The organism is Actinomadura physcomitrii, from assembly GCF_008923205.2.
Classification (GTDB): Bacteria; Actinomycetota; Actinomycetes; order Streptosporangiales; family Streptosporangiaceae; genus Spirillospora; species Spirillospora physcomitrii.
The window spans coordinates 1-106,360 of the sequence record NZ_WBMS02000035.1; the positions used below are offsets into that span (position 1 = coordinate 1).

Annotated in this window: 97 protein-coding genes and 2 tRNA genes; 43 read left to right on the forward strand and 56 right to left on the reverse strand. The window is 73.5% G+C overall.

Going from position 1 to position 106,360, the window contains the following annotated elements; genetic code table 11:
* Positions 1-9 precede the first annotated feature (9 nt).
* Positions 10-1,671 (reverse strand): carotenoid oxygenase family protein, encoded by a 1,662-nt coding sequence (locus F8568_RS33470; protein ID WP_151597703.1) that lies wholly within the window; start codon positions 1,669-1,671, stop codon positions 10-12.
* 190 nt (positions 1,672-1,861) lie between these two features.
* On the opposite strand from F8568_RS33470, the gene F8568_RS33475 reads away from it, so the two are divergent.
* On the forward strand, positions 1,862-2,353 hold the full coding sequence (locus F8568_RS33475) for a GNAT family N-acetyltransferase (RefSeq protein ID WP_151597704.1): 492 nt from the start codon (positions 1,862-1,864) through the stop codon (positions 2,351-2,353).
* Between the two features lie 13 nt (positions 2,354-2,366).
* On the opposite strand, the gene lanL is transcribed toward F8568_RS33475, so the two are convergent.
* Complete coding sequence (lanL, locus tag F8568_RS33480) at positions 2,367-4,883, reverse strand: class IV lanthionine synthetase LanL (protein ID WP_151597705.1); 2,517 nt, start codon at positions 4,881-4,883, stop codon at positions 2,367-2,369.
* Between the two features lie 102 nt (positions 4,884-4,985).
* Positions 4,986-5,156: a hypothetical protein gene (locus F8568_RS47165; RefSeq protein ID WP_202125660.1), complete on the reverse strand. Its 171-nt coding sequence runs from the start codon at positions 5,154-5,156 to the stop codon at positions 4,986-4,988.
* 217 nt (positions 5,157-5,373) lie between these two features.
* Here F8568_RS47165 and F8568_RS33485 point away from each other — a divergent pair, with 217 nt between their 5' ends.
* Together F8568_RS33485 and F8568_RS47170 are read left to right on the forward strand one after the other, a co-directional pair.
* Positions 5,374-7,272: an ABC transporter ATP-binding protein gene (locus F8568_RS33485; protein ID WP_328601137.1), complete on the forward strand. Its 1,899-nt coding sequence runs from the start codon at positions 5,374-5,376 to the stop codon at positions 7,270-7,272.
* The gene (locus tag F8568_RS47170) at positions 7,269-8,156 is read left to right on the forward strand and encodes a MauE/DoxX family redox-associated membrane protein (RefSeq protein WP_202125661.1); all 888 of its coding nucleotides are present in this window, start codon (positions 7,269-7,271) and stop codon (positions 8,154-8,156) included. The genes F8568_RS33485 and F8568_RS47170 overlap by 4 nt, the downstream gene beginning before the upstream one ends.
* 15 nt (positions 8,157-8,171) lie before the next feature.
* Here F8568_RS47170 and F8568_RS33495 read toward each other — a convergent pair whose 3' ends face one another.
* From F8568_RS33495 to F8568_RS33520, 6 genes are all read right to left on the reverse strand, one after another.
* A complete protein-coding gene (locus F8568_RS33495; protein ID WP_151597706.1) occupies positions 8,172-9,509 on the reverse strand; it encodes an acetyl-CoA carboxylase biotin carboxylase subunit in 1,338 nt (445 codons plus the stop codon).
* 134 nt (positions 9,510-9,643) lie between these two features.
* A complete protein-coding gene (locus F8568_RS33500) occupies positions 9,644-10,987 on the reverse strand; it encodes an HD-GYP domain-containing protein (protein WP_151597707.1) in 1,344 nt (447 codons plus the stop codon).
* 11 nt (positions 10,988-10,998) lie between these two features.
* Complete coding sequence (locus tag F8568_RS33505; RefSeq protein ID WP_151597708.1) at positions 10,999-12,345, reverse strand: HD-GYP domain-containing protein; 1,347 nt, start codon at positions 12,343-12,345, stop codon at positions 10,999-11,001.
* 556 nt (positions 12,346-12,901) lie between these two features.
* Positions 12,902-13,819: an NAD-dependent epimerase/dehydratase family protein gene (locus F8568_RS33510; protein WP_151597709.1), complete on the reverse strand. Its 918-nt coding sequence runs from the start codon at positions 13,817-13,819 to the stop codon at positions 12,902-12,904.
* A 120-nt stretch (positions 13,820-13,939) separates the two neighbouring features.
* Positions 13,940-14,251 carry a mycothiol system anti-sigma-R factor gene (gene rsrA / locus F8568_RS33515; protein ID WP_151597710.1) on the reverse strand — a complete coding sequence of 104 codons (312 nt, stop codon included), beginning with the start codon at positions 14,249-14,251 and terminating at the stop codon, positions 13,940-13,942.
* A gap of 89 nt (positions 14,252-14,340) precedes the next feature.
* Positions 14,341-14,946 carry a sigma-70 family RNA polymerase sigma factor gene (locus F8568_RS33520; protein ID WP_151597711.1) on the reverse strand — a complete coding sequence of 202 codons (606 nt, stop codon included), beginning with the start codon at positions 14,944-14,946 and terminating at the stop codon, positions 14,341-14,343.
* A 453-nt stretch (positions 14,947-15,399) separates the two neighbouring features.
* On the opposite strand from F8568_RS33520, the gene F8568_RS33525 reads away from it, so the two are divergent.
* Positions 15,400-16,203, forward strand: coding sequence for a class I SAM-dependent methyltransferase (locus tag F8568_RS33525; protein ID WP_328601138.1), 804 nt, complete (start codon positions 15,400-15,402; stop codon positions 16,201-16,203).
* A 21-nt stretch (positions 16,204-16,224) separates the two neighbouring features.
* Here the strand turns inward: F8568_RS33525 and F8568_RS33530 are convergent, their stop codons facing one another.
* On the reverse strand, positions 16,225-16,557 hold the full coding sequence (locus tag F8568_RS33530) for a TraR/DksA family transcriptional regulator (RefSeq protein WP_151597713.1): 333 nt from the start codon (positions 16,555-16,557) through the stop codon (positions 16,225-16,227).
* A gap of 153 nt (positions 16,558-16,710) precedes the next feature.
* On the opposite strand from F8568_RS33530, the gene tnpB reads away from it, so the two are divergent.
* A complete protein-coding gene (gene tnpB, locus F8568_RS33535) occupies positions 16,711-18,036 on the forward strand; it encodes an IS607 family element RNA-guided endonuclease TnpB (RefSeq protein ID WP_236009773.1) in 1,326 nt (441 codons plus the stop codon).
* Between the two features lie 75 nt (positions 18,037-18,111).
* On the opposite strand, the gene F8568_RS33540 is transcribed toward tnpB, so the two are convergent.
* Positions 18,112-18,906 carry an SOS response-associated peptidase gene (locus F8568_RS33540; protein ID WP_151597715.1) on the reverse strand — a complete coding sequence of 265 codons (795 nt, stop codon included), beginning with the start codon at positions 18,904-18,906 and terminating at the stop codon, positions 18,112-18,114.
* Between the two features lie 229 nt (positions 18,907-19,135).
* On the opposite strand from F8568_RS33540, the gene F8568_RS33545 reads away from it, so the two are divergent.
* From F8568_RS33545 to F8568_RS33570, 6 genes are all read left to right on the forward strand, one after another.
* Positions 19,136-20,176: a DoxX family membrane protein gene (locus F8568_RS33545; protein WP_151597716.1), complete on the forward strand. Its 1,041-nt coding sequence runs from the start codon at positions 19,136-19,138 to the stop codon at positions 20,174-20,176.
* Positions 20,177-20,316: 140 nt separating this feature from the next.
* On the forward strand, positions 20,317-20,910 hold the full coding sequence (locus F8568_RS33550) for a sigma-70 family RNA polymerase sigma factor (protein ID WP_151597717.1): 594 nt from the start codon (positions 20,317-20,319) through the stop codon (positions 20,908-20,910).
* Positions 20,907-21,608 (forward strand): anti-sigma factor family protein, encoded by a 702-nt coding sequence (locus tag F8568_RS33555; RefSeq protein WP_151597718.1) that lies wholly within the window; start codon positions 20,907-20,909, stop codon positions 21,606-21,608. Before F8568_RS33550 ends, F8568_RS33555 begins: the two co-directional genes overlap by 4 nt.
* Positions 21,609-21,658: 50 nt before the next feature.
* On the forward strand, positions 21,659-23,023 hold the full coding sequence (gene aroA, locus F8568_RS33560; RefSeq protein ID WP_151597719.1) for a 3-phosphoshikimate 1-carboxyvinyltransferase: 1,365 nt from the start codon (positions 21,659-21,661) through the stop codon (positions 23,021-23,023).
* A 77-nt stretch (positions 23,024-23,100) separates the two neighbouring features.
* Positions 23,101-24,066, forward strand: a complete 966-nt coding sequence (gene rsgA, locus F8568_RS33565) for a ribosome small subunit-dependent GTPase A (protein WP_328601139.1) — start codon at positions 23,101-23,103, stop codon at positions 24,064-24,066.
* A 68-nt stretch (positions 24,067-24,134) separates the two neighbouring features.
* Positions 24,135-25,730 carry a serine/threonine-protein kinase gene (locus tag F8568_RS33570; RefSeq protein WP_160573862.1) on the forward strand — a complete coding sequence of 532 codons (1,596 nt, stop codon included), beginning with the start codon at positions 24,135-24,137 and terminating at the stop codon, positions 25,728-25,730.
* 63 nt (positions 25,731-25,793) lie between these two features.
* Here the strand turns inward: F8568_RS33570 and F8568_RS33575 are convergent, their stop codons facing one another.
* A complete protein-coding gene (locus F8568_RS33575) occupies positions 25,794-26,648 on the reverse strand; it encodes a hypothetical protein (protein ID WP_151597722.1) in 855 nt (284 codons plus the stop codon).
* A 125-nt stretch (positions 26,649-26,773) separates the two neighbouring features.
* Here F8568_RS33575 and hisN point away from each other — a divergent pair, with 125 nt between their 5' ends.
* The 3 genes from hisN (at position 26,774) to lhgO (ending at position 29,108) form a co-directional block, all read left to right on the forward strand.
* A complete protein-coding gene (gene hisN, locus F8568_RS33580; RefSeq protein WP_151597723.1) occupies positions 26,774-27,577 on the forward strand; it encodes a histidinol-phosphatase in 804 nt (267 codons plus the stop codon).
* A 116-nt stretch (positions 27,578-27,693) separates the two neighbouring features.
* Positions 27,694-27,885 carry a hypothetical protein gene (locus tag F8568_RS33585; protein WP_151597724.1) on the forward strand — a complete coding sequence of 64 codons (192 nt, stop codon included), beginning with the start codon at positions 27,694-27,696 and terminating at the stop codon, positions 27,883-27,885.
* Between the two features lie 44 nt (positions 27,886-27,929).
* Positions 27,930-29,108, forward strand: a complete 1,179-nt coding sequence (gene lhgO, locus F8568_RS33590) for an L-2-hydroxyglutarate oxidase (protein ID WP_151597786.1) — start codon at positions 27,930-27,932, stop codon at positions 29,106-29,108.
* A gap of 60 nt (positions 29,109-29,168) precedes the next feature.
* Here the strand turns inward: lhgO and F8568_RS33595 are convergent, their stop codons facing one another.
* The 7 genes from F8568_RS33595 to F8568_RS33625 form a co-directional block, all read right to left on the reverse strand.
* A complete protein-coding gene (locus tag F8568_RS33595) occupies positions 29,169-30,695 on the reverse strand; it encodes a carboxylesterase/lipase family protein (protein ID WP_151597725.1) in 1,527 nt (508 codons plus the stop codon).
* 75 nt (positions 30,696-30,770) lie between these two features.
* Entirely contained in the window at positions 30,771-31,430 is a 660-nt protein-coding gene (locus F8568_RS33600; RefSeq protein ID WP_151597726.1) for a TetR/AcrR family transcriptional regulator, read from the reverse strand.
* Positions 31,431-31,588: 158 nt separating this feature from the next.
* Positions 31,589-32,398: an SDR family oxidoreductase gene (locus F8568_RS33605; protein WP_328601140.1), complete on the reverse strand. Its 810-nt coding sequence runs from the start codon at positions 32,396-32,398 to the stop codon at positions 31,589-31,591.
* An 8-nt stretch (positions 32,399-32,406) separates the two neighbouring features.
* Positions 32,407-33,765 carry a cytochrome P450 gene (locus tag F8568_RS33610; RefSeq protein WP_151597728.1) on the reverse strand — a complete coding sequence of 453 codons (1,359 nt, stop codon included), beginning with the start codon at positions 33,763-33,765 and terminating at the stop codon, positions 32,407-32,409.
* A 107-nt stretch (positions 33,766-33,872) separates the two neighbouring features.
* Positions 33,873-36,845: an AMP-binding protein gene (locus F8568_RS33615; RefSeq protein ID WP_151597729.1), complete on the reverse strand. Its 2,973-nt coding sequence runs from the start codon at positions 36,843-36,845 to the stop codon at positions 33,873-33,875.
* Positions 36,846-36,951: 106 nt separating this feature from the next.
* The gene (locus F8568_RS33620; RefSeq protein ID WP_151597730.1) at positions 36,952-38,601 is read right to left on the reverse strand and encodes an AMP-binding protein; all 1,650 of its coding nucleotides are present in this window, start codon (positions 38,599-38,601) and stop codon (positions 36,952-36,954) included.
* 130 nt (positions 38,602-38,731) lie between these two features.
* Positions 38,732-39,106 carry a DUF3054 domain-containing protein gene (locus F8568_RS33625; protein WP_151597731.1) on the reverse strand — a complete coding sequence of 125 codons (375 nt, stop codon included), beginning with the start codon at positions 39,104-39,106 and terminating at the stop codon, positions 38,732-38,734.
* A gap of 90 nt (positions 39,107-39,196) precedes the next feature.
* Between F8568_RS33625 and F8568_RS33630 the strand changes: the two genes are divergently transcribed.
* A complete protein-coding gene (locus tag F8568_RS33630; protein WP_151597732.1) occupies positions 39,197-39,454 on the forward strand; it encodes an alpha/beta fold hydrolase in 258 nt (85 codons plus the stop codon).
* A gap of 58 nt (positions 39,455-39,512) precedes the next feature.
* Here the strand turns inward: F8568_RS33630 and F8568_RS33635 are convergent.
* Both F8568_RS33635 and F8568_RS33640 read right to left on the reverse strand, forming a co-directional pair.
* A tRNA-Met gene (locus F8568_RS33635) sits at positions 39,513-39,586 on the reverse strand.
* 9 nt (positions 39,587-39,595) lie between these two features.
* Entirely contained in the window at positions 39,596-40,276 is a 681-nt protein-coding gene (locus tag F8568_RS33640; RefSeq protein WP_151597733.1) for a TetR/AcrR family transcriptional regulator, read from the reverse strand.
* 62 nt (positions 40,277-40,338) lie between these two features.
* Between F8568_RS33640 and F8568_RS33645 the strand changes: the two genes are divergently transcribed.
* On the forward strand, positions 40,339-41,541 hold the full coding sequence (locus tag F8568_RS33645; RefSeq protein WP_151597734.1) for a cytochrome P450: 1,203 nt from the start codon (positions 40,339-40,341) through the stop codon (positions 41,539-41,541).
* A gap of 3 nt (positions 41,542-41,544) precedes the next feature.
* Here F8568_RS33645 and F8568_RS33650 read toward each other — a convergent pair whose 3' ends face one another.
* From F8568_RS33650 to F8568_RS33660, 3 genes are all read right to left on the reverse strand, one after another.
* The gene (locus F8568_RS33650) at positions 41,545-43,002 is read right to left on the reverse strand and encodes a serine/threonine-protein kinase (RefSeq protein WP_151597735.1); all 1,458 of its coding nucleotides are present in this window, start codon (positions 43,000-43,002) and stop codon (positions 41,545-41,547) included.
* 87 nt (positions 43,003-43,089) lie between these two features.
* The gene (gene pruA, locus F8568_RS33655; protein ID WP_151597736.1) at positions 43,090-44,721 is read right to left on the reverse strand and encodes an L-glutamate gamma-semialdehyde dehydrogenase; all 1,632 of its coding nucleotides are present in this window, start codon (positions 44,719-44,721) and stop codon (positions 43,090-43,092) included.
* 16 nt (positions 44,722-44,737) lie between these two features.
* Positions 44,738-45,652 (reverse strand): proline dehydrogenase family protein, encoded by a 915-nt coding sequence (locus tag F8568_RS33660; RefSeq protein WP_151597737.1) that lies wholly within the window; start codon positions 45,650-45,652, stop codon positions 44,738-44,740.
* 101 nt (positions 45,653-45,753) lie between these two features.
* On the opposite strand from F8568_RS33660, the gene F8568_RS33665 reads away from it, so the two are divergent.
* Positions 45,754-46,848 carry a PucR family transcriptional regulator gene (locus F8568_RS33665; RefSeq protein ID WP_151597738.1) on the forward strand — a complete coding sequence of 365 codons (1,095 nt, stop codon included), beginning with the start codon at positions 45,754-45,756 and terminating at the stop codon, positions 46,846-46,848.
* On the opposite strand, the gene F8568_RS33670 is transcribed toward F8568_RS33665, so the two are convergent.
* From F8568_RS33670 to F8568_RS33690, 5 genes are all read right to left on the reverse strand, one after another.
* On the reverse strand, positions 46,849-48,450 hold the full coding sequence (locus F8568_RS33670) for an acyl-CoA synthetase (RefSeq protein WP_328601141.1): 1,602 nt from the start codon (positions 48,448-48,450) through the stop codon (positions 46,849-46,851).
* Positions 48,451-48,829: 379 nt separating this feature from the next.
* A tRNA-Met gene (locus F8568_RS33675) sits at positions 48,830-48,903 on the reverse strand.
* Between the two features lie 57 nt (positions 48,904-48,960).
* Positions 48,961-50,010: a YlbL family protein gene (locus F8568_RS33680; RefSeq protein WP_151597740.1), complete on the reverse strand. Its 1,050-nt coding sequence runs from the start codon at positions 50,008-50,010 to the stop codon at positions 48,961-48,963.
* Between the two features lie 28 nt (positions 50,011-50,038).
* Positions 50,039-50,485: a molybdenum cofactor biosynthesis protein MoaE gene (locus F8568_RS33685; RefSeq protein ID WP_328601142.1), complete on the reverse strand. Its 447-nt coding sequence runs from the start codon at positions 50,483-50,485 to the stop codon at positions 50,039-50,041.
* A 32-nt stretch (positions 50,486-50,517) separates the two neighbouring features.
* The gene (locus F8568_RS33690; RefSeq protein ID WP_202125666.1) at positions 50,518-51,066 is read right to left on the reverse strand and encodes a PPA1309 family protein; all 549 of its coding nucleotides are present in this window, start codon (positions 51,064-51,066) and stop codon (positions 50,518-50,520) included.
* 110 nt (positions 51,067-51,176) lie between these two features.
* On the opposite strand from F8568_RS33690, the gene F8568_RS33695 reads away from it, so the two are divergent.
* Complete coding sequence (locus F8568_RS33695) at positions 51,177-54,116, forward strand: UPF0182 family membrane protein (RefSeq protein WP_151597741.1); 2,940 nt, start codon at positions 51,177-51,179, stop codon at positions 54,114-54,116.
* A 35-nt stretch (positions 54,117-54,151) separates the two neighbouring features.
* Here the strand turns inward: F8568_RS33695 and F8568_RS33700 are convergent, their stop codons facing one another.
* On the reverse strand, positions 54,152-55,234 hold the full coding sequence (locus F8568_RS33700) for an NAD-dependent epimerase/dehydratase family protein (protein WP_151597742.1): 1,083 nt from the start codon (positions 55,232-55,234) through the stop codon (positions 54,152-54,154).
* 89 nt (positions 55,235-55,323) lie between these two features.
* On the opposite strand from F8568_RS33700, the gene F8568_RS33705 reads away from it, so the two are divergent.
* The 3 genes from F8568_RS33705 to F8568_RS33715 are packed head-to-tail and all read left to right on the forward strand — an operon-like array spanning position 55,324 to position 57,469.
* Positions 55,324-56,730, forward strand: coding sequence for a zinc-dependent metalloprotease (locus F8568_RS33705; RefSeq protein ID WP_151597743.1), 1,407 nt, complete (start codon positions 55,324-55,326; stop codon positions 56,728-56,730).
* The gene (locus tag F8568_RS33710; RefSeq protein ID WP_151597744.1) at positions 56,727-56,912 is read left to right on the forward strand and encodes a hypothetical protein; all 186 of its coding nucleotides are present in this window, start codon (positions 56,727-56,729) and stop codon (positions 56,910-56,912) included. The genes F8568_RS33705 and F8568_RS33710 overlap by 4 nt, the downstream gene beginning before the upstream one ends.
* Positions 56,909-57,469, forward strand: coding sequence for an NUDIX hydrolase (locus tag F8568_RS33715; protein ID WP_328601143.1), 561 nt, complete (start codon positions 56,909-56,911; stop codon positions 57,467-57,469). The genes F8568_RS33710 and F8568_RS33715 overlap by 4 nt, the downstream gene beginning before the upstream one ends.
* Here F8568_RS33715 and F8568_RS33720 read toward each other — a convergent pair.
* The 3 genes from F8568_RS33720 to F8568_RS33730 all read right to left on the reverse strand — a co-directional run bounded on the left by F8568_RS33720 (position 57,466) and on the right by F8568_RS33730 (position 59,633).
* Positions 57,466-58,131 (reverse strand): hypothetical protein, encoded by a 666-nt coding sequence (locus tag F8568_RS33720; protein ID WP_328601144.1) that lies wholly within the window; start codon positions 58,129-58,131, stop codon positions 57,466-57,468. The genes F8568_RS33715 and F8568_RS33720 overlap by 4 nt on opposite strands.
* Positions 58,128-58,679: a M48 metallopeptidase family protein gene (locus F8568_RS33725; protein WP_407924503.1), complete on the reverse strand. Its 552-nt coding sequence runs from the start codon at positions 58,677-58,679 to the stop codon at positions 58,128-58,130. The genes F8568_RS33720 and F8568_RS33725 overlap by 4 nt, the downstream gene beginning before the upstream one ends.
* Positions 58,680-58,832: 153 nt before the next feature.
* Positions 58,833-59,633, reverse strand: a complete 801-nt coding sequence (locus F8568_RS33730; RefSeq protein WP_151597746.1) for an enoyl-CoA hydratase/isomerase family protein — start codon at positions 59,631-59,633, stop codon at positions 58,833-58,835.
* Between the two features lie 242 nt (positions 59,634-59,875).
* On the opposite strand from F8568_RS33730, the gene F8568_RS33735 reads away from it, so the two are divergent.
* The gene (locus F8568_RS33735; protein WP_328601145.1) at positions 59,876-61,207 is read left to right on the forward strand and encodes an ABC1 kinase family protein; all 1,332 of its coding nucleotides are present in this window, start codon (positions 59,876-59,878) and stop codon (positions 61,205-61,207) included.
* A gap of 192 nt (positions 61,208-61,399) precedes the next feature.
* Here F8568_RS33735 and F8568_RS33740 read toward each other — a convergent pair whose 3' ends face one another.
* The 5 genes from F8568_RS33740 to F8568_RS33760 all read right to left on the reverse strand — a co-directional run bounded on the left by F8568_RS33740 (position 61,400) and on the right by F8568_RS33760 (position 65,740).
* Positions 61,400-61,594: a hypothetical protein gene (locus tag F8568_RS33740; protein ID WP_151597748.1), complete on the reverse strand. Its 195-nt coding sequence runs from the start codon at positions 61,592-61,594 to the stop codon at positions 61,400-61,402.
* A gap of 121 nt (positions 61,595-61,715) precedes the next feature.
* Positions 61,716-61,994, reverse strand: coding sequence for a WhiB family transcriptional regulator (locus tag F8568_RS33745; protein WP_173099222.1), 279 nt, complete (start codon positions 61,992-61,994; stop codon positions 61,716-61,718).
* A 122-nt stretch (positions 61,995-62,116) separates the two neighbouring features.
* Positions 62,117-62,464 (reverse strand): hypothetical protein, encoded by a 348-nt coding sequence (locus F8568_RS33750; protein ID WP_151597749.1) that lies wholly within the window; start codon positions 62,462-62,464, stop codon positions 62,117-62,119.
* A gap of 248 nt (positions 62,465-62,712) precedes the next feature.
* Positions 62,713-63,588: an acyl-CoA thioesterase II gene (tesB, locus tag F8568_RS33755; RefSeq protein WP_151597750.1), complete on the reverse strand. Its 876-nt coding sequence runs from the start codon at positions 63,586-63,588 to the stop codon at positions 62,713-62,715.
* A gap of 85 nt (positions 63,589-63,673) precedes the next feature.
* Positions 63,674-65,740, reverse strand: a complete 2,067-nt coding sequence (locus tag F8568_RS33760) for an ATP-dependent DNA helicase UvrD2 (protein WP_151597751.1) — start codon at positions 65,738-65,740, stop codon at positions 63,674-63,676.
* A 177-nt stretch (positions 65,741-65,917) separates the two neighbouring features.
* Here F8568_RS33760 and F8568_RS33765 point away from each other — a divergent pair, with 177 nt between their 5' ends.
* Positions 65,918-66,202 carry a mycoredoxin gene (locus F8568_RS33765; RefSeq protein WP_151597752.1) on the forward strand — a complete coding sequence of 95 codons (285 nt, stop codon included), beginning with the start codon at positions 65,918-65,920 and terminating at the stop codon, positions 66,200-66,202.
* Positions 66,203-66,357: 155 nt separating this feature from the next.
* Here F8568_RS33765 and nudC read toward each other — a convergent pair whose 3' ends face one another.
* Positions 66,358-67,275: an NAD(+) diphosphatase gene (gene nudC / locus F8568_RS33770; protein WP_151597753.1), complete on the reverse strand. Its 918-nt coding sequence runs from the start codon at positions 67,273-67,275 to the stop codon at positions 66,358-66,360.
* A gap of 36 nt (positions 67,276-67,311) precedes the next feature.
* A complete protein-coding gene (locus tag F8568_RS33775; RefSeq protein WP_236009767.1) occupies positions 67,312-68,709 on the reverse strand; it encodes a dipeptidase in 1,398 nt (465 codons plus the stop codon).
* A gap of 73 nt (positions 68,710-68,782) precedes the next feature.
* Here F8568_RS33775 and F8568_RS33780 point away from each other — a divergent pair, with 73 nt between their 5' ends.
* A complete protein-coding gene (locus tag F8568_RS33780; RefSeq protein ID WP_151597755.1) occupies positions 68,783-69,073 on the forward strand; it encodes a DUF4031 domain-containing protein in 291 nt (96 codons plus the stop codon).
* Here the strand turns inward: F8568_RS33780 and F8568_RS33785 are convergent.
* Positions 69,070-69,678: an HD domain-containing protein gene (locus F8568_RS33785; RefSeq protein WP_151597756.1), complete on the reverse strand. Its 609-nt coding sequence runs from the start codon at positions 69,676-69,678 to the stop codon at positions 69,070-69,072. The genes F8568_RS33780 and F8568_RS33785 overlap by 4 nt on opposite strands.
* A 140-nt stretch (positions 69,679-69,818) precedes the next feature.
* On the opposite strand from F8568_RS33785, the gene F8568_RS33790 reads away from it, so the two are divergent.
* Genes F8568_RS33790 through F8568_RS33810 form a run of 5 tightly spaced genes read left to right on the forward strand, consistent with a single transcriptional unit; the run spans position 69,819 to position 75,700 of the window.
* A complete protein-coding gene (locus F8568_RS33790; RefSeq protein WP_151597757.1) occupies positions 69,819-70,961 on the forward strand; it encodes an ATP-grasp domain-containing protein in 1,143 nt (380 codons plus the stop codon).
* An 11-nt stretch (positions 70,962-70,972) separates the two neighbouring features.
* Complete coding sequence (locus F8568_RS33795) at positions 70,973-72,550, forward strand: IucA/IucC family protein (RefSeq protein ID WP_151597791.1); 1,578 nt, start codon at positions 70,973-70,975, stop codon at positions 72,548-72,550.
* Positions 72,541-74,133, forward strand: a complete 1,593-nt coding sequence (locus tag F8568_RS33800) for an IucA/IucC family protein (protein WP_151597758.1) — start codon at positions 72,541-72,543, stop codon at positions 74,131-74,133. Before F8568_RS33795 ends, F8568_RS33800 begins: the two co-directional genes overlap by 10 nt.
* Positions 74,130-75,203, forward strand: a complete 1,074-nt coding sequence (locus F8568_RS33805; RefSeq protein ID WP_151597759.1) for an alanine racemase — start codon at positions 74,130-74,132, stop codon at positions 75,201-75,203. The genes F8568_RS33800 and F8568_RS33805 overlap by 4 nt, the downstream gene beginning before the upstream one ends.
* 11 nt (positions 75,204-75,214) lie before the next feature.
* Positions 75,215-75,700, forward strand: coding sequence for a hypothetical protein (locus tag F8568_RS33810; RefSeq protein ID WP_151597760.1), 486 nt, complete (start codon positions 75,215-75,217; stop codon positions 75,698-75,700).
* Here F8568_RS33810 and F8568_RS33815 read toward each other — a convergent pair.
* Positions 75,681-76,319: a maleylpyruvate isomerase N-terminal domain-containing protein gene (locus F8568_RS33815; RefSeq protein ID WP_151597761.1), complete on the reverse strand. Its 639-nt coding sequence runs from the start codon at positions 76,317-76,319 to the stop codon at positions 75,681-75,683. The genes F8568_RS33810 and F8568_RS33815 overlap by 20 nt on opposite strands.
* Before the next feature lie 115 nt (positions 76,320-76,434).
* Here F8568_RS33815 and F8568_RS33820 point away from each other — a divergent pair, with 115 nt between their 5' ends.
* On the forward strand, positions 76,435-78,033 hold the full coding sequence (locus F8568_RS33820) for an AMP-binding protein (RefSeq protein ID WP_328601146.1): 1,599 nt from the start codon (positions 76,435-76,437) through the stop codon (positions 78,031-78,033).
* A 99-nt stretch (positions 78,034-78,132) separates the two neighbouring features.
* On the opposite strand, the gene F8568_RS48890 is transcribed toward F8568_RS33820, so the two are convergent.
* From F8568_RS48890 to F8568_RS33875, 11 genes are all read right to left on the reverse strand, one after another.
* A complete protein-coding gene (locus tag F8568_RS48890) occupies positions 78,133-78,234 on the reverse strand; it encodes a DUF397 domain-containing protein (protein WP_160573863.1) in 102 nt (33 codons plus the stop codon).
* Positions 78,235-78,505: 271 nt separating this feature from the next.
* On the reverse strand, positions 78,506-78,823 hold the full coding sequence (locus F8568_RS33830) for a hypothetical protein (protein ID WP_151597763.1): 318 nt from the start codon (positions 78,821-78,823) through the stop codon (positions 78,506-78,508).
* A gap of 87 nt (positions 78,824-78,910) precedes the next feature.
* A complete protein-coding gene (locus tag F8568_RS33835) occupies positions 78,911-79,690 on the reverse strand; it encodes a class I SAM-dependent methyltransferase (RefSeq protein ID WP_151597764.1) in 780 nt (259 codons plus the stop codon).
* A 95-nt stretch (positions 79,691-79,785) separates the two neighbouring features.
* Complete coding sequence (locus F8568_RS33840; protein WP_151597765.1) at positions 79,786-83,205, reverse strand: ATP-dependent helicase; 3,420 nt, start codon at positions 83,203-83,205, stop codon at positions 79,786-79,788.
* An 18-nt stretch (positions 83,206-83,223) separates the two neighbouring features.
* Positions 83,224-86,400, reverse strand: a complete 3,177-nt coding sequence (locus F8568_RS33845; RefSeq protein ID WP_151597766.1) for an ATP-dependent helicase — start codon at positions 86,398-86,400, stop codon at positions 83,224-83,226.
* Between the two features lie 129 nt (positions 86,401-86,529).
* Positions 86,530-86,796, reverse strand: a complete 267-nt coding sequence (locus F8568_RS33850) for an MGMT family protein (RefSeq protein ID WP_328601147.1) — start codon at positions 86,794-86,796, stop codon at positions 86,530-86,532.
* Positions 86,706-88,031, reverse strand: a complete 1,326-nt coding sequence (locus F8568_RS33855) for a S8 family serine peptidase (protein ID WP_328601148.1) — start codon at positions 88,029-88,031, stop codon at positions 86,706-86,708. Before F8568_RS33855 ends, F8568_RS33850 begins: the two co-directional genes overlap by 91 nt.
* Positions 88,025-88,795, reverse strand: a complete 771-nt coding sequence (locus tag F8568_RS48895) for a hypothetical protein (RefSeq protein WP_151597768.1) — start codon at positions 88,793-88,795, stop codon at positions 88,025-88,027. Before F8568_RS48895 ends, F8568_RS33855 begins: the two co-directional genes overlap by 7 nt.
* A 57-nt stretch (positions 88,796-88,852) precedes the next feature.
* A complete protein-coding gene (locus F8568_RS33865; RefSeq protein WP_236009769.1) occupies positions 88,853-90,478 on the reverse strand; it encodes a S8 family serine peptidase in 1,626 nt (541 codons plus the stop codon).
* Positions 90,466-91,281: a hypothetical protein gene (locus tag F8568_RS33870; RefSeq protein WP_151597769.1), complete on the reverse strand. Its 816-nt coding sequence runs from the start codon at positions 91,279-91,281 to the stop codon at positions 90,466-90,468. The genes F8568_RS33865 and F8568_RS33870 overlap by 13 nt, the downstream gene beginning before the upstream one ends.
* Before the next feature lie 310 nt (positions 91,282-91,591).
* Positions 91,592-91,786: a CsbD family protein gene (locus F8568_RS33875; RefSeq protein ID WP_151597771.1), complete on the reverse strand. Its 195-nt coding sequence runs from the start codon at positions 91,784-91,786 to the stop codon at positions 91,592-91,594.
* Between the two features lie 219 nt (positions 91,787-92,005).
* Here F8568_RS33875 and moeZ point away from each other — a divergent pair, with 219 nt between their 5' ends.
* The 4 genes from moeZ (at position 92,006) to darG (ending at position 95,456) form a co-directional block, all read left to right on the forward strand.
* Positions 92,006-93,187, forward strand: coding sequence for an adenylyltransferase/sulfurtransferase MoeZ (gene moeZ, locus F8568_RS33880; protein ID WP_151597772.1), 1,182 nt, complete (start codon positions 92,006-92,008; stop codon positions 93,185-93,187).
* A gap of 184 nt (positions 93,188-93,371) precedes the next feature.
* The gene (locus F8568_RS33885) at positions 93,372-93,623 is read left to right on the forward strand and encodes a DUF397 domain-containing protein (protein ID WP_151597773.1); all 252 of its coding nucleotides are present in this window, start codon (positions 93,372-93,374) and stop codon (positions 93,621-93,623) included.
* Positions 93,624-93,718: 95 nt separating this feature from the next.
* Complete coding sequence (gene darT, locus F8568_RS33890) at positions 93,719-94,414, forward strand: type II toxin-antitoxin system toxin DNA ADP-ribosyl transferase DarT (RefSeq protein ID WP_151597774.1); 696 nt, start codon at positions 93,719-93,721, stop codon at positions 94,412-94,414.
* Positions 94,404-95,456, forward strand: coding sequence for a type II toxin-antitoxin system antitoxin DNA ADP-ribosyl glycohydrolase DarG (gene darG, locus F8568_RS33895; RefSeq protein ID WP_160573864.1), 1,053 nt, complete (start codon positions 94,404-94,406; stop codon positions 95,454-95,456). The genes darT and darG overlap by 11 nt, the downstream gene beginning before the upstream one ends.
* A 25-nt stretch (positions 95,457-95,481) precedes the next feature.
* Here darG and F8568_RS33900 read toward each other — a convergent pair whose 3' ends face one another.
* A complete protein-coding gene (locus F8568_RS33900) occupies positions 95,482-96,195 on the reverse strand; it encodes a TetR/AcrR family transcriptional regulator (RefSeq protein ID WP_151597776.1) in 714 nt (237 codons plus the stop codon).
* Positions 96,196-96,363: 168 nt separating this feature from the next.
* Between F8568_RS33900 and F8568_RS33905 the strand changes: the two genes are divergently transcribed.
* Positions 96,364-98,547, forward strand: a complete 2,184-nt coding sequence (locus F8568_RS33905) for an MMPL family transporter (RefSeq protein ID WP_151597777.1) — start codon at positions 96,364-96,366, stop codon at positions 98,545-98,547.
* A gap of 215 nt (positions 98,548-98,762) precedes the next feature.
* Positions 98,763-99,065, forward strand: a complete 303-nt coding sequence (locus tag F8568_RS33910) for a hypothetical protein (protein ID WP_151597778.1) — start codon at positions 98,763-98,765, stop codon at positions 99,063-99,065.
* A gap of 18 nt (positions 99,066-99,083) precedes the next feature.
* Here the strand turns inward: F8568_RS33910 and ku are convergent, their stop codons facing one another.
* The gene (gene ku / locus F8568_RS33915) at positions 99,084-100,001 is read right to left on the reverse strand and encodes a non-homologous end joining protein Ku (protein WP_151597779.1); all 918 of its coding nucleotides are present in this window, start codon (positions 99,999-100,001) and stop codon (positions 99,084-99,086) included.
* Positions 100,002-100,121: 120 nt separating this feature from the next.
* Here ku and ligD (F8568_RS33920) point away from each other — a divergent pair, with 120 nt between their 5' ends.
* The 7 genes from ligD (F8568_RS33920) to F8568_RS33950 all read left to right on the forward strand — a co-directional run bounded on the left by ligD (F8568_RS33920) (position 100,122) and on the right by F8568_RS33950 (position 105,487).
* Positions 100,122-101,096: a non-homologous end-joining DNA ligase gene (gene ligD / locus F8568_RS33920; protein WP_151597780.1), complete on the forward strand. Its 975-nt coding sequence runs from the start codon at positions 100,122-100,124 to the stop codon at positions 101,094-101,096.
* A 39-nt stretch (positions 101,097-101,135) separates the two neighbouring features.
* Positions 101,136-102,041, forward strand: a complete 906-nt coding sequence (ligD, locus tag F8568_RS33925) for a non-homologous end-joining DNA ligase (RefSeq protein WP_151597781.1) — start codon at positions 101,136-101,138, stop codon at positions 102,039-102,041.
* Positions 102,042-102,172: 131 nt separating this feature from the next.
* Positions 102,173-103,498 carry a dihydrolipoyl dehydrogenase family protein gene (locus tag F8568_RS33930; protein WP_202125667.1) on the forward strand — a complete coding sequence of 442 codons (1,326 nt, stop codon included), beginning with the start codon at positions 102,173-102,175 and terminating at the stop codon, positions 103,496-103,498.
* Between the two features lie 37 nt (positions 103,499-103,535).
* A complete protein-coding gene (locus tag F8568_RS33935; protein ID WP_151597782.1) occupies positions 103,536-103,736 on the forward strand; it encodes a hypothetical protein in 201 nt (66 codons plus the stop codon).
* A 195-nt stretch (positions 103,737-103,931) separates the two neighbouring features.
* Positions 103,932-104,549 (forward strand): TetR/AcrR family transcriptional regulator, encoded by a 618-nt coding sequence (locus F8568_RS33940; RefSeq protein ID WP_151597783.1) that lies wholly within the window; start codon positions 103,932-103,934, stop codon positions 104,547-104,549.
* 263 nt (positions 104,550-104,812) lie between these two features.
* Positions 104,813-105,046, forward strand: a complete 234-nt coding sequence (locus F8568_RS33945; RefSeq protein ID WP_151597784.1) for a DUF3107 domain-containing protein — start codon at positions 104,813-104,815, stop codon at positions 105,044-105,046.
* A 144-nt stretch (positions 105,047-105,190) separates the two neighbouring features.
* Positions 105,191-105,487, forward strand: a complete 297-nt coding sequence (locus F8568_RS33950) for a hypothetical protein (RefSeq protein WP_202125668.1) — start codon at positions 105,191-105,193, stop codon at positions 105,485-105,487.
* A gap of 52 nt (positions 105,488-105,539) precedes the next feature.
* Here F8568_RS33950 and F8568_RS33955 read toward each other — a convergent pair.
* The coding region (locus F8568_RS33955; RefSeq protein ID WP_160573865.1) for a DUF4163 domain-containing protein at positions 105,540-106,360 on the reverse strand (821 nt) is incomplete at its 5' end.

The window sequence follows — 106,360 nt, forward strand, 5'->3', positions numbered from 1 at the left end:
CGCCACAAGTCAACGGGAGAGGTCGGCGGCCACCTCGCGGGTTATGGCTTGCAGGTCGGGGGGTAGCTGGTCCAGGCGGGTGTCGAGGTCGTCGGCGAAGGTAAGGCGTTCCACGTGGGGGGGCGGGACGGCCTCCGGCATCCACGCGGAGTGGATGAGGAACGGGACGGTGGTGCCGCGCGGCGGGGCCAGCACGGCGAGCGGGCCGCGCCCCACGTCGGCGGCGTCGAACAGCTCGATGCGGAAGCGGTCGTCGTTGTGGACGGCGACGACGAGGTAGCCGTCGTGCCCGCCCGGGTCGGCGCCCGCGTACCGGCTGCCGCCACGCCCACGCGGGACGAACGACGGTGAGGTGGGGTAGTCGTCCAGCGCGAACGTCCACTCGGCGAGCGGCTTCAGGTCGCCGCGGTCGTGGGTGACCAGGACGGCGGGAGTCTCCTCCGGCGGGAACAGGCCGGCGTCGACGCGGCCGGCGTAGTTGCGCAGCGCCCGCCGGTTGATCGCCTCGGGATGGAAGCCCAGGTAGACGAGGTGGTGCCGGGTCGGGTCGGTCTGGCCCTCGATGCTCCAGTCGATGGCCGACAGCTCGGCCTGCCACCAGCGCTCCGGGTTGCGGGCGCGGGCCCGCTCGGTCACCTCGCCCGTCTCCGGGTCGAACACCAGGACGGTGGTGAGCGCTGGTGTCATGCCGTGGCAGTACATGCCGCGCAGCGCCGGGTCGACGGGGCGGCCGAACGCGTCGAGGTCGTCCTCGCGCAGGTACATGCCGATGTCGACGCCTGGGGTGTGCTCCATGACGACCTGCACGCCGGCCGAGTCGTCGTACCCGGCGTAGAAGTGGTTGACCTCGGGCGCGATCCGGAACTCCTTGCAGGCGACCGTGCCGCCGCCGGGACGGAGGTCGTCCTTGCGGATCAGCAGGACGGGCCCGTCCGGGTTGTTGGCGACGGTGCGCTCCGCGCCGAACACCTCGTCGGGGTCGATCTTGTAGGCGGTGTCGGCGAGCACGAGCCACTCGCGGGTCTGCGTGATCGTGTGCGTGGCCTGCGGCAGGACGGCGCCCGCCACCTCCCAGCGCTCGACCCGGGTCCCCTCCCCCGCGTACCGGATCACCGCGACCGCGCCGGTCATGACGTCCCGGCTGACCGTCCACAGGCAGCCGCGCTCGGGGTCGACCACCGGGTGCGCGGACGTGGCGATCAGCGGCAGCACGGCCTGGTCGATCGCGGGCCGCCAGTCGTCGCGGTGCCCGACCTCGGCGACGAACCCGAGCGTGACCGGGTCGACCTCGACGGGCCGTCCCGCGTCCCAGGTGGCGAACAGCCGGTCGCCCCACGGCAGCGGGGCGGTGTTGGCGGCGTTCACGAATCCCCACGGCGAGCCGGTGCCGACGGGGCCGGCGGTGAACAGCTCCGGGCACCGGCGGCGCAGCCGGACGGACGGGGTGTCGATCACCCGGGCGCGCCAGCGGAACCGGCCGCCCGCGTCCGGGCGGAGCGGCAGGCGGGCGATGATCCCGTCGCCGAAGAACGCGTGCACGGGATGGGTGCGCTGGTCGGAGGTGCTGACGACGAAGTGGCCGCGCACGTCGTCCGGCCACGCGCCGGCGACGACCTGGAAGTCGAGATCGCCGATGTCCTGGGTGCCGAGGATCGAGCGGGGGATCGGCATGGCGCCTCCTGGGGGCCGGCGGGCCGTCGACACCCGCCAATCAACACGCTCGCGTCCTAGTCGTCAAGGTTCTAACCACTAAAGTGCCCACCGAGCGGCCGTTCCTCCTGGATGCGGATAGCCTGATATGTCGCGACCTTCCGGTCGCACTGAACCGGAACCACCGCTCCCCGCCTGGAGAAAGCACCCGATGCAGCCCGTCACCGTCCGCGACGCGCGTCCCCACGAGTACGACCTGATCGGCGAGCTGACCGTCGAGGTGTACGTGCACGGCGGGCTGGTCTCGCCCGAGTCCTCCTACGTCGGCAAGCTCCGCGACGCCGCCGACCGGGCCGCGAAGTCGCAGCTGCTCGTCGCGGAGGTCGCCGGGGAGGTCGCGGGCGCCGTCGCCTACTGCCCGCCCGGCAGCCCGTACGCCGAGCTGGCCGGCCCGGACGAGGCCGAGTTCCGCATGCTCGCCGTGCTGGCGAAGGCCCGCCGGTCCGGCGCGGGACGCGCCCTGGTCGGCGAGTGCGCGGCGCGCGCCCGCGCCGCGGGCCTGACCGGGCTGCGGCTGTCGACGCAGGCGAACATGGAGGCCGCGCACCGCATGTACGAGCGGCTCGGCTTCGTCCGCACCCCGGACCGCGACTGGTCCCCGGTGCCGGGCCTGCGCCTGCTCACCTACTCGCTGACGTTCTAGCCGCCCCGGCTTTTCAGGCGGCGGCGGGGGACGTCCAGAGCCGCGGACCGGAACGGGCGTCCAGGCGGCGCAGGAACGACAGGATGCCCGCGCTGCCGGTGCCCCAGGTGAACGCCTGGGTGTCGAGGTCGTTGCCGGGGAACACCGGCCGTCCGGGCTCGCCGCCGCTGCGCACGAGCATCAGCTCGACGATCTCCTCGGCGCCCCGCCAGTACGCGTCGTCGCCCGTGACCAGGGCGACGTCGATGAGCGCCTCCCCCATGCCCGCCAGACCGCAGCACTGCGACGACACCCATGCGCGCGGCGCGACCGCCAGGCAGGCGCGGGCGCCGCGCTCCGCGAGGTCAAGGTAGCGCGCGTCGTCGTAGGCGCGGGCGGCGCGCAGCAGCGCGCCGACGACACCAGACATTCCCTGGCACCACGATGCGCCCATCGGCCGCGCCGCCGGGCCGCCCAGCTCGCCGATCAGCGCCTCCGCCCGCTCGGCGAGCGCGGCGAACGCGTCGCGGGCGGCGGTGCCGGCCGCGGCGTCGCCGGTGGCGCGGTGGAAGGCCAGCAGGAAGTCGGCGACGCCCGCGTCACCGTGCGCGAACGCGGTGTCGACGGCGACGCCGGAGCCGGGCTGCTCGACCGCCACCGCCGCGTCCGGCGCGGCGACGTCACCCGCCAGCAGCCGCCGCGCGCACTCGGCCGCCATCGCCGCGTTGGCCGGGTCGGGGGCGAGGGCGTCGAGGATGAGGTGGCCGGTGCCGATGCCGGCGACGCCGTGCGCCTGGTCCGCGCGCTCGCCGCCGGACGTGCGGACGGGCCGCGGCATCGCGACCCCGGCGGCGGTCAGGAAGACCGCCGTCCCGGTGAGGCCGAAGTAGAGCGAGGCGGGCAGGTTCGCGGCGGGCAGGTTCGCGGCCGTCCAGTGGGCGAGGTCGGTGCCCGCCGCCTTGCCCTCGGGGTGCTGGAGGAGCTCCATCCCGACGCCCGCCGAACCGGCGTAGACGTTGGTGACGGGCGGGCTCGTCCGGTGGTCCTCGGGCTCGTCCATGAGCCGCTCGGCGAACCGGACGCATTCGCGCACGGTGTGGGAGAGGACGGACGACAGCAGCCCGCCGGTGAGGCGCGGGGTGGGCGCGGGGGGCGCGGCGCCGGCGGTCGCGTGGCGTCCGGCGCGGATCTCGGCGGCGGCGCGCGTCCGGACGGCGGGGCCCGGGCTGAGCAGCCGCGGCACCAGCGCGACCGCGCCGCCGCCCGGGGACGTCCGCGCCAGGCACTGCAGCGTCCGCTCGACGCCGCGTTCGGGGTCGGGATCGATGATGACGGGGTTCATCCCGGTAGCCGCGAAGAACAGCGTGGCGCCAAGCGAGAACAGGTCGTCGGCCGGCTCGGACGGCCGGCCGGTGCGCTGGTCGGGGACGCTGAAGCCGCGGCTCCAGCCGGGCATCTGCAGGTCGCCGTGGCGGCTGGTGCCGAAGTCGACGATCGTGCAGCCGCCGTCCGCGCCGAGCACCACGTTCTTCGGCGACAGGTCGCGGACGACCACGCCGCGCTCGTGTACCGCGTCGAGCACCGCGAGCAGCCGCGCCGCCAGGTCCGCGAGCGCGGGGCCGTCCAGCGCGCCGTGCTCGGCCACGTGCCGGTTGAGGTCGGTGGCGCCTGCGTCGCTCATGACCAGGTACTCGTCCTCGCCGTGCCGGAAGTGGTCCAGCGCCTCCGGGACGCCGTCGACGCCGGCGAGGACGGTCAGGACGCGCAGCTCGTTGCGCAGGTACATCCGCAGGTCGTAGCCCTCGGGATGCTCCCCGACGTAGGCGCGGGCCTCCTTGATGACAACGGGCCGCCCGGCCGCGTCCTCGGCCCGGTAGACGTTGCCGCGCGGGCCGCGCATCACCCCGGTGGTCACCCGGTAGCGGCCGCCGATCGTCCGGACGCGCGGCGCGTGCGGGCTCGGGGCCGCGGGCGCGCCCGCCGGCGAGGGCGGACGGAACGGGTCGGCCGTCCACGGCGGGCACCGGAACTCGACGTCGGCCGCGCCGGGCTCGGTCTCGCCGTCCGGGCCGACGACGACCAGCTCGAAGTCGCCGTTGTCGTCCACCTTGTACTGCGGGGCGAACGGGGCGTAGCGGTAGTAGACGGGCGCGTCGGGCCGGACGCGGCGGTCGCTGACCACGCGCGGCCCGGCCATGCCGGCGAGGGCGGCGGCGAGCGCGCGCCCCAGCCGGACGACCGCGTCCTGCGGCGGGTAGACGGTGACGGCCTTGCCGACGGAGGCGGCGTCGAGGTCGCCGGAGTTCAGCTCGCGCAGCATCTCCTCCGAACGCGCCGCCTTGAAATCGCAAGGGGTGGCCAGCAGCAGCGGCAGGATGCGGTCGAGCGTCTCCGCGAACGTGCCGGGCCGCGCCGAGACGTGCAGTTTCCAGCCCTGCCGGGGCGCGTCGAAGCCGGGATCGCGAACGCTGATCCAGGTGTCGTCGGCTCGGATTTCCCTACCACGTTCGTGGGCATTAGTGGAAATGCGCTGAAATACCGATGGCTCCATTGTCGCCCTTCGATCGCGGTACCGGCCCGGCAATGCGCGGACGCGCAGGAAGAGGCCACCGGTGGAAGCCAATGGCCTTTCCCGCGTGCGTCGGTCAGGGGGTCAGACGATGGAGGGGCAGCACGGGTAGCTGCTGCACACCGTGCGCTTGCAGGTGTTCACGCAGGCCTGCGGGCCGTGCAGCAGTTCCAGCAGCTCCATCTCGAAGTCGACGTCGAGGTCTTCCGGGTCGAGGACGCCGGCGTCGCGGGGCTCCAGGGCGAGCGCGGACATGGGGGGCTCCTTCCTCGGCCGCCGTTCGGGCGGCCCTTGGGGACCTGGCCGGGAACCCGGCATCGGTGGCGCCGAGTTCCCCGGGTCAAACGGACGCATTATGAGCAGATGATCAGCGGGCTGTCCAGACAGTGATTTGTCACCGGCGCGGCAGCGCCGAACGCGACGCTTGGAACGAGGCATTTACAGCGGTCCGCCGATGATCTAGGTTGGCCCTGTGTTCCGACGTTCCCCGGCCCTCGCCGACGACCGGTCGGGGCTCGAAATCACCTATTGGGAAAGCCGCGACGAGGAACTGCTGAAAGCCGGTCTGCCGGCGATGCTGCGGCGATTTCCGATGCTGGTCGCGGCGGCGGTCCGGCTGGCCTGGCAGGCGAGCCGGCGCGACACGGCGGTGGCGCTCGGCGGCAACCTGGCGGCCGGGGTGTTCACCGCGTTCGGGCTGCTGGCCACTTCCGACGTCCTGTCGTCGCTGTTCGCCGCCGGGCCGACGCCCGGGCGGGTCCGCGCGGCGCTGCCCGCGCTGGCCCTGGTCGGCGGGGCGGCGGCGCTTCGCGGCGCGCTCCTCGCCGCCGCCGGCTGGGCGCAGGCCCGGCTCAAGCCGCAGGTCGAGCGGCAGGCCGAGACGCGGCTGTTCGAGCTGACCACCCGGGTGGAGCTGACCGCGTTCGACGACCACGAGTTCCACAACGCGATGCGCCGCGCCCGCGACAACGGCGTGCCCGACACCGCCACCGTCGTGGAGACGACCGTCAGCGCGCTGACCGGCGCGGTCGGGCTGGCCGCACCCGCCGCCGCGCTCGGCCTGCTGCATCCCGTGCTGATGCCGCTGCTGCTGGTCACGGCGGTGCCGGCGGGCTGGGCGGCGCTGCGCACCGCGCGGCTGCGGTACGCGGCGTTCTACCGGCTGTCGGCGGCGCGGCGGCGCAAGTTCATGCTGTCGGACCTGATGGCCGAGCGGCAGCCGGCCGCCGAGGTCCGCGCGTTCACCCTGCGCGGCTTCCTGCTCGGCGAGTACGACCGGGTCGCGGAGCTCGAGCAGCGCGTCCAGCTGGACGTGGCGCGCCGGCAGACCGGCGCCAAGGCGGCCGGCGACCTGCTCACCGGGGCGGCCACCGTCGCCGTCTACGCCGCGCTCGCCGGCCTGCTCGCCGGCGGCGTCGTGCCGCTGTCGGTCGCGGGCGCCGCCGTGCTGGCGATCAGGGCCGGGCAGTCGTCGCTCGCCGCGTGCGTGCTGAGCCTGAACAGGCTCTACGAGGCGGGCCTGTACTTCGGCGACTACCTGAACTTCCGCGCGCTGGCCGCGGACCGGCTGCCGCCGCCGGACGGCGCCGCGCCGCCCGCCGGGGACTTCCACCGCATCACCGCCGACCGGGTGTCGTTCCGGTACCCGGGCGCGAGCGCGCCGGCGCTCACCGACGTCAGCGTCACCGTGCGGCGCGGCGAGGTGATCGCGCTGGTCGGCGAGAACGGCTCGGGCAAGACGACGCTGGCCAAGCTGCTCGCCGGGCTGTACCGGCCGGAGTCCGGGACGATCCGCTGGGACGGCGCCGACCTCGCCGGGCTGGACGGCGACGCGCTCCGCCGCCGCATCGCGGTCATCGCGCAGGACCACACGCGCTGGCCGCTCACCGTCCGGGAGAACATCGTGATGGGCCGCCCGCTCGACGAGGACCGGCTCGCGGGCGCCGCCGCGGCGGCGGGCGCGGACCGGGTGGTCGGCGAGCTGCCGGACGGCTACGACGCGCTGCTGGACCGGCGCTTCCGGGGCGGCCACGACCTGTCGGGCGGGCAGTGGCAGCGCATCGCCGCCGCGCGCGGCTTCTACCGGGACGCCGCGCTGGTGATCTTCGACGAGCCGACCTCCGCGCTCGACGCCCGCGCCGAGCACGCCCTGTTCGAGCGTATCCGGCGGCACGCCGCCGGCCGGACGGTGGTGCTGATCAGCCACCGGCTGGCCAGCGTCCGCTTCGCCGACCGCATCTACGTGCTGGACCACGGCCGCGTCACCGAGAGCGGCGCGCACGCCGAGCTGCTCGCGGCGGACGGGCTGTACGCCGACCTGTACCGGCTCCAGGCGTCGGCGTACGAGCCGGACCCGCAGGAGGCGGCGTGACCGTCCTTGCGTCGGCGTGGCCGGCGCTGATCGCGGTGCTGCTGGTCGCGGCCGGCGGCAAGGTCCGCGACGTGCGCGGCTTCGCGGCGGCGATCGGTGCCTACCGCGTCCTGCCGCAGCGGCTGACCGGGGCCGCGGCGGTCGCGGTGCTGTCCGCCGAGGCGGCGGCGGCCGGGCTGCTGGCCGTCCCCGCCACCCGGCGCTGGGGCGCGCTGGCCGCGGCGGCACTGTTCGCGGCGTTCCTCGGCGCGATGGCCTCGGTGCTGCGCCGCGGCATGGAGATCGACTGCGGCTGCTTCGGGTCGGCGCGCCGTCCGACCCCGGTCGGCGCCGCGTCGATGGCGCGGACGGGGCTGCTCCTGGTGCTGGCCGTCATGGCGGCGGTCGCCGGGCCGGCGCCGTTCTCTCCGCTGCAGCCGGTGCTCGCGGCGGTCCTCCTCGGCGCGGTCGCCGTGGTGCCTCGGCCGCGCCTCGGGCTCGCCGAGCCGGAGGCGCCGCCGCCCGCGGGCCCGCGCCCCGGCACGCGGTTCGCGCTGAACTTCCCGATCGACGCCCCAACGGTGTTCGCGCTGGTCTCGCCGTCCTGCGGCCTCTGCCTCACCATGCTGCCGGTCTTCGCCGAGGCCGCGTCCGGGCGACGGGTGGTGCTGGTGAGCGCGGCGGACGAGGACGGCGTCCGGCGGCACCTGGACGAGGAGGGCATCGCCCTGCCGCTGGTGACGGATCCGGACGTGTACGACGCCAACGGCATCCCGTGGCCGCCGTACGCCGTCGTCACCGACGCCGCCGGGACCGTCCTCGCGGCGGGCGGCGCGGACACGCCCCGGCGGTTCCACGCCCTCCTGCACCGGGCGGAGTCGGCCGGAGCACGCCGCCCTGGCTGACTCCGGCCGGCCCGGTCACCAGGCGCGCATGCGCGCCACCACGCCGGTGTCGTAGGTGCCGTCGACGAACTCGCGGTGGTCGAGCAGCTCCGCCAGGAGCGGCAGGTTCGTCGGGACGCCCTCGATGCGGAACGCGCCGAGCGCGGCGCGGGCCCGGGCCAGCGCGTGCGCGCGGTCGTCCCCGTGCACGCACAGCTTGGCCAGCAGCGAGTCGTAGTAGGGCGTGACGGTGTTGCCCTCGTGGTAGCCCGCGTCGATGCGGATGCCGTCGCCGACCGGCTCCTCCCACACCTTGATCTCGCCGGTGCCGGGCCGGAAGTTTTGCGGGTCCTCGGCGTGGACGCGGAACTCGATCGCGTGCCCGCCGGGCGCGGCGCCGGGCGGCGCGGGCCGCTCACCGGCGGCGATCCGGAGCTGCTGCTCGACCAGGTCGATGCCGGTGACCGCCTCGGTCACCGGATGCTCGATCTGCAGCCGCGTCGTCATCTCCAGGAACGCGAACTCCTGCGCGACCGGGTCGACCAGGAACTCGACGGTCCCGGCGCCCCGGTAGCCGACGGCCTCGCCCGCGCGGACCGCCGCGGCGAGCATCCGCTCCCGCATCGCCGGCCCGACGCCGGGCGACGGGCTCTCCTCGGCGACCTTCTGGAACCGGCGCTGGACGGAGCACTCCCGCTCCCCCAGCGCGACGACGGCGCCGTCCGGGAGGCCGAGGATCTGCACCTCGACGTGCCGGGCGCCCTCGACGTACCGCTCCAGCAGGACGTCGCCGTGCCCGAACAGCCGCACCGCGGTCGTGTGCGCCGCCTCGAACGCGGTGCGCAGCGACGCCTCGTCGTAGGCGGCGCCGAGCCCGGCGCCGCCCCCGCCGGCGGCGGGCTTCACCAGCACCGGGTAGCCGATCCGCTCGGCCTCCTCCAGCGCGGTCGCCGCGTCCCGGACGGGCTCCCACGCGCCCGGCGAGACCGGGACGCCCGCCTCCTTCATCAGGTTCCGGGCGTTGACCTTGTCGCCCATCCGGGCGATGACCAGCGGCGGCGGACCGACCCAGACCAGGTCCCGCTCGGCGGCCGCCCGCGCGAACGCGGCGCTCTCGGCGAGGAACCCGTAGCCGGGGTGGACGGCCCGCGCGTTCGTGCGGTGCGCCGCCTCCAGCACGGCCGCCGCGTTGAGGTAGCTGCGCGCCGGGTCGGCCGGGCCGATCAGCACCGCCTCGTCCGCCTCCGCGACGTAGGGCAGGTCGGCGTCGGCCTCGGAGTACACCGCGATCGCCTTCAGGCCCATCGCCTGCGCGGTGCGCACCACCCGGCCGGCGATCTCACCCCGGTTCGCCACCAGCACGGACTCGAACACCTGCGGACTCCTCATCGGCGATCTGCGCCCGCCGGCGGGCCCGGCGGTCCTGCCCCGCCGACCCTAGCGCCAATGCCGGCCGGGGTCCGGCCGTACGGCCGAGGAACGCCGCCCGCGCCGCCGCGGCCCCCGCCTCAGGGACGGGGGCGGCGGTCGACGACGCGGCTGAGCGCCTCCACGACCGTCGGGTCGTACTCGGCGGCCGAGTCCAGCCGGAGCCGCTCCAGCACGGCGGCGCCCCGGTCCCGGTCGGCGGAGTCGCCGACCAGGTCGTCGTAGGCGTTCGCGACCTTGATGATGCGCCCGGCCAGCGGCGGCGCCGGGGCGGGCCGCTCGGCCTCCCCGGCGCCCGCGAGCGCCTCCGGGCCCGTCCGGTACGGGTGCGACGACAGCTGGACGATGTGCGCGACCCGGTCCAGCACGCCGGTCTGCTTGATGACCTCGGCGCCGAGCTCGGCGATGCGGCGCTGCTCGGCGGGCGAGGCGAGCACCGTCGCGCCGCCGGGGATCGGGTCGCCGAGCGACAGCTGCCCGATGTCGTGCATCAGCGCCGCGTACTCCAGCTCGAGCAGCTCCTCCTCGGACATGCCGAGCTCGCGGCCCATCGCGACCGACAGCCGCGACACCCGCCGCGAGTGCCCGGTCTCGACGTAACCGCCGACCTCGGTGACCCGCGACAGGGCCCGGACGGTCTGCAGGTACGTCGCGCGGATCCCCGCGTACCGGCGGAACGCGAACTGGGTGACCAGGATCGGCACCGTGAAGATCAGCAGCGCGGCCTCGCCCATCGCGGTGGTCGCGACCGCGATCAGCATCGCGGTGGCGCTGGTCGCCGCGCACAGCGCCATCTTCGCGTCGATCTCGTCGCGCAGCGCGATGCCGAACCGGGCCCGCACCGCCTCCGCCCGGATCATCGCGGCGATCAGCACGTCGGTGAAGCAGGACAGCACGACGACCAGGCCCATCACCGCGAGCAGCAGCTGCCAGGGCAGGCCGAGCGTCAGCATCGGACGGAAGCACAGCGCGACGACCGCGACGGTGAACAGCCGGCGCGCCATCGCGTCGGGGCGCGGGGACCGGCCGACGAGGATGTGCGGCAGCGACCCGACCAGCATCCCGACCGAGGTCACCGCGACGACCTGCAGCGGCGAGTGCTCGGCGGGGACGACGCCGAGCGGCGCGTCCGGCGGGGCGCCCTCGGGGCCGATGCCGACCAGCAGCGCGTAGCCCATCGCGCCGGCGCTGGCGATCGGCGCGACCTCCCGGTTGCCGGGCATCACCATCCGGAACAGCTCGCCGAGCGCGATCAGCACGCCGAAGATGATCGCGACGTTGGGCTGCCGCAGCCCGGCGGCGGCGACCTCGGCGATCGCGACGACGACGAACAGCCCGGCGGTCGCGATCAGCAGCAGCTGGCCGGAGTCGATGGTCTGCCATGCGGCCCGCTCGCGGCGGGCCCGGATCTGGGTGCTGCTCATGGGAGGTCCCGTCACCGCCGTGCTTCGTCTCCGGCGACCCGCAGCGGCGCGCTCGGGTCGTCATGGTCCTGCTGGGTGGTCTCGACGACGTCGTCGTCCGGCAGCACGACGGGCCGCGGCGGCTCCCAGCCGTCGCGGTCCAGCGCGCGCAGGAACGCCTCCACCATCTCCGGGTCGAAGTGGTCGCCCATGCCGCGGCGCAGCTCCGCCACGGCCTCCTCGACGGTGCGGGCCGCCCGGTAGGAGCGGGTGGAGGTCATCGAGTCGAACGCGTCCGCGACGGAGATGACCCGGGCAAACTCGGGGATCTCGTCGCCGGCCAGGCCCATCGGGTAGCCGCGGCCGTTCACCTTCTCGTGGTGGTGCATGATCCCGGCGAGCGCCTCGTCCAGGAACCCGATCTCGCGGACGATCTCCAGCCCGCGCATCGGGTGCAGCTGGATCGCGGCGAACTCCTCCTCGGTGAGCGAGCCGGACTTCTGCAGCACCTTCGTCGGGACGCCGAGCTTGCCGACGTCGTGCAGCATGCCCGCGTACCGGATCGCCTCGACCCGGTCGGCGCGCATGCCGATCTCCTGCGCGATCATCACCGAGCCGCGGGAGACGCGCTCGGAATGGCCGCGGGTGTAGAAGTCCTTGGTCTCGACGGCCTGGCAGAGCGCGGCGAGGGTGGCGGCGTGCGCCTGCTGCTGCGCGTACGCCTGGTCCATCGCCCAGCGGGCGATGAACAGCGGCAGCAGCACCAGCACGGCGGCGAAGGCGCCGATCCGCGGCCACAGCCCGGCGATCAGCAGCCCGACCATGCCGTAGCCGAGGCAGCCGACGGCGAGCTGGCCGCTCTCGTGCAGCAGCTCGCGCGGCGCGGCCTGCCGGGACAGCAGCAGCACCCCCGCCATGAGCAGCAGGTTGACCAGGACGAAGGTGACGAGGGCGCCGAGGAACGGGCCGATCACGTGCTCCACCCAGCGGGCCTGCTCGGGGTGGAAGCGGTCGCCGCCGAGCAGGTCGAAGACCGTGCCGGCGCAGAAGCCGCTGAGCGCGAACTGGGCGCCGTTGAAGGCGCGCTTCTCGGGCGCGAAGAACCGCTGCCCGGTGACCAGGGCGGACAGCCCGAGCAGCGCGGCGCCGGCCGCGCCGAGCAGCACGACGCCCGCGAGGCTGGCGGCGAAGCTCAGCGAGACGCGGGCCCGCTCGACGTTCAGCCGGGCGGGTGCCGAGTCGCAGATCAGGAACAGCAGGGCCAGCACGGCCAGCTTCGTCCAGTCCACCCCCGTGAAGGACGACGTGGCGATGACCGCGGCCGCGAGCGCGACCACCCCGCACACGTACGCCCAGGCAGCGAGAGGTAGTCCACGCATTGCCGCCCCTTAGGGAGTGACGAACGAGCGGGCCGCCGCCCGGATCGACCGTGCCTGCCGGCACCTAGACCCAGGAAACGCCCTCGGGCATCATCAGCGACGATCCCGTGGCGCTCTGGCACCGGCCCGCTGCGGCCGGACTGTCGCACGTGAGCATGGCTTCCGCCTCCCCCTGTCGACCGGGTCTGCCGGCACGGACCGGCCCCGCCGGAACCGCGCGGCCCCGGTCTCCCAGGTCCGCACGTACCCCTTTTCTCGGGGCACGCACGCGTTCCCGTCGCTGATCAGGCACCAAGCCTAACGCGAACTGCCCAGGTCACACAGGCATGCCGGGAATCGTGAGCAAAGCGTGAAGCAAATGTCACTTTAAGTGATCAATGGCCGAGGATTAATGCACCGAGCGTGCCCGCACAATAGCTCTGCACAATCTCAATGCACGTGCATCCGCGAATGGCATTCTTAAACCGGTCAGAATCGACCCATCAATGGCACCAAGCCGCATTCCTCGGCTCTCCGGCACCGACCGCTCGATCAGGTCCTGCGCTCGCGTACTCGGTCAGGCCGTGCGCTCGCGCGCCCAGGCGGCCGTCTCGGCGAGGCCGTCCACGAGGCTCACCCGCGGCTCCCAGCCCAGCGCCTCCCGGGTCGGCCCCGGGTCCACCGCCATCGCGGGCAGGTCGCCCAGGCGCGGCGGCGCGAACTCCGGCTCGTCCGGCGCGCCCACCGCGGCTGCCACGAGCGCGTGCAGGTCCCGGTCGGTCGTCTGCAGGCCCGTCCCCACGTTGAACCGGCCGCCGCCGCCCGCCTCGCCCGCCGCGCGGGCGAACGCGTCCACCACGTCCAGGACGTACACGTAGTCGCGGGTCTGCTTGCCGTCCCCGAACACCCGCGTCGGGCGCCCCGCCAGCAGCGCGTCGGTGAAGATCGAGATCACGCCGGCCTCGCCCTCCGGCGTCTGCCGCGGCCCGTACACGTTCGCCAGCGTCAATGTCGTGAAGTCGAGGCCGTGCAGCGCCCGGTACATCCCGGCGTAAACCTCGCCGGTCACCTTCGACGCCGCGTACGGCGAGGCGGGGCGCAGCGGCGCGTCCGGCGGGACGGGCAGCGCGTCCGGCACCCCGTACACCGCGCAGCTGGAGGTGAACACGACCTTGCGGCTGCCCGCCTTCCGCGCCGCCTCCAGCACGTTCGCCGTGCCGAGCCCGTTGACCCGCACGTCGTGCAGCGGGTCGGCGACGCTCGCGCGCACGCTCACCTGCGCCGCGAGGTGGCAGACCACCTCGGGGCGGCGCGCCGCCGTCCGCTCGGCGAGCGCCGGGTCGGCGACGTCCATCCGCCACAGCTCGATCGCCGGGTTGAGGTTGGCCCCCGACGACAGGTCGTCGACGCCGACGACCTCGTGGCCGTCGGCGAGGAGCCGGTCGACGAGATGGGACCCGATGAAGCCGGCCGCGCCGGTGACGAGAGCGAGCACCCCAGCACGATACCCAGCCTGGGCGCCCCCGATCGGGCCCGTGCCCGGCCGTCCTCGGACAGCGCCGGACACCGCGGCGCGCAGGCGGTCAGCGGCGGACGGCGCGCAGCGGGACGGTCCTCAGGCGGACTCGGACGCGCCGGTGCCGCCGGCCGCGACGCCCCCGGACGCCTTGATCTCGCCGCAGATCTCCTCGATCCGGCCGAGCACCTTCGAGCGCAGGTCGGCCGGCGCCTGCTCGCATCCGCAGGACTTGTTCACGATCTTCTTGACGGCCTCCTCCAGGCCGTACTCGCGCAGGCAGGGCCCGCACTCGTCGAGGTGCTCGCGCACCTCGCCGCAGCCGCCCTGGTCGAGTTCGCCGTCAAGGTAGCTGTAGACGCGCGCGAGGACCTCTTCACAGGACGTCTCGTGGTGGTCGCCACAGCTCATGGCTCACGCACCCCTCTCGCTCACCGCGCCGCGCCCGGCCGCGGTGTCCGGCATGTCGCTCCGTGCTGCGCGTCCGGCGCGTCCCCGGCTCATGCCGGCCCCCCGGAGGCCCGCGTCAGGCCGCGGTCCTGAGCGTAGTCCTCCAGCATCCCGCGCAGCTGCCGGCGGCCCCGGTGCAGCCGCGACATCACCGTGCCGATGGGCGTGCCCATGATGTCGGCTATCTCCTTGTAGGCGAAGCCCTCGACGTCGGCGAGGTAGACGGCGATGCGGAACTCCTCGGGCAGCTCCTGCAGCGCCCGCTTCACGTCGGAGTCGGGCAGGTGCTCCAGCGCCTCCGCCTCGGCGGACTTCAGGCCGCTGGAGGTGTGCGACTCGGCGCGCGCGAGCTGCCAGTCCTCGATCTCCTCGGTCGCGGACTGCTGCGGCTGGCGCTGCCGCTTGCGGTAGGAGTTGATGAACGTGTTGGTCAGGATGCGGTACAGCCACGCCTTGAGGTTGGTGCCTTCCTTGAACTGGTGGAAGGACGCGAACGCCTTGGCGAAGGTCTCCTGCACGAGATCCTCGGCGTCCGCCGGGTTGCGCGTCATGCGCAGCGCGGCCGAGTACAGCTGGTCCAAGAACGGGAGCACGTCGCGCTGGAACCGCTCCTGGCGCTGCTCAACGGTCTCCGTGGTGCCCGGTACCTGACCCACCCCCTTGACTGTGGCGCCCTCGGCCTTGGCCGGCCTGGCGGCGTCGTATCCCACAGACGATATCGGGCCGCGCTGCCTCATCACGCCCTTGGGGGCGCGCGCGCCACCGGGCGGGGAGACTACCCCCGCGCCGCGCGGGTAATCGGCAACGGCTGTGGTCATCGGCCTGCACCTCCGCTGTGTGCTCGTCCATCGCTCTGCTCGTCCGTCGCCGCTCGGGCGCGGGGGGCGCGGTCCGGTCGGGCCGCACCGCGCATGCGGACGCTTATGAGACGGTGCAACGCCGGGACGCGCCCGCCGATTCCCCGACCGGGAGCCGCGCGCGGAAAAGGTTCCGGACGTCCCCGAGCGGACCGGGCCGACCCCGCCCGGCCCTGCACGGAGGGTGATGACCGGGCCCTGGCGGGGAAGAACTCACATACACGGCGAGAACAGGAGCAACCGTTGCTACCGGTGCCGGCGCGACCTCCCGAGCCCACCATCGCCAGCCTGCGCGACTCCCCCACGGAGGGCGACGCCCTGGCGCGCTATTGGAGGTTCTACTGGGCGGTGGCCGACGCGCAGCTGGCGCGCTGGCTGCCGCGCAGGCCGTCGCGCGTCCTCGACATCTCCGGCGATCACGGGCGCTGCGCCGAGCGGGCCGCGGAGGCCGGGCACACCGTGATCGAGGTCCGCGACCCGCTGCTGGAGCGCCGCACGGCCGGGGCGCTCGCGGCGGGGACGGCGTGCGGCGGGGCGTCCGGGCCGGGCCCCGCGACGACCAAGGTCTTCGGGGACTCGGGGTCGCTGGCCTTCCTCGGCGGCGCGTCCATGGACGCCGTCCTCGCCGAGAACCGGGTGCTGTCGCGGCACCTGGCCACCGAGGAGACGATCGCGGAGATCGCGCGGGTGCTGCGGCCCGGCGGGCGGGTGCTGCTGTGCGTGGACTCGCTGACGCTCGGGATGGCGCTGCTGGCCGAGCAGAGCCACTGGGCGCACCTGTCGGACGTGCCGAGCGCGGAGGTCGTGCTGGTGCCGTGGCCGGACGGGACGATCACCCGCTGCTTCGGCGCCGACCAGCTCCGCGAGCTGCTCGCCGAGGTCGGGCTCGAGGTCTCGTGGATCCGGCCGCGCACGGCGCTGTCCCCGTCGACGGTGGAGCACGTGCTGTCCTCGTCGCCGGACGCGCTGCCGCGCCTCGTCCGGACCGAGCTGAACGCCCCGCCCGGGGACGAGTCGCTGGGCTTCCACCTCCTGGCCAGCGCCAAGCGCGTCTAGGACGGCGTCTGGGGGCCTTTCCTAGCGTCCGCGGCGGTCGTGCCGGGCCTGGCACGGGACGCACCTGGCGGCGTCGGGACGGGCCTCCAGGCGCCCTTCGGGGACGGGCGCGCCGCAGCCGACGCACCGCCCGTAGGTGCCGGCGGCGACGCGGTCGAGGGCGGCCTGGACGGCGGCGCGGTGCCGGCGCAGGGAGTCGAGCGCGGCCTCGACGCGGTCGCGGTCGGAAAGGCCGGAGCCGGCGTCCGCCGCGGAATGGTCGCGCTCCGGGCTCTCCCCCCGCAGAATGGCGATGGACCGATCCAAATCCTCGACCATCATCTCCAGTCGGGAACGGGCGGCGGCTGCGTCCACGAGGTCCGAACTCCTCCCGGTGGGGGTGTGGGACTGTTGACTGAAATGCGGAAAAATCTGCATGTCTGTGCGTATGTGTCATCTGAGTCCTGTCGGCCCCCGGGGCAGGTCGCGTGGGTTTTGTCGGTGGTCCCGGTTACGGTGCGGGGCGTGATGGTGACGCAGGCGTACCGGTTCGCGCTGGACCCCACCCCCGCGCAGGCGCGGGCGTTGCGCTCGCATGCGGGCGCGGCCCGGTTCGCGTGGAACTGGGGCCTGGCCGCCTGCCGGGACCGCTACGACGCCGAGGGCAGATGGTGGTCGGGCGCCGAGTTGCACCGGCTGTGGAACCAGGTGAAGAAAACCGACCCCACGCTGGGGTGGTGGGGCGAGAACTCCAAGTGCGTCTACCAGGAGGCGTTCCGGGACCTGGACCGGGCGCTGCGCGAGTTCGTCCGGTCCCGCAAGGGCACCCGCAAGGGGCGGCGTCCGGGGTTCCCCCGGTTCAAGAAGCGCGACCGGTGCCGCGACTCCTTCCGGTTCTGCACCGGTGCAATGCGCTGCAGCGGCCGGACGGTGACGCTGCCGCGCCTGGGCACGATCGCCACCCACGACTCCACCCGCAAACTCGCCCGCCGGATCGAGAACGGGACGGCGCGGATCCTGTCGGTGACGGTGTCGCGGACCGCGCACCGCTGGTACGTCTCCTTCACCGTCCAGGTCGACCGGCACGTCCCGGAGCGGCATGCCAGGCCGGGCAGCGCCGTGGGCGTCGACCTGGGCGTCACGACTCTGCTGACCACCGTCGACAACCACGGTGCCGTGACCGAGATCGCGGGGCCCAAGGCGCTGCGGGCAGGGCTGCGCAAACTCCAGCGGCTGAGCAAAGCCCACTCGCGCACCCAGCACGGGTCGGCCAACCGCGCCAAGGCCGCCGGACGGCTCGCCCGCCACCACGCCCGCGTCACCAACATGCGCACCGACACGCTGCACAAGGCCACCACGCACCTGGCCGCCCGCTACGAGACCGTCGTGGTCGAAGACCTCAACGTCACCGGCATGCTCGCCAACCGGCGGCTCGCCCGCGCCGTCGCCGACCAAGGTTTCGGGGCCGTCCGGCGCATGCTTTCCTACAAGACCGGTTGGAGGGGCGGACGGCTGCTGGTCGCCGACCGCTGGTTCCCCTCCTCCAAGATTTGCTCGGCCTGCGGTGGGCGAAAGCCAAGCCTGTCGCTGTCCGAGCGGACGTTCCGGTGCGACGCGTGCGGCCTGGCCTTGGACCGCGATGTCAATGCCGCGACCAACCTGCGTGACCTCGCCGCCAGTGGGGCGGAGAGACAAAACGCCTGTGGAGGCGATGTCAGACCCGGCCCCGCCGGGCAACCGCCCGCGAAACAGGAACCCGGCACCACGCCCCGCGTGGATCAGACCGGGACCGCCGCCGCGCAAGCGACGGCTGTCTGGAGAACGGATACTCACATCCGCTCACATCCCAGGTAACGGTCTCCGGGCAAAGCCCGCGGACGGGAGCGTCGGCTCCGGCCGCCGGAACCGGGAAGGGCCGGGGCGGCGGCGTCAGAACAGCGCGCCGGAACGGTCACCGGAACTATCCCCATCGCTGGACGGTTCTATGAGTTCCGGGCCGTTGTTTTTCACGCTGTTGACCAATTTCGACACCGGAAAGGCGTCCATCGTGCCCGCCATCGCGGGGACCAGCAGTCCCCGCACCCGCTCCGGCTCGGTCAGCTCGGGATCGAGCCAGGCGTCCCACTGGTCGGGCCGGACGACCATCGGCATCCGGTCGTGGATGCGGCCGAGGTCGTCGGGCGCGTTCGTGGTGATCACCGTGCACGTCCACAGCCAGTCGGCGTCCTCGTCGCCGCGCGGCTTCCACAGCTCGTAGAGCCCCGCCATCGCCATCACGCCGCCGTCCTTGGGGCGGATGAAGAACGGCTGCTTCTGCGGCTTCTTCTTCGCCTTCTTCTCGCCCTCGGCCGGGTCGCCGGCATTCTGCAGCGTGTACCACTCGAAGTAGCCGTCCGCGGGCAGCAGGCAGCGCCGCCTGGCGAACGCCCGCCGGTACGACGGCTTCTCGTGGACGGTCTCGACCCGCGCGTTGATCATGCGGGAGCCGATCGACAGGTCCTTCGCCCACGACGGGACGAGCCCCCAGCGCAGCGTCCGGAGCTGCCGCACCGCCTCCTCGTCCTCCGGGGCGTCCTTCGGCCGCCGGCTGAGCACCGCCGGGACCTGCTTCGTCGGGGCGACGTTGTAGTCGGGCTGGATCTCCCCGCCGGCCGCGTCGACCTGCACCTGGAACTCGTCCAGCAGCTCCTGACGCGCGCGGGTGGTGGCGTATCGACCGCACATGGCGCTGACCTCCTTCGCCGAACCTTTCCGGAGCGGGCGCCGCGATCACGGCGGCCACGGGAGCCCTCACCGGGAGCCTACGAGGCCGGTCGGACCTTCTCCGCGCCCGCCGCTCTCCTCCATTAGCCGGACCGCCCGCTCCACGGCGACGGGGTCCGCAACACGCAGCAGCCCGAGCGTCGCCTTACCCGGGTGCTTGAGGCCGCTTCTGCCGGGCATGTAGCGGGTCATGCGACCCATCGAGACCCTGGCCCGCCCCCTGGTGGCGGCCCCGTTCATCATGACCGGTCTGGAGGCGGTCCGCGATCCGCGCCCGCGCGCCGAGCAGGTCGGGCCGTCGGTGAAACCGATCGCCGACCGGATCGACTGGATGCCGAAGGACCCCGAGACCCTCGTCCGGATCGAGGGCGCGATCAGCGTCGGCACGGGCGCGCTGCTCGTCCTCGGCAAGTTCCGGCGGCTGACGACGCTGCTGCTCGCCGCGCAGATGGTGCCCGCCCTCGCGACCGAGCACCGCTACTGGACCGAGGACGACCCCGACCGCCGCGCCGAGGAGCGCACCCACCTGGTGAAGAACGCCGCGCTGTTCGGCGCGCTGCTGATCTCGGCGACCGAGCCCCGGCGCCCCCCGCGCCTCGCCGAGCTGCGCCGCGCCGCGCGCGAGTCGCAGATCAGGGCGGGCGCCGAGGCCAAGGCCATGCGCCGCGAGGCCGCGATGACGCTGCGGGAGGCGCGCCGCGAGGCGGCCCGGCAGGTCCGGGTGGCCCGCGCGGAGGGCGGGCGGAAGGCCGCCCGCAAGGCGGCCAAGACCGGCGGCGGCGGTGCCGCGCTCGGCGCGAAGCTGGGCAAGGCGTCCGCGAAGGCGGGCAAGGCGTCCGGCAAGGCGTCCGGGGCGATGGCGCAGGCCGGCAAGTCCATCAAGGCGGGCGCGGTGACGCAGGCCGCGAAGGCGGCGAAGTCCGGCAGGGGCGGCGGCGCGAAGCTCGGCAGGAAGCTGGGCCGCGCGTCCGGGAAGGCCTCCGGCAGGGGCGGCGCGCTCGTGGGCGGCCTCAAGCTCGGCAAGGCGTCCAAGAAGGGCGGCAGGCTCGGGCTGATGGGCGGCAAGGCCGCGGGCAGGGCCGGCAAGGCGCAGGGGATGGCGTCCCAGGCCGGCAGGACGGTGAAGGCGCAGACCGCCGCGCAGGCGGCCCGCGCCGCGAAGGCCGGCAAGACGGTCGGGACCGGCACGGCGGCGCAGGCCGGCAAGGTGCTGCAGGCCGTCAGGCACTGAGCGGACCGACCCGGGTGACGGTTTCCCGAAGGCAGCCTTAACGCGCCCTCAAATCCGTTGAACCGCGAGCCGGACTGGTCGCGTACTGCCTGGTGACCGCCCGCTACCTGGGTCCCCGACCGACACGGAGACGCCCGGCCATGGCAGCACCCGGATCGACCCGCCGGACCGGCGGCCTGCGGAGCCTGCTCCGCAGGCCGGGTCCGGGCGGCCCCCCGCCCCCCGCCCCGTCCGGCGAGGATCTCGTGGCGGAGCTGTACCGGGAGTACCAGCGGCCGCTGATGTCGTTCGTGCTGCGGCTGACCGGCGGCGACCGGCAGTGGGCGGAGGACGTGGCGCAGGAGACGATGATCCGGGCGTGGCGCAGCGCGGACCGGCTGGACGTCCGGTCGACCTCGCTGATGCCCTGGCTGGCCACGGTCGCGCGGCGTATCGTGATCGACGACCGTCGGCACCGCGACGTCCGGCCGCCCGAGGTCGGTGACGCCCCCCTGGAGAACCTCCCGATGGCGGACGAGATGGACGCCCTGCTGCGCAAGGTCGTGGTGACCGAGGCGCTGGCCTCGCTGTCGCCCGCGCACCGCCAGGCGCTGACCGAGACGGTGCTGCGCGACCGGACGGTCAACCAGGCGGCCGAGCACCTCGGGATACCGGTGGGGACGGTGAAGTCCCGGGTGTACTACGCGCTGCGCGCGCTGCGCGTCGCCCTGGAGGAGAGGGGGGTGAACTCGTGAGTTCCCAGGTCGAGCACACCGATGTCGGCGCCTACGCGCTCGGGCTCCTCGAAGCCGACGATCGGCGGGCCTTCGAGGCGCATCTGCGGGGGTGCGGCTTCTGCCAGGCCGAGCTGCAGGAGATGGGCTCGATGGCACAGGCGCTCTCCGGAATCGACCCCGTGGAGGCCGAGCCCCCGGGCGAACCGGCGCGGCCGCCGGCGCCGGTGATCGACATGGTCCGGCGCAGGCGGGCGCGGGACCGGCGGATGCGGCGCGTCGCCTACGGGGCGGGCGCGGCGGCCGCGGCGGCGCTGGTGGCGATCGGGGTCGGCGTCGGGACGACGCTGGGCGACGACGACGGAGCGAAACCGCAGCCGCAGCCGCAGGCGATCGTCGGGGAGCGGCACCAGGCGACGGACGCGCGGAGCGGCGCGTCCGGCACCGTCGGGCTGGTGAACAAGAAGTGGGGCACGCAGGTCACGTTCGAGCTGACCAAGGTCAAGGGCCCGCTGAAGTGCCATCTCGAGGCGGTGTCGACGTCGGGGGCGCGGTCGGTCGTCGGCGGCTGGCGCGTGCCCGCGCCCGGGTACGGCGTCCCCGGGTCCCCGAAGCCGCTCGCGATGCAGGGCGCGACGGCGCTGTCGCGCACCGAGATCAGCCGCTTCCAGGTGGTGGTGGACGGCAGCGGGACGACACTGCTGACCATCCCGCTCTGACTCCCGGAACGGTTCGCGCCGTCCCCTGGGCCGCCCGATAACCTTGGGGCATGCCCTCTCCGCACTGGAACGCCCCGGTGGCCGACGGCCCGGTCGACGCCACGGTCCGGCTGCCCGGCTCCAAGTCGATGACGAACCGTGCGCTGATCCTGGCGGCGCTCGCCGAGGAACCGGTCCGCATCGTCCGGCCACTGCACAGCCGCGACACCGAGCTGATGGCGGACGCGCTGCGCGCGCTCGGGGCGAGCATCGGTGCGGACTCAAAAGCCGTTGCCGGGGGGTCTGGGGGGTCGTCCCCCCAGAAGGACGCCGCCGTTGCCGGGGGGTCTGGGGGGGCGTCCCCCCAGAAGGACGCCGCCGACTGGCGGACCGTGCCGCAGGAGCTGCGCGGGCCGGCACGGGTGGACACCGGGCTCGCCGGGACGGTGATGCGGTTCGTCCCGCCCGTCGCGGCGCTCGCGGCGGGCGAGGTCGCCGTCGACGGCGACCCCTACGCCCGCAAGCGGCCGATGGGTCCGATGATCAGCGCGCTGCGGGCGCTCGGCGTGTCCGTCGACGACGGCGGGCGCGGCGCGCTGCCGTTCACCGTGCACGGGACCGGCGCCGTCGACGGCGGCCCGGTCACGATCGACGCATCCGGGTCGTCGCAGCTGGTGTCCGGGCTGCTGCTGGCCGCGCCGCGGTTCGGCAAGGGCGTGGAGGTCCGGCACGAGGGGCCGCCGGTGCCGTCCGCGCCGCACCTGGCGATGACCGTCCGGATGCTCCGCGACCGCGGCGTGACGGTCGAGACCGGCACCGACGTGTGGCGGGTCGCGCCGGGGCCCGTCCGCGGCGGCGAGTGGCTGATCGAGCCCGACCTGTCGAACGCCGCCCAGTTCCTGGCCGCCGCCCTCGTCACCGGCGGGCGCGTCACCGTCCCGGACTGGCCGTCCGACACCGACCAGCCCGGCGACGCGCTGCGCGACCTGCTCGCCCGGATGGGCGCGGACGCGGCGCCCGGCCCCGGCGGGCTGACCGTCCGCGGCGCCGGCGGGTTCGGCGGGCTGGACGCCGACCTGCACGACGTCGGCGAGCTGACCCCGGTGCTCGCGGCGCTCGCCGCGCTCGCCGACGGCCCGTCCCGGCTGACCGGCATCGCGCACCTGCGCGGCCACGAGACCGACCGGCTGGCGGCGCTGGTCACCGAGATCAACGGGCTCGGCGGGGACGCCCGGGAGCTGCCGGACGGTCTGGAGATCCGGCCGCGCCCGCTGCACGGCGGCGTCTTCCGCACCTACGACGACCACCGGATGGTGATGGCCGCGGCCGTGCTGGGGCTGGCCGTCCCCGGCGTCGAGGTGGAGAATCCCGGCACGGTGGGCAAGACGCTGCCGGGCTTCACGGAGCTGTGGGCGTCGATGCTGGCGTCCGCCTGACAGGGCGCGCCGGCTGAAGAACGGAGACCGGACCACTGGCACGACGAGTACAGGACTACGACGAGGACGACGTCCGGGTGCGGCCCGGGCGCCGCGGGTCGCGCCCGCGGACCCGCCGCCGCCCGGCGCACGACGACGCCTCCGCCGGGTTCGTGACGGCGGTGGACCGCGGCCGGTACCGCGTCCTCGTGGACGGCGGGACCCGCGACGAGCGGGCCGTCGTCGCGATGCGCGCCCGCGAGCTCGGCCGCAAGGGCGTCGTGGTCGGCGACCGGGTCGCGCTCGTCGGGGACGTGTCCGGCGCGCAGGACACCCTCGCCCGGATCGTCCGGGTGGAGCCGCGGGTGTCCTCGCTGCGCCGCACGGCCGACGACACCGACCCGTTCGAGCGGATCATCGTCGCGAACGCCGACCAGCTGGTGATCGTGACGGCGCTGGCCGACCCGGAGCCGCGCCCCCGGATGATCGACCGGCAGCTCGTCGCCGGCTACGACGCCGGGATGGACCCGCTGCTGTGCCTCACCAAGGCCGACCTCGCCGACCCGGGCGGCTTGGTCGCCGAGTACGCGCCGCTCGGCGTCCCGTACGTGGTGACGCGGCGCGGCGGCGACCTCGACGAGCTGCGCGGGCACCTGTCGGGACGGATGAGCGTGCTCGTCGGGCACTCGGGCGTCGGCAAGTCGACGCTGGTGAACGCGCTGGTCCCGGACGCGGAGCGGGCCGTCAGCCATGTCAACGCGGTGACCGGGCGGGGCCGGCACACCTCGTCGTCGGCGATCGCGCTGGAGCTGCCCGGCGGCGACGGCTGGATCATCGACACCCCGGGGGTGCGCAGCTTCGGCCTGGCGCACGTCGAACCGGAGAACGTGATCAACGCGTTCGAGGACCTCGCGGAGGGCGCGGCGGAGCGCTGCCCGCCGCTCTGCGACCACCTGCAGGAGTCCTGCGGCCTGGACGGATGGGTCGAGGACGGGCACGCCAGCCGGGCCCGGCTGGACTCGCTGCGCCGGCTGCTCGCCAGCCGGGAGGGCGAGCCGGAGTAGCCGCCGGCCCCGCGAACCGGGCGGAAACGGCTCTTCACTCCGGGTGGTACGTCGGTATCGTCGCCTGCATGCCGCGCACGATCGACGAGGGCCGCTACGAGCTCCTGGAGGAGCTCGGCCGCGGCGGGATGGGCGTGGTCTGGCGCGCCCGCGACACGGTGCTGCGCCGCGAGGTGGCGATCAAGGAGGTGTCCCCGCCGCGCGGCCTGGACGGGACGCAGACCGAGCGGATGTACGCGCGGACGATGCGGGAGGCGCAGTCGGCGGCGCTGCTCGACCACCCCGGCATCGTGACCGTGCACGACGTCGTGAACGAGGACGGCCGCCCCTGGATCGTCATGCGGCTGGTGCCCGCGCCCGCGCTGGACGCGGTGGTCCGGCGGGACGGGCCGCTCGCGCCGGACCGGGTGGCGCGGATCGGGCTGGACCTGCTGGGCGCGCTGCGGGCCGCGCACGCCAAGGGCGTCGTGCACCGCGACGTGAAGCCGGCGAACGTCCTGCTCACCGAGGAGCGGGCGGTGCTCACCGACTTCGGCGTCGCCACCATCGCCGGGGACGAGGCGCTCACCCAGACCGGCGCGATCGTCGGCTCCCCGGCCTACCTGTCGCCCGAGCAGGCCCGCCGCGAGGACGCCACCGCGGCGTCGGACCTGTGGTCGCTGGGCGCCACGCTCTACGCGGCGGTCGAGGGCCGCCGCCCGTACGACCGCCCGGACATCTACGCCCTGATGGGCGCGCTGCTCCAGGACGACCCCGACCCGACGGTCGGCGCGGGCGCGCTGGAGCCCGTCCTGCACGGGCTGCTCCGCCGGGATCCGCGCGACCGCCTCGGCTACGACGAGACCGAACGGCTGCTGCGCGCGGCGGCGGTCCCGCAGGGGGCGCACGCGCCGCCGCAGCCGAACCCGGAGCCGCGGCGGCTCGACGCCACCATGGGCGAGGGCGGCGCGGAGACGATGCCGCCCGGCAACGCTCCCCCGCCCCCGCGACCCGCTCCGATGCCGGTTCCCGGGCCGTCGCCGCACCCGGCCCCGGCCCCGCCGCCCCGACCGCGGCGGCGGTGGGAGCTGATCGTCCCGGCGGGGATCTTCGCGGTCGCGCTGGTCGCGGCGGCCGTGGTGTTGGCGGTCTTCGTCGACGGCGGCGGCAACGGCCCGGGCGGCACGCCGAGCACCCGCACGCCGCCGTCCGGCGCCTCCGGCCCCGGCGTTCCGGCCGGGTACCGCGCGTACAGGGGGTCGGCGTTCGTGGCGGCCGTCCCGAAGGACTGGACAGCGGACGAGTCCGGCGAGGACGTCACGTTCAGGGCCCCCGGGAAGGACGCGACCCAGGGCGTCGCCGTCCAGCGGGTGAACACCGGCCTGCTCGGCACCGACCCCGGGGACGCGCTCGCCTCAGCGGCGCAGGGCTTCGACGACAAGGGCACCGGCTACACCGACTACCACCAGGTGTACTTCAACCGGAAGGTCCCCTACCACGGCGATAACGCGGCGGAGATCGAGTTCACGTTCACGCAGAACGGCACGCCGAGCCGCGCCCGCGTGCGGGTGTTCCGATTCGACGGCGCGCTGTACCAGGTGCTCGCGGCGGCCGACCAGGCGCACTGGAACGCGACCGTGCCCGCCTACACAACGCTTCTCAACACTTTCCGCGCGCCCGGCTGACGACCCGGGGCCGGCCCGGCCCGTGCGACCGGCCCGGTCGGCCACGGCCGGACGCCGGAAGGATCAGCGGCCGGCGCCGTCGTCCGGCGGGTCGCCGAACAGGGCGCGGGCCCGCGCCTCGGCCTCGTTCAGGGCCCGGACGTGCTCGGGCGCCAGCTCCTCCACGCACCGGGTCATCTCCTCGGTGACGTGGCTGAACGCGCTCTCCTCGGCGGCGCGCAGCGCGGCCCGCACGCTCGCGGACCGGGCGCCGAGCGCGGCCCACTCCAGCTCCAGCCGCGCGACGGCCTCGTCGAACGCGCGGGCCGTCCCGGCGCCGGCCTCCTTCAGCTCGCCGGGGATCGGGCCGCGCCCCGCCTTGCGGGCCTGCGCGGACAGGCCGGAGATGCGGCCGGCGAGCGCCAGCCCCTCGCGGGCCAGCGGCAGCACCTCGGTGATCAGGTCGGTGACGGCCCGGGCGAGCTCCTCGACCCGGGTGAGCAGGGTCCGCGTCGCCTCGTCCAGCGCGGCGGAGGTGCGGGCGGCGACCCGTTCGGCCACGTCCCGGCGGCTGCGGGACAGCACCGGGACGACGTCGCGGTCGAGCCGGCGGCGCAGCTCCTCCTCGCGGGCGCCGGCGCCGGCGCGCTCCGTCCAGTCCGCCCAGAGCCGTTCGAGTCGCTCGTCGCCGGACGCGGCGATCTCCGTGGTGATCTCCTCGAGCGCCTCGCCGGCCCGGGCCTTCAGCCGTTCCACCCGCCCGTACAGGGCCTCCCGCTTGAACGGGTCGTTCAGCTCGTTGAGCTGCGCCTGCAGCCGGCGGGAGACGTCGATGGCGTGCTCGGCCAGGGGGACGAGGCGGTCGGCGAACTCGTCGAGCGTCCGCGCGCGGCGCGGGTCGGTGAGCTCGGCGACCCACCCGGGTAGGTCGTGGGCCATGCGCCCATGCTGCCAGGTGCCCGCGTCCGGCACCGGCCGCCGCGCCTCACGGGCGGACCGGAATGCCGCAACGGCCCCGGGTGAGTGTGTCGGTGCGGGGTGTGATCGCGGTAGCGTGGCACGCCGTGGCGGGCTATTCCGATGACCTGCGTCTCGCGCACGTGCTGGCGGACGGGGCCGACGACATCACGACCAGGCGTTTCCGCGCCCTCGACCTGAGCGTCGAGACCAAGCCGGACCTGACGCCGGTCAGCGACGCCGACCGCAGCGTGGAGGAGCAGATCCGCGGCACGCTGAAGCGGGCCCGGCCGCGGGACGCGGTGCTCGGCGAGGAGTACGGCCGCACCGGGTACGGCAACCGGTGCTGGATCATCGACCCGATCGACGCCACGAAGAACTTCGTGCGGGGCGTGCCGGTGTGGGCGACGCTGATCGCGCTGATGGAGAACGACGAGATCGTGGTCGGGGTGGTGTCGGCGCCGTCGCTGAACCGGCGCTGGTGGGCGGCGCGCGGCGGCGGCGCCTGGACGGGCCGCTCCCTGACCCGCGCGACCCGGATGACGGTGTCGGCGGTGACGGAGCTGTCGGACGCGTCGCTGTCGTTCTCCAGCCTGAGCGGCTGGGAGGCGCAGGGCCGCCTCCCCCACTTCCTGGACCTGACGCGGCAGGTGTGGCGGACGCGGGCGTTCGGGGACTTCTGGTCGCACATGATGGTCGCGGAGGGCGCGATCGACATCTCCACCGAGCCGGAGGTGTCGCTGTGGGACCTCGCCGCCCTCCAGGTGATCGTGGAGGAGGCGGGCGGGATGTTCACCGACCTGTCGGGGGTGCCGGGCCCGGACGGCGGCAGCGTGGTGTGCACGAACGGCCGGCTGCACGCGGAGGTGCTGCGCACGCTGGGCGGCGGGCAGCTGTCGCTGCGCGTCTGACGGCCGCCGCCGCGCGTCCGGCGACTGGCTTCGCACCGGACTCGCGACATATCGTGGAACAGCGGTCGCGGGACGGCCGTTGTAACAGATGGGCGGCCCGTAAACGGAGGTACCAGATGTCGACCAAGACCAAGGTAGTGATCGGTGGAGTCGTCGTCGGCTTCCTGACCCTGTTCATCTTCCCGTGGTGGCTGAGCTTGCTGATCATCCTGGGCGTCCTCGGGGCGCCGCTCGCCGGCTACCTGATGCTCGACCCGTCGCAGCGCAAGCGCGTCCGCGCGCAGGGCCGCAAGCGGCTGGGCGGCTGATCCGGGCCCGGCCCGGCACGCCGTAGCATTCGCCCGTGGCGGAGATGCGGATCGGTGTCGTCGGGGCCGGGATCCTCGGGCTGGCCATCGCGCGGCGGCTGACCGCGACGCGGCCGGACGCGCGCGTGACGGTGCTGGACAAGGAGGCCCGCGTCGCGGCCCATCAGACGGGCCACAACAGCGGTGTCGCCCACGCGGGCCTCTACTATGCGCCGGGGTCGCTGAAGGCGACCCTGTGCCGCCGCGGCATCGGGCTGCTGAAGGACTACTGCGCGGAGAAGGGCCTGCCGTACGAGGAGTGCGGCAAGGTCGTCGTCGCGCGGGACGCGAGCGAGCTAGGCCCGCTGGAGGAGATCGAGCGCCGCGCCACCGCGAACGGGGTGCCGGGCCTGCGCCGGCTGACGGGCGCCGGGCTGCGCGAGATCGAACCGCACGCCGCCGGGGTCGCGGCGCTGCACTCGCCGAGCACCGCCATCGTCGACTTCCCGGCGGTCGCGCGCGCGTTCGCCGCCGACGTCACCGCCGGCGGCGGCGAGGTCCGGCTGGGCTTCGAGGTCGTCCGGCTCGGCCGGGCGGGCGACCGCGTCCGGGTCGGCTCACCGCACGAGGACCTGCTGTTCGACCTGCTGATCGTGTGCGCGGGCCTGCAGTCCGACCGGGTGGCCCGGCTGGCGGGCGACGCCGCCGAGCCCGCGATCGTCCCGTTCCGGGGCGAGTACTACCGGCTCGTCCCGTCCCGGACGGACCTGGTCCGCGGCCTGATCTACCCGGTGCCCGATCCGCGGTACCCGTTCCTCGGCGTCCACTTCACCCGCCGCGTGGACGGCGGCGTCGACGTCGGCCCGAACGCCGTCCTGGCGCTGGCGCGGGAGGGCTACCGGCGCCGCGACGTCCGTCCCGCCGACCTGTGGGAGACGCTGTGCTTCCCCGGCTTCCGGCGGCTCGCGCTGCGGCACTGGCGGACCGGCGCGAAGGAGCTGTACGGATCGGCGGTCAAGCGGGCGTTCGTCGCGCAGGCGCGCGGCTTCGTCCCTTCACTGACCTTGGACGACGTCGTCGCCGCGCCCGCGGGCGTCCGGGCCCAGGCGGTCGACCCGGACGGCTCGCTGGTGGACGACTTCCGCATCGGCCGCGTCGGCCCGGTCGTGACCGTCCGCAACGCCCCCTCGCCCGCCGCGACCTCGTCCCTGGCGATCGCCGAGCACATCACCGCCCGCCTCTGACCCGTTGAGTTGCGGCGAGTCGTCGTTATGGGACGCCTCATAACGACGACTCGCCGCAAGTCAACGGACGGGCCAGAGCCTGCGGTCGGCGGCGCGGGGGTCGTGGACGATCTCGTCGGACGGGTGGCCGAAGAGCTTCACCGCCCGGCCGGACGGGTCGAAGCGGTCCCAGCCGGGGTCGCCGCCGACGGCGAAGGAGACCCAGGCGCGGTGCATGCGGTCGGCGAGCTCCTGCGGCGGGTTCGGGCCGGCGAGGCCCTCGGGCTCGGCGGTGAGGTTGTCGAAGACGAACCCGAGTTCGAGGGCGTGGCAGGCGCCGAGGTCGTGGTTCGGGGACCGCCAGCCGAACTCGTACATCCAGGTGCCGCCGGTGCCGCCGGACGCGGCGTGCCGTTCGGCGAGCCGGTTCGCGGGGATCCGGAACAGGCTGTCGGTGATGATCGTCGCCATCAGCTCGCCGGGCGGGACGCCGGGGTGCCGCTCCCGGTAGGCGGCCGCCACCGCCGGCGGCACGCCCATCCCGGCGGTCGCGGCGGACACCAGGTCGTCGGTCATGGCGGCGGCGATCCCGGTCGGCATCAGGAACAGCCGGAACTCCTCGGAGGTGTAGCCGGTGAGCAGGTCGACGTCGCGTCCGGCGCCGTCGCCGACCGCGTCCTCGGGCCGGCGGGCGAGCAGCTCGCCGTCCAGCACCGGGGTGAGCGACATGCCGCCGGCGGCGGTGGTGGCGCCCCAGCGGCCGGGGTCGGGCAGCGCGGTGACCTCGGCGGCCACCGCGGACTGGACGGGGATGATCGCGGCCGGGTCCAGCGCGGCGAACCCCTCGGCGGTCGGCTCGACGCCGAGCCGCGCGGCCATCTCCTTGGTGACGAGCAGCGCGTCCGCCGGGTCCTGGGCGATGGAGCCGGCGCCGCTCTGCGCGATGGCGCGGTGGAACAGGCCGAGGTCGAGGGAGAGCAGGGTGCTGACGCTCATCGCCCCGGCCGACTCGCCGAACACCGTGACGCGGGCGGGGTCGCCGCCGAACCCGGCGATGTTGTCGCGGACCCATTCCAGCGCGAAGATCTGGTCGAGCAGCCCGCGGTTGGCGGGGGCGCCCGGCAGGTGCGCGAAGCCCTCGACGCCGAGCCGGTAGTTGATGCTGACGAAGACGACGCCGTCGCGGGCGAAGTTGTGGCCGTCGTAGACGCCGACGGCGCCGGAACCGTTGCGGAACGCGCCGCCGTGGATCCACACCATGACCGGCAGCCCGGACCCGCCCGGTTCCGGGGACGCGTCATTCAGGGGGGACGACCCCCCTGTACCCCCCGCGAAGCAAGGCGTCCAGACGTTCAGGTTGAGGCAGTCGTCGCCCGGGACTACCGGGTCGGGCAGCAGCCGGTCGAAGGGGCGCGGGTAGCCGGGCTTGGGCGCGGTCGGGCCGTACTCGGCGGCGTCGCGGACGCCGTCCCAGGGCTCGGGCGGCTGCGGCGCCCCGAACCGGTTCGCGCCGAAGGGCGGCGCCGCGTAGGGGATGCCGAGGAAGGCGGTGACGCCGTCCCGGGTGGTGCCGCGAACCTCGCCGTACGCCGTCCGAACGACCGCCATGCCGCGCCTCCGATTCTAGAACGAAATTCGACAATCAGAGGCTACGGGACGGGCGGCCCGGACGGAACGGGTGATTCAGCCGGTGCCCTCCCCCGGTCGCAGCATCCGGGTGAGGTAGTCGCGGGCGAACGCGCGGATGGCGTCCTCGTCGTCCAGCGCGAGCCCGCCGCCGGGGACCAGCAGCAGCGACACCGCGACCCGCAGCAGCACCTCGGCGACGGCGTTGTGCTCGTCGGCCCGGTCGGGGCGGGCACGGCGCAGCCGGTCGGCGAGGACGTCGCGGGCGGCGAGCATCACCGCGCCGCCGTTCATGCTGAGCTGCGGCAGGAACGCCTCCGGCTCGCTCTGCAGGACGCGGGTCATCAGCGGGTGGGTGCGGGCGCTCCGCAGACCGGCGACGAACCCCTCGACCACCGCGTCCTCGGGCGAGGCGAGGCCTTCGGTCGCCCGGGCGATGCCGGTCAGGAAGCGGCGGCACTCGCGCAGGATCACCGCCTGGAGCAGCTGCTCCTTGTTGGTGAACCGCCGGTAGATGGTCGTGCGCGCGACGCCGGCGCGCTTCGCGACGTCTTCGACGCTGACCCGGCGCAGCCCGTAGGTCTCGAACTCGGCCAGCGCGGCGTCCAGGATCCGGACGTCCAGGTCGTCGCCGTCGGCGGCGGGGCCGGACAGCCGGGCGAGCAGCCCGCCGTCACCGCGCTCGGCCGGCCGGGCACTCGAGGCGTCCGTGGTCATGAACGCACCCTAACCGCCCGCACCCCACGTTGAGTTGTGGGGGGGGGGGGGGGGGGGGGGGGGGGGGGGGCGCCCCCCCCCCCCCCCCCGGTTGGTTGGGGGGGGTGGGGGTGTTTGGGGCCACCCAAACCCCCCCCCCCGCCACAAGTCAACGAGGGTCACGGGGTGGAGCGGATTCGGGCGTTGTAGGGCTTCCTTGCTTCGGGGTCGTAGTCGAGGAAGAGCGTGTCGAGGCCGTAGCGGCGGGAGACGGCCTGGCGCAGGCGGTCCGGGAGCAGGGCGCCGAGCCTGATCCGGCGGCCGAGCGCCTTCGGGACGACGACCTGGGGGCGCGGGCGCGCGATCAGGCCCGCGACGGCGGCGGCGATCTCCTCCGGCTCGCAGTTGCGCATCCCCTTCGGGCTGCGCGTCCCCGCGATCAGCTCGGTGTTGGTGAACGTCGGCAGCACCGCGCTGACGTGCACGCCCGTGCCCTGGACCTCCAGCCGCGCCGCCTCGGTGAACGCCACGACCGCCGACTTGCTCGCGTTGTAGAGCGCGAGGCCCGGCGTCGGCAGCACCCCGGCGACGGACGCGACGTTGATCACGTGTCCGCGCCCGCGCGGCAGCATCCGGCCCAGCGCCAGCTTCGTGCCGAGCATCACGCCGTGCACGTTGACGTCCAGGCAGCGGCGGGCGTCGGCGTCGCTCTCCCCGGTGACGGGCCCGATCGGCATGATCCCGGCGTTGTTCACCAGGACGTCCAGCGGCCCGGCGGCGTCCTCGGCGTTGGCGAGGAACGCCTCGAACGACTCGCGCGCCGTCACGTCCAGCGGGAACGCGGCCACGCCGAGCGACTCGCCCGCCTCGTTCACGGCGGCCTCGTCGATGTCGCCGATCACGACGGCGGCGCCCCGGGCCTTGAGCGCGCGGGCGGTCGCGAGGCCGATGCCGCGCGCCGCGCCGGTGATCGCGATGACCTTGCTCACGGGGCCTCCTATATCCGGTCCAGGCGGACGGGCAGGCCGTCCTTGGGGGACGGCAGCGACGTGGTGTCCAGCGGCCATTCGTACCGCGCGGGCACACGCCACCGGTACCGCTGCAGCACCTGGTGGAGGATCGTCTTCACCTGCATCCCCGCGAAGTACATGCCGATGCACTTGTGGGCGCCGCCGCCGAACGGCGACCACGCGTACTTGTGGACCTTGTCCTCGCGGCGCTCCGGTGAGAACCGCCCGGGGTCGAAGGTGTCGGGGTCCTTCCACCACTGGGCCATGTGGTGGTTGCTGAGCATCGGGACGACGACGGTCGTGCCGGCGGGGATGTGGTAGCCGAGGATCGAGGTGTCCTTGACGACCCGGCGCGGCAGCGCCGGGACGGGCGGGACCATCCGCAGCGACTCCTTCATCACCATGTCGATGCCGGTCAGCGCGTCGAGGTCGGCGTACTCCAGCGACGGCCGGCCGAGCCGCCCGGCGAGCGCGAACGTCTCGTCGCGCAGCCGCTCCTGCCATTCGGGGTACTTGGCGAGGTAGTACGCCATCGTGGTGAGCGTGATGGTGGTGGTGTCGTGCGCCGCCATCAGCGCGAAGATCATGTGGTTGACGACGTCCTCGTCGGTGAAGCGCTGGCCGTCGTCGGTCTCCGCCTCGCACAGCGCCGCGAACAGGTCGTCCCCGCCGTCGCGGCGCTTGCCGGGGAGGTGGTGGTAGAAGAACGCCTCCAGCTCCCTGCGGGCCCGCAGGCCCTTGTTCCAGCGCAGGCCGGGGACGTTGAACCGGACGTAGGCGGTGCCGGCGCGGACGGCGTCGATGAACGCGCCGTTGACCCGGTCGGCCTCGGCGCGGTCCAGCTCGACGCCCATGAACACGTCGGTGGCGAGGTCGAGGGTGAGCTGCTTGACGTGGTCGTAGACCTTGAACCCGGACCGGGCGTCCCACGCCTCGACGCCGCGGACGATGCCGGGCGCCATCGCCTCCATGTACGCCTGGAGCCGTGGCCGGGTGAACGCCTGCTGCATGATGCGGCGGTGGTGCAGGTGCTCCTCGAAGTCGAGGAGCATGATGCCGCGGTTGAAGAACGGCCCGATGAAGTAGCTCCAGGCGGGCCCGTTGGCGAACGCCTTGTCCCGGTTGACCAGGACGGTCTCGGCGGCCTCCGGCCCCTGGACGGTGCAGGTCCGCATGCCGAGCAGCCAGCCCCACGCGATCGGGCCGTACTCCTCGTAGCGGCGCCGGGCCATCCCGATGGGGTCGCGCATCACGCTGAGGGTGCTGCCGACGTACGGGATGCCGGGGACGCCGGGGACCGCCTTGAGGCCGCTGCCCTCCGGCGGCGGCGCGAGCACGCTCGTCATGAACCCTCCGGACGCGCCGCCCGGACCGGGGTACCGAGGGCGGCGTGCAACAAAAGTGCGGTTTCTGTTGCTTTGTTGTAACGCACGGGATGCCCGTAAGTCCAGACTTACGGAAGGTGAGTCACACCGCCGGACGCGGGCGCGCGCAGCAGCCGCCGCCGCGCCGCCTCCGTCAGCGGCCGGTACGCGCCCGCCCGGTCCCGGTAGTACGTCCGCCCGTCCGCCGCCGGAAGGCCCTCGGCGCGCAGCGGCGCCGTCCGCAGCCGCCGCCCCGCCGTGACGGGCACCTCGTCCACCACCCGGACGATCGACGGCCGCAGCCCCGGCTCGACCCGCAGCAGCGCCTCCGACAGGTCCACCGGCTTCAGCTCCGCCGTCCCGCGCAGGCTGACGGCCGCGGCGGCGAGCTCGGTGCCGCCGACCGGGACGCCGTAGACCGCGACGACGTCGATGTAGGGCAGGTCGCCGAGCGCGTCGCGGATCGGCCCCGGCGGGACGATCCCCTCCGCCGTGCGGATCAGCTCCGCGTCCCGCCCGACCGGCCAGAAGTCGCCGTCGGCGTCGCGCCGGAACAGGTCGCCGGTGATCGTCCACGCGTCCTCGGGACGGAACACCCCGCGCACCGGACGCGCCGCCGACCCGAGCGCCGGCGGCCGCACCCGCGCCAGCAGCATCCCGATCTCGCCGGGTTCGCACTCGGCCCCGAGGCCGTCCGGGCCCTGCACGAGGCGTCCGCTCTCCAGGTCGTAGCGGGCCAGCCGCACCTCGGCGCTGCCGGGCAGCGGGCGGCCGAGCGAGCCGGGCTTCTTGCCGCTCAGGTTGACCAGCACCGCCTCGCCCTCGGTCGAGGCGTAGAACTCCAGCACCCGCGCGGGCGCGAACCGGTCCTCGACCCGCCGCCACAGGTTCCGCGGCATCCCCGACCCGATGAACAGCCGCACCGCGTGGTAGCGCTCCGCCGGGTTCGGCGGCGCGTTCACCAGGTCGCGCAGCAGCGTCCAGGTGTAGGACGCGACGGTCACCCCGTAGCGGCGCGCCTCGTCCCAGAACGTCGCCGGGTCGTAGCCGGCGGCGAGCGCGAGCCGCGCGCCGCCCGCGACGGCGCCGCCGAGGCTCATCAGCAGCGCGGACGGATGCTGCAGCGGCGTGATGCTGTAGACGGTGTCGGCCGGGGACAGCGCGGCGGACGACGCCGTGCCGAACGCCGACAGCGCCCACCGCCGGTTGGTGATCCGGTTCGCGCGCAGCTGCCCGCCGTCCCCGCTGAAGATCACGAACGCGAGGTCGCCGGCGCGTCCCGGGTTCGGCCGGTACCAGCGCGGCAGCTCCACGGTGTCCGGGTCGATCAGCTCCATGTCGGGCAGCGGCCCGCGTCCGCCCGGCCCCTCGCCGCGTCCGGCGCCGCCGAGCACGTGGCCCTCGACCCCGTCCAGGCGGGCGGCCCGCGCCGCGTGCTCGGGGTCGGCGATCACCCGGGTGATCCCGCTCAGCCCGGCCTCCGCCGCCGGGTCGCCGTCCGGGCGCAGCAGCACCGCGACGGCGCCGAGCCGGCTCAGCGCCGCGACCAGCGCCAGCGCCGACGGCCGCGTCCCCATCAGGACGCCCACCGCGTCGCCGTGCCGGACGCCGATGTGGATCAGCCCTCGCACGACCGCGTCGATGCGCCGCTTCGCCGCGTCATGGGTGTGCGCCCGGCCCTGGTAGAGGAAGAACACCTCGTCCGGCATGCGCCCGGCCTGCTCGTCCAGGAGGAGCCCCATCGACATGCGCGTGTCGGAGTGGATCCGCTCCAGCCGGGCGAGGCGCGGCAGGTTCTGCGCCGCCTCCCCGGTCAGCTGCCGCGTCCCCTGGACGGCCCGCGCCGCCGTCCGCAGCGCCGAGCGCGCCGCGCTGCTCCCGATGCCCATCGCCAACTGGAGCCCGTAGCCCGCGGGCCCGCCGGGAAGGGACGCGGGCGGGACCTCCTCGTCCCCGGTCACCGGTGCGACGATCTCGGGCAGGTCCCCGTCGCCCTCGCGCCACCGCGCCCACGCCGCGACCGCCGGCCACGTCCGGGAGATCGCGAGGCTCCCCACCACGAGCCCGAAATGCCCGGCCCGCAGGCACGCCTCGTAGACCTCGGCGCGCGGCGCGGCCCGGCGGATCCCGCGCACCATCGGCGGCGCCGCGATCTCGTCGACCTCGCCGACGAACGTCAGCACCGGGCAGGTGATGTCGGCCAGCGTGACGAGCCGGTCGCCGATCACGAACCCGCCGGTCAGCATCCGGTTGTGCTGGACGAACTGCCGGATGAACTCCGCCAGCGCCGGGCCGGGCCACGACACCCAGCCCTCCCGCTCCAGGAACCGGCGCTGCCGCTCGCGCGGCGCGAGGCGCTCCCGGTCGTGCAGCTGCATGATGAACTCGGCCCGCGACCGCACCGACTTCACCGGGCTGAGCAGCTGGAACCCCAGCCGCGTCACCCAGCCCGGCACCGCGAACCCGCCGAGCATCCAGTCCGGGATCCGCTCGGCGCCCTCCGTCGCGAGCCGGCTCGGCAGCCCGAACGGCAGCCCGACGCTGGTGTCGGACGGGCTGCCGAACGTCACGATCGACGCCACGCCCTCGCTGCGCCGGTACGCCGCCGCCTGGTAGACGAACATGCCGCCCTGCGAGTACCCGGCGAGGTGGACGTCCCGCCCGGTGATCGCGCGGACCCGGTCGATCGCGTCGCCGACCGCCACGACGTGGTCGGTGACGGTCCGCTCCAGCCCGCCGGGCTCGCGCTCGGGCGCGCCGAAGTCGACCACCCACGGGTCGACGCCGAGGTCGTGCAGCACCCCGACGGCGCTGACCCGCGAGGAGATGTCGTACACCTCAGCGGTGATCATCAGCGGCGGGACGAGCAGCACCGCCGGCCCGTCCGCCGCCCGGGGGAAGTAGTGCCGCAGCCGGTACACCCGCTGCTCGGTCACCACCTCGAACGGGGAGGCGTCCTCCTCGGTGTCGAGGCCGCCGAACCGGGCGACCTCAAGGGCGTTCTGGGCGGTGGAGCCCAGGCGGGAGCCAAGGCGAAAAAGCGTCGCGGCAACAGACGGCATCGTCGACCTCTCGGAGCGTCACCCCATGCTGTCCGTTATCACCGGCTTTAGCAATTGGACGCCCCGTTCGGAGGCCGACTTCACGGGCCGGGCCTCGGGCTCAGGCTCACGCCACGACGCGCGCGCCGTCCATCTTCCCGTCCTTGAGCCGCTCCCACATGTACCGGCGGCGCGGCTTGCCGCTGGACGTGCGCTGGATCAGCCCGGTGCCGACGACGATCGTCACCTCGACGTCCTCGCCGACCCGGCGGCGCAGCATCTCGCGCACCTCGGGCACCCACGCGTCGTCCAGGGTCTCGGCGAACAGCGCGAGGCCCTTCTGCCCGGCCCCGGGCACCCCGACGACCACGATGCGGCCCTTGCCGAGCCCGCTCACCTCGGCGATCTTGGATTCGAGGTCCTCGACGTAGACGGACCGGCCGCGCACCTTGATGCTGTCGCCCATCCGCCCCAGCACGAACAGCTGGCCCGCGTGGAAGAAGCCCGCGTCGCCCGTGTACACCTCGCCGTCGACGAACCGCGTCGACTTGGCCTCGGCGCCCGCGAAGTAGCCCGGGCACGCCGACGCACCGCCCACGACGATCTCGCCGAGCACGCCCTCGGGCATCGCGCGGCCCTCGTCGTCGACGATCCGGACCGGCACGTCCTCCTCGGGCGTGCCGCAGCCGACGATCCAGCCGGCCTTCGCGCCGAGCGACCGCGGCCCGAGCGAGTGCTCCTCCAGGATCCGCACCGGCGTCCCGAACGACAGCGACTCCGGGTCGGGCCGGACGGCCAGCGGGTCGCGCAGTTCCTTGTCCATCGTGACGAGCAGGGTCGTCTCCGCCATCCCGTAGGCCGGGCGGAACGCCGTCCGCGAGAACCCGAACGGCTCCAGCAGCTCGGCGAACACCTCCAGCGAGTGCGGGTCGATCGGCTCCGCGCCGATCAGCGCCATCTTCCAGCCGGACAGGTCGAGGCCCTCCAGCTGCTCCGGCTTCACCCGGCGCGCGCAGTAGGCGTACGCGAACGGCGGCGCCGCCGTGTGCTGCGCCTCGGCGAAGCAGCGGATCCAGCGTGCCGGGTCGCGGATGAAGTGGTCGGGGCGCATCAGCCGCAGCGCCCCCTGCCGCGCGATCGGGGTGAGGAAGCAGCCGATCAGCCCCATGTCGTGGTAGAGCGGCAGCCATGACGCGACGACGTCGTCGTCCTCGAAGCCGGCCGTGCGGGCGATCAGCTCGCTGTTGGCCTCCAGGTTGTCCCAGGTGACCATGACGCCGCGCGGCGCGCCGCTGGACCCGGAGGTGAACTGCAGCAGCGCCAGCTCCCCGGCGGGCTGCACCTCGGCCTCGGCCGCCGCCTGCCGCGGGAGCCACGGCTCGCCCGGCAGGCCCGCCTGCGCCATCGCCCGTCCGGCGTAGTCCGCGAGGTCGGCGGACGCGGCGACCAGCACCGGCTCGGCCTGCCGCAGGATCGCGGCCACGTGCGCGACGTAGTCGTCGCCGTCCTGGAACAGCGGCGGGGTGATCAGGCAGACGGTGGCGCCCGCGGCCCACACGCCGAAGTAGGTCTCGATGCAGGTGAAGTCCGTGGGCAGGATCAGGCAGACCACGTCGCCCGGGCGGACGCCCTCCTCGATCAGCGCCCCTGCCGTCCGGCGCGCGGCGGAGGCCAGCTCACCGTAGCCGCGGAAGTCCCAGCCGCCGTCGTCGGCCGCCAGGTGCACGCCGCGTCCGGTGTTCGGCTTGTCCAGCCAGTCCCGCAGCGCAGATGCCATCGTCTCCCCTTTTACATGCTTGCTCGGCCACCCACGTGACTCGCGGGTAACTTCACCAGCACCCCGCGTCCGGCGTCAACCGGCCCGACCGGCAAACAGACCGCCCGGTCATTTGGAGAGATCCAACAAACTAGACACGCTCGGGTTTGTCAGCCCGGACGGCCGCCGCGGCCCGCGCGAGCCCCCGCCACCCGAGCAGCACCAGCCCCAGGAAAACGAGCGCGACCAGCACGAACGTGAACGCGATCCCCTGCCCCGCAACGACCCGCAGGACCATCCCCACCACGACCGCCGACAGCCAGACACCGACCCCCACCGGCACCGCGTCGGCCCGCCGCCGCCACGCCCGCAGCACCGCCCATCCCGCCGCGACCCCCACCAGGAACGGCCACGCGGTGCCGAGGAACCCCGTCACGCTCCCCGCCTCGTCATGCGAGCTCCGCCCGATCCCCACGAACACCAGCACGCAGCAGACATCGAGCGCACCCGCCACCACATTTCGCATACGCCCAGGCTATGTCCGCCTTCGAGCAGCCCCGCGACGGCCCCGGCAGATCGTCCTACGATGATCTCGTCGCCGACGAGAGGACCGCCCATGACCTACGTCCTGGTGCACGGAGCCTGGCACAGCCCCTGGTACTGGCGGGACGTGGCGCCCCGCCTGGACGGGCCGGCCGTCACGGTCGACCTGCCGAGCTGCGGCCCCGCCCACGGCGACCTGCACGACGACGCCCGCGCGATCCGCGACGTCCTGGACGCCCACACCGGCGTCACCCTCGTCGCCCACTCCTACGGCGGGTGTGGGGGCGGAGCCCCCACACCCGGGGGGCTCGGGGGGGTCGCCCCCCGATAAACGGCGAAGGGTCCGTGGGGAAGCGCCGAAGGCGCGACCACACGGACCCTAGGACCCGTAGCGGGGGCAGGATTTGAACCTGCGACCTCTGGGTTATGAGCCCAGCGAGCTACCGAGCTGCTCCACCCCGCGGTGATGTCTTCACTCTATGGGGCTGGGGTTGCTTGCGCAAACCGATTGGGGACGGGGTGTTGCGGGGGCGTGTACGGGGGCTTGCAGAGCGGCGGTGAGCATGGCGGTGAGGTCGGCGACGAAGGCGTCGTGGTCGAGGAGGGTGGGGTCGGGGTGGCCGGGTTCGATGCGGCCGGTGCGGTCGGCGAGGGCGGCGGTGAGGAAGGCGATGGCGACGGCGATGCGTTCGAGGGCGCGGGGTTCGGGGAGGCGGGCGCGGCAGGCGGTCTGGAGGAGGTCGAGCTGGCGGGTGAGGGCGGTGCCGGCGATGACGGGCGGGACGCGGTGGCCGCGGATGCCGGCGCGGCCGGCGAGCTGGGCGGTGATGCGGAGGAAGTCGCGGCCTTCGGGTGTGCGGAGTTCGGCGGCGGTGGGTTCGACGATGGCGTGGACGATGCCGTGCAGGTCGGCGGGGTCGAGGGCGGGGAGGGTGGCGGCGCGGGCGGGTTCCATGCGCTGGACGCCGGCGCGGAGGATGGCGTCGAGGAGGCCGGCGCGGGAGCCGAAGTGGTAGGTGATGGCGGAGTCGTTGCCCTGGCCGGCGAGGGCGACGATGTCGCGGGTGCGGGCGGCGTCGATGCCTTCGGCGGCGAAGAGGCGGGCGCCGGCGCGGATGAGGCGGTCTCGGGTGGCGCTTGCGTCTCTCGGCACGCGGTGATACTAACAGGAGACGTTAATAACGGTGCTCGTTATAACACCGGGAGGGCCGCGCCATGGCGGACGTCTACGACCCGTTCGATCCCGCGTTCCAGGCCGACCCGTATCCCGCGTACCGGCGGCTGCGCGACGAGGACCCCGTCCACCACCATGACGACCCGCCGTTCTGGGCGCTGTCGCGGTTCGAGGACATCTGGGCGGCGACGCGCGACGCGGAGACGTTCTCGTCCGCGCAGGGCCTGACGTTCTACCCGGACGAGATCGGCACGCTGGGCCTCGCGCCGACGATCGTGATGCTGGATCCGCCGCGCCACACCGTCCTGCGCCGCCTGGTGAGCCACGGGTTCACTCCGCGCCGGATCGCGGGGCTGGAGGACATGCTGCGCGGGTTCGTCCGGGAGAACATCGCGCGGATGGAGCGCAAGGCCGCCGACGGGGAGACCCCGGACCTGCACGCCGACTTCTCCGCGCCGCTGCCGACGTTCGCGCTGGCGCACCTGCTCGGCGTCCCGGAGGCGGACCGGGCGCGGTTCACCCCGTGGGTGCGGGCGCTGACGACGCTGCAGGACGACGGGTTCGACCTGAAGGCGCTCAAGGACGACGCGGTCGCCGCCGTCGGGGAGATGTTCGAGTACTTCACCGGCGTGATCCAGGCCCGCCGGGACGACCCGTCCGACGATCTGATCAGCGCGCTGACGGTGGCCGAGGTCGACGGGGAGCGCCTGACCGACTGGGACATCCTCGGGTTCTGCTTCGTGATGGTCGCGGGCGGCAACGACACGACCGCGAACCTGATCTCGCACGGCGTCATGCTGCTGGACACCGACCACGCGCAGCGCGAGCGGCTCGCGTCCGACTTCTCGCTGATCCCGAACGCGCTGCTGGAGTTCCTGCGGCTGGAGGCGTCCGTGCAGGCGCTCGGCCGGACGACGACGCGGCCGGTCGCGGTCCGCGGCACCGAGATTCCCGCGGGGCAGAAGGTGATGATGCTGTTCGGGTCCGCGAACCGGGACGAGCGGGAGTTCGGCGCGTCCGCCGGCGAACTGGACGTCACCCGGGAGATCCCGCGCCACCTGGGCTTCTCCAGCGGCGTCCACTTCTGCATCGGCTCGCACCTGGCGAAGCTCCAGGCGCGCGTCGCGCTGGAGGAGCTGCTCCGGGCGCATCCCCATGCGGGGGTGGACCTGGCGAACGCCCAGCGCATCGCGTCCCCGTTCACCCGCGGCTGGATCGGCCTCCCGGCGACGGGCATCGGGTAGGGCTCAGCCCATGGACGGAACCGTCCCGTACCCGCCGCCGTAGAAGGTCGGCTGGTGCATGCAGTTGACGCTGGCGAACTGCCCCTCGGCGGACCGCTCCTGGATGACCTTGCCGTCCAGGGTGATGCTGCAGTGGATGGTCCCGGACTTGATCCCGGTGTTCCCGCCGACGCTCAGGAACGTGAACCGCGACGCCTTGTACGTCGCGGTCCACGGCGGCTTGACCGTCTGGTTGGTCATGCCGCCGTCCGGCGGCATGACCATGACCGACAGGGGCGACACGCTGCCGGTCACCTTGTAGACGATCTTGTGGACGGCGGGCGTGGACGGCGTCGCCGGGACCGACGACGTGGTCGCGGCCGGAACGGCCGGATCGGCGGGCTCGCGCTCGGCGCCCGTCCCACCGCCGGACGGCAGGACGATGACCGCGAGGGCGCCGGCGGCCACGAGGGCGGCGACCCCCGCGCCCGCCGCGATCAGCAGCCGAGGTGCCTGCCTGCCGGCGGGGAGCGGCCCGGTGAGGACGACCGTGCCGGGGTGCGTCGCCGGGCCGGGAAGCCCCGGCGACGACAGCCTGGCCGGAGGCGGCGCGACCGACGGCGGTACCGCCGTCCATCGCCCCTCCGTCCGGAGGAAGGACGCGACGGCGGCGGCGCTCGCGGGTCGCCGGTCCACGTCCTTCGCGAGGAGGTCGAGGACGAGGCGTTCGAGGTACGGCGGCACGTCCGCGCGGACGGCGCTCACCCGCGGCGGCGGCTCGTTCAGGTGCGCGTACATCAGGCCGGGCATGCCGGAGCCGGAGCGGAAGGGAGGCCCGCCGGTGAGCATCTCGTGCAGGACGCACCCGAACGCGTACAGGTCGGACCGGAAGTCGGCGGCCTCCCCCCGGTACTGCTCCGGGGCCATGTAGAGCGGGGTGCCGACGGACCCGCCGTCCTGGGTGAGCCGCGTCGCGGCGTCCGCGAGGCCGGCGATGCCGAAGTCGCACAGCTTGAGGCGCCCGTCGGCGAGCACGAACAGGTTCGCGGGCTTGATGTCGCGGTGCACGATGCCGCGCGAGTGCGCGGCGGCGAGGGCGTCGGCGATCTGGACGGCGAGGCCGGCGGCCTCGGCGATCGGGAGCCCGCCCGGGCGGCGGCGCATGACGGTCCGGAGGTCCTCCCCTTCGAGGAGCTCCATCACCAGGTACGCCAGGCCGTCCTCGGTGCGGCCGACGTCGAACACGACCATGATGCCGGGGTGCTGGAGCGCGGCGGTGGCCTCCGCCTCACGCTCGAACCGCTCCATCGCGCCGGGCACGTCCGCCAGCTCGGCGGGCAGCGCCTTCACGGCGACCGGGCGGCGCAACCTGGTGTCGACGGCGCGCCAGACCTCGCCCATGCCGCCGCGGCCGATCAGGCCCTCCAGCCGGTACCGGCCGCCGAGTTCGGTTCCGGCGGCGAGCCGCGGCCCGTCCGTCATGCCCGCCTCCCGGCGGCCTTCGCGCTCACGATCCGATTATGCGTTCAGACGAACGGCATTGTCCATTTGATTGAGCCCAGATGGGCGTCAGCCCATGTGCGGGTACCGGTGGTCGGTCGGCGGGACGAACGTCTCCTTGATCGAGCGCGGGGACGTCCAGCGCAGCAGGTTGAACACCGAGCCGGCCTTGTCGTTGGTGCCGGACGCGCGCGCCCCGCCGAACGGCTGCTGCCCGACGACGGCGCCGGTCGGCTTGTCGTTGACGTAGAAGTTCCCTGCCGCGTACCGCAGCACCTCGGCGGCGTGCGCGATCGCGGCCCGGTCCGTCGCGATGACGGCGCCGGTCAGCGCGTAGTCGGCGACCGACTCCATCTGCGCGAGCATCTCCTCGTACCGGTCGTCGTCGTAGACGTGGACGCCGAGGATCGGCCCGAAGTACTCGGTCGTGAAGATCTCGTTCTCCGGGTCGCCGGACACCAGCACGGTCGGCCGGACGAAGTACCCGACCGAGTCGTCGTAGGAGCCCCCGGCGACGATCTCGACCGACGGGTCCTGCTTCGCCCGGTCGATCGCGGCCCTGCTCTTGGCGAACGCCCGCTCGTCGATCACCGCGCCCATGAAGTTCGACAGGTCGGACACGTCGCCCATGGTCAGGCCCTCGACCTCGTCCGCGAACCGCTCCTTGAACCCGTTCTCCCAGATGGAGCGCGGGATGTAGGCGCGGGACGCGGCGGAGCACTTCTGCCCCTGGTACTCGAACGCGCCGCGCACCAGGACGGTCTTCAGCACGTCCGGGTCGGCGGACGGGTGGGCGACCACGAAGTCCTTGCCGCCGGTCTCCCCCACGAGCCGCGGGTAGCTCCGGAACTTCTCGATGTTGGTGCCGACCGTCTTCCACAGGTGCTGGAACGTCGCCGTCGACCCGGTGAAGTGGATCCCGGCGAGCTCCGGGTGGGCCAGCGCGACCTCGGAGACCGCGAGGCCGTCGCCCGTCACGAGGTTGATGACGCCCGGCGGGAGCCCCGCCTCCTCCAGCAGCCGCATGGTCAGCACCGCCGCGTACGTCTGCGTCGGCGACGGCTTCCACACCACGACGTTGCCCATCAGCGCGGGCGCGGTCGGCAGGTTCGCGGCGATCGCGGTGAAGTTGAACGGGGTGATCGCGTAGACGAACCCCTCCAGCGGCCGCAGGTCCGACCGGTTCCACACGCCCGGACTGCTGATCGGCTGCTCGGCGAGCAGCCGCCGCGCGTAGCTCACGTTGAACCGCCAGAAGTCGACCAGCTCGCACGGGCTGTCGATCTCCGCCTGCTGGACGGTCTTGGACTGCCCGAGCATCGTCGCGGCGAGGATCGTCTCCCGCCACGGTCCGGCGAGCAGGTCGGCGGCGCGCAGGAAGACCGCGGCGCGCTCGTCGAACGGCAGCGCCCGCCATTTCGGCGCGGCCTCCAGCGCGGCGGCGATCGCGTCGCGGGCGTCGTCCGCCGTCGCGGTCCCGAACGTCCCGAGCACCGACGCGTGCTTGTGCGGCTGCACCACGGCGACCTTCGCGCCGGCGCCGAGCCGCCGCTCGCCGCCGATCGTCATGGGCAGGTCGATCGGGGCCTCGGCGGTCAGCTCGGCGAGCCTCGCCTCCAGCCGGGCCCGCTCGGCGCTGCCGGGCGCGTACCCGCGCACCGGCTCGTTGGCGGGCGTCGGAACGGTGGTCACGGCGTCCATGAAGGGGGCCTCCTCATCAGCGAGAGACGAAAGAACGAAGGAAGAACACGAGGTTGGCGGGACGCTCGGCCAGGCGGCGCATGAAGTAGCCGTACCAGTCGCTCCCGTACGGCACGTAGACCCGCATCCGGTGGTCCCGCGCGAGCCGCCGCTGCTCACCGGCCCGAATGCCGTAGAGCATCTGGAACTCGTACGAATCGGCCGGCCGCTCGTTGACGACGGCGAGCGTCCGCGCGATGTCGATGATCCGCGGATCGTGGCTGCCGACCATCGGGTACCCGTCGCCCGCCATGAGCACCCGGAGCCCGCGCACATAGGCCCGGTCGACCTCGGCCCTGCTCTCGAACGCGACCGACGCCGGCTCCGCGTAGGCGCCCTTGACGAGCCGGACCCGCGAGCCCTCGTGCGCCAGGTCCCGCAGGTCGCCCTCGGTCCGGCGCAGCATCGCCTGGATCGCCACCCCGGTCCGCGGGAAGTCGGCGCGCAGCTTGCCGAGGATCTCCAGCGTGGAGTCCACGGTCGTGTGGTCCTCCATGTCCAGCGTGACGGTCATGCCGACCCGTTCCGCCGCCGCGCAGATCTCCCGGGCATGGTCGAGCGCGAGATCACCGGGCAGCGCCTGCCCGAGCGCGGACAGCTTCACCGACGCGTCCGCGCCCTCCGCCAGCCCGCCCCCGGCGAAGACCTCGAACATCGCCAGGTAGGCGTCCCGGGTCGCCTCCGCCTGCGCCCGCTCGCGCGTGTACTCGCCCAGATGATCGAGCGTGACGCGCAGCCCGTCCCCGGTCAGCCCCCTGACCGCCCGGACGGCGGCGTCCAGATCCTCCCCGGCGACGAACCGGTCGACGACACGCCGCGTCAGCGGCAGGGAGGTCACGAGGCCGCGCACGCGCTCACTGCGCGCGGCGGCGAGGAGAACGGGACCGAGCATCAGGGGCCTCCTATCGACACCTCGACGGTAGGAACCCGGCCCCCGCACCGCGTATAGTCAAATGCCACTTTCAATCAGCAGCATCTTCATACAAATGTCCTATGGCTCCTGATCTGCAAGAGATCGTGGAACTCGCCGCCGACCTTCTCGGCGCCCCCGCGACCCTGGAGGACCGCGACTTCCACCTCGTCGCCTACGCCGCGCACGGCGACACGATCGACCCCGTCCGGATGGACTCGATCCTGCACCGCCGCGCGACCGAGGCCGTCCGCACCCGGTTCGAGTCCTACGGCATCGCCCGCGCCACCGGGCCCGTCCGCATCCCCGCCGACCACTCCCTCGGCCAGCTCGGCCGGCTCTGCCTGCCCGTCCGCTGGAGCAACGTCACCTACGGCTACCTCTGGCTGCTCGACGACCAGGAGCGCATCACCGACGCCTCCCGCGCCATGCCGCTCTGCGAGCGCGCCGGCCTCCTCATGGCCCGCCAGGCCCGCGAGCGCGACGACCTCGGCTGGAAGGTCGCCGACCTCCTGTCGGCCCAGCCGGACGTCCGCGCGCAGGCCGCCAACGAGCTCGCCGAGGCCGGCGTCCCCGACCCGCCGCTCGCCGTCGCCGTCCTGCGCGGCCCGAGCAGCGACCCGCTCAACCCGTGGCTGCTCCCCCACTCCGTCCTCACCACGCTCTGGCAGCGCGACCACGTCCTGGTGATCCCGGCGTCGGCGTCCCCGCACACCGTCGTCGACCGGGCCCGCCGCCTCCTGGAGGAGCGCACCCCACCCGTCCACGCGGGCTTCTTCTCCCCCTGCCCCACCCTGGAGACCGTCCACGAGGGCTGGCTGCGCGCCCGCGTCGCCGCCCGCACCGCCGCCCCCGGCGAGACCCGCGACTGGACGTCCCTAGGCGTCCTGCGCCTCCTGCGCGCCGCGGGCGACGAGGCGCTCACCCAGACCACCCGGACTCCGGGCACCGAGGCCCTCCTCAACTACCCCGACCTGGCCCTCACCGCCCGCACCTACCTGGACCTGGCGGGCAACGTCCAGAGAACAGCTCGAACCCTGAACATCCACCGCCAGACCCTCTACCACCGCCTCCGCCGCATCGAGGAACTGACGGCCCTGACCCTCGCCGACGGTCAGGACCGCCTGACCCTCCACCTGGCCCTCACCCTCGCCCCGCACCTCCAGCAGGACGACTGATCAGGACTCCGCCAGCCCGGCGTGCATGCTCCGCAGCTCGCGTTTGAGGATCTTGCCGCTGGGGTTCTTCGGCAGGGACTCCGCCAGCACCACGTACTTCGGCCGCTTGTACCCCGCGAGCCGCTCCCGCACGTGCGCGTGCACATCGTCGACGCTCAGCGCGGCCCCCGGCCTGGGCACCACCACCGCCGTGACGGCCTCGATCCACCGCGGATGCGCGATCCCGAACACCGCGACCTCGGCGACCCCGTCCAGCTCGTAGATCGCCTCCTCGACCTCGCGGCTGGCGACGTTCTCCCCGCCCGTCTTGATCATGTCCTTCTTCCGGTCGACCACCGACAGGTAGCCGTCCTCGGTCATGACCCCGAGGTCCCCCGAGTGGAACCACCCGCCCCGGAACGCCTCCTCGGTCTTGGCCTCGTCGTTGTAGTACCCCAGGGCCGCGTGCGGGCTCCGGTGGACGATCTCGCCGACCTCCCCCGCCGCCACGGGATTCCCGAGGTCGTCGACGAGGATCGTCTCCACGTTGATGGCCGCCCGCCCCGCGCTGCCGGCTCGCTCCAGTTGCTCGTCCGGACGCAGGATCGTCGCGAGCGGCGCCATCTCCGTCTGCCCGTAGAAGTTCCACAGCCGCACGTCCGGCAGCCGCCGCAGCAGTTCCCGCAGCACCTCCACCGGCATCGCGGACGCCCCGTAGTACCCCTTCCGCAGGCTCGAAAGATCCCGCGTCTCGAAATCGGGATGCCGCAGCAGCGAGATCCACACCGTCGGGGGGCAGAACAGCTTGGTGACCTTCTCCCGCTCGATCGTCTCCAAAAGCAGCGCCGGATCGGGCCCCGGCAGGATGACGCTGGTCGCCCCCAGATAGACATCGACGGAGAAAAAGCAATCAAGCTGCGCGCAGTGGTAGAGCGGCAGCGCGTGCACCTCGACGTCGTCGGCGGCCATCTCCCCGTCGACGATGCAGCTCACGTACTGGCTGATCAGCGACCGGCTGGTCAGCATCACGCCCTTGGGCCGCGACTCCGTCCCCGACGTGTACATCAGCCGCAGCGGGTCGTCGTCCCCCACCAGCACGTCGGGCGCCGCGGCTGACCCGTCCCGCCACCAGCCGTCGACGTCCTCCCACCCCGCAGGGCCGTCCCCGATCCGCGCCCGCACCCCGCCCTCGACACCGGCCGCCGCGAGCGCCTTCTCCGCCACGGGCACCAGCGCGCCCTCGGCCACGATCCCGCAAGCACCCGAATGCCCGAGGATGTAGCCGATCTCGTCGGCGCCCAGCATGAAGTTGACCGGCACCAGCACCACGCCCAGCTTCGCCGTCGCGAACGCCAGCACCGCGTACTGGAAGCAGTTGTGCGACAGCAGGGCGAGCCGGTCCCCCTTGCTCAGCCCCCGCCCCGCCAGCGCGTTCGCCGCCCGGTTCACAGCCGCGTCGAACTCCGCGTACGTGACCCGCAGGTCACCGCTCACCACCGCGAGCTTCCCCGGATACCGCCGAGCCGTCCGGTGCAACAGGTCGCCGTAAGAGTGCTGCCGGGCACGCGCCACCGCCGAGGACATCGAACACCACACTTTCCGCTGGTCAGTGACCGAAATCATACCGAACCGGACCGATCACTCCCCCGCACACACATCAAGGGCGAAGCCCGAGGGGGGCAAGGGGCGAAGCCCCAAACACAGAGCGCAGAGCACCAACCCGCACAAACGAATCGAAGGGCGAAGCCCGAGGGGGGCAAGGGGCGAAGCCCCAAACACAGAGCGCAAAGCACCAACCCGCACAAACGAATCGAAGGGCAAAGCCCGAGGGGGGCAAGGGGCGAAGCCCCAAACACAGAGCGCAGAGCACCAACCCGCACCAGCAAGGGGGCGTGGGGGCGGAGCCCCCACACCGGGGGGCTCGGGGGGTCGCCCCCCCGATAAACGGCGAAGGGTCCGTGGGGAAGCGCCAAAGGCGCGACCACACGGACCCTAGGACCCGTAGCGGGGGCAGGATTTGAACCTGCGACCTCTGGGTTATGAGCCCAGCGAGCTACCGAACTGCTCCACCCCGCGGTGATGGTTCAACTGTATTGCATGGCGGGGGCGCGGCCAAATCGGTTTCGGCGGGGGTCACTTGGTGCAGGCGGGGACGGTGCCTTTGCCGGTGGTGACGGCGTTGATGGCCTGGACGGCGCTGTGCAGGGTGTCGGCGCGGACGAGGCGGAGGCCGCCGGGGCGGGCGCCGAGGGCTTCGGAGCAGTTCTTCGCGGGGGTGAGGAAGATCGTGGCGCCGGCTCGGCGGGCGGCGATCATCTTCTGCTGGATGCCGCCGATGGGGCCGACCTGGCCCTCGGCGTCGATCTCGCCGGTGCCGGCGATGAACTTGCCGGCGCTGAGGGAGCCGGGGGTGAGCTTGTCGTAGATGGCGAGGGCGAACATGAGGCCGGCGCTGGGGCCGCCGATGTCGCCGACGCTGATGTCGATCTTGAAGGGGAACTTGTACTGGTCGCCGAGGACGACGCCGACGACGGCGCGCTTGCCGGTGGGGTCGGCGACGGTGGTGAAGGTCTGGGTGGTGTCCTTGCCGCCGCGCTGGACGGTGAGGGTGACCTTGTCGCCGATCTTGCGTTTGGCCATCGCGCCGGTGACCTGGGAGGTGCTGGTGACCTTGGCGCCGTCGAGGGCGGTGACCTGGTCGCCGGGCTGGAGCCTGCCGTCGGCGGGGCGGCCCTTCTGGACACCCTGGACGATCACCTGGGTCTGCAGGGGGACGCCGAGTTCGTGCAGGGCGGCGGCTTTGGCGCTCTGCTGGGAGTCCTGCATCTGGCGGGTGTTCTCCTGGTCGACCTGCTTCTGGCTCTCGTCCTTGGGGAAGTAGAGCTCCTCAGGGACGATGGCGGTGTCGTGGTCGAGCCAGCCGCGCAGGGCGGTGAAGAGGTCGATGCGCCCGCCGGGGCCGCCGCGGTAGGTGACGGTGGTGAAGTTGAGGTGTCCCTCGTCGGGGTAGGTCTGCCGGCCGTCGATGGTGATGACCTGCTGGCCCTTCTCGTTCGTGCCGAGGGTGTTGCTCGTGGGGCCGGGCATCAGCGCGATGTAGGGCACCGGCATGAGGGAGCCGACGAGGGCCAGCGCGAGGATCAGGACGCTCGCGACGGTGAGGGTGGCGGCACGACGGGACATGGTCGGCACTCTATGCGGATCAGGGGGGTCAGCAGGCCCCGACCCACTCGTCCGTACCGTCGGTGAAGGTCTGGCGCTTCCAGATCGGCACCTGGGCCTTGAGGTCGTCGATGAGGCGGCGGCAGGCGTCGAAGGCTTCGGCGCGGTGCGGGCAGGACGCGGCGACGACGACGGCGAGGTCGCCGATCCGCAGGTCGCCGACGCGGTGGACGGCGGCGAGGGCGCGGACGGGGAAGTCGGCGGCGACCTTGTCCATGACGGCGCGCAGTTCCCGTTCGACGGTGGGGTGGGCGCTGTAGGACAGGGCGCGGACGTCGCGGGCGTGGTCGTGGTCGCGGACGGTTCCGACGAACAGCGCGACGCCGCCGGCGGCGGGGTCGCCGACGGCGGCGAACACCTCGTCGACGGACAGCGGGGTGTCGCGGATCTCGGCGAGCCGGATGGGGGTTCCGGCGGCGGCGCTGTCTTCGCTCACGCCCTGCAGGCTACCTTCGCCCGGCGGGCCGGCTAAGGGCGAGGGGCGTGCTCGTCGGGCTCGTCGGGCTCGAACGTGCCGGCGAGGGCATCGGCCAGGGCGGGGACGAGGTCGGGGCCGGCGAGGACCTCGTCGTCGCTGTCGTGGCGGCGCAGGCGCAGGGCGGAGTGCCGGGTGCCGTCGCGGAGCACGCCGACGATCATGCGGACGTCCTCGCGCTTGGGGTGCTTGGCCGCGTACTCGGCGGCTTCGGCCTCGCCCTCGGGGATGTCGTCCTCGGCTTCGGGCGGGAGGACGACCCGTTCGATGACGAGCGCGCAGCCTTCGACGGTGTCGGGCCAGGCGATGGCGGCGAGGGCGTCCTCGACGCCGGCCTTCTCGGGGAGGGCGGGCTGCTCGAGGGCGGCGAGGGTGTCGGCGTCGGGGGGCAGGCCGAGCTGGTCGGCGAGGTCGGGCTCGGCGCGGCGCAGCTCGGTGCTGCGGACGAGGGCGTAGAGGCGGGGCGCGGCGTCCCAGCCCTCCTGCGCCGAGTGGCGTTCGAGGTCCAGCACGACTTCTTCCAGAAGACTCACGGGGCCCATCTTTCCCCGTCCGGGGACCGGGAAATGCGGGAACCCCGGTGGTAGTCGGTAAGTTGCTTACACAGCACCGGCCCGCGGCCGGTGGGCCGCGATCTCGATCGGAGGGGCAATTGGCCTTCCGGACTGCCGGTACCGGGCGCCGGTTCGGCGCCGGGCGCACCCGGCTGATGCTGCCGGTCCTGGTGGCGCTGGCGTTCCTGCTCGTCGCTTTCCTTGTCTTCACCGCGGTCTACACGAATCTGCTGTGGTACCGCTCGGTCGGCTTCACGGAGGTGTACACCACGCAGCTGCGCGCCGAGGCGGTGCTGTTCGCCGGGTCGGGCCTGCTGATGGCGCTGGTGGTGGGCGCGAACGTGGCGGTGGCGTACCGGCTGCGCCCGGCGTACCGGCCGCTGTCGGTGGAGCAGCAGGGGCTGGAGCGGTACCGGTCGGTGATCGATCCGCGCCGGCGGCTGATCTCGTTGGGGCTGCTGTTCCTGCTGGGCGTGCTGACGGGGTCGTCGGTGGCGGGCCAATGGCAGGTGTGGCTGGCGTTCCTGAACCGGACGCCGTTCGGCGTGAAGGACCCGCAGTTCCATAAGGACGTGTCGTTCTACGTCTTCACCTATCCGTTCCTGCGGCTGGTGCTGGGCGTGGTGTTCGCGACGGTGATCCTGTCGTTCCTGGCCGCGGTGATGGTGCATTACCTGTACGGCGGGTTGCGGATTCAGGGGCCGGGCGACAAGGCGAGCCCGCCCGCGCGCGCGCATCTGTCGGTGCTGGTGGGGCTTTTCGTGCTGCTGAAGGCGGCGGCGTACTGGCTGGACCGGTACGGGCTCGTCCATTCGGAGCGCGGCGTGACGACCGGCGCGTCCTATACGGACGTGAACGCGCTGCTGCCCGCCAAGACGATCCTCGCGGTCATCGCGCTGCTGTGCGCGGTGATGTTCTTCAGCAACCTGCTGCGGCGCGGGATGATGCTGCCGGGCGTCGGGTTCACGCTGCTGGTGCTGTCGGCGATCCTGCTCGGCGGGCTGTACCCGCTGCTGATCCAGCAGTTCCAGGTGAAGCCGGACGAGCTGGCCAAGGAGCGCGGGTACATCCAGCGCAACATCGACTTCACGCGGCGGGCGTACGGGGTGGGCGGCGCGCAGGTCGTCCAGTACGGGTCGGCGCCGGTGACCGACCAGAAGAAGCTGCAGGACGAGGCGAACGGGCTCGGCGGCGTCCGCGTCCTGGACCCGAACGTGGTGGGCCCGACGTTCGAGCAGCTGCAGCGGATCCGCCCGTTCTACAAGTTCCCGGACACCCTCGACGTCGACCGCTACACGGTGGACGGGCGGACCACCGACACTGTGGTGGCGCTGCGGGAGCTGTCGGGGGCGCCGTCCGGGCAGCGCAGCTGGGTGAAGGACCGGATGGTCTACACGCACGGCTACGGGTTCGTGTCGGCGTACGGCGACCAGATGGCGCAGGGCGGGAACCCGGACTTCATCACCCGGGACATGCCGGCGTCGTCCGGCCAGCGGATCCAGGTGACGCGGCCGGAGATCTACTTCGGGGAGCGGTCGCCGCGCTACTCGGTGGTGGGCGGCAAGGGCCAGCAGGAGCTGAACTACCCCGACAACAGCCCGGACGACGGGCAGCAGAGCACCACCTATGACGGGGGCGGCGGCGTCCCGGTCGACTCGTTCTTCCACAAGCTGCTGTACGCGACGCGGTTCCAGGACAAGAACCTGCTGCTGTCCGGGGCGATCAAGAAGGACGCGCGGATCCTGTACGACCGGCCGCCGCGCGAGCGGGTGCACAAGGCGGCGCCGTGGCTGACGCTGGACGGCGACCCGTACCCGGCGGTGGTGCAGGGCCGGGTCGTGTGGATCGTGGACGGCTACACCACGTCCGGCGCGTACCCGTACTCGGAGCAGACGAGCCTCGGCGAGGCGACCCGCGACACGATCACCGACACCCGCTCGTCGGTGGCGCGGCAGGCGAACGACCACATCAACTACATGCGGAACTCGGTGAAGGCCACGGTGGACGCCTACAGCGGCGCGGTCCACCTGTACCAGTGGGACACCGACGACCCGATCCTGAAGACGTGGATGAAGGTGTTCCCGCACACCGTCGAGTCGAAGGCGAGCATCCCGCAGGACCTGCTGGCGCACTTCCGCTACCCGCAGGACCTGTTCAAGGTGCAGCGGCAGATCCTCACCAAGTACCACGTGACGGACCCGTCGGCGTTCTACAACGGCGAGGGGTTCTGGGAGGTGCCGCAGGACCCGACGACGCAGGGCAAGCTGCAGCCGCCGTACTACCAGAGCCTGACGATGCCGTCGCCGTTCGACGGGGCGTCGGCGTTCTCGCTGACGACGGTGTTCAACCCGCGCGACAACCCGCAGCTCGCGGCGTTCATGGCGGTCGACTCCGACCCGTCGAGCAAGTACTACGGGCAGATCCGGATCCTGCAGATGCCGCGGGACGCGCAGCCGCCGGGCCCGGGGCAGGTGCAGAACTCGTTCGAGACGGACTCGCAGGTGAAGGGCGACCTGTTCGCGCTGCGGCAGGGCGGGACGAAGACCGTGGCGGGGAACCTGCTGACGATCCCGTTCGGCGGGAGCCTGCTGTACGTCGAGCCGATGTACACCAAGGCGTCCGGCGGGAAGGAGCAGCAGCCGTACCCGCTCCTCGGCAAGGTGCTGGTGCGGTACGGCACCCGGATCGCGGCGGCGGGCACGTTCGCGGACGCGCTGAAGCAGGTCCTCGGCGGGTCCGGGGCGCCGGCGGTGACGGGGTCCGGGTCCGGGGACGGCCGGCTGTCGCCGCAGGAGCAGCAGGCGATCAATGACCTGCAGAAGGCCGTGAGCGACTACGAGAAGGCCCAGCAGAAGGGCGACTATCCGGGCATGGGCGACGCCTGGCAGCGGATCAAGCGGGCGCAGGAGGCGCTGTCGGCGGCGCAGCAGGCGGGCGGGAAGCAGCCGAAGCCGACGCCGGACGCGTCGTCCTCGCCGACGGCGTCCCCGCCGGCGTCGCCCTCGCCGAGCGGCTCGGCCGAAGCGTCGGCCGGCTGACGGCCCCGGCCGGGCCGCCCGGCTAGGCGGCGCGGCTAGCGGCGGCGCTTGCGGGCGCGGCGGATCGCGGCGGCGGCGCCGATCGCGGCGACGGTCGCGCCGGCCGCGGTCGCCATGGTGGCCTCCTTGCCGCCGACGCGGCGCCCGACGACGGCGTGCCGCCCGGCGGTCTCCTCCATCACCACGCGCAGCGCGGCGGCGTTGTCGTAGCCCGGCTTCCAGCCGGCGGCGCGCAGCCGGGCGCAGTCGACGACCCACGGGTAGGCGACGTAGTGCAGGTCGGTGGCGGGCGCCGGGGTCATGCCGAGGCGGTGCAGCCGCTGCGCCATCCCGAACGTCAGCGCGGCGGGCAGCTCGAAGCTGCGCTTGCCGGTGATCTCGGTGACCTCCTCGGGGCCGAGCCAGCCCTCGCAGCCGACCGCGACCGGGCCGGCGACGTCCTCGGCGACGATCACCTCCAGCGCGGACGCGAGGTCCTCGATGTGGCAGAACTGCCAGCCGGGCGTGCTGCCCTTCACCGTCAGCAGCCGGGGCGCCTCGAAGTGCCGGGTGACCACGGTGTCCACGCCGGGCCCCACCAGCGCGGCGGGCCGCACGACGGTGATCTCCAGCCCGGGGTGGGTGAGCGGCGCGGTCGCGGCCAGCTCCTCGATCTCCAGGTAGTCGCCCGCGATGCTGACGTCGGCCTCGGCGAGCACCGGGGCGTCCTCGGGCAGCGGCACCTCGTTGCCGGGCGCGGCGCCGTACACCATCGCGCTGGTGACGAGGACCACGCGGCGGACGCGGGCGGCCGCGGCGGCGGTGACGACGGTCTGCGCGCCCCGCACGTTGTGGGTGCGGCGCTCCTTTCCGTCGGCATCCGGGGAGTGCTCGACGTCCAGGTTGACGATCACGTCCACGTCGGAGAGCCGGTTGGACAGCAGCGGGTCCCGGATGTCGACGACGCGCCACGTGGCGCCGGCCACGTCGCCGCGGTGCCCGTCGATGGCGACGACCTTGCGGATGTCTTCCCGTTCGGCGAGCCGGGCGGCCAGCAGCCGTCCCGCCCCGGAGGCCGCACCGGTGACGGCGACGACCGGGGCCTTGCTACGCCGAGGGCGAACCTTGCCCGTTGCCACGGGGGTGCCCCCTTCCTTGAGTACGCGACCTTGCCGGGACCGGCTAACGTTGCGGATATGAGCCCATCATGCATCCCAGGGGCGAACCGATGAGTGACACTCCCTTCGGCTTCAACCGTCCCGGCGACGGAGACGACGACCGTCCCCAGGATCCATTCAAGGGCATGGGCGGCGACATGGCGCAGTTCGCCGACATGCTGCACCGGTTCGCGGACATGATCGGCGCGCAGGGCCAGGGCGGCGTGTCCGGCGGCCCGCTCAACTGGGACCTGGCCAAGAACATCGCCCGCCACCAGGTGGTCGAGCAGGGCGACCCGTCGATCGTGGACGCCGAGCGGCGCCAGGTCGAGGAGGCGCTGCGGCTGGCCGACCTGTGGCTGGACGAGGGCACGACGCTGCCCGCCGGCATCCGGTCGCCGAAGGCATGGAGCCGGTCGGAGTGGATCGAGCAGACGCTGCCGGTGTGGGCGAAGGTCTGCGACCCGATCGCGTCCCGCATGGTCGAGTCGATGGGCGGCGCGCTCGGCGGCGCCGGCGAGATGCCCGCCGAGATGCAGGCGATGGCCGGCCCGCTGATCGGGATGGTCAAGCAGATGGCCGGCGCGATGGTCGGCGGCCAGGCGGGGCAGGCGCTCGGCGCGCTGGCCCGCGAGGTGACCGGCTCGGCGGACGTGGGCCTGCCGCTGGCGCCCGACGGCGTCGGCGCGCTGCTGCCCGCGGGGGTCGAGGCGTTCGGCTCGGGCCTGGAGGTCTCCGAGGACGAGGTCCGGCTGTACCTGGCGCTGCGGGAGGCCGCGCACCAGCGGCTGTTCGCGCACGTGCCGTGGCTGCGGGCGCACCTGCTCGGCGCCGTCGAGGAGTACGCGCGGGGCATCACCGTCGACCTGTCGGGCATCGAGCAGGCCGTGCAGGGGCTCGACCTGAGCAACCCGGAGGCGATCCAGGAGGCGCTCGGCGGCGAGATCCAGCTGCAGCCGGAGGAGACGCCCCGGCAGAAGGCGGCCCTCGCCCGGCTGGAGACCACGCTCGCGCTGGTCGAGGGCTGGGTCGACACCGTGGTCAACGAGGCGGCGCAGGGCCGGCTGCCCGGCTCGGTGAAGCTCGCCGAGGCGGTGCGGCGGCGCCGCGCGACCGGCGGCCCGGCGGAGCGGACGTTCGCGACGCTGGTCGGGCTGGAGCTGCGGCCGCGGCGGCTGCGCGAGGCCGCGGCGCTGTGGCGCAAGCTGACCGATGCGCGCGGCGCGCAGGGCCGCGACGCGGTCTGGGAGCACCCCGACCTGCTGCCGACGGCCGACGATCTCGACGATCCGGACGGCTTCGTGCACGGCCGGGAGATCGAGGGGCTGTCCGACCTCGACCTGACCAACCTGACCACGGCGGCCGAGGACGAGCCCTCGGACACGCCCGACGACAAGCAGGAGGACAAGCCGGACGACAAGCCCGACGACCCCGGCGAGGGCGGCGCGGGGCCAGGCGACGCGGGACCGCGGTCGTGAGCGTCATGCGCGTCCCGCACGCGCCCCGGGTGAACGGCTGCCGGTACGAGCCGGGGTCGTCCACGAACGTGATCCGGCGCCGGGTCGCGCGGGAGAGCCTGTGCTGGCAGCGGCCCGTGGACCAGGAGCGGCGCCGCCGTCATCCGGCCAGCTCGCCCTACGCCCGCGCCAACCGCACGTGACGGCTCCGTCCGCGACGGCGCCGCTGTACGCCGACGCCTTCGGGGTGCTGTCGTCCTGGGCGGCGCCCGACGCCGGCCAGGAGCGGATGCGGCGGGAGTTCCTCACGCATCTGGAGGAGCATCCGGCGGACGGGATGTGGCGCGCCTGCGCCGACGGCCACATCACGGCGAGCGCGGCGGTGCTCGACGCGTCGCGGTCCCGGATCCTGCTGACGCTGCACTCCAAGATCAAGGCATGGCTGCAGCTCGGCGGGCACTGCGAGCCCGCGGACGCGACGCTGGCGGGCGCCGCGCTGCGGGAGGCGACGGAGGAGTCCGGCATACCGGACCTGCGGCCGCTGCCGGGGCCCGTCCAGCTGGACCGGCACCGGGTGAACTGCCATCCGGCGGGGACGTGGCACCTGGACGTCCAGTACGTCATGATCGCCCCGGAGGGCGCCCGGCCCGCGATCTCGGACGAGTCGGACGATCTGGCGTGGTTCCCCGTCGACGCCCTCCCGCAGGACACCGACGACGCCCTGCGCCGCCTCGTCACCCGCGCGACCCGGGCCCGCTAGCGGAGCGGGGAGCCTTCGAGGAGAGCCCGCGTATTTTCCCAGCCCTCCAGGCCGGGGTCGAGGAGGCGCAGGTCGGCGGGGGTGCGGATGCGGTGCCAGCCGGGTCCCTGCGGGACGAGGCCGGGGCGGGGCGCGGCGGCGCGGAGCCGGGCCAGGGCGTCCGGGGCGTCGAGCGCCATGCCGGGGCCGTCGAGCGCGGTGGCGAGCCAGGCGGGCAGCGGCAGCCGGGCGGCGAGCGCGACGAGCCCGTTGCCGCCGGCGGCCTGGCAGGCGGCGGCGGGCGCGCTGCCGAGGGCGCGGAACAGCTTGCCGAGCAGCAGCGGCGGCAGGTCGGGGGCGTCCGGCACGATCAGCGCGGCCTCGTCGGCGCCGAGCGCGTGCAGCGCGGCGAAGGCGGCGTCGGGCGCGGGCTCGCGGACGATCGGGGTGCCCGGCCAGGTGATCGTCTCGGCGTCCGGCGGGCCGTCCGGGTCGACGACGAGCGCGGCCGTGACGAACTCCAGGCCGGCGGCGACCTCGTAGACGTCCTCGAGCATGGCGAGCCGGAACTCGGCGCCGTCCACCCCGGGGGGAGCGGCGGACGGGCCGGACGGGTCGAACGGCAGGACCGCGGCGCAGCGGCCGGTGATCTCGGGGGCGGGCGGGTTCCCGGGCAGGGTCACCCGGCGACCTCGTGCGGGAAGCCGTCGCCGTGCAGGCCGTCTCCGTGGTGCATGCCGTCGTCGTGGCCGGGCTCCTCGTCGGGCGCGTCCGCCTCCAGCGGCAGGTGCGCGGCGGCGGCGACGCCCTCCAGGTACCCGCGGGCCCGGTCGGCCTTGGGGTAGTTGCCGACGAGCTGCCAGAAGTCGGCGCCGTGCCCCGGGATCAGCAGGTGCGCCAGCTCGTGCACCAGCACGTAGTCCACGACCCAGGACGGCATGCCGCGCAGCCGGGTGGACAGCCGGATCGTGCCGTCGTCGGGGGTGCAGGAGCCCCAGCGGCTGCGCTGGTTGGCGACCCACCGGACGCTGACCGGGTCGGCGCGGCCGTCGAGGTAGCGGCGGGACAGCTCGTGGGCGCGCGACTCGAGATCGGCGTCGGAGGGGCGGCGGCGGCGCTCGCGCTCCTCCAGCCGTTCCAGGATGGTGGCGATCCACTGTTCCTCTTCGGCCTTGCTGAGCCTGGAGGGCACCATCACCACCACCTTGTCCCCGTCGCGGTAGGCGGACACGGTCCGGCGGCGCCTGGTGCTGCGGCGGACCTCAACGTTAGGGGGCACGGCAGCACCGTACCCAAAATTTTGCGTCCTCCACAGGGGGTGTTTGACGTCAGCCCAGGTCAAAGCCCATCTTTTGGCGGGGCTGAGGGGGTTTCCACAGCCTCGTCAAGCGCCGGTGAAGCGCGGGGAACGCTTCTCGCGCTGGGCGGTGAGGCCTTCGATCATGTCCTCGGACGCCATCGTGACGGGCTGGGCCAGCGATTCCCAGCGCAGGGCGGCGTCCATGTCCGCGTGCCCGCCGTCGGCCAGGGCGACCTTGGTGAGCCGGGTCGCGATGGGCGCGTTCGCGGCGATCCGCTCAGCGATCTTCATCGTCTCGTCCAGCACGTCCGCGCGGGGGAAGGCCTGGTTGACCAGCCCGTGGGCGGCGGCCTCGGCTCCGGTGAGGACGCGTCCGGCCAGCAGCATCTCGCGGGCCAGCGGCAGCCCGGCGACCTCGGGGAACAGCCAGGTGGCGGCCATGCCGGGGTGCAGGCCGAGCGCGGTGAAGGGGGCGAGGAGCTTGGCGTCGTCGGCGGCGTAGCGCAGGTCGCAGGCCAGCGCGAGGCAGAGCCCGGCGCCGACGGCGTGCCCGTTGACGGCGGCGATCGTGGGGACTTCGAGGCTCCGGATCGTCAGCCACGTCCGGTAGAACTCGAGCATCCGGTCGCGCAGCGGGGGGACGGCGACGGAGCTGGTGCCGGCCAGCCAGGACAGGTCGCCGCCGGAGCTGAACGCGGTGCCGGCCCCGGTGAGCACCACGCAGCGCAGCCCGGTGTCGCCGCGCAGGTCCGCGATGGCCTGCTTGTAGGCGGCGGTCATCTCGTCGGACATCGCGTTCCGCCGGCCGGGGTCGTTCAGCGTCAGGACGGCGATACCGTCGGGACGGCGCTCGACCCGCAGCGCCTCGGGCTGTTCTCCGGACATGGCTCCGCACCGTACCGTGCGCCGCCCGCCCCGCGTCACGCGCCCCCCACCCGTTGAGTTGCGGCGAGTCGTCGTTATGGGACGCCTCATAACGACGACTCGCCGCAAGTCAACGAGCGGGCGTGAGAAAGCGCACACTTACCAAGGGGGCGCAGGTCACCGAGTTTCACCGCGCCGAGCTGAGGATATTGCTCCCTGGTCGTTGTGGCGCGAACAACAGCCGATCACCGACAATGGTCCGCGTGAGCGATCTTCCCCGCCGCGCGGTGACGCGGTCAGCAAAGCTGGCGTCCCTCCCCCTCGGCTTCGCGGGGCGCACCGCCCTCGGCATCGGGAAGCGGACCATCGGCCGGCCCGCCGAGGCCGTCGCCATGGAGATCCAGACGCGCACCGCCGAGCAGCTGTTCAAGGTGCTCGGCGAGCTCAAGGGCGGCGCGATGAAGCTCGGCCAGATGCTGTCGATCTTCGAGGCGGCGCTGCCGCCGGAGATCGCCGGACCGTACCGCGCCACCCTCACCAAGCTGCAGGAGGCCGCTCCCCCGCTGCCCGCCTCGGCCGTCCACAAGGTCCTCGCCGAGGCGCTCGGCGAGGACTGGCGCGACAGCTTCACCTCGTTCGACGACAGGCCCGCCGCCGCCGCGTCCATCGGCCAGGTGCACCGCGCCGTGTGGTCCGACGGCCGCCCCGTCGCGGTGAAGGTGCAGTACCCCGGCGCCGGCAAGGCGCTGATCAGCGACTTCAACCAGCTCGCCCGGCTCGGCCGGCTGTTCGGCGTCCTCATGCCGGGCCTGGACGTCAAGTCGATGCTGGCCGAGCTGAAGGAACGCGTCGTCGAGGAGCTCGACTACACCATCGAGGCCGAGTCCCAGACGATCATCCGGGACGCCTACCTGGACGACCCCGACTTCTATATCCCCGAGGTGATCGCCCAGTCCGGCGACGTGCTGGTCACCGAGTGGATGGACGGCACCCCGCTCTCGAAGATCATCAGCGACGGCGACCAGGAGACCCGGAACCACGCGGCGCTGCTGTACTGCCGGTTCCTGCTGTCGGGGCCGAAGCGCTCCGGGATGCTGCACGGCGACCCGCACCCCGGCAACTTCCGGCTGCTGGAGGACGGCCGGCTCGGCGTCCTGGACTTCGGCGCCGTCGACCGCATCCCCGGCGGCTTCCAGCGCCGGCTCGGCCTGCTGCTGCGCATCGGCACGATGGCCGACATCGACGAGATCGAGGACGCGCTGCGCGACGAGGACTTCATCCGCGAGGGCGTGGAGATCGACGCGGAAGCGCTGCAGGCGTTCCTCGCCCCGATCACCGAGCCGTTCATCACCGAGACGTTCAAGTTCAACCGCGAGTGGCTGCGCGACATGGCCGCCCGCGTCACCGACCTGCGGCCGACCAACGTCGTCCGGCAGCTGAACCTGCCGCCCGAGTACGTGATCATCCACCGGGTGCTGTCCGCCGGCACCGGCGTGCTGTGCCAGTTGGAGTGCGAGATCCCGGCCCGCGCCGAGTCCCTGAAGTGGGTCCCCGGCTTCGCCGACGACGAGGACGGCGAACTGGTCACCGGCTAATCGGTTTCAGCTACGGGACGGGCCCCGTCCGCGCTGATGAGGCGCGGGCGGGGCCCGTTCCGGTGCGTCCGGCCAGTGGGGGGCCGGCGCACCGATGTCCACCGGGAGGCACGCCCCGAAATCAGGTGGCGCCCGCCGAAACCATCCAAGAAGCGGCGGGCCGGCGGCCTGCGACCGGCGGACCGGAGATGGTCATCGGTGGTTCTTCGACACCTGCGCGTCGGTGTCGCGGGACGCGGTCGGCGCGAGCAGCACCCGCCGCACCAGCGACGCCCTCGTCTGCGCCTCCCGGCGCGCGCGCCGCATGGCGCGCACGCGGGCGGCGAGCTCGTCGGGCACGGTCACGGGTATTCGCTCCCGCGACAGGTCCTGGCTGAGCAACGTCATCTCGTTCTCCCCGGCCGCCCGGAGGCGCGGTCCCCGCGCGGGGGCCGCGCCTCCGGGCTCGGTACGGCCGATCTTCGTCGGTTCTGCGGTCGGTCCGGCGGACACGGTCGGCATCAGAGCCTCACACGGCCGCTTCGTCCGGAAGCGGGTGCTTGCGCGGGCGGCCGCGGGGCCGCTTGCGCGCGACGATCACGCCGCGGACGAAGAGCTCGCCGCCCCAGACCCCCCACGGCTCCTTGCGCTCGAGCGCACCGGCGAGGCACTCCTTGCGGAGCGGGCACTCCAGGCACAGCGCCTTGGCGAGCTCGACGTCGGCGGGCGCCTCGGCGAAGAACAGTTCGGGGTCGGTCCGGCACGGAAGAGTGAGGTCCTCCTCGCTGATGGCGAGAGCCCCCTGCATCACAGTCACCCTGGTTCCTCTCGTTGGATCTCAACGGGCGTGTCGGTTGGGTCGTCCGGGCAAAGAAGAAGGCCGCGGATCCGGTGTCTGGATCCGCGGCCTGGGGGCTTGCCGGTGTCTTGCTAAACCGGTCGCCTCCAGGGGAACGGACCCGACACGCCACCCGCCGGGGTGGCGCCCATGTGGGCCGTGGCCGGAGCCTGGGACTTCATGTCTTCGGCGAAGACACTCCACCCCTGCTCGTCCTGGATTCGCTGCTCAAGGCGCAGATCGCGTAGATCGCGCATACGGGTGCCGTCGACGCGGAGCCGCAGGCCGACCGCATCGGCCGGCGAGTCGGCGCCGAGGCGCGCCGGGCCGCCGGGCTTCACGCCGAGCGGGGTCCGGGCACACGTGACGGCATACGCGTTCGAGGTGCCGTGGCATGCGGCGGTCCAGGACGCCTGCGATTTCATCGACGTGTTGCTCACCGGACTGCACACCACCTCTCTGGCTCCTCGGGCCGGGGCCGGTGGATCCAAGATCCACACCGGTCGGCCGGTTGATTGCTCGCGACGAGCGTACGGGGATCTCGCCGAACCAATCAAGGTATTTTTGACCTGCGGTTTTGTGGGTGACTTCACCCTCGTTCCCCGGAACCGGCGCCGCTGCCGCAGCGTCGGAACTCCAGGGAGCGTCTTACAAGACGATCATCGCACACGGGACGCGCCGCGTCCCGTCATCCGTCCCGTCCGGAGTCGGACACCCGGACGAGTCCCTCCTGCATCACCGACACCACGAGGTCGCCGGAGCGGGTGAACACCTGGCCCCGGGCCAGCCCCCGCGCGCCCCCGGCGAACGGGGTGTCCTGGTAGTACAGCAGCCAGTCGTCGGCGCGGAACGGCCGGTGGAACCACATCGCGTGGTCCAGGCTGGCGCCCATCGTCCGCTGGTCGCCCCACGCCAGCCCGTGGTTGAGCAGGACGGTGTCGAGCAGCGTCATGTCCGAGGCGTACGTCATCAGGCACACGTGCAGCAGCGGGTCGTCGGGCAGGTCCCCGATGACCTTCAGCCACACCACCGACTCCGGCGAGGCGAGCGCCGGGTCCTTGGCCGCCTCCCAGGTCAGCGGGGTCGCGTGCCGGACGTCGAACGGCCGCCTGTCGACGAAGGCGCGGGCGCCCGCCTCGCCGAACATCGGCGTCAGCCGGGTCAGCGAGTCCGGCAGCGTCTCGGGGTCGGGGGCGTCCGGCATCGGCGCCTGGTGCACCGGCCCGTCCTCGACGACCTGGAACGACGCCGACAGCGTGAAGATCGCCTTGCCGTGCTGGATGGCGCTGACCCGCCGCGTCGTGAAGGACCGGCCGTCGCGGACCCGGTCGACGGTGTAGACGATCGGGACGAGCGGGTCGCCGGGCCGGATGAAGTACGCGTGCAGCGAGTGCACCGGCCGGTTCACCGGGACGGTGCGGCCGGCGGCGACCAGCGCCTGCCCGGCCACCTGCCCGCCGAAGACACGTTGCCGGCGCTCCTCGGGGCTGCGGCCGCGAAAGATGTCGTTCTCGATCTGCTCCAGATCCAGCAGGTCCAGCAGTGCCTTCAGGGATTCGCTCACGACCGCCAGTCTTCCGTATCCGCCCTTGTGACCGGGCTCTCACCCCGGCGCCACCTCCCACGCCGCACCGGCGGCGAGGGCCGCGTCACACCCCGCAAAGACCCAAAACCGCTTCGCCGTAGCGGTCGAGCTTCACCCTGCCGACGCCGGGGATGCGGGCCAGCTCCTCCATCGACTCGGGGCAGTGCTCGGCGATCGCCTGGAGGGTCGCGTCGGTGAACACGACATAGGCCGGGATCCGCTGCTCCGCCGACACCTCGGCGCGCCAGTCCTTCAGCGCGAGGAACAGCTCCTCGTTCAGCTCGGACGGGCAGTCCTCGCAGCGGCCGAGCTTGCGCTCGACGGCGGCGGTGAGCGGCCGGCCGCACACCCGGCACGGCTGCGGGCCCTTGGTGACGCGGCGCTTGGCGCGGTCGACGCGGGCGGGCGTGTGCGTGGTGGTCTTGCCGGTCAGGCCGTCGAGGAACCGGGACGGGCGGCGCAGCTGGGAACCGCCCGGCGACCGCGCCAGCGCCCACGACAGCGTCAGGTGGACGCGCGCGCGCGTGACGCCGACGTAGAGCAGCCGACGCTCCTCCTCGATCTGCTCGGGGGTCTTGGCGTAGACGATCGGGAGCGTGCCCTCCGCCAGCCCGGCGAGGAACACCGCGTCCCACTCCAGGCCCTTGGCCGCGTGCAGCGAGGCGAGCGTCACGCCCTCCAGCGGCGGCGCGTGCTGCGCCGCGGCGCGCTCCTCCAGCTCGGCGACGAACTGCGGCAGGCCCGCCTTCGGGTCGTCGGCGGCCATGTCCTCGGCGAGCTGCGCCAGCGCGGCGAGCGACTCCCAGCGCGCGCGGGCCGCGCCCGCGCCCTCCGGCGGCCGGTCGGAGAAGCCCGCGCCGGACAGCACGTGCCGGACCGTCATGATCAGCCCGGTGCCGTCGGTCTCGGCGTCGGCGCCCGCGCGGGCCGCGCCGCGCAGCCGGACGACCGCCTCCCGCACCTCCGGCCGCTCGAAGAACCGCTCCGCGCCGCGCAGCACGTACGGGACGCCGGCCGCGGCGAGCGCCGCCTCGTACGTCTCGGACTGGGCGTTGATGCGGAACAGGATCGCGATCTCGCGGGCCGGCACGCCCTCGTCGATCAGCTTGCGGGCCCGCCGCGCGGTGTCGTCGGCCTCGGCGATCTCGTCGTCGTACTCGTTGAACACCGGCTCGGGGCCCTTGTCGCGCTGCGCGACCAGCTCCAGCCGGTGCCGCTGTTCCTTCGCCTGCCCGATCACCCCGTTCGCCAGCCGCACGACCTGCGGCGTCGACCGGTAGTCGCGGACGAGCCGCACGACCTTCGCGTCCGGGTGCTCGCGGGTGAAGCCGAGCAGGTAGGACGGGGTGGCGCCGGTGAAGGAGTAGATCGTCTGGTTCGGGTCGCCGACGACGCACAGGTCGTCGCGGTCGCCGAGCCAGGTGTCCAGCAGCATCTTCTGCAGCGGGTTGACGTCCTGGAACTCGTCGACGACGAAGTACCGGTACTGCTCGCGGACCTGGTTGGCGACCTCGCGGTGCTCGGTGAGGACGGCGGCGGTCAGCTCCAGCATCCCCTCGAAGTCGAGCAGGTTGCGCTCGCGCCGCAGCTGCTCGTACATCGCGTAGACGCGCGCCACGTCCACCACCTCGGTGGACGGCCGGCGGCCCGCCCGCACGACGGCGGCCGGGTAGTCCTCGGGGCGGTGCTGGGTGACCTTCGCCCACTCGATCTCGCCGGCGACGTCGCGCAGCTCGGTGCGGCCGAGCGACAGCCCGCAGGCGCGCGCCGCGTCCGCGACCAGCCCGATCTTCGAGTCGATGATCTTGGGCGGGTCGCCGCCGATGACCCGCGGCCAGAAGTAGCTGAGCTGGCGCAGCGCCGCCGCGTGGAACGTGCGGGCCTGCACGCCGGGCGCGCCGAGCTGCCGCAGCCGGCTGCGCAGCTCGCCGGCGGCGCGGACGGTGAAGGTCACCGCGAGCACCCGCTGCGGCGTCACCACGCCGGTCAGCGTCGCGTACGCGATGCGGTGCGTGATGGCGCGGGTCTTGCCCGTCCCGGCGCCCGCGAGGACGCACACCGGACCCTGCACCGCCTCCGCGACCGCCCGCTGCTCGGGGTCGAGTCCTTCCAGCACCGACTCAGCCAACATGCACCCCATACTCCCAGTCCGCCTCGACCGTATCCGCCCGCACCACGAATTGTGGACGGACGGTCGGCCCGCCGGTCGCGGTCGTGCTTCCGCTCGCGGAATGCCGGACGGGTATCTAGTGTTCTTCGGGAGGCGAGTGCACAGATCGTCCGAACGAACGAGGGAGACGACGTACCGATGGCGACGCCGACGACCGACCGGGTCGAGGGCCCGACCGGCCAGCTCACCATGTACACGACGACCTGGTGCGGGTTCTGCCGGCGGCTGAAGAGCCAGCTGGCCCGCGACGGGATCGAGATGGTGGAGATCGACATCGAGCGCGACCCGAAGGCCGCCGAGTTCGTGATGAGCGTCAACGGCGGTAATCAGACCGTCCCGACGATCTTGTTCCCGGACGGCTCCGCCGCCACCAACCCGAGCGCGAAGGAAGTCAAGCGTCGTCTGGCTGAACTCGCGGGCTAGAACCGAGCGGAAAGGCCCGCCGACCGATGGTCGGCGGGCCTTTCATATCCCCGCGTGCGCCGGGGAGCAGCCGTCCGGCAAGAGGACCGTAGGAACCGCCTGTGGACCACCCCTGCACGAACAGGGAGCAATCATTACACTACATATTGTAGCGGCTAGAACACTGGCATGTGCGGGAGTTCGCCGCCGTACCAGCGCATGATGAGCTGGGCGGCGATGGACAGCGGGCCCGGGGCGACGATCTCCTTCGCCTCGATCGCGGCGCGCAGCTCGTCGCGGGTGTACCAGCCCGCGTCGAGGATCTCCTCCGGGTCGGGGCGCAGCGGGACGGTGCCGTCGGCGGTGGCGGTGAAGCCGAGCATCAGGCTCTGCGGCAGCGGCCACGGCTGGCTGCCGAGGTAGCGGACGTCCCGGACGGCGAGGCCCACCTCCTCCTCCACCTCCCGCGCGACGGCCTGCTCCAGCGACTCGCCGGGCTCGACGAACCCGGCGAGGATGGAGCGGCGGTCGGCGGGCCACTGCGGGCCGCGGGCCAGCAGGATCCGGTCGTCGGCGTCGGTGACCAGCATGATCACGGCGGGGTCGACGCGAGGGAAGTGCTGTGAGCCGTCCTGCGGGCAGACCCGGACGTGCCCGGCGGAGGTGACGCGGGTCTCGGTGCCGCAGCGGGGGCAGAACCGGTTGGTGCGGTGCCAGTGCTCGAGCGCGACGGCGTGCGTGAGCAGGCCGGAGTCGCGGTCGGTGAGCAGGGCGCCGACGCGGCGCAGGCCGGCCGGTTCGGCGCCGTCGACCGCGGGCGGCGCGCCGGGCACGGCGAAGTAGGCGGTGCCGTCGTCGTCGACGCCGAGCAGCCACCTCTCGCCGTCCGGGGCCTGCCCGGGCGCGACGAACACCAGGGCCGGGTCGGGCTCGTGGGCGACGAGCGCCCGCCCGTCCTGGACGACCAGGACCCGCGTCGCCGGGTCGGCCCACGCGGCGGCGAGCCACGCGTCGTCGCGCCGCCTCAGCGCGACCCGGTCGAGCGTGCCGCGCGCGAGCGCCAGCCACTCGAGCGGTCCTTCGGTCACCGTCATCGGGCTCCTTCCTCCCGTGGGGTCCTCCTGCAGGTTCTAGCGGAGTGCGGTGGCGAGTTCTTCCCACAGGTAGGCGGCGGCTTCGGCGCCCTTGAGCAGCAGGGGTATCTCGACCTTCTCGTTGGGGGCGTGGATGCGGTCGTCGTCGAGCCCGACCGCGACGAAGATCAGCGGGGCGTCGAGGACGTCGGCGAGGTCGGCCTCGGGGCCGCTGCCGCCCTCGCGGGTGAACAGGACCTCGCGGCCGAAGGCGCGCTCCATGGCGCGGCGGGCGGCCTTGACGGCGGGCGAGTCGATCGGGGAGAAGCAGGGCCGGACGCCGCCGCCGGGGATGTGCACCTCGGCCTCGACGCCGTGGGGGGTGTTGGCGGCGACCCAGTCCCGGAAGGCCTGCTGCACCTTGGCGGGTTCCTGGCCGGCGACGAGCCGGAAGGAGATCTTGGCGTGCGCCTCGCGGGGGACGATGGTCTTGCCGCCGGGGCCGGTGTGGCCGCCCCACATGCCGTTGATCTCGGCGGTCGGGCGCGCCCAGACGCGCTCGAGGGTGGTGTGGCCCTTCTCGCCGTAGGCGGCGCGGCTGCCGCCGGCGGTGCGCAGCCATTCGTCCTCGTCGAACGGGAGCTTGGCGAACAGGGCGCGTTCCTCGTCGGTGAGGGGGACGACGTCGTCGTAGAAGCCGGGGAGGGTGACGCGGCCGTCGGCGTCGTGCAGCGCGGCCATCAGCGCCGCCATGGCGTGCAAGGGGTTCGGGACGGCGCCGCCGAACGAGCCGGAGTGCAGGTCCGAGGACGGGCCGCGCAGCGTGACCTCGGCCTCGGTGAGACCGCGCATGCCCGTGCACATCGACGGGACGTCCGCCGCCCACATCGTGGTGTCACTGATGACGACGGCGTCGCAGCGGAGCCGGTCGCGGCGGTCGCGCAGCAGGTCGGCGAAGTGGACGGAGCCGGACTCCTCCTCCCCTTCGACCAGCAGCTTGACGGTGACGGGCGGGGCGCCGGCGCCGGACGCGGCGAGCGCGGCGCGGATGCCGAGGGTGTGGAAGAGCACCTGGCCCTTGTCGTCGGACGCGCCGCGCCCGATGAGCCGGTCGCCGTCCTCGACGGGCTCGAACGGCGCGGTGTCCCATTCGTCGAGCGGTTCGACGGGCTGGACGTCGTGGTGCCCGTAGACCAGCACCGCGGGGGCGGACGGGTCGGCGGCGGGCCATTCGGCGTACACGGCCGGAAGGCCGGGGGTGTCCCAGATCTCGACGGTGGGGAAGCCCTGGCCGCGCAGGTACTCCGTGAGCCATCCGGCGGACCGCCGCACCTCGGTGGCGTAGGCGGGGTCTCCCGACACGGACGGGATCGCCAGCCACTCCTTGAGGTCGGCGATGAACCGGTCGCGGCCGGCCTCGATGTACTGGACGATTCGCTGGTCTGGCTCGTTCAACTGCATGCTCCCTTGCATGTCGTACTGTCAGGCACTGTAAGGGATCCTGTTCGCTCTGCCCCCAGGAGGAGCTTTGGTCCTCATCGATCCGCCGTTGTGGCCCGCGCGCGGGCGGGTGTGGTCGCACATGGTGAGCGACGTGTCGTACGAGGAGCTGCACGCGTTCGCGGCGGAGCTCGGGATGCCGGTGCGGGCGTTCGACCGGGACCACTACGACGTGCCGTCCGAGTTGTACGAGGCCGCGGTCTCGCAGGGGGCGGAGGCGGTGGGGTGCCAGGAGCTGCTTTTGCGTCTGACTCGTGCGGGGTTGCGGCGGCGTAAGACGGTCCGGCCGCGGCCCGCGGCGGGCTCGGGTGTCGGTTAGGCGTTGAGGAGCATCAGCTCCGTCCCGACGTTGCGGCGGGCGTTGTCCTCGTAGCGTTCGCGGGCCGTGGCCGTGTGGAACAGGTGCGGCAGGGCGAGGAGGCCGTTGAGCACCTCGGCGCGCCCGGCGCGGAACAGGTCGTCGGGGACGAATCCGTACTCCTCGCGGACGGCGGCGGCGTAGGCGGCGTACCGGTCGGGGTCGGCGCCGAGGATCGCGAGGTCGGCGTCGCAGAGCACCTGGCCGTTGCGGTCGCCGGGCCCGGGCGCGTGGCCGGCGGTCAGCTCGACGAGCCGGGCGACCTCGCCGACCGCCGCGGCGGGCAGGTCGGTGTCGGCGAGCATGCGGGCGGCGAGGCGGGCGCTGCGCTCCTCGTTGTCGGCGCGCTCGGGGTCGTAGACGGCGTCGTGGAACCAGGCGGCGAGCCGCACGGCATCGGGGTCGGCGGCGTCGCCGGCGAGCTCGTCCACCAGGTCGAGGACGGCGGCGAGGTGCTCGCGGGTGTGGTACCGGCGGTGCGGCTCGCCGTACCGCTTGTCCAGTTCGGTCCCGATGTGCCGGGTCTGCGGGCCGGCCAGCGCGACCCACCGCTCGACGAGATCCATGCGCCCATCCTCGCGGATCTCTGGTGCGGCGGGACACGCGATGCCGCCGTTCTTGCCCGCGCCGCCCGCCGCGGCCACTATGGTGATCGTTGCGAGTTAGGCAAGGCTTACCTCACACAGACTCACTGGAAAGGCCGACCGTGGCCGCCTCCCTCTACGTGCTCGCCGGCAAGGCGACCGACTCGGTGACGCACGGGTTCCTGCCCGCCGCCGCGCGCCTCGGGCTGGACGTCGTCCTGCTCACCGACCGTCCCGCCGCGCACGCCGGCGCCGCCGGCCGGGTCGTCGAGTGCGACGTCTCCGACTTCCGGCACGTCATCGACCGGGTCGAGGGCCGGCCCGCCGGGATCTTCAGCAACAGCGACTTCCTGCAGGCGCCCGCCGCGCTCGCCGCCGCCTACTTCGGGCTGCCCGGCAAGGACTGGCGGGCCGCGACGCGCGCGAAGAACAAGGCGCTGATGCGCCGCCATCTCGCCGCGCTGGACCCCGTCTTCTCCTGCGACGCGTTCGGCGTGCCGCCGGACGCGCCGTACCCGCTCGTGCTGAAGCCGCGCGAGGGCGTGGCCAGCGAGGACGTCTTCCTGGTCCGCGACGCGCGCGAGCTGGAGGCGCGGCGCGCGCAGGTCGCGGCGCGCCGGGACGACCCGCTGGTGGCCGAGGAATACCTGCCGGGCGAGCTGCACACTCTGGAGACGCTCGGGGACGGCGCGGAGCTGCGCGTCCTCGGCTCGTACCGGACGACCCTGTCGCCGCCCCCGTTCTTCGTCGAGGAACGGCTCGAGTGGGCGCCGCCGCCTCCGGAGACCCCGCAGGTTCTCGCGCAGCTGGAGGCGCTGGGCGTCGGGTTCGGCGCGTGCCACACCGAGTTCGTCGTCCACGAGGGCCGCGCGCGCATCATCGAGGTGAACTACCGGCTGATCGGCGACCACTGCGACTTCCTGCTCGCGGACCTGCTCGGCATCCCGCTGTTCGAGCGGATCCTCGGCGTCCACCTCGGGGAGCCTTTGGCATGGGACGTCCCGGCCGTGCGGGGGCACGCCGTCGCGGAGGCCGTCATCGCGGACCGCGCCGGGGTCCTGCGCGCCGCGCCCGGTCCGATGGAGCTGCACGACGGCGACGTGCGGCTGGCCTACCGTCCGCAGCGCGCCGTGGGCGATTCCGTCGCGCTCACCCGCACGAACCGCGACTATCTCGGAACCGTCCGCGCGATCGGACCGGCGCGGGACGAGGTCGAGGCGGCCCTTGCGCGCTTCCGGTCCGCCCACGACTGGACCATCGCGTGACCGATCCCGGCATGACCGGTCAGGACGTGGAGGGCCCGCTCGCGGTACGGGTCCTGGACGCCCTGTTCCGCGAGGACTACGGGGGCCTGCGGCGCTTCGTCGACGGCCGGACGCTCAAGCTGCCGGGACGCCCCGTCCCGCTGGTGGACGCCGACCCGGCCTTCCTCTGCGAGCTGCGCGTGGACCCGACGCAGAACCTTGCCTTACGGGACGTCTTCGCGCTGGTGCGGCACGTGGCGGACCCCCGCGACGACACCGGCGCGTTCGAGCGCGAATGCCTGGACGCCCTCGCAGCGGTGAAGCTGCACAACGACGCGCGTCCCGCCGTACACCGGCGCTTGGCGCGGATACCGGACGAACTGAGGACGGGCCCCGGGACGTTCTACGAGAGCCTCGCCGCCTACAACGACCACCCCGTCCACCCGACGAGCCGCGGCCGCGCCGGGCTCGGCATGGCGGACCTGAGCCGCTACGCCCCCGAGTTCGCGCCGTCGTTCCCGCTGCGCTGGGCGTCCGTGCGCGGCGCGACTCTTGCAGGCGAGACGCCCGTCTGGTGGCCGGCGCCGGAGGACGTGGGGCTGCCGTCGGCGGACGCGCTGTTCCCCGTGCATCCCCTCGCCGTCCGCCTCGTGCGGGACGAGCCCGCCGCGGCGATGGCCCCGGAACCGTACCTCCAGGTCTCGCCGACGCTGTCGATGCGGACCGTCGCGGCGGCGCCGCTGGAGCACGTGAAGGTCCCGCTGCCGACGAGCACGCTCGGGCTGCGCAACCGGCGCACGATCGTCCCCGGCACGCTCCCGGACGGCGCGCTCGTGGAACGTGTCCTGCGGCTCATCCTCGCCAGGGAGCCGCACCTTCCCGTCCTGCTGGCCGATGAGCAGACCTACGGGCACGCCGGCAGCCCGCTTCTCGCCTACCTCGTGCGGCGCTTCCCACCGGAGACGGCGCGCGCGCACGTCGTTCCTGTCGCTGCCTTACTGGCGGAGGCTCCGGACAAGGGCCACGTCATCGAGCGCTGGGACGTCGAGCCGCTCTTCGACGCCTACCTGTCCGCGCTGTTCGCGTGGAACGTCACGCTGTTCCGCTACGGGATCGCGCTGGAGGCGCACCAGCAGAACGTCGCGCTGGTGCTGGACGGCGCCGCGGCGCCGCGCCTGCTCGTCAAGGACAACGACGGCGCCCTCATCGACCCCGCCCGGCTCCGCGAGCGCCTCGGCCCGTCCCCCGGCGCCGACCCCCGCGACCTCGTCGACCGGCGCATGGTCACCGCCGATCCCGACGCGCTCGCCCGCGTGTTCGTCACGATCACCCTGCACCTGTGCGCCGCGGCCCCGGCGCTCGGCCTCGCCGAGCGCGGCCTGCTGCCCTGGCGCACCGGCCGCGCCCTCATCCGCGACCGGCTCGCCGCGGCGCTCGGCCCGCGGGACGCGTTCCTGCGCTCCCGCACGCTCGACGCGGACGCGCTGCCGGGCAAGGCCATGGTCACCGCCGGAACCCTCGTCGACAAGGCCAGGACCGGCGCCGCCGACATCAACAAGCACTACGGCCCGCCCGGGCCGAACTACCTACGGGATGCGACGTGCTTCTGACCGAACGGGCCCTCACGGCCGACGACGCCACCGCCACCGCGCTGCTCAACTGCCTGATCCGCGAGGTCTGCGGGCCCGAGCAGCAGGTGTGGCCGGACGGCGGGCACCTCGTCGCCCGGCTGCCGCGCGCCGGCGTCGTGCTGCGCACCGGCCTCGCCCGGCCGCCCGCCGGCCCCACCTACCGCCTGGCGCCGCCGTACGAGGAGCGGCGCGGCGACGCGTGGATCCCGGCGTCCTGGGACCGCCTCGCCGACCTGGTGGCCGGCGAGCTCGAACTGGCGACGGGCCGGCCCAACCCCGAGTTCCTCGCGCAGGTCGGCGACAGCCGCAGCGCGCTCGACGCCATCATCGCCGCGCGCCGCGAACCGGGCGACGACCGGTACCTCGAATCCGAGCAGTCGCTCGTCGCCGGCCACCGCTTCCACCCGTCGCCGAAGTCCCGGCAGGGCTCCCCCGCCGAGTGGCTCCGGTACGCGCCGGAGACCCGGGCCCGGTTCCGCCCGCACTGGCTCGCCGTCCGGGACGACCTCGTCGCCGAAGAGGGCGATCCGCGGGCGTTCGCGGCGCTGGGCGGGCCGTCCGTGCCTGGCTGCCGGACGCTGCCGGCGCATCCGTGGCAGCTGTCGCTGCTCGCCGACAGCCCGCTGCTCAAGGACGCGCTGGCGGCCGGGCTCGTCCGCGACCTCGGGCCGTCCGATGCCGAGGCCGTGCCGACGTCGTCCGTCCGCACGGTCTACCTGCCCGGCGCCGACCTGTTCTGCAAGTTCAGCCTGGACGTGCGCATAACCAACTGCGTCCGCAAGAACGCCTGGTACGAGCTGTCCGGTGCGGTCGCGCTCAACGAACTGCTGTCCGAGGTGTTGACGTCCCTGGGCGCGACGCTCCTCGCGGAGCCCGCCTACCGCAGCGTCGCCCTCGCCGACCGCCGCCTCTACGAGGGCCTGGGCGTCATCGTCCGGCAGGGGGTGCGGCACCTGCCCGGCACTCCGCTGCTCGCCGGCGCCCTGGCCGACCCGTACAGCACCCTTCTGGACGACCTGCCCGCTCTGGCGACCGCCGACGGCGCCCTCGCCTGGTGGAACGCCTATGTCGCGCAGGTGGCGCCCCCGGTGCTCCGCGCCTTCCTCGAACACGGCGTCGTCCTGGAACCGCACCTGCAGAACGTCCTCATCTGCGTCGACGCGGACGGCATGCCCGTCCACGCCGCGTTCCGCGATCTCGAAGGCACCAAGCTCACCGCCGGCCGCTGGGACCTGTCGCACCTGCCCGCCCGCGTCGCCGGCGCCCTCACCTACGCGCCCGCCCAGGGCTGGAACCGCGTCGTCTACTGCCTCCTCGTCAACCACCTCACCGAAACGGCCGCCGCCGTCGCCGACCTGCATCCCGCCCTCGAACCGGACCTGTGGAAAGCGGCCCGCACCCACCTCGCGCCGCTGGACCACCATCCGCAGATCCGGGCGCTCCTCGCCGGCGTCCCGCTTCCCGCGAAGGCGAACCTGCGCACCCGCTGGTCGCGTTCCGCCGACCGCGAAGCGACCTATGTCCCCGCCGCCAACCCGCTCTCCGCGCCCCGTCCGCTATGAACCTCGACGCCCTCGACGACCTCGACCGGTTTCCGGCCTACGTCTACGACCTGTCCGGCCTGAGAACCCATGTGGCGGCCATTCGCGACGCCGTCGGCGGCACCGAACTCTTCTACGCCGCCAAAGCGAACCCGGACGCCGAAATCCTCCGCGCCATCGCCCCCCATGTGGACGGCATCGAGGTCTCCTCCGGCGGCGAACTGACCCACGTCCGCGAAACGCTCCCCGGAATCCGGCTCGCCTTCGGCGGCCCGGGAAAGACCGACGAGGAACTGGCCCTCGCCACCGGCGTCGACCGCATCCACGTCGAAAGCCCGAGAGAACTCGACCGGCTGAAAGGCCCCGCGGACGTCCTCCTGCGGGCCAATCTCCCGCTCCGCACCCCGAACGCCGCCCTTTCCATGAGCGGCCCCTTCGGCATGGACGAGGACGCCCTCGACGCCTGCGCCGCCCGCATCGCCGAACACCCGCACATCACGCTCCGCGGCGTCCACGCCCACCTCGCGTCCGGCCTGGACGCACCCGCCATGCTCGACCTCGCCCACCGGATAGCCGAATGGGCGATTCCCTGGCTGGAAGCCCGCGGCATCGACGACCCGGAACTGAACATCGGCGGCGGGATGGCCGTCGACTACACCTCCCCCGGGACCCGTTTCGACTGGCGCGCCTACGGCGCCGGACTGGCCGGCATCCCCGCCCGCCTCCGCATCGAACCCGGCCGGTCGATGACCGCCTACCACGGCTGGTACGTCACGGACGTCCTCGACGTGAAAGCGACGCGAGGCGAGACCTACGTCGTTCTGCGAGGCGGCACCCACCACCTCAGGACCCCGGTCACGAAAGGCCACGACCAGCCTTTCGAGGTTCTGACCGCGAGCGGCCCGGAGTCACCCGCCACCTTGGTCGGCCAACTGTGCACCCCCAAGGACGTTTTCGCCCGCGACGTCCCCGTCCCGCCGCTGCGCCCCGGCGACGTCGTCGCCTTCGCCATGGCGGGCGCCTACGCCTGGAACATCTCCCACCACGACTTCCTCATGCATCCCGAACCCGCGTTCCACTACCTCCGCTAAGGTCACCGTCCGTGGCCGACATCTACGACTTCTTCCTGGCGATCAACCTCCGCGCCCTCCCCGACGCCGAGACGGCCGAGCTCCGCTGGCATCTCGGTCTCGGCCCGCAGCCCCCGGAACTGGCGATCCCGATCGACTTCTCCGAGGTCGTCGTGGACGACGACGGCGAACGGACCATCGTGGAGGCCCCGGAACCCCAGCTCGCCCAGCGCGGCCCCGGGTGGAAGATCGGCGGCGCCCTCTTCGCCGCCCTGGAGCCGCGCGAGGGCGGCGGCTGGGCCCTGACCGCCCGCCAGGAACTCCACCCCGACTACTACGACCGCGTCGACCCGCTGCTCGAATGGCTCGGCAGCCGCGCGGACCACCCGTACGTCGGCGACGACGGCACCGCGAGGAACGGCGGCTGCGGGGAGTTCGTCGGCTACGAGCGCTGGTACGAGGACAGCACGATCGAGCGGCTCCTCGTCATCGAGGACTTCAAGATCCTCCGCCGCTGACGCGCGGCGCGCCGTGCCAGCGCCATCGCGTGACGCGGGTGCGGCCGGGGAGGTCGCCCCGGCCCGTCGACCACAGGAGGGTCGGCCATGGGTCCGTGTCCTGCGGCGCGTCCGGGAACAGGCGCGCCAGCACCCTGGCGCACAGGTCGGCGGGCGGGTCCCAGGCGAGGCCGAGGCCCTGCGCGAGGTCATGGGTGTGGACGAGCGTCTCCACGATGCCCATAGCCGCGAACCCCTCGGGGTCGGACGCCCCGAAGACGTGGTGGGCGCGCACGCCGGGCGGGGTCGTCCGGACGAGCGCGGCGAGCATCGCGCCGCACGCCGCCAGCATCTCCAGGAGCCCGCCCGGCCCCGCGTCGCGGTTCGCGTACGTGACGTTCGCGGGGCCGCCCGGCCGCCGCGCCTCCCACAGGAACGGCACCTCCCGGTCCGCCGGGCGCGCGCCGAGCTGCGCCGCGTAGGCGAACAGGTCGTCGCTCAGGTGCTCGACGGTCTCCCAGCACGTCCACTCCAGGGCGCCCGCCCTGCCGTCCCACGCCCCGTCGGGGGCCTTCTCCAGCACGTTCACGGCGAGCCGGACGGCCGACTCGACGTCGGCGGCGGTGACCGCGGATGACATGCCGCCGACCGTACCGTCCCGCGCGACCAGGAAGCGCCGGACGCCGCCGTCGCGGCGTGCGTTACAAACTCCTTGTCACGGCAACGTATGTGCTGGGCGATGTGAGGAGATTCCGGTGCTTGAGCGGGTGCGGTCGGCGGCGAGTCTGGGCGTGCGGGCGGCACGGGCCCTACGGGATGCCGGGATCCTGCACCCGGTGCGGCCCGACCGGGCGGCGCGGCTGCCGCTGCCGTACCTGCGGTTCGGGCCCGTGCCGGCGACGGTCGGCGCGATTTCAGCGCTGCGGTTCCCCGGCCGGACCGCGCTGATCGACGAGCGGGGCGCGCTGACGTACGCGGAGCTGGAGGAGCGTGCGGCGGCGCTGGCGACGGCGTTGAAGGAGCGCGCCGGTGACGGGCGGATCGGCGTGCTGTGCCGCAACCACCGCGGGTTCGTCGAGGCGGTCCTCGCGGCGTCCCGGCTGGGCACCGACGTGGTGCTGCTGAACACCGACTTCTCCGCGACGCAGCTCGGGCAGGTCGTCGAGCGGGAGGGCGTCGGGCTGCTCGTCCACGACGGGGAGTTCGGCGCGGCCGTCGACGGATCGGGGTTCGCGGGCGACCGCGTGCTCGCCTGGACCGACGGCGGCGCCGGGGAGTCGATCGACGCGCTGGTGGCGGCGACCGAGGCGGAGCCGCTGAACCCGGACCGCTCCAGCAACGTGATCGTGATGACGTCCGGGACCACCGGGACGCCGAAGGGCGCGCGGCACGACCTGTCGGTGGCGTCGCTGCTGCCCGCCGCGCTCAGCCACCTGATGCGCGTCCCCGTGCGGTCGGGCGCGCCCATCGTGGTGGCGCCGCCGCTCTTCCACGTCCTGGGGTTCGCGTACACGTCGGTCGGGCTCGGCATGGGGATGCCGCTCATCCTGTTCCGCCGCTTCGACCCCGACCAGGTGCTGGCGGCGATCCGCGACTGCGAGGCGGAGGCGCTGGTCACGGTGCCGGTGATGCTGCAGCGGATCCTGGACGCCGCGCGGGACGAGCCCCGGCCGGCGCCGTCGCTGCGCGCCGTCGTGTGCGGCGGGTCGGCGCTGCACCCGCACCTGTCCGAGGCGTTCATGGACGCGTTCGGCGACGTGCTGATCAACGTGTACGGGGCGACGGAGACCGGCTGGGCGACGATCGCGACGCCGCAGGACCTGCGCGCCGCGCCCGGCACCGTCGGCAGGCCGTCGTTCCGGCTCACCATCAAGATCCTGGACGAGGACGGGGCCGAGGTCCCGGCGGGCGAGACCGGCGAGATCTACACCGGCGGCGGGCTGCGGTTCGCCGGCTACACCGGCGGCGGCGGCAAGAAGGTCCGCGACGGGCTGACCGGCACCGGCGACCTCGGCCACTTCGACGCCGAGGGCCGGCTGTTCATCGACGGCCGCGCCGACGACATGATCGTCTCGGGCGGCGAGAACGTGTTCCCGGGCGAGGTGGAGAACCTGCTCGGCGAGCACCCCGGCGTCGCCGAGGTGGCGGTGAAGGGCGTCGAGGACGAGGCGTTCGGCCAGCGCCTCGCCGCGTACGTGGTGCGCAAGGCCGGCGCGCGGGTCACCGAGGACGACCTCAAGGCCCACGTCAAGAAGCACCTCGCCCGCTACAAGGTGCCCCGCGAGGTGCACTTCGTGGACGAGCTGCCCCGCACCAGCACCGGCAAGGTCCGGTCCAAGACCCTGGACGGCTGATCCGCCTCGCGGACGAGTTGCGCGCACCCTCAAGCCGCTCCCAGCCCATGCCTGCGAGCCGGCTCAACATCGGAGCCTCAACCTGAGGCATACCGCCCGTTACAGGCCGAGTTCCCCGCGCTTCACTCGCCCCAGCAGCCCGGCGAACACCTCCGGTCCGAGAACCAGCCGCTCTCCGTCCGGGTCCTTGGAGTCCCGCACCCACACCTCAGCAAGTCGGCACCCGCCGCTCGGCCACCGGCCACGGAAAGATCATTTGGGCCATCATGCCCACGTGACCGCCTCGGACGCGAACCCGCCCACTTAACAGGTCTTCCGCCAACCCGCGCCTGACAGCTTGGAGATATCACGACTCGCCCCGCGAGTGGCGCAGACGCATCACCGCGTGCATCTCACGGAGGGCGCGTGGAGATCGCGGGCGGAGCGGCGTCCGGTACCAAGGCCGCGGGCCCCGGACGCCGCGCTCTCGGTGCTAGGCGGCGCCGGCGCGGTCCTTGGCGGCCATGCAGATGCGGGCGAGGTCGTTGAGGGCGTCGGCGCGGCGCTCGTCCAGGGTGCGGCGGTCGCCCGGGCCGGCCTCCGCGAGGGTGTCGATGACCAGGGAGAACACCGGCCACTCGGCGGGGCCGATGGCGCCCTGGAAGTCGATGCCGTCCGCGAGGTCGTCGAGGTCCTCGAGATCGAGGTTGCGGGCGAAGGTGGCGAGCGCGGCCTCGGCGGCCACCACCCCGATGCGCATCGCCAGCGCGGCCGGCTCGCGGTCGAGGGAACGCACGGTGCTGGAACCCATGGTCGACAAGATAGAACATATGAGCGAGGTGCGTCGAACATTCACTCGAAATAATTCCGGCGGAACGCGCGAATCAGCCCGCGCTCATCAAGCCGCGATGGCGTGCTGGAACAGGTAGGTGTGCGTGAAATGCAGCTCGCCGTCCTCGCGGCTCGGGCGCATGCCGGTGGCGGGGCCGCCGGACAGCTCGTCCTCCAGTTCGCGGCGGATCCGCGCGGCGACGTCGGCGGGCGTCCGGGACAGCTCCAGCCACGGCTCCAGCGGGCGGGTGAAGTCGATCGTCCGGGACCGCTTCACCTCGGCGCCCGCCTCGGTGACCAGGCCGGCGATGCGCGCCTCGGTGAGCATGGTGCCGTGCGAGGGGTCGCGGAGCCGCTCGATCCGGTCGGGGTCGCCGTCCAGCCCGTCCGGGCGGACGAGGTCGGCGATGATCAGCGCGGCGCCCGGCCGGCTGACCCGGGCCATCTCCCGCACGACGGCCTCCGGGTCGGCGACCTGGTGCAGGGAGAAGCGCGTCACGACGAGGGTGAAGGAGCGGTCGAGGTAGGGCAGCGCGGTCGCGTCGCCCTCGGTGAAGGTGACGTTGGTGACGCCCCGCCGGTCGGCCTCGCGCTTGCCCTCGGCGAGCATCGCGGGGGTGAGGTCGAGGGCGGTGACGTGCCGGACGCGGTGGGCGATCGCGAGGGACACGATCGCGGTGCCCGCGGCGACCTCCAGCACGTTGTCGCCGAGGTCGAGTTCGGGGTCCATGAAGCGGACGAGGTCGTCCAGGTGCCGGGTGAACGCGACGTTCAGCCGCGGGTCGGCGAACCCGGCCGCCTGCTTGGAGAACTCGCGTACGACCTTGTCGTCATGGGTCACCGTCACGTCGCCTCCCTGGATGCGTTCCCCGGATCATCCCCGAAACGGGGTTCGGTGACCAGAGGCGGTGACGCTCGTCACTGACGGACGGTAAGCCCCCGTCAGGCCGCGGGAACCGACTCCAGCAGGGCGGCGAGGCCGGCGGCGTCGAGCAGGTCGGCGGGGCGGACGGTGGTGTTCGCGCTCACGTAGTGGAACGCGGCGCTGACCTGGCCGACCTCGACGCCCGCCAGCTCCGCCCACGCCAGCCGGTACGCGGCGAGCTGCACGGCGGCGAAGCGGGCGTCGTCGCCGGACGGCGGCCGGCCGGTCTTCCAGTCGACGATCTCGTAGCCGCCGCCGCGGCGCCGGAACACCGCGTCCATGCGGCCGCGGATCAGCCGGTCGCCGATGACGGTCTCGAACGGGACCTCGATGTCGAGGGGTTCGCGCGCGGCCCACTCGGACTCCTCGAACCGCTCCTGGAGGCGCAGGAGGTGCGCGTCGTCGGCGGCGCCCTCGTCGGCGGCGCCGGGCAGCTCGTCGGGGTCGATGAGGCGCTGCTGCCCCCAGCGGCCCTCCAGCCAGGCGTGGAACGCGGTGCCGCGCCGCGCGTACGGGGCGGGCGGGCGCGGCATCGGGCGGCGGATCTGCCGGGCCAGCGCGGCGGGGTCGCGGGCGAGGGAGACCAGCGACGACACCGACAGGTGGGCGGGCAGCTCGACGAGGAGGCCGTCGCCGCCGCGCCCCCGGTCGCGTTCGGCGAGCAGGAGCTCGACGTCGCGCGCCCACGCGGTCATCCGGCCGCGGTCGGCGCCGGACAGGCCCTCGTCGCCGGCCCACAGCCGGGTCCGTCCGGCCATCGCGTCCTCGACCATGCGGGCCGCCTCGACGACGGCCTCGTAGCGTTCGCGGGCGGACGCGTCGGTCCGGCCGCGCTCCCCCGGCGCGACGGGCCACTGCGCCTCCTCGGGGTCGGCGAGCAGCGGGTTCGTCTCGCCCTCCTCCGGCGGGTCGGCCCACGCCGCGACCGTGCCGGCGCCGGCGAGGCACACCGCGCGGACCTCCTCCAGGAACGGCGACGGCCCGAGCGGGCGCCCCGAGGATCCCCACCAGTACCCGGTGGTGATGAGCAGGCTCGACGCGCGCGTGACGGCGACGTAGGCGAGGCGGCGCTCCTCGCGCAGGTCGCGTTCGGAGCAGGCCCGGTCGAACGCGGCGAGGTCGTCCTTCTCCAGGCCGTTCAGCGGCGGCAGGTCGGCGCGGTCGCCGCGCAGCATGAACGGCAGGACGCGCGGGTTCGCCGTCCAGCGGGTCGCGTTCTGCGGCGGCGACGGGAAGATCGAGCCCTTGGCGGGGCCGCCGTTCTTCTGCGGCACGTACGACAGGCCCGGCACGACGACGACCGGCCATTCCAGGCCCTTGGACGCGTGGACGGTGAGCAGCTTGACGCTGTCGGTCTCGCCGACGCGTCCGGCCTCCAGCCCGAACTCCTCGGTCTCGGCGGCCTTGAGGTAGGCGAGGAACGCGCCGAGCGTCGGGTCCTCGGCGTCGCCGGCGAAGGTGGCGGCGGCGTCGATGAACGCGTCGAGGTCGGCGCGGGCGGTGACCGGGTCGAGGCCGGACCGGGCGGCGACCTCGATGTCCAGGCCGAGCGCCCGCTCCACCTCGTTGACCAGGTCGGGCAGCGGCAGGCCGACCTGGCCGCGCAGCGCCCGCAGCTCGTCGCGCAGCCGCCGCAGCCGCCCGTACCCCTCCGGCGAGTACGCCTCGGGCGCGCCGAGGTCGTCGAGCGCGTCGACGAGGCTGCCGGTCTCCTGGTTCAGCTCGCTGACGAGCTGCCGGAGCGGGTCGTCGGCCGCCGCTCCGGCCTCGGGTCCGCCGGCCTCGGGTCCGCCGGCCTCGGGTCCGCCGGGCTCGGCGTCCACGGGCGGCGCGTCCTCGGGCGGTTCGTCCGCTGCGCGCTGCGGCGGGGTGACGTCGCGCGCCGACTCCTGCGCCAGCGCCCGCGCGCGCCGGCCGAGCGCGACCAGGTCGCGGGGGCCGAGCCGCCAGCGCGGGCCGGTGAGCAGCCGGGCCAGCGACGCGCCCGCCGTCGGGTCGTGCATGACGCGCAGGGTCGCGACGACGTCCTGCACCTCGGGGACGGTCAGCAGCCCGCCGAGCCCGACGACCTCGACGGGGATGCCGCGCGCCTCCAGCGCCCGCCGGATCAGCGGGAACTGCGACCGCTTCCGGGCGAGGACGGCGATGTCGGAGTACCGGAGCGGCTCGGCCTGGAAGCCGCCGTCCGGCGCGACCGCCGGGTCGCCGGCCATCAGCCCGGCGACGCGCCCGGCGATCCGGTCGGCCTCGTCCTCGACGGTGGCGAACAGCGCGCACTCGACACGTCCGCGCCCCTCGCGGCCGGCGCCGGGGACGAGCCGCGGCACCGCCCTGGTCTCCGCGCGCAGCTCCTCCTGGATCTTCGCGGCGGCCTCGAGGATCTGCTCGCCGTTGCGGAACGACCGGCTCAGCTGCACGACCGGCGCGGGGACCGGCCGCCTGTCCCCGACGGCGGGCTGCGCGGGGAAGTCGTGGGCGAAGCGCAGCAGGTTCCCGGCGCTCGCGCCCCGCCACCCGTAGATCGACTGGCACGGGTCGCCGACCGCCGTGACCGGATGCCCGCCCGCGAACAGCGACTTCAGCAGGACGAGCTGCGCCTGGCTGGTGTCCTGGTACTCGTCGAGCAGCACCACGGAGAACCGGGAACGCTCGATCATCCCGACCTCGGGGTGCCTGTAGGCGATGCGGGCGGCGAGCGCCATCTGGTCGCCGTGGTCGATGACCTCCCGGTCGGCCTTCGCCCGCCCGTATCTTTCGATCAGCGGCATCAGCTGCTCGCGGACGGCCTGCTTGGCGAGGATGTCGCGCTGCGCCTTCAGCGGCTTCTTCACCGCGGCGAACCGCTCGTCCAGCCACGCCCCGACCCTGCGGACGTCGTCGGCGGTGCGCAGGTGCTCCGACAGGTCGCCGGACAGCTCCATGACGGCCTTGGTGACGGTGTCGGGCTGCCATTCGACGCGGTCCATCGGCCCGTCGTAGGCGTCGACGACGCGCGAGCAGATCTGCCACGCGACCGCCGGGGAGATCAGCCGCATCGTCGGTTCGAGGGCCTCGCGCAGCGCGTGGTCGCCGAACAGCCGCGCCGCGTACGAGTGGTACGTCGACACCATCGGCTCGCCGTCGAACAGCGCCTCGCCGCCGAGCCGCTCCAGCTCGTCGCCCGGCAGCACCTCGCGCAGCTTGTCGAGCCGCTTGCGGACGCGGACGCCGAGCTCGGCGGCGGCCTTGCGGGTGAAGGTGAGGCCGAGGACGCGCTCGGGCCGCACGAACCCGTTCGCGACCAGCCACACCACCCGCGCGGCCATCGTCTCGCTCTTGCCGGACCCGGCGCCCGCGATGACCGCCATCGGCGCCATCGGCGCTTCGATCACCCGGGCCTGCTCCTCGGTCGGCTCCGGGATCTCCAGCAGCCGGGCCAGCTCTCCCGGCGTGATCACCTCATCCCCCCGAGCCGATCAGTCGCCCACCTGCCCGCCCTCGTCGTGGACGGGACAGCAGGAGCGTACGGGACAGGTCCGACACTTGTCGTTCGCGCGCGCCTGGAAGACGTCGCTCGCCATCCCGCTCGCGACGATCTCGATGAGCTTCTTCGGCCATTCGGGGTCGGCGTCCTCGGCGGGCGGCGGCTGCTCCTGCTCGCGGGCCTTGGCGGTGAACGCGGCCTTGCCGACCTGGATCAGCTTCGCGCCGCCCGGCTCGATCAGCCCGTGCCGCTCGAACGCGCCGAGCATCACGGCGTACTGGTAGACGCCGAGCTGCGGGTGGCGGGCCAGGTCGTCCTTCGGGACGGCCGTGGAGGAGGTCTTGATGTCGATGATGACGGCGCGGCCCTGCTCGTCGCGTTCGGCGCGGTCGATGCGGCCCTTGATGACGACGCGGCCGAGGTCGACCTTGAACGACTCCTCCAGCGCGACGACCTCGTTGGGGTTGTCGCGGTGCCAGGCGAGGAACCTGTCGACCATCGCGGTGGCCTGCTCGCGCTGCTTCTCGGAGTACCAGGAGCTGCGGAAGTCCAGGTCGTTCCAGATCTGGTCGAGGCGCTCGGCGACGTGCACGTCGGTGACGCCGTCGTCGGCGCCCGCCATCTCCGCGACCGCGTGGATGACCTTGCCCATGGTGCTGAACTCGTTCGGGCCGCCCTCCTGCGCGCCGACGGCCGAGGCGAGCAGCCAGCGCAGCCCGCAGGTGGTGAACGCCTCGACCTGCGACGGGGAGATGGTGATCTGCTCGTCGCCGGCGAACGCGGGGCCCTGGTCCGACAGCGCGGTGATCGCGTACCAGTTCTCCGGCTTCGCGCCGCGCACGCCCGCGCGCGCGAGGCGGGCGAGGTGGCCGGCGGCGGCGCGGCGCAGCGGCTCGGGGCGGGTCGGGTCCGACACCACCGACCGCAGGTCCGCGACCAGCGCGGACAGCGACAGCCAGCGGGTCTTCTCGTCCAGCTGGGACTGCTCGATCGCGCCGGGCAGCAGCTCGTTGAGGAACCGGGACGGGCGCTCCTCGGTGTCGTCGCCGCCCACTGCGGTCACCACGAGCCGCTTGCGCGCGCGCGTGACGGCGACGTAGAAGAGGCGGCGCTCCTCGTCCAGCATCTTCGCCGCCATGGACGCCCCGGCCGCCGCCTCGTTGCCGGGGTCGGCGCCCGCCGCGTGCTCGATCAGCTCCTCGACGCCCAGCAGCGAACCGCGCAGCCGCACGTCCGGCCACACGCCCTCCTGCACCCCGGCGACGATCACGACGTCCCACTCCAGGCCCTTGGAGCGGTGCGCCGTAAGAATCCGGACCGCCTCGCCCTCCGGCGCCTGCTCGGCGAGGGTGTCCCCGGCGATCTCCTGCGCGGCGATGTCGTCGACGAACAGCTCCGGGCCCGCCTGCGGCAGCCGGTCGACGAACCGGGCCGCGTGGTCGAACAGCGCGACGACGGCGTCCAGGTCGCGGTCGGCGGACGCGCCGCGCGTCCCGCCCTTGACGCTCTGCTCCAGCAGGCCGTCCGCCAGCCCGCTCTCCTGCCACACCGCCCACAGCACGTCCTCGGCGGACCCGCCGTCGTGGACGGTGCGCCGCGCCACGTCGATGAGGTGCGCGATCCGCTCGGCGGGGGCGCGCACCTTCTCGTGGACGAGCACCAGCTCGCGGGGGTCGTTCACCGCCGCGACGAGCAGCTCGCCGAGCGGCCGCTGCCCGCCCGACAGCTCCTCCAGGTCGCGCAGCGCGCGCTTGAGCCGCCGCAGCGCGAGGGCGTCGGCGCCGCCGAGCGGGCCGGTGAGCAGATCCTCGGCGACGACCTCGTCCAGGTGGCCCTTCTTCAGCGCGGCCCGCAGCAGCACCAGGAACGGCCGGACGGCGGGCTCCTGCATCAGCGGCACCTCGTCGCCGGCGACGACGACGGGGACCCCCGCCTGCGCCAGCGCCCGCCGCAGCACCGGCACCTGCCGGACGGCGCTGCGCACCAGCACCGCCATCCGCGACCAAGGCACGCCGTCGAGCAGGTGCGCGCGCCGCAGCTCGTCCGCGACCAGCGCCGACTCCTGGCTCTCCGAGTCGGCGATCACCGCCCGGACTTCGCCTTCCTCGGCCTCGTCCGGGGTGAGGAGGGCCCGGTGCTCGGCGGCGCCGCCCGCCGAACCGGCGGGCAGGCGGCGCGCGATCCGCCGCGACGCCTCCAGGATCTCCGGCCCCATCCGGCGGCAGGTGCGCAGCGCCACCACCGGCGCGGGACGGCCGTCCAGCGTCAGGAAGCGGTTCGGGAACTCCTGGATGCCGCGCACGTCCGCGCCCCGGAACCCGTAGATCGACTGGTCCGGGTCGCCGACCACGACCAGGTCGCGGCCCTCCCCCGCCAGCAGGTGCAGCAGCGCCTCCTGCGCGGGGTCGGTGTCCTGGTACTCGTCGACGAACACCACGTCGTAGGAGTCGCGCTCGCGGATGCGGACCTCCTCGTCCGCGAGCATCCCGGCGGCCATGTAGATCAGCTCGCCGTAGTCGTAGGTGGGGACGGGGTCCAGCGCGAACCGCTCGACGTAGCGCTCCATGAACGCGCCGATCGCGGGCCAGTCGTCGCGCCCGCGCATCCGCCCGAGCGCGACCAGCTCCTCCGGGGTGAACCGCCGCTCGACGGCCCGCAGCGTGAAGTCGCGCAGCTCCTCGGCGAACCCGCGCGTCGCGAGCGCCGCCCGCAGCCGCTCCGGCCAGTCGCGCGCGCCGTCCGCCAGCTCGCCTTCCAGCAGCCGCCGAACCTCGAGCAGCTGCTCCGGGCCGGACAGCAGCCGCGGCGCGGGCTCCTCGTTCAGCACCGCGTCCCTGCGCAGCAGCGCGTAGGCGTAGCTGTGGAACGTCAGCGCCAGCGGCGTCCGGGTCGTGCGGTGCAGCCGCCCGGTGATCCGCTGCCGCAGCTCCCCCGCCGCCTTGCGGCTGAACGTCAGGACCAGCACCCGCTCGGGGTCGGTGCCGCGGTTCTCGATCCGGTCGACGACCGCCTCGACGATCGTCGTCGTCTTCCCGGTGCCCGGCCCGGCCAGCACCAGCATCGGCCCGCCCGCGTGCTCGACGACCCGCCGCTGCCGCTCGTCGAGCGCGGGCGGCACCGCGCGCGCGGGACCGGCGCGGCGGACGAGACGGTAGGAAGCAGACGGCACAACAGTTCATTGGAGCAGATCACCGAGGCTCCTCGGACCACAACGCCCGCATGTCGCGAAGGTGACGCAGCGTTGAACAGGTGGAACGGGTTCAACGCGGGACTCGGCGGGTCGCGGTCGCCCGCCGGATCAGGAGAGGTCGGGGAGCCAGCGGGCGCGGGCCATGTCGACGCGGCGGCCGTCCGGACGCAGCGGGGTTCCCTCCGCGCGGTAGTGCTCGTGCGCCTCGACCTCGTTGCAGGCCGGCGGGCGGCCGTCCGCGCGGATCACCCGCCACCACGGCACCCCGCCGCCGAACAGCGACATCACCCGTCCGACCTGCCGCGGCCCGCCCCGCCCCACCATCTCGGCGATGTCCCCGTACGCGAGGACCCGGCCCGGCGGGATGCGGTCCACCGTGTCCAGGACCGCCTCGGCGTACTCGTCAGGCTCCGACCACATGCGACGATTCTCCAGGCCTCGTCCCGCCACCGCCACCCGGTCGCGACCAGCCCCGCCAGGCACAGCGCGCAGAGCGCGACGCACGTCACCACGAGCGCGCCGGACCGGTGGACGACCTGGACCGGCCGGACGTCCCCCGCCGCGAACCGTTGTCCTGCGGGCAGCCCGGCGCCGCCCGTCCGGGCGCCCGCGAGCGCGTCGGACGCGGTCAGCGCGGCGAGCGCGTCGACCCGGCCGAAGCCGACGCCGAGGTCGTAGCCGCCCGCCGGGCGGTGCCGCGCGCTCGCCGCCACCGCCTGCGCGACCAGCGCCGGCGCCAGCCCCGGATGCCGCGACCTGACCAACGCCGCGATCCCCGACACGAACGCCGTGGCGGGGCTGGTGCCGTCGCCGATCCAGTACCGGTCGCCGGGCCCCGCGCCGATGATCTGGACGCCCGGCGCCGACACGCTGACCGCCGAGTTGCGGTTGGAGAAGTCCGCGTGCCGGCCCCGCGCGTCCACGGCGGCGACCGAGATGACGCCGGGGTACGACGCCGGATAGGAGTAGCGGGTGTGGCCGCCGCGCCGGGCCGTCCGGTCGGCGCCGCCGTTGCCCGCCGCCGCGACCAGCACGACGTTCCGGGAGATCGCGTAGGCGACGGCGGCGCGCTCCCGCTCGGTCGGGTACGAGCGGCCGAGCGACAGGTTGACCACGTCGGCGCCGTGGTCGACGGCGTACCGGATGCCGTCCGCGATCGTGCCCGCGTAGCGGCTGTTCTCGGTGAACGCCGCGAAGCCCGGCTCGTCCCGTTCCACGATCACCCGCAGGGACAGCAGCCGCGCCCGCGGCGCCACCCCGACCACGCCGAGGGTGCCGCCCGGGCCGTGCCCGTGGCCGGCGATGATGGACGCCATGTTGGTGCCGTGCAGCCGCTTCGGCGGGACGCCGCGCGGCGACGCGCCCTCGGTGTAGTCGGGCCCGGTCGTCACCGCGCCCGCGAGGTCGGGCTGGCCGGCGTCCACGCCCGAGTCCAGGACGGCGACGGTCACGCCCGCGCCGCGCGCCAGCGTCCACGCCTGCGGCACGTCCAGCGACTCCAGCACCCGCGTCACCGCGTCCCGCACCTGGTCGGCGCGCGCGGCGCCCGGGAGCAGCGGCGGGACGGCCAGCCCGGCCGCGACGAGCGCCGCGCCGAGCCTGCTCAGCACGACCACTCCCGCGTGCCGCAGCGGATCCGGGCGGGCGCGGTCAGCGGGTGCAGCACCCCGTCGACCAGCTGCGGCGCCAGCTCGGCGACGTCGGGCAGCCGCCGCGCGGCGCGCAGCGCCGGCCGCCCGTCGGCGTACCCGACGGTGGCGGCGACGACGTACGGGCCGCGCTGCGCGGCGGCGGCCGCCTGCCGGGCCGCGTCGGCGAACCGCGCCGCGACCGTCCCGGGGAACGGCAGCGCCCGCAGGCCCGGCGACGGCGCGCTCGCCGGGAACCGCGCGACGGCGCCGCGCGCGGACGCGCCGTCCGGGAACGCGGCGACCCCGACCGTGACGGCGAGGCCCTGCGCCTGGTCGAGGTAGGTGGCGCGGAGCACCGCCAGGCATCCGCGCGCGGTCAGCGCCCCGGACAGCCGGGCGTCGACGGCGGTGCCGCAGCGGGTGTCGGTGCCGATCCCGACGCGCCGCGCCGTCTCCGCGGAGCCCTCGTCGAGGGTGTAGCGGAGCCCGGCCGGAAAGATCCGCCCGGCGGGCCACGTGAGGTACCGCCGCCCGATCTCGGTGGCGACGGCCGCGGACCGCTCGGCGGCCGTCGGGCCGCGCGTCACCTCGCCGGCCAGCCGGACGCCCGCGACGGCGAGCACCGCCGCGCAGCCGGCCGCGGCCAGCAGCGGCGCCGCCGCGCGGGGCGGGCGCCGGTGCGACGGCGCGGCCGGAGCCTCGTCCGGCCCGATGTCCGGGGCAGGGATCTCCGCGCGCGCCACGTGCGGAGCGTAACCGACCGGCCCCCGGCACCGCCCGGTGACCGGCCGGTCAGACGATCATTCGCCGGACGGTTCCTCGGGCGCCCCGAACGACGGCCGCGCGGCCGGGTCCGGCGGCGCGAACGCGGGCCGCCCCCCGCCCGCCGCGTCCCCCGATGGTTCGGCCGCGGGAGAAGCGGCCGCCGGAGGCGCGGACGCAGGAGGCGCGGACGGTGCAGGGCCGTAGCCGCCGCCGGGCCGGCCCGCAGGCGGCGCGGGCGACCCGTAGACCTGGCCGCCCTGAGCGCCGCCGTACGGGGACGGCGCGTACGACGGCCCGCCCGGCCGTCCGAAGCCGCCGCCCTGCGCACCGGCGGGACCACCGAAACCGGCCGGGCCGCCCGGACCGGGCGCGGGCCCGGCGGGCAGGACGCGCGGGTGCCGGCGGTGGAACGCGCCCGCCACGAGGACGGCGCCGATGAGCCCCCCGACCCCGATCACCACGATCGCGATGACCGCGGGGGTCACCCAGGCGGGCCGGTGGATGATCGTGACGTCGCCGGGGTCGCGATCGGTGAACCGCTTGGCGCCGGGCTTGCCGGCGGACGCGGTGGCGGCGCCCTTGGCCAGGGTGTCGGAGGCGGTGAGGGCGCGCTGGGCGTTGACCTCGCCGAAGCCCACGTCGGGCCCGTACCCGCTCTTCGGTCCGAAGCGGGTGCTCTCGATGAGGGCCTGGGAGACCAGCGCGGGCGCGAGCTTCGGGTGCCGCGCGCGGATCAGCGCGGCGATCCCGGAGACCAGGGCGCTGGCGTCGCTCGTGCCGTCGGAGACGTAGTAGTCGTCGCCGGGCCCGGCGACGGGCAGGCCGGCGCCGGGCGCGGACACCACGACCGACAGGTTGCGGTTGGAGAAGGGGGCGCGGTCGTGCGACGGCTGCGTCGCGGCGACCGCGATGACGCCCGGGTAGGACGCGGGGTAGGAGTACGGCGAGAAGCCGTCGCCGTCGATGAGGTCGCTCTCGTCGCCGTTGTTGCCCACCGCGGACACCACGACGACGCCCTTGCCGATGGCGTAGCCGATGGCGTCGCGCTCGGCGGGGATCTCGGTGTCCCGGCCGGGGAGGCTGATCTTGCCGAGCGACAGGTTGATGACGTCGGCGCCGTGGTCGGCGGCGTACCGGATGCCCTTCGCGACGGCGTCCTCGGCCTCCCGCGAGCTCCGGTAGCGGGCGTAGCTCGGATCCTCCTTCTCGCCGATGACGCGGATGGCGAGGACCCGCGCCTCCGGGGCCATGCCGATGACGCCGTCGCCGCCGCCGGGCCCGTGGCCGTGCCCGGCGATCAGCGACGCCATGTTGGTGCCGTGCAGATGGGCGGGCTTGCTGCCGCCGTCGATGGCGGCGAGCATGTTGGGCCCGACGGTGACGGACCCGGCGATGTCCTTCTGGTTCGGGTCGACGCCCGAGTCGACCACGGCGACGGTGACGTTCCGGCCCTTGGTGATCTTCCAGGCGGCGTCCATGCTCAGCTCGTCGAGGATGCCGCGCTGCCGGTCCCGGACGATGTCGGCGCGCGCGGGCGCGGGGACGAGCGGGACGCACGCGCCGGCGAGCGCCACCGCGAGCAGCGCGCGCGCCGCCGCAGGTGCGCGCCGTCCGCCCGGGGCCTTCGCGCGGCGCGACCGCGCCCGCGTCAGCATTTCCATCCGCGCGCGTGGCAGTCGGGCAGCGCCTTGGCGGAGAGGGTCCGCGCGATCGCGTTGCCGAGCTGCGGCGCGATCGCGAAGGGGTCGCCGGGCCGCTCCTTGCGGACGGCCGAGGCCGGGCGCCCGTCCGCCTCGCCGGAGGTGGTCAGCACCACGTAGGGGCCGCCGCGGTCGGACGTGCGGTCCTGCCGGGCGGTGTCGGTGAACCGGGCGGACGCGGTGCCGGGGAACGGGGCGGCGCGCAGCGCGGGGCTGACCCCGCCGCTGCCCGGCCCCCGCGAGCCGGGGATCGCCTTGTAGGCGCGGTCGGCGGCCCACGGGTCGGCGAACGCGACGACGCCGACGGTGACGACGATGCCCTGGAGCCGGTCGGTGTAGGTGGCGCGCAGGACGGCCTTGCAGCCCTGCTGGAGGAGCGGTCCCGCGAGTCCCTGGTCGACGCCGGTGGCGCAGTTGGTGTCGGGGACGATGCCGGTCCGGGACGCGTACTCGCCGCGTCCCTGCCCCGCAGTGTAGGTGATCTTGCTGGGGAAGATCCGTTCGGCGGGCCACGCCCGCCAGCGCTGCGCGACCTCGGCCTTGGCGGCCCACTCCAGCTCGGCGTTGGTGGGGTCGCGGTGCAGCTCGGCCCAGACGCCGCCGATCGCGATGGTGCCGGTGACCAGGTAGACGCAGCCGACGACGATCGCGGCGACCATCCACTGGCGGGCGCGCAGCCCGAGGACGGTGATCGCGGGCTCCTGCGGCGCGCCGTTCCCGCCTTGGCCAAGCGGCCCCCAGCCGGGCATGGCGGGACGCTGCATGCCCGGTGGCACCATGGGCCCGGACGGTCCGCCGGGCGCGCCGGGACCCGGTCCTGGCGGGCGGCCCGGGGGCGCGCCCGGCCGCGGGCCGGGGGGAGCCGGGGGGCCGGGCTGGAGGTGCGGGCCTGGCGGGGGCGGCTGCTGGGAGGGGGGCAGGAATGCCACAACAGTCAAGATTAACTCTGGTTCATGACAATCCGCCCTCCCATTGCGGTGAGGGACCCCGACCTAACCCGGACGCGCCGGCCCCGGACACGCGGAAGGGGCCCCTCCGCGGAGAGGCCCCTCCGTCACTGCGGGATGCGGGAGGTCACCGGTCCATGGTCCGACGGGCCTCCTTCGCGGCGTCCTTGACCTGCTCGCCGACCTGCTTGGCGCCGCCGGCGACCTGGTCCTTGCGGCCCTCGGCCTCCAGGTAGGGGTCGCCGGAGCCGCGTCCGGCCTCTTCCTTGCCCCGGCCCTTGGCCTTCTGGGTCTTGTTCTTGAGCTTGTCGAGGATGCCCATGGCTCCTTCTCCCGTACGAGGTCCGTGCAGGGGTCCGGTGCCCGGCACGTCCCGATCCATGCCGTCCGGCTGCTTGGACCGGTCGGCATGGCCGCTGGCATGGGCGTTTCCGCCCACCGTCCTTCGGGGAATGCGCGCGGACATGGCAAGGTTGTCCCGTGAGGGGACGACGACGTCCCGCCCCCGTTACAGCCGAGCGTCAGCACAGGAGCACCCACCGTGTCGTTGCCACCTCTGGTCGAGCCCGCAGCGGAGCTCACCCGCGACGAGGTCAACCGCTACTCGCGGCACCTCATCATCCCCGACGTGGGGATGTCCGGGCAGAAGCGCCTCAAGAACGCCAAGGTCCTGGTCGTCGGCGCGGGCGGTCTCGGCTCCCCCGCGCTGCTCTACCTGGCCGCCGCCGGCGTCGGCACCCTCGGCGTCATCGACTTCGACGTCGTGGACGAGTCGAACCTGCAGCGCCAGATCATCCACCGGCAGTCCTCGCTCGGCAAGCCGAAGGTCGAGTCGGCCGCCGAGACCGTCCGCGAGATCAACCCGCTGATCGACGTGGTGGTGCACGACACCGCGCTCGACCGCGACAACATCATGGACATCTTCGGCCGGTACGACCTGATCGTCGACGGCACCGACAACTTCGCGACCCGCTACATGGTGAACGACGCGGCGGTGCTGCTCGGCAAGCCGTACGTGTGGGGCTCCATCTACCGGTTCGACGGGCAGGCGTCGGTGTTCTGGGCCGAGCACGGCCCCTGCTACCGCTGCCTCTACCCGGAGCCGCCGCCGCCCGGCATGGTCCCGTCGTGCGCCGAGGGCGGCGTCCTCGGCGTGCTGTGCGCGTCGATCGGCTCGATCCAGGTGAACGAGGCCATCAAGCTGCTGACCGGCATCGGCGAGCCGCTGGTCGGCCGGCTGATGATCTACGACGCGCTGGAGATGACGTACCGGTCGGTCAAGGTCCGCAAGGACCCCGAGTGCCCGCTGTGCGGCAAGAACCCGACGCAGACCGAGCTGCTGGAGGACTACGAGGCCTTCTGCGGCGCGGTGTCGGAGGAGGCCAGCGAGGCCGCCAAGGACTCGACGATCACCGTCCTCGAACTGAAGGGCATGCAGGACCGCGGCGACGACATCTTCCTGGTGGACGTCCGCGAGCCCAACGAGTACGAGATCGTCTCGATCCCGGGCGCGACGCTGATCCCGAAGGGCGAGTTCCTGAACGGCTCGGCGCTGGAGCGGCTGCCGCAGGACAAGAAGATCGTCCTGCACTGCAAGTCGGGCGCCCGCTCGGCCGAGGCCCTCGCCGTGGTGAAGAGCGCCGGCTTCGGCGACGCCGTGCACGTCGGCGGCGGCATCCTCGCCTGGGTCAACCAGATCGACCCCACCCAGCCCACCTACTGACGCACTGGCCGTCCCACGGGACGAGACCACCGCAAGGCCCCCGGATCCACTCGGATCCGGGGGCCTCGACATGCCGCGCCTCCAAATGCGACCGGCTCGCGGAGGTTTACGATCGCTTGCGAGTACTCACCATGGAGCCAGAGGAGTCGGCCGAGTTCATCTCGACTCTGGCGGAGGAGTTGCAATGAGCGAGACGGCGGCACGTGAAACGCTTAGCCCTGCGGACCGCGAGCAGGTCGCCTGGCATGTCAGCACGTTCAGCGACAACGGTGGGGGCAACTGCGTCGAAGCCGGACCACTCGCGGACGGCACCGAACGCGTCGCCGTCCGCCACAGCCGCCGCCCCGATGCCGAGACCATCGTCTACACCCGCACCGAATGGGAAGCATTCCTCGCCGGCGTCCGCAACGGCGAATTCAACTTCTTCCCCGGATAGCCCAGCGCCGGTCCCCGCGGCCCAGACTCGGGCGTCGCCCACGCCCGGAAACAACACTGCGCCTGCGGCAGCGGTCGCCGGTACGCTGACCAGCTATGATCGACGCCGCCGATCCATGGCTGCTGCACTTCACGCATCTGGACAACCTTGCCGAGATCGCACGTACCGGTCTACTGGCGGACAACCTCCGCCGGGCCGACGTCCACGAGTGCGGTCAGCCGAGCATCAAAGAGCGTCGCCGGTCACGAGTGGTACCGGTGCCGCCCGGCGGGGTGGTGGCCGACTATGCCCCCTTCTACTTCGCCCCGCGCTCGCCGATGCTGCGAAGCATCCTTGGCGGCAAGGTACGACAGTACGACAGCGACCAGACGCATCTGGTGTACCTCGTCACGCGGCTATCCCGGGTAGCGGGAGCAGGGCTTCCATGGGTGGCAACCGACCGGAACGCGGTCCTGCGCCCGACGAGGTTCACCACGGACGCCGCGGCTCTGGCCGAGCACATCGATTGGGAGATCATGAACGCCCGCTACTGGGGCAACACACCGGAGGACGGATCGCGGCGGGAGCGTCGGATGGCGGAGTTGCTCGTCCATGGCAACGTCCCCTGGAGAACCTTCAGTCATCTCGCGGTGTGCTGCAACGAGCGTGCGGGGGAAGCAGCGGAGCGGCTGGAGGCCGCACCGACCACGCCCAGGGTGCTTGTCAGACCTGATTGGTACTTTGATGTCCCAAGTGGCTGCCCATGCCAGGGAGTATGGAGTTGGGGAGGAGGCGAGTCAGATGATCGTTGAATGCACGGGCAACCTGCTGCGCGACGACGCAGAGGCCCTTGTGAACACCGTCAACACGGTCGGCGTCATGGGCAAGGGGCTCGCACTGCAGTTCAAGCGAGCCTTTCCTGCCAACTTCAGAGCCTACGTCCAGGCATGTGCCGATCACCGGGTACGTCCTGGGAAGATTTTTGCCACTTCCATGGACGGAGATCGATGGATCCTCAACTTCCCAACCAAGCGCCATTGGCGGCAGCCATCCAATCTTGAGGACGTTCGCGCGGGACTGGACGATCTAGTACGAGTTCTGGTGGAACTGAAAGTCAGAACTGTGGCCATCCCCCCACTGGGCTGCGGCAATGGAGGACTGGACTGGAGTGTCGTCCGGCCGTTGATCATCGAGAAACTGGGGGGCTTGGGGCTAGAAGTCCGGCTCTACAGTCCAGGGACCCCTTCACCGGAGGACATGCCCGTCAGCCCGGAACGCCCACGACTGACAACAAGCCGCATACGGCTGCTCGCCGGGCTGCGCCGCTACGCCGAGACGGCTTATGCGGCGGGGGTTGCCGTCGACTCGCATACGTCTCTTCTGGAGACCCAAAAAGTCGTCTACCTTCTCCAAAGCGCCGGACTCGATCTCGGATACCGTTTCAAGCGTGGCCATTACGGCCCCTTCTCCAGTGGACTCAACCGCGATATCGCCGCACTGGAAGGTCATTATCTCATTGGGTACGGTGATGGCACCGGAGGAGCACGCGCCGACCTGCGCCTGCTGCCGGCGGCCGACGCGGCGGAGCCTCCGATCGCCGACGACCCCATGTTCCGGCGCTCCTGGCGCAAAGTGTCGAATGCCGTTTTGGGCTACGAGTACCCCGACGGTATGGAATTGCTGAGCACCGTCCATTACCTCGCAGACCATCGAACCGGCCGCTTCGATGATGAAGACATAGCGGGCGAAGTGGCGCAGTGGAGCTCCCGCAAACGGCGTCTCTTCAGCTCCGACGATGTCCAATGTGCACTCGAACGGCTGCGTGAGGCACGACTCCTCGATCCGGCCCGCTAAACCCGCCTGACAGGTCTGTCCGACCTCATCGGGGTGGGGTGTAGGTGAGGCCTAGGGGCGGGGCTATCTGCTGGAGCATGAGCTCGAACATGGGCGCGGCGTCGTCGAGGGCGAAGCTCAGGTGGCCGAACACCTCCAGGCTGACGCTGCCCTGGAGGCGCACCCAGCACTCGAGGTAGATCTGCAGGAGGCCCAGCGGCAGCTCGGCCCCGCCGGCCTCGCCGCGGTAGCGGCGCAGTTGCGGCAGGAGGTCGGGGTCGATCTCGTCGTCGGACGGCACCGGGAACGGGTGCTTGCGCCAGAGCTCCAGGAACAGCGTCATGAACACCGAGCCGAACTGCTGGGCGCACTCGTCGGCGAAGTCCTCCCGCGCGTCGTCCCCGAGGCCCGGGACGGGCGCGCCGAACAGCAGGGCGTACTCGCGGGGGTGGGAGAGCGCCCAGCAGCGGAACTCCCGGGCCACCGACAGGAATTTGCCGCTCATGTCGCCGTGCGGGACGTCCTCGATGCTGGAGCGCAGCTGCTCGGTCAGCTCGGTGTAGATGTCGCCGACGACGTGCCGCAGCAGCTCGGAGTGGCTGTCGTAGTAGCGGTACAGCGCGGGCGCGGTCATGCCCATCTCGCGGGCGATGGCGCGCAGCGACACCGCCTCGGGCCCCTGCTCGACGAGGATCCGCCGCGCGGTCTCAGAGATCTCCCGGACCGTCGCCTCCCGCAGCCGGTCACGCCGTGTCGTCACGCTCCGCCCCACTTCCTCCCCGAGGTCCGGCCGTCACCGGCCGCTCCCGCATGATTCCCCAAAAACACCATTGACGAAAGTGAACGTCATATGCAAAGTTTACGGTGTTCGCTAGTTTACAGCGTTCACCAAGGTGACGCGGCGTAACCAACGGCAGGGGGAACGACGATGTTCGAGCGATGGGGCAGGTGGGTGCACCGCCGCCGGCGCTGGGTGCTCGCGGTCGCGGGCGCCGCGCTGGTCTTCGCCGGCGTATGGGGCACGGGCGTGTTCGGCGCGCTCACCTCGTCCGGCGGCTTCGACACGCCCGGCAGCGAGAGCGCGCGGGCGACCGCGATCGCCGAACGCGACCTCGGGCGCGACCAGGCCGACGTGGTGATCCTCTACAAGGGGCGCCCCGGCATGACGGTGGACGACCCGTCCTACCGCGCCTCGGTGGACAAGGCGCTGGCCGCGCTGCCCCAGGGCAAGGTCGCCGGGACGTCCACCTACTGGACGACCAGGGCGCCGCAGTTCGTCAGCAAGGACCGCGGCTCCACCTACGCCGTGCTGCAACTCGCCGGCAAGGACGAGGCCGCGCGGCAGGACGACTACGACGCGATCAAGGACGACCTCACCGATGTCCCCGGCGGCCTGACGGCCAAGGTCGGCGGCCAGCTCGGCACTCAGACCGCGATCAACGAGCGGGTCTCGTCCGACATCGGACGGGCCGAGGGCATGGCGATGCCGGTGCTGCTGGTGCTGCTCGTGCTGATCTTCGGCGGGCTGGTGTCGGCGAGCCTGCCGCTGCTGATCGGCGGGCTGGCGATCCTCGGCTCGTTCACCGCGCTGCACGCGCTCACCTACGTCACCGACGTGTCGATCTTCGCGGTGAACATCACCACGTTCCTCGGGCTCGGCCTGGCGATCGACTACGGCCTGTTCATGGTCAGCCGGTTCCGCGAGGAGATCCGCCGCGACGGCGCCACCGCCGAGGACGCGCTCGCCGCGACGATGGCCACGGCCGGCCGCACGGTCGCGGTCTCCGGCGTCACGGTCGCGGTGTCGCTGTCCGGGCTGCTGCTGTTCGACCAGAACTTCCTGGTCTCGATGGGCTACGGCGGGATCGCCACCGTCGTCGTCTGCATGCTCGGCGCGCTGACCGTGCTGCCGGCGCTGCTGGCCGTCCTCGGCCCGAAGGTGAACGCGCTGGCGATCCGGCGCCGCCGCAAGGCCGCCGCCGGAGCCGGGCGCGGCGAGGCGGACGGCTGGTGGGGCCGGCTCGCGCACAGCGTCATGCGCCGCCCGGTGATCTACGCCGTCGCGACCGTCGCGCTGCTGCTGACGCTCGGCAGCCCCTTCCTCCACATCAACTGGGGCGGTGTGGACGCCAAGGTGCTGCCGTCCGGCGCGGACGCCCGGGTCGTCTCCGAGGCGCTGCAGCGCGACTTCCCGAGCAACTCCACCGAGGCGATCCAGGCCGTGGTGACCGGCACGTCCGACCGGGCCGCGGTCCAGGCCTACGGCGACCGGCTCGCGGCGCTGCCCGGCGCGACCGGCGCCACCGTGACCGGCGCGAAGGGCGAGACGACCCGGATCGCGCTCACCTACTCCGCCGAGCCCGACTCCGCCGCGGCCCGCGACCTGGTGCACCGGGTCCGGGACGTGCCGGCGCCGCCCGGCGCCCGCGCGTACGTTGGCGGGAGCACCGCCGACGTAGTCGACCAGCTGTCCAGCATCGGCGGCACGCTGCCGTGGCTGGCGCTGCTCGTCGGCGGCGTCACGTTCGCGCTGCTGTTCCTGGCGTTCGGGTCGGTGGTGCTGCCGCTGAAGGCGATCGTGATGAACATGCTGTCGCTGTCGGCGACGTTCGGCGTGGTCGTGCTGATCTTCCAGGACGGGCACCTGTCCGGCCCGCTGGACTTCACCGCGACCGGCGCCATCTCCCCGTCGATGCCGATCCTGATGCTGGCGATGCTGTTCGGCATCTCGATGGACTACGAGGTGTTCCTGCTGTCGCGGGTCCGCGAGCAGTACGACCTGACCGGCTCCAACACCGCCGCCGTCGCGGCCGGGGTGCAGCGCACCGGCGCCATCATCACCAGCGCGGCGCTGCTGTTCATCGTCGTGATCGGCGCGTTCGCCACGTCCGGCGTCGCGTTCATCAAGATGACCGGCGTGGGCATGGCGGTCGCGATCCTGGTGGACGCGACGGTCGTCCGGGCGCTGCTCGTGCCGGCGACGATGCGGCTGCTCGGCCGCGCGAACTGGTGGGCGCCCGGCCCGCTGGCCAGGCTCTACGGGCGGTACGGGCTCCGTGAGGGCGACGCGGCCGCGCCGCCGCGCGCGCCGGAGCCGGCGTCCGCGCACTGAGCCCCGCCCCGGCCCATGGCCCCGGCCCCCTTCGCAGGGGGCCGGGGCCCAGCCGCGAGAAAAGGGCGCCAAGAATCGCAAAGCGGTTGTGGACCGGTGCACCCGGCGGGAAACTGAATGACGTTCGCCCGGCGCCGAACGCGCGTGAACGACCCGCGACGGCCCGCGCCCGGCGGCCCCTTCCCACGTTTCACGGGTACTCCCCTGGAGGCATCATGCCCATGCTGGCGACCACCGAGGCCGAGATCGCCCTCGGCCACCTCGAGCGTCTGACGGAGGAGCTGCGCTCGCGCGGCTGGACGGTCGAGCTGGCCCCGCCGTCGGACCGCTGGCCCTCCGCCCTCGTCGCCAACCCCGAGATGCGCATGTTCAACGAGAACGTCATCGCGGTGCAGGAGCGCTCCGACGGCTCCTGGTCGTACTTCTACAGCTGGGGCGAGCGGATCGCGCCGTGCACCGACCCGTCCGCCGCCGCCGCGATGCTCGGCCGCGTCCTCGCCACCCGCCGCGACGGCTGACCCTCGCCCCGCGCGGGACTAGGCCGACTTGCGGGTGCGGCCCTTCGCCGGCTCCTTCTTGCCGCTCGACTTCGCGGCCGTCTTGCGGCCGCGCGACGCGGGCTTCTTCTGCGCCTCCTTGTCCGACGACGAGGCCGCCGCCTTGCCGCCGCCCCCGCCGCCGCGGCTCTTCTTCGCCGCTTCGACGCTGGCGCGCAGCGCGCTCAGCAGGTCCGCCGCGGGCTCCTCCTCGGCCTCCTCGGACGGCCTCGTCACCTCGCGCCCCTCGACCTTCGCGTCGATCACCGCCTGCAGCGCCTCCCGGTAGGCGTCCTTGTACTCGCCCGGGTCGAAGTCGCCCGCCATCGACTCGATCAGCGACGACGCCATCGACAGCTCCTGCTTGCGGACCTCGATGTCCTCGTCCAGGAACGGGAAGTCGGGCTCGCGGACCTCGTCCGGCCACAGCATCGTCTCCAGGACGAACACCCCGCCCCGGACCCGCAGCGTCGCCAGCGACTCGCGCTGCCGCAGCGCCACCTTCACGATCGCGACCTGGTCGGAGCTCTCCAGCGCGTCGCGCAGCAGCACGTACGGCTTCGCGCCCTGCGCGTCCGGCTCCAGGTAGTAGGACTTGGCGAAGTAGATCGGGTCGACCTCGGACTCCTCGACGAACTGGAGCACGTCGATGCGGCGGCTGGTGGACAGCGGCAGGTCGGCGAAGTCCTCGTCGGTGAGGATCACCATCTCGCCGCCGGGCAGCTCGAAGCCCTTGGCGATGTCGGCGTAGGGCACCTCCTCGCCGTCGACCGTGCAGACCCGCTTGTACCTGATCCGGCCGCCGTCCTCCCGGTGCACCTGGTGGAAGCTGACGTCCCGCTGCTCGGTCGCGGAGTACAGCTTCACCGGGATCGTCACCAGCCCGAACGAGATCGCGCCCTTCCAGATGCTCCGCATGCCGTTGTCCTTACCCAGCCGGGTCCGCTCCTCCCCTTAGCGTCGCAACCCGGTTCGATTTGCGCCATAACGGGCGCTTGATCCTTTTCTTGGGCGCGGGCATCGGGTAAGACGGCCGGTATGACCATGCCATGGCCCGTCGAGCCGATGATGGCCGCCACCGGCGACCTCCCCGACGACGGCGCGCGCTGGGGTCTGGAACTCAAATGGGACGGCGTGCGGGTCGTCTCGCAGGTGTCGCCGGACGGCGTGCGCGCGACCGGCCGGCGCGGGAACGACGTGGCCTCGCGCTACCCCGAGCTCACCGCCCTCGCCGACCTGCTGCCCGACCACGACGTCGTGCTGGACGGCGAGGTCGTCGCGTTCGAGCAGGGCCGGCCGAGCTTCGAGCGCCTCCAGCGCCGGATGCACGTGGCGCGGCCGCACCCCCGGCTGATCCGCGAGGTCCCCGTCCGGTACGTGGTGTTCGACGTGCTGTTCCTGGACGGGCGCGTGCTCTACGACGCCCCCTACGCCGAGCGGCGGTCGCTGCTCGCCGACCTCGACCTCGCCGGCAGCGGACCCGTCGAGGTGCCCCCCTACCTGCACGGCGGCGACACCACCCAGGTGGACGAGCTGCTCGCGTTCACCATCGAGGAGCACCTGGAGGGCCTGCTCGCCAAGCGGCTGGACTCCCCGTACCGGCCGGGGCGCCGCGTCGACTTCTGGCGCAAGGTGAAGAACTTCCAGACCCGCGAAGTGATCGTCTGCGGCTGGAAGCCCGGCCGGGGCCGCCGCGAGGGCGGCGTCGGGTCGCTGCTGCTCGGCGAGTACGACCCGAAGGGGCGGCTCGGTTTCGTCGGGCACGTCGGCACCGGCTTCAGCGACCGCGCCCTCGACGAGCTGTACGAGGCGCTGTGGCCGCTGCGCCGCCCGACCAGCCCGTTCGACGAGCCCGTCCCGCGCGAGCACGCCCGCGACGCGCAGTGGGTTGAGCCGCGCCTCGTCGGGGAGGTCGCCTACAGCGCGCGCACCAGGGACGGCCGCCTCCGCTTCCCGTCCTGGCGCGGGCTGCGCGACGACAAGGACCCCCTGGAGGTCACCAGTGAGCAGTGACGCCCCCGCACTGGAGGACGGCGCGCCCGAGGACGGGCGGTGAGCAGCCGGCAGGTCGAGGTGGACGGGCGCCGGCTCAGCCTGTCCAACCTCGGCAAGAACCTGTACCCGGAGTTCACCAAGGGCGAGGTCATCGACTACTACGCGCGCATCGCGCCGGTGATGCTGCCGCACTTGAAGGACCGCCCGGCCACCCGGATCCGCTGGCCGGAGGGCGTGGACGGCGGGAAGTTCTACGAGAAGAACGCCCCCTCGCACACGCCGGGCTGGGTGCGGACGGCGCGGGTCCCCACGCCGGGCAGCACGTCCGGGCGGGAGACGGCGGACTTCGTCGTCGTCGACGACCTGCCGACGCTCGTGTGGTGCGCGAACCTCGCCGCGCTGGAACTGCACGTCCCGCAGTGGAAGGTCGGCCCGCGCGGCGGGCTGCACGCCCCCGACCTGGTGGTGTTCGACCTGGACCCGGGGCCGCCCGCGACGGTCGTCGAGGCGTGCGAGGTGGCCGCGCTGCTGCGCGACGTGCTCGCCGAGGACGGCTTCGGCTCCTACCCCAAGACCAGCGGCAAGAAGGGCCTGCACCTGTACGTGCCGATCAAGGAGCCGACCGACGCGGCGCGGACGTCGCAGTACGCCAAGGCCGCCGCGCAGCGCCTCGCGTCCGAGCACCCGGACCTGGTCGTCGCGAAGATGGACAAGCGGCTGCGCAAGGGGAAGATCTTCGTCGACTGGAGCCAGAACAACCCGGCGAAGACGACCGTCGCGGCCTACTCGCTGCGCGCCGCGTCCCGCCCGTCGGTGTCCGCGCCGATCACCTGGGACGAGCTGGAGTCCTGCGAGGACGCCGCCGACCTGGTGTTCTCCCCCGACGACGTGATCGAGCGGGTCGACAAGCACGGTGACCTGCTGAAGCCCCTGCTGGACGGGCGCCGCCGCGCGCTCCCCTGACCCCCGGCACGCCGGTTCCGGGCGCCGTATGTGTCCGAACCGGCACGCTCCGGCGTCGACTTCCGCCACCATGTGCACACGGGGACGCCATGTGAGCGGGGACACACCCGCCGGTGCGGAAGGAAGATCAGTTGTCGCAGAACCATCACTACGACGCCGTGGTGCTGGGCGGGGGGACGGCGGGAGAGCTGGTCGCGACCGGCCTCGCCCGCGCCGGGCGCGACGTCGCGCTCGTCGAGAACCGCCTGGTCGGCGGGGAATCGCGGTATTTCGCGTGCGTTCCGTCGAAGTCGCTGCTGCTGTCGGCGCGGCGCGGCGAGACCTGGGAGATGGCGGTCGCCCGCCGCGACGCCCTCACCGGGCACCGCGCCGACGAGCGGATCGTCGCCCGGATGGCCGAGGAGGGCGTCACCGTGCTGCGCGGCCGCGGCCAGGTCACCGGACCCGGCCGGATCGAGGTGGACGACGCCGAGCACGGCTTCGACGACCTCGTGCTGTGCACCGGCAGCGAACCGGTGATCCCGCCCGTCGACGGCCTCGCCGACGTCCCGCTGTGGACGAGCGACGGCGCCCTGTCGGTGCCCGACCTGCCGCGCCGGCTGGTCGTCCTCGGCGGCGGCCCGGTCGGCTGCGAGCTGGCGCAGGTGTACGCGGCGTTCGGGTCGCAGGTCGCGGTGGTCGAGGCGTCCGGGCGGCTGCTGACCGCCGAGGCCCCGTTCGCCGGCGAGGTGCTCGCCGACGCGCTCCGCCGGATGGGCGTCGACCTGCGGCTCGGCGTCGACCTCTCGCACGTCGAGCGCAAGGAGTCGGGGCTGCGGCTGTGGCTGTCGGACGGCGGCACGCTGGACGCCGACCGGATCCTCGTCGCCGCCGGGCGCCGCCCCCGGGTGGAGGGGCTCGGGCTGGAGACGCTCGGCGTCGCCACGTCCCCCGGCCACGGCGTGCCGGTGGACGAGACGTGCCGGGTGCCGTCGTCGTCCGGCGACGTGTGGGCGGCGGGCGACGTCACCGGCGTCGCCCGCACCGCGCACGCCGCCCGCTACCAGGCGCGGCTCGTGCTGGCGAACCTGCTCGGCGAGCACCGCGCGGCCGACTACCGGGCGATCCCCCGGGTCGTGTACACCACGCCCACCGTCTACTCGGTCGGGATCTCCCCGAAGCAGGCCGAGGAACTCGGAATAGACCTGCTCACCGCCGGGTACGACCTCGCCGCGACGGTGCGGGCGGCGGTGGAGGCCGACGAGCGCGGCCGGGTCGAGCTGTACGCCGACCGCTCCCGCGGGCTGCTGATCGGCGCCGCCGCGGCCGGACTCTACGCTGAGGAGTGGATGAGCGAGATCGCGCTGGCCATCCGCGCGGAGACGCCGCTGAGCGTGCTCACCGACGTCGTGCACGCGTTCCCGACCTACGGCGAGTCCGTGGAGGTGCCGCTGCGGGAACTGGCCGGGCGCCTGTGACGGACCTTCCGATCGGCTCTTCCGAGGAGGACGCCTGATGAGCGAGACCGACGACCTGGAGCGCGAGCCGCTGCCCGACGACGCCAACGAGGCCGACACCGCCGAGCAGCGGGCCGATCTCGGCGAGGAGGGCGAGGAGACCACCGAGTGGGCGGCGCAGCTGCCCATGGACGTCAACGAGGCCGACGCCGCCGAGCAGCACCGCGAGATCCCGCTCGACGAGGACGACTACCGCTGACCGCCGCCCCGCCGCGGCGGACGGGGCGTCCGGCTGCGGCGGGGCGCCGCCGGAAATACACTGACCTGCGCGTGCGAGGAATGTCGGGGGTCTTTGTTAGTGACCCACGAGGTTACCGGCGCGTAGGATGGTGGGATTGTTTCCCCGCGACGGACACCCTCTACCGTCGCGCTGATCTGGTGATCGGAGAGTGTGGTGACGGCTACCCCGGACGCCCGCCCCCGCGGCACGCGCCTGCCGCGGCTGGCGCGCCGCAGGCAACTGCTCGGCGCGGCCCAGGAGGTGTTCGTCGCGCAGGGGTACCACGCGGCGGCGATGGACGAGATCGCCGAACGTGCGGGAGTCAGCAAACCCGTGCTCTACCAGCACTTCCCGGGCAAGCTGGAGCTGTACCTGGCCCTGCTGGACGAGCACGCCGAGGCGCTGGTGAAGACCGTGCGCGACGCGCTGGAGTCCACCACGGACAACAAGCTGCGGGTGCAGGCGAGCATGCAGGCGTTCTACGACTTCGTCGCCGGCGACGGCGAGGCGTACCGGCTGGTCTTCGAGTCCGACCTGCGCAACGTGGCGCCCGTGCGGGCCCGCGTCGACCGCGCCAACCAGCAGTGCGCCGAGATGATCGCCCAGGTGATCGCCGAGGACACCGGCGCCGCCAGCGACGAGGCGCACCTGCTCGGCATGGGCCTGGTCGGCATGGCCGAGGTCAGCGCCCGGTTCTGGCTGTCGCAGCACCGCGCGATCCCCAAGGACACCGCCGAAAAGATCATCGCCCGCCTCGCCTGGCGCGGCATCTCAGGTTTCCCTCAGATTTGATTGCATTGCCCTTGGCGGTCGGGCCCTGGGGGCCCTCCCTTCGGCGGGCAATGCGCGCGATCGCTGCATCGCTCCGACTCGCCTGGCGGCTCGCTGCGCGATCAAGTTCTCGCAAGCTCGAACTTGGCTTCGCTCGCGATCGCGACGGTTCGGGTGGGTGCGTGGCTGAGGTGGCGGGTTGATGTAGTCGCGCCGGTGATCGTGCGACCATCGGAGGGACCGCCCGCCGTGCGGCGGTCCGGGACGGACGAGGGGAGTAGCGCGTGCAGGTTCGGATCGGCGTGCAGAACGTGCCGAAGGAGATCGTGGTGGAGACCGACCAGTCCGCCGACGAGGTGCAGGAGGCCCTCGCCGACGCGCTGTCGGAGCCGCGCGGGGTGTTCGTGCTGAAGGACCGGCGTTCGGGCCGGGTCGTCATCCCCGCCGAGCGGGTCGGCTACCTGGAGATCTCCGAGGACGAGCGGCGCGGCGTGGGGTTCGGCTCCCAGTACGCGTGAGGGACGGGCGGCGCGGCGTTTTGCCGCGGCCGTACCCGGCTTGACCAGGACGTTGTTTCATTCCGGCGGAGCGGGCATACCCGACTGCGACCACGGGCCCGAGGGCGACTCCGGGCCCACGGAAACGGAATGGACTGATCTGACATGCTCGCCACGATCCTCTGGTTCATCATCGTCGGTGCCGTCATCGGGGCGCTGGCACGGCTCCTCGTGCCCGGCCGCAACCCGATCGGGATCCTGCTGACGATCGCGGTGGGCGTCGTCGGCGCGATCGTCGGCGGGGTGATCGCGAGCGCTCTCGGCGCGGGCTCGATCATCGCGTTCGTCGTCGCGCTGGTGATCGCGGCGCTCTGCGTCGCGGGGCTCACCTCGGCGAACGGCCGCGGCCACGGCCGGCGCCGCGGCGGCTGGCGCGGCCGGCGCCACAGCCGCACCTTCTGACCCTCTCCGCAGGCCCCACCGGCCCCCGCCGCTCCGGCGGGGGCCTTCGCCGCTACGGGACCGGGACGCCGGCCGCACGGAAGATCTCCGGCCGGACGAACCGGCCGAGCCGCCGGTAGGGCACGCTGAACGGCCGCCAGGCGCGTCCGCAGGCCATGCTGTAGCCCATCACGGACTCCAGCGGGTAGAAGTCGATCCCCGTGCGCGTCGGCAGCAGGGCGACTCGGCCCTCCTTGATCATCGCGGGCGTGACGTCCCCGCCGCCCGGGTCCGGCGACTCGCCCTCGCACAGCGAGCCGCCGCCCGGCCCGTACTCGATCAGCAGGCTGGTGAAGGCGTGCGTGCCGGCCGCCGTGAGCGCGTCCGCGCGGAAGAAGTCGCGGGGCGGGACCGCGCGCCCGGTGGCGAGGTCGACGGTGACCATCTGCGCCAGCGCCGTGTTCCTCGTCAGGGCGGTCCCGCTGTAGGAGTACCGGACGGAGAACAGCTTCGGCCCGTTCAACCCCACCTCGTAGGTCACCTTGCCCGTGTAGGGGGTCGGCGGGTCGGCGGTGCCGGTGAAGGCGGACAGGTCCTGGCCCGCGGTGCGCGCCCAGCTCTCGGCGGGCTCGCGGACCGCCGCGTTGACCTTGGCCTGCAGCGCGGCGGGCAGCCCGCTGAGCTGCGGGTAGCTCGCCGTGACGCGGGTCGCGGGGTGGTCCGTCGTCCGGACGACGGACACGGGCCGCACGCGCAGGTCCGTCCGCGCGTGCGGGGCGTCGTTCCCGGAGGCGGCCGTGTAGGCTCCCGCGCCGCCCGCGGCGACCGCCGCCGCGGCGGCGACGGCCGCGGCGACCTTGGCGCCGGTCGCCGCGAACAGCCCACCGCCGGCCG

Coding starts and splice junctions, on each gene's coding strand:
- F8568_RS33730 (WP_151597746.1), bottom strand. CDS start 59,633: ATGTCCGGAGAACAGCCCGAGGCGCTGCGGGTCGAGCGCCGTCCCGAC.
- F8568_RS33660 (WP_151597737.1), bottom strand. CDS start 45,652: ATGCTCGGTCCCGTTCTCCTCGCCGCCGCGCGCAGTGAGCGCGTGCGC.
- F8568_RS33600 (WP_151597726.1), bottom strand. CDS start 31,430: ATGACCACGGACGCCTCGAGTGCCCGGCCGGCCGAGCGCGGTGACGGC.
- F8568_RS33505 (WP_151597708.1), bottom strand. CDS start 12,345: ATGCGTGGACTACCTCTCGCTGCCTGGGCGTACGTGTGCGGGGTGGTC.
- F8568_RS47165 (WP_202125660.1), bottom strand. CDS start 5,156: ATGTCCGCGCTCGCCCTGGAGCCCCGCGACGCCGGCGTCCTCGACCCG.
- F8568_RS33665 (WP_151597738.1), top strand. CDS start 45,754: ATGGCTCCTGATCTGCAAGAGATCGTGGAACTCGCCGCCGACCTTCTC.
- F8568_RS33575 (WP_151597722.1), bottom strand. CDS start 26,648: ATGGCCCACGACCTACCCGGGTGGGTCGCCGAGCTCACCGACCCGCGC.
- F8568_RS33595 (WP_151597725.1), bottom strand. CDS start 30,695: ATGGCGGTCGTTCGGACGGCGTACGGCGAGGTTCGCGGCACCACCCGG.
- F8568_RS33815 (WP_151597761.1), bottom strand. CDS start 76,319: ATGTCATCCGCGGTCACCGCCGCCGACGTCGAGTCGGCCGTCCGGCTC.
- F8568_RS33745 (WP_173099222.1), bottom strand. CDS start 61,994: ATGCAGGGGGCTCTCGCCATCAGCGAGGAGGACCTCACTCTTCCGTGC.
- F8568_RS33795 (WP_151597791.1), top strand. CDS start 70,973: ATGACCGGTCAGGACGTGGAGGGCCCGCTCGCGGTACGGGTCCTGGAC.
- lanL (WP_151597705.1), bottom strand. CDS start 4,883: ATGGAGCCATCGGTATTTCAGCGCATTTCCACTAATGCCCACGAACGT.
- F8568_RS33610 (WP_151597728.1), bottom strand. CDS start 33,765: ATGACGAGCGTGCTCGCGCCGCCGCCGGAGGGCAGCGGCCTCAAGGCG.
- darG (WP_160573864.1), top strand. CDS start 94,404: ATGATCGTTGAATGCACGGGCAACCTGCTGCGCGACGACGCAGAGGCC.
- F8568_RS33765 (WP_151597752.1), top strand. CDS start 65,918: ATGGCGACGCCGACGACCGACCGGGTCGAGGGCCCGACCGGCCAGCTC.
- F8568_RS33935 (WP_151597782.1), top strand. CDS start 103,536: ATGAGCGAGACCGACGACCTGGAGCGCGAGCCGCTGCCCGACGACGCC.
- ku (WP_151597779.1), bottom strand. CDS start 100,001: ATGCGGAGCATCTGGAAGGGCGCGATCTCGTTCGGGCTGGTGACGATC.
- F8568_RS33950 (WP_202125668.1), top strand. CDS start 105,191: ATGCTCGCCACGATCCTCTGGTTCATCATCGTCGGTGCCGTCATCGGG.
- rsrA (WP_151597710.1), bottom strand. CDS start 14,251: ATGAGCTGTGGCGACCACCACGAGACGTCCTGTGAAGAGGTCCTCGCG.
- nudC (WP_151597753.1), bottom strand. CDS start 67,275: ATGACGGTGACCGAAGGACCGCTCGAGTGGCTGGCGCTCGCGCGCGGC.
- F8568_RS33830 (WP_151597763.1), bottom strand. CDS start 78,823: ATGGGTTCCAGCACCGTGCGTTCCCTCGACCGCGAGCCGGCCGCGCTG.
- F8568_RS33705 (WP_151597743.1), top strand. CDS start 55,324: ATGAGTGACACTCCCTTCGGCTTCAACCGTCCCGGCGACGGAGACGAC.
- F8568_RS33470 (WP_151597703.1), bottom strand. CDS start 1,671: ATGCCGATCCCCCGCTCGATCCTCGGCACCCAGGACATCGGCGATCTC.
- F8568_RS33760 (WP_151597751.1), bottom strand. CDS start 65,740: ATGTTGGCTGAGTCGGTGCTGGAAGGACTCGACCCCGAGCAGCGGGCG.
- F8568_RS33865 (WP_236009769.1), bottom strand. CDS start 90,478: ATGGAAATGCTGACGCGGGCGCGGTCGCGCCGCGCGAAGGCCCCGGGC.
- F8568_RS33550 (WP_151597717.1), top strand. CDS start 20,317: ATGGCAGCACCCGGATCGACCCGCCGGACCGGCGGCCTGCGGAGCCTG.
- aroA (WP_151597719.1), top strand. CDS start 21,659: ATGCCCTCTCCGCACTGGAACGCCCCGGTGGCCGACGGCCCGGTCGAC.
- F8568_RS33870 (WP_151597769.1), bottom strand. CDS start 91,281: ATGCAGCGTCCCGCCATGCCCGGCTGGGGGCCGCTTGGCCAAGGCGGG.
- F8568_RS33785 (WP_151597756.1), bottom strand. CDS start 69,678: ATGGATCTCGTCGAGCGGTGGGTCGCGCTGGCCGGCCCGCAGACCCGG.
- F8568_RS33645 (WP_151597734.1), top strand. CDS start 40,339: ATGGCGGACGTCTACGACCCGTTCGATCCCGCGTTCCAGGCCGACCCG.
- F8568_RS33500 (WP_151597707.1), bottom strand. CDS start 10,987: ATGAGCAGCACCCAGATCCGGGCCCGCCGCGAGCGGGCCGCATGGCAG.
- ligD (WP_151597780.1), top strand. CDS start 100,122: ATGACCATGCCATGGCCCGTCGAGCCGATGATGGCCGCCACCGGCGAC.
- F8568_RS33650 (WP_151597735.1), bottom strand. CDS start 43,002: ATGACGGACGGGCCGCGGCTCGCCGCCGGAACCGAACTCGGCGGCCGG.
- lhgO (WP_151597786.1), top strand. CDS start 27,930: ATGCGGATCGGTGTCGTCGGGGCCGGGATCCTCGGGCTGGCCATCGCG.
- F8568_RS33615 (WP_151597729.1), bottom strand. CDS start 36,845: ATGCCGTCTGTTGCCGCGACGCTTTTTCGCCTTGGCTCCCGCCTGGGC.
- F8568_RS33630 (WP_151597732.1), top strand. CDS start 39,197: ATGACCTACGTCCTGGTGCACGGAGCCTGGCACAGCCCCTGGTACTGG.
- darT (WP_151597774.1), top strand. CDS start 93,719: ATGATCGACGCCGCCGATCCATGGCTGCTGCACTTCACGCATCTGGAC.
- F8568_RS33670 (WP_328601141.1), bottom strand. CDS start 48,450: ATGATTTCGGTCACTGACCAGCGGAAAGTGTGGTGTTCGATGTCCTCG.
- F8568_RS33885 (WP_151597773.1), top strand. CDS start 93,372: ATGAGCGAGACGGCGGCACGTGAAACGCTTAGCCCTGCGGACCGCGAG.
- pruA (WP_151597736.1), bottom strand. CDS start 44,721: ATGGACGCCGTGACCACCGTTCCGACGCCCGCCAACGAGCCGGTGCGC.
- F8568_RS33740 (WP_151597748.1), bottom strand. CDS start 61,594: ATGACGTTGCTCAGCCAGGACCTGTCGCGGGAGCGAATACCCGTGACC.
- F8568_RS33545 (WP_151597716.1), top strand. CDS start 19,136: ATGCGACCCATCGAGACCCTGGCCCGCCCCCTGGTGGCGGCCCCGTTC.
- F8568_RS33585 (WP_151597724.1), top strand. CDS start 27,694: ATGTCGACCAAGACCAAGGTAGTGATCGGTGGAGTCGTCGTCGGCTTC.
- F8568_RS33690 (WP_202125666.1), bottom strand. CDS start 51,066: ATGGGCCCCGTGAGTCTTCTGGAAGAAGTCGTGCTGGACCTCGAACGC.
- F8568_RS33805 (WP_151597759.1), top strand. CDS start 74,130: ATGAACCTCGACGCCCTCGACGACCTCGACCGGTTTCCGGCCTACGTC.
- F8568_RS33475 (WP_151597704.1), top strand. CDS start 1,862: ATGCAGCCCGTCACCGTCCGCGACGCGCGTCCCCACGAGTACGACCTG.
- F8568_RS33570 (WP_160573862.1), top strand. CDS start 24,135: ATGCCGCGCACGATCGACGAGGGCCGCTACGAGCTCCTGGAGGAGCTC.
- F8568_RS33680 (WP_151597740.1), bottom strand. CDS start 50,010: ATGTCCCGTCGTGCCGCCACCCTCACCGTCGCGAGCGTCCTGATCCTC.
- F8568_RS33625 (WP_151597731.1), bottom strand. CDS start 39,106: ATGCGAAATGTGGTGGCGGGTGCGCTCGATGTCTGCTGCGTGCTGGTG.
- F8568_RS33540 (WP_151597715.1), bottom strand. CDS start 18,906: ATGTGCGGTCGATACGCCACCACCCGCGCGCGTCAGGAGCTGCTGGAC.
- tnpB (WP_236009773.1), top strand. CDS start 16,711: ATGGTGACGCAGGCGTACCGGTTCGCGCTGGACCCCACCCCCGCGCAG.
- F8568_RS33910 (WP_151597778.1), top strand. CDS start 98,763: ATGCCCATGCTGGCGACCACCGAGGCCGAGATCGCCCTCGGCCACCTC.
- F8568_RS33875 (WP_151597771.1), bottom strand. CDS start 91,786: ATGGGCATCCTCGACAAGCTCAAGAACAAGACCCAGAAGGCCAAGGGC.
- F8568_RS33620 (WP_151597730.1), bottom strand. CDS start 38,601: ATGGCATCTGCGCTGCGGGACTGGCTGGACAAGCCGAACACCGGACGC.
- F8568_RS33905 (WP_151597777.1), top strand. CDS start 96,364: ATGTTCGAGCGATGGGGCAGGTGGGTGCACCGCCGCCGGCGCTGGGTG.